The sequence below is a fragment of the Halomicrobium katesii DSM 19301 genome (genome assembly GCF_000379085.1).
In the GTDB taxonomy this organism is placed as follows: Archaea; Halobacteriota; Halobacteria; order Halobacteriales; family Haloarculaceae; genus Halomicrobium; species Halomicrobium katesii.
In genome coordinates, this window is record NZ_KB905378.1 from 2,594,164 (window position 1) to 2,703,540 (window position 109,377).

Genomic DNA, 109,377 nt, shown 5'->3' on the forward strand with positions numbered 1-109,377 from the left:
GACTCGTCACACACCCCTTTGGCGACCTGTTCACCGGCGAGCCGCCGGTGTTTCTGTACCCGTTCGACGTACCGGTCGTCACGGAGCGAGTCGCGCTCGCGGCCGATCCGACCCTGCACCTGCTTGGCGCGTTCGGGATCGAGCTGGCGACCCTCTGGCTCGGGCTCGTGGTCTACTTGCGCCTGACCGGTCGGGCGAGTCGACCACAGATCGACCGCAAAGCCGTGCTCGGGCTCTCGTATGCCGGTGCGGCGGTCGCGCTGCCGGCCCCGACGCTGGAAGCGTCGTACCAGTTCGTGTTCACGATCCTGGCGTTCGGAGTGCTCGGGGCCACCCAGCGCCAACTGCTTGGCAGACAGCTTCGGGCGGTCGACTGGCCCAGAGCGTGCGCGACGGGACTGGGCGCGGTGACGGCGGCCGCGCTCTCGTATCTGGTCGTCTACCTCGCAGTGCTGTGAGCGGTCGACACTGTTTCAACCGCGGACGACGTGGGAGCCAAACATGAGTAGCGACATCGGGCGGCTCCTCCGCCACCAGCGAACGAACGCCGTCCTCTCGTGGCTGCTGATCGGGTTGCTGGTGATCGCGATTGCGACGAGCGTCTGGCGCGACCGGCTCTGGTGGGCGGCCTTCGCGCTGGCCGTCGTCGCGCTGGCGGTACTGCCGCCCGTCCGCTTTCAGAGCTGGCAGACGACGCTCCCGTGGGAAGTGACGGGTCTCGCCGCCCTCCCGGTGCTCGGGCGGGCCTACGCGACGGTCCCGGTGACCGGACAGGTCGCGACGTATCTCTCCGTCGCGGCGATCTCGCTGGTCGTCGTGGTGGAACTGCACCTCTTTACCCCGGTCCGGATGACGGACGGCTTCGCCGTCGCCTTCGTCGTCGTCACGACGCTGGCGATGGCCGGTGTCTGGGCCGTCGTTCGGTGGTCGGCAGACGTCCTGTTGGGGACGACGCTGCTGTTGAAGCGCGGCGTCCCCGAGGCGGAGATCGAACACGCGCTGATGGTCGAGTTCGTCGCGTCGACGGTCGCCGGTGTCGCCGCCGGACTGATCTTCGCGTTCTACGTGCGCCGGCAGGTCGGGGGGACCGACCGTCTCCCGCCAGAGGTGACGCGATGAGACTCAGAGACCACATCGGCGTCTCGGCGTCCACACAGCGCCGGCTCACACGCCTCATGCAGCTGTCGCTGATCGGGATGCTCTTTGTCGGCATCGAACGCGGTTCGACCGGGATCATCGTCAACACCGGGATCGGTCTGCTGGTCGCCCAGCTGCCGGCCGTCCTCGAACGGGACTACGAGATCCCGCTCGACGCCGGACTGACGCTGTGGATCACCGGTGCCGTCTGGCTCCACGCGCTGGGCACGGTCGGCTTACCCGGCACAGAGGCGAACTTCTACGCGACGATCTGGTGGTGGGATCACCTCACGCACGCCCTCTCGTCGTCGATCGTCGCCGCGGCGGGGTACACGACGGTGCGATCGCTCGACCAGCACAGCGACGGGATCCACATTCCGCCGCGGTTCATGTTCGTGTTCATCCTCCTGTTCGTGCTCGCGTTCGGCGTCTTCTGGGAAGTCATCGAGTTCGCCGTCAGCACGGCCGCGGCGAGTGTGGGTACCGCCCCCGTCCTCACGCAGTACGGACTGAGTGACACGATGCTGGATCTCGTCTTCAACACGATCGGTGCCGTCGTCGTCGCAGTGTGGGGAACGGCGTACCTCACCGACGTGGTCGGCACCCTCGCGGAGACACTGGACACGCGGTCGGCCTGACACTGCCGGCCGTCCTTGCGTGCTGTCCCCGATACCGGGGTGGTCCCGATCTTTATCACTGGTGGCTGTGAACGAGAACCATGGTCTTCAAAAAGATCACGCTGATCGGGACCAGTGCCGAGAGCTTCGACGACGCCGTCGACGACGCCGTCGGCCGCGCGGAAGCGACGCTGGACAACCTCAAGTGGGCGGAAGTCGAGGAGATGGGCGTCGAGATCGCAGGCGTCGAGAGCCGTGAATACCAGGCCGAAGTCGAGGTGGCCTTCGAGCTAGAGGAGTGACGTTCAGGTCCGGAACGACTCGCCACACCCACACTCGCTCTCGACGTTGGGGTTGCGAACGTGGAACCCTTCGCCCTGTAGTCCCCCCTCGAAGTCCAGCACGGAGCCCTCGATGTAGTTGAGGCTCGACTGGTCGATGAACACGCGGAGATCGTGGTGTTCGTACACCTGGTCGTCGGGCTCGGGCTCGTGCTCGAAGCGCATGCCGTACGACAGCCCGGCACAGCCGCCCTGCTGGACGAACAGCCGAAGCCCCGCCTCGTCGACGTCCATCTGTTCGCCCTCCATGAGATCGACGGCCTCCGCAGCCGCCGGCTCGGTCACGTCGATACCTGTTCCCCCGGGGTCCGCGTCTACGGTACTGCTCATACGGAGACAGTCGCTCCCGAACGTGTTAACAGTGACGCCGGGATCACAGCGGCTTGCGATAGACGTGTTCCTCGACCACAGTCGGGCCGAAGGTCGTCGTCTCCGTGGTGACGTACTCGAACCCCTGTCGCTCGTAGAAGCCGATGGCCCGCTCGTTGCCGGCCAGAACGGTGAGTCGGAGCGACTCCGCCGACAGTCGGCGGTCGACGGCGGCGAGCAGTTCGGTGCCGATGCCGTTGCCCCACAGCAGCGGCTCGACGTAGAGCCGCGAGAGATAGTACGTCTCGGATGGGTCGTCCGGTTCGACGTTGGCGTAGCCACGAACGCGGCCGCCGCGACGTGCGACGAGGAACAGGCTGTCGGGATCGGTGATCTGCTCGCGGAGCCGTTCGGTCGCGTACCACTCCTCGACGACGGCGTCGAGCAGCTGTTCGTCGACCAGCCCGGCGTAGGCCGCGTGGAAGCTCCAGTCGGCGACCCGCTGGATCGCGGGGAGGTCCTGAATCGTCGCTCGCTCGATTGGTGTCGCGACCGTCATCGGGGAGTGGGGCCTCAGGCGTCGTCGAATCGCTTGCGGACGCTCTCGGCGTGGGCTTCGAGCCCCTCGGCCTCCGCGAGCGTGGTGATCGTCGACTCGATGTCGGCCAGTGACTCCTCGGAGAGGCGCTGGACGGTCGTCGAGCGCAGGAACGAGTCCACGGAGAGGCCGCCGGTGACGCGCGCGTGGCCGCCCGTCGGTAGCACGTGGTTCGGTCCGCTGGCGTAGTCACCGGCGGCCACGGCGCTGTGGGGCCCGAGAAACGCCGACCCGGCCGAGGGGATGCGGTCGAGTATCGACTCGTCGTCCTCGGCGACGATCGAGAGGTGCTCCGCCGCGTACGCTTCGGCGAACAGCACCGCCTCGCTCATCGACCGCGCGAGGAAGACGCCAGAGGCCGCGCTGTCGAGGGCACCGCGGATCACGTCCTCACGCTCGCGCGCGCCGGCCTGGCTGTCGACGGCCGCTGCGACGGCCTCCGCGACCCCCTCGTCGTCGGTCACGGCGACGACGGAGGCGTTCTCGTCGTGTTCGGCCTGGGCGACGAGGTCGGCGGCGACCAGTTCGGGGTCGGCGCTCTCGTCGGCGACGACCATGATCTCGGAGGGGCCAGCGAGGAAATCGATCGCCACGTCGCCCCGAACGATCGACTTGGCGGCGGTCACCCACCGGTTGCCCGGCCCGACGACCTTGTCGACGGCGTCGACGGACTCGGTCCCGTAGGCGAGTGCGGCGATCGCCTGCGCGCCGCCGGCCTGGTACACCACGTCCGCACCGGCGACGTGGATGGCCGCGAGCGTCACCGGATTGATCTCCTCGGCGGGCGGGGTCGCGACGGCGACGTGCTCGACGCCCGCGACTTTCGCCGGGATAACGCCCATCAGCGCGCTGGAGGGGTACGCCGCGGTCCCGCCGGGGACGTACGCACCCGCGCTCTCGATGGGCCGATATCGACGACCGAGTTCGCGCCCCTCGAAGGAGTCGCGCCAGTCGGTCGGCAACTGCGCCTCGTGGAACGCTCTGACGTTCTCTGCGGCGTCCTCGATGGCCGACAGCGTCGCCGCGTCGATCTCCTCGACGGCGCGCTCGGCGTCGTCGGTGATGTCGACGTTGCCGACGGTCACGCCGTCGAACTCTTCGGCGAACTCCCGCAGCGCAACGTCGCCCTCTTTTCGGACCCGATCGACGATCTCCTGTACGTCGTCGCGGACCTCGTCGACGCCGGCGTCGCGCTCGAACAGCGCGCGGCGCTCGTCCGGACCGAGGTCTCCGACGCGTCGTACGTTCATACCCGTCGTTCGGACCGCACGGAAAAACGGTTTGCCATCTACGGCCCGACGCGAGCGGGGACCGAGGCGCAACCCGAATAAACGAGCCGCTCCTACCGGCGAGTGTATGACGACACTGTCCGTCGAAGGAATGTCCTGCGAGCACTGTGAACAGACGGTCGAAGAGGCTCTCGAAGCCGTCAGTGGCGTCACCGACGCCAGCGCCGACCACGAAGACGAGCGTGCCAGCGTCGAGGGCGACGCCGACGTGGCGGCCCTGGTCGAAGCAGTCGAGCAAGCGGGCTACTCGGCCCAGACGTAGGCTCGTCGTTCAGTTGATCGGAAACGACCGACCGCTCCACTCCTCGATCTGTAGTTCGTAGGGCGTCACGGTCGCCGAGTCCCCCCAGACGACGGGGTTCGGTGCAGAGCGCGTCCGCTTTGCCAGTGTCGCGAAGGCCGTCTCGACCGCCTCGTAGCTCGTTTCGACCAGTTTCCCTCTGACCACGACGCTGCGCCAGGTGTCCCGCGGCTCGGTCTCTTCGAAGACGGTGATCGACACGTACGGGTGTCGCTCCAGCGCCCGGTGTTTCTCACTGTCCGTCCCGCCTTCGAGCTGGAGAGCCAAGACGTCGGCGTCCGCGTCGTACCCGAAGGCGACGGGGACGGCGTAGGGATAGCGACCGGTCTCGCCAAAGGCGAGGACGCCGATACCGTTCGCCGCGAGGACCTCGGCGATCGCTTCGTCGGTGAGCTGACGCATCGCTGTCTGCGTGATCGACCGGTCCCCTGTTGTGCGTGTCGCTCCGTTTTCATCCACCGAGAACCGGAGGGGGTGCTTTTGAGGATGCTGGGGGCAGCCCAGAGTATGCAACTAGAGTCCGAGGACGCGTTCGCCCGGTGGGACGACGAGCGCTACAGCACACAGATCGACCGCTTCGACGAACAGCACAAGCGGCTGTTCGGCCTGCTGAACGATCTCCACACGGCCATGGACGAGGGCCACTCACAGGACGAGATCGGTGACATCCTCCGAGAGCTCGAACGGTACACCGAGTACCACTTCGGCGACGAGGAGGAGTTCATGCAGGACTGTGGCTACGCGATGGACTGTGCCGACTGTTTCTACGACCACCGCGAGATGCACGAGGAGTTCGCGTCGACGGTCGGCGACTTTCGCGAGCGTCACGAGGACGGCGAGTACGTCACGATGGAGGTCCTCACCTTCCTCCGAGACTGGCTCGACAGCCACATCGCCGCGGGTGACGAGGACCAGCGCTACGGCGAGTACTACCAGACGGACGTCGACGAGACCTACGAGTACACGCCCGGAACGCTCCGGCAGCGTCGCCGCTCGGAGTCACCCCCCGAGACGACCGACGATCAGCCGACGACGACGGTCTCCGTGGAAGAAGCGGTCTTAGACGGCGGCGAGCTGTCCGTTCCCGCCGGGCCGATCGCGTCGTGGTTCGAACAGGTGGCGACGACACACGGGGACCGTGTGGCGACGGTCGAACACGGCGGCGACGAGCGGACGGAACGGAGCTTCGAGTCGCTGTACGAGCGTGCGACGACGGTCGCTGGCGGGCTACTGGAGACGGAGCTCACGCCGGGCGACCGGCTGGCGATCGACCTCGAATCGAACGGCGAGTCGCTGCTCTTCGACCTCGCCAGCCACCTCGCCGGGCTCGTCTCCGTCCCGCTGTATCCCTCGTTCGACGACGAACAGCTGCGATCGATCGTCACGACCGCCGACATCGACGGGTTCGCGTCACCCGATGACCCGCCTTCGGCCGTCGAGCGGGCAGTCGACGTGGTCGTCGACACGGAGCCGCTGCCGGCGTCGTCACAGCGCTCCCTGCCGGGGTTGAATCGCCGCGGGACCGATCTCGCGACGATCGTCTATCAGGTCCCCGCAGACGACGAGCCGACCGGCGTCGCGTTGACCCACCGGAACCTCCGGGCGGCCATCGCGGCACTGAGCGACGCGCTCCCACTGGACCCCGGTGCGACGGGGACCGCGCTCCTGCCGGTCGCACACGTCTACCAGCGCGTCGGGGCCTACTACCTCTGGGACGCCGGGGCCACCGTCGCGTACACCGACCAGGCCAGCAGTGTCGAGGCACTGCCGGCACTCGGCCCGGAGGTACTGATCGGCGTCCCCAAACTGTACCAGCAGCTGTACGGCGAGCTTCAGGACCGGATCGGCACCTTCGGCTGGGCCAAGCGCAAGGTAGCCGGGAGCGTCACTGGGTACGGGCGCGACGTGATCGACGGCAGCGGCACGCCGCTGAAGTACGCGGCAGCGGAACGACTGGCCTACCGGCCGTTGCGCCAGGCGTTCGGGCTCGACGATCTGACCTACGCACTGTCGAGCACCGGTCGCCTCGACGATCACCTCCTCGATTTCTTCCACGGCCTCGGTGTCCCCCTGTGTGAACTGTCCGGGACCGTCGAGACGAGCGCCGTCGGAACGATCAACGGCCCCGACGACTTCGAGCGCGACAGTGTCGGGGAGGCACTGCCCGGCGTTACCGTCGGGCTCTCGGCCGACAGCGATGTCCTGATCGACGGTCCGACAGTCATGGACGGCTACTGCGACGATCCCGAGGCGACCGAGCGGGCAGTACACGACGGCTGGTTCCGCATCGACGACGGCTCGGTCGAAGGCAGTGATCTCGGGCTCCAGGAGTGATACTGCCGGCTGTAACTTCGTGAAGATCTTCGCCACCCCGGGGTGGCGAAATCGTTCACAGATTTACAGCCGATAGTATGAACGACGCCCCGACACCGGGCCACAGGTTCCCGCGAGGATCGCAGACGGAACGAGGGAGACGCCAGCTACCCGGCCGGCACCGACGAGGAATCGATCCCGGCTTCCCGCAAGACGACGTTGACGACGACGCCGATCAGGACGACGATGCTCGCGAAGTACAGCCACGTGACGAACAGCAGGACGGCCCCGAGGATACCGTAGGCAGCGTACTGCCCGGCGTTGGCCGCGTAGACGCGAAATCCGAGCTGGAGCAGGACCCACCCGCCAGCAGCGATCACCGCGCCGGGGAGAATCTCTCGCAGCGACACGTCGACCGGCGGCAGAACGTAGTAGATCGGCAGGAAGGCGAGGGTGATGACGACGACGAGCGCGACGGTCCCGAAGACGTTGACGAGCGGGAGTTCCCAGGGCTGGATCGAGAGCGCGATACCGACGAGGACCGCGGTCCCGACCGCGAGTGCGACGCCGACGACGACGACCAGTCCGTTCCGCAACTGCTGGAGGAGCGACGTGTGGACCTCGGCGGCGTACACTTCGTCGAACGCCTGATCGAGTCCGCGAAAGAGCTTCAGTCCGCTCCAGAGCAACACCAGGAAGCCGACCAGCGAGGCCGTCCCCCGCCCGGCGGTCTCGGTGAGCGCACCCGCCACGAGCTCCTGGCCCGACGCCGAGAGCATCCGGCCCAGCACTGCGACGACCCGGTCTGCGAACGCCTGGCCGCCGAGCGTCGAGGCGACGGCGATCGCAAGGAGCAGCAGGGGAACGATAGACACGAACGCGTAGTAGGCGATGCCCGCCGCGAGGAACGTAACGTTCCGGTCGCGAGCGAGCGTGACAACCGAACGAACGATCGACATACGTCGCGTAGAGCGGGCACCCGGTTGAATGCGGCGGTGGCTCCGCGTCGATCTTGAGGGTGTTCGAGAGTGCCGTGTTGAATAGCTGCTGAGTCACGGTTACAGCGGTTCACACACCAGTTCTATGTTGGTGATGGCAAGCATCAGGACAATTTCACGGAACTGCCGATACCAGCCCAGCGCTCGCACGGCATCGTCGAGCGAGCGCTTCGTTGTCGAATCGGACGTTTCGGCCATCCACCGCCGAGCGTAGCCATTTGCTCGATTAAGCGCGTTGTTCGCAGCTGCTTTCGCTGATGAACCACGGTAGTGAACAAGGTACTCAACGTCGTGTGCGGCGATTTCGTACTCGAAATGCCAGTCTTGGAAGCCGTTATCGGCGGCGACGGACTGCAGGTCGTCCGCGTTTCGGCGGACGACCTGCGGTCCGGTCTTCGTATTGTGAATCCTTAGACTTGTGGTCGGGCTGCCGGGACGCTGGGGCTATTAGCGTGCGTCGACGGTGAGACCGTGACCGTACCCGCCGAGATCGATGTTGATGGGGACGAGGCCGCCGAGTCCGTCGGCCCGAGACTCGCGCTTCTCCGGGGCACACAGACAGAGCACAGTCGATAGACCCGACGACGTTGGAACACTCGACTCGATCTGGAGTGGAACTGAGGTGGTCGTCGACGCGATGACGACGCCCGACACTGATGGGTGTCCGCACTGTGGACTCGCGGTTCCGGAAGGCGCGCCACTGATGTGTCCGCGGTGTGGCGCACCGCGCTAACCGAATATTTTGGCTGGCCTAAAGTTCGTAAACCTTTAGAAGGATTAGGCGAGACTAAAGCGCATGCTGAGAGACGACGACGAGAGCGCCGTCGACGGCCTCGTAGAGGCGGGGAGACACCGATGAGCGGCGAACCCGTCACCGGAACTGAACAGTCGAGCGGCACCCGCGACACCCGTCGATTCGTCTGGTTGCTTGACCCGAAACTCGTGACGACCGCGATCGGTAGTCTTGTCGTCATCGTCCTCGCCGGGCTCGTCCAAGTGAGCTTCGGTGCGTACACGATGAGTATCGGCCAGGCGTGGGCAGCCGTGTTCAACCCCGACGTGATCTTTAACCAGCAGGCGTGGCACGCGTTCCTGTTGGGCGGGGAGATGCCGGAGATGGGCAAGGAGAGCCTCATCGTCTGGAACATTCGCTTACCCCGAGTATTCGTCGGGGCTATCGTCGGGATGAATCTCGGCGTCTCTGGTGCGATCTTCCAAGCGATCACTCGCAACGAACTGGCGAGCCCGTTCATTCTCGGCGTCTCCTCGGGTGCGGGACTGATGATCCTGCTCGTGCTCGTCGTCTTCGGCGGGCTGGCGGCCTTCCTGCCTCTCATCGCCGCCGTCGGCGGCGCAGTCGCCTTTTTGATCGTCTACGCTATCGCCTGGAAGAACGGCACGTCGCCGGTCAGGCTCGTCCTCGCGGGCGTGATCGTCGGGACCGTCTTCGGCAGCGTCCAGACGGGGCTGTTCTTCTTCGCCGACGACATCGGCATCGTCCAGTCGGCGATCGCGTGGACGACTGGGTCACTGACGGGGACCGACTGGGAGCAGGTGCGGATGGCGCTGCCGTGGTCGATCGTCGCGATCCTGCTGGCGATCACCGGCGCGCGGCAGTGTAACGTGATGCTGCTCGGCGAGCAGACCGCGAAGTCGCTCGGGATGTCGATCGAGAAGGTGCGGTTCGCGCTCTCGGGCGTGGCCGTGCTTGCCGCTGCGGCGTCGATCGCCGTCGCCGGTATCGTCGGCTTCGTCGGGCTGATCGTCCCGCACATGGTGCGAAACCTCGTCGGTAGCGACTACAAGAAGGTGATCGTCGGCTGTCTGTTCGTGGGCCCCGCGCTGATGGTCGGCGCTGACGTGGGCGCGCGGCTCGCGCTCAACCCGGTCCAGATCCCGGTCGGGATCGTCACCGGGCTGGTCGGCGGGCCGTACTTCCTGTACCTGATGCGAAAGAAGCAGAACATGGGGGAGATCTGAGATGGCACGCAACACTACCGAGACACGGCAGCGGAACGGCAGCGAGGAAGCGGTCTCGAACGAGTCGGCCGCCGACGCTATCGACTCGAAGCAGGCGAGCGAGCTCTCGGGAGAGGATCTCGTCCTCAGATACCCCTCGATGGACGAGCCAGTGATCGACGGCGAGCGGCTCGTCGCGACGCCAGGAGCGGTCACCGCCTTAGTCGGGCCGAACGGCTCCGGCAAGAGCACGCTGTTGAAGGGGCTCGCCAAGCAGCTCACGCCCGACGAGGGGACGGTACTTTTGAACGGCCGCGACGTTCACTCGATGGGAACGAAGGAGCTGGCTCGCAAGCTCGGGCTGCTCTCCCAGGAGAGCACGTCGCCGGAGTCGATCACGGTTGAGGACCTCGTCTACCACGGCCGATATCCCCACCGGGGATTCTTCGAGACCACCACCGAGGAGGACAACCGCGCGGTCGACCGGGCGATCGACCTCGCCGGCTGCGGACACCTCCGTGACCGCGAGGTCGGGAGCCTCTCGGGCGGGCAGAAACAGCTCGCGTGGATCGCGATGGTGCTCGCACAGGACACCGACGTGTTACTGCTCGACGAACCAACGACGTTCCTCGACCTTCATCACCAACTCGAAGTGATGGAAATCGTCGAGACGCTGCGTGACGAGAGCGACATCACGGTCGTGGTCGTCCTCCACGACATCGAGCAGGCAGCCCGGCTCGCCGACGAGATGGTCGCACTCAAGGACGGCGCGATCCGGGCGCGCGGGACCCCCGAAGAGGTCGTCACCGAGGAGCTGCTCGCGGACGTGTTCGAGATCGACGCCGAAGTCGATGTCATCGAGCGCGGGCCGCGGGTCACCCCGCTTCGGGCGCGGCACGACGATATCGACCGAGAAGGCGGCGACGCCGAAGAGGCCGAGGGCTCTCCGCCGGAGGTACTCGAAGCCGAGTGATGGGTGGCGAGTTCGAGGCGTTCGAGACGGAGCTGGACGCCTACCGCGACCGCGTCGAAAACACGTCGAACCCGGTCGCGCTCGACAGCGTCGACGGCCACGACGTGCGCGACATGGCGCTTTCGGACCTCCGGGAATCGATCGGCTACGTCAGTCAAGACACGTTCCTCTTCGACGGGACCGTCGCCGAGAACATCTGCTACGGCCGGTTCGACGCGCGGATGGCGGACGTCAAGGAGGCCGCGAAAGCGGCGGAGGCCCACGAGTTCATCGAGGGGCTCTCGGAGAGATACGAGACGCGCGTCGGTGAGCATGGCGTGACGCTCTCGGGGGGCAGCGCCAGCGGATCGCGCTGGCGTGGGTCATCCGTCGAGGCAGGGGAGATCGACGACCTGCCCGAGGAGTTCGTCGAGCGGGCTTCCCGTGGACATGCCAGCGCACAGTGGATTTTAGGCGGGGGCTAACAGAGGGAATATTTATCCGGTCGGCTTCGACGGAGAATGAATTAGGACAGTCGAAGCACTTCCGAGACATTGAAGCCGTCAACGCATTCGAAATTTCCGAGCAGACCGACTACGAGGGGCTTCTACAAGCCGATCCCGACGTAATCATTATTCAGGGAGCTCTAGAATACACCGGAAATCTTGTCTCCGACGAGAACGGTGAAGCAGTATTTGATCTCGACCAATTCCGCAAAAATTATGTTCTGCCAATGGAAGATAATTCGGTCGGTCAAAAGGTGACTGCTGTTCAGGAAAACAGGATCGAGCCAGGCGGAGTGAGTCGACAGGGACCGTTGACGAATCTCTACAATACGGAGATACTTGCTCAGCAGGTATATCCCAAGCAGTTTGGAGAGTTTGATCCAGAAAATCCGTTCGACAGTGCTGAGGAACACCAGCTATTTGATCGAGAACGCGTCCGAGACATTATCAACGGCGACCTCTGACCCATGAGCACCGTTCGATCGGATGTGGTCGTCGTCGGTGGCGGCGTCGCCGGGCTCTCGGCAGCGACGTTCACCGCCCGCCACGGCCTCGACACGCTCGTCGTCGACTCCGGAGAGTCGATCGAAAGTCAATGCACACCCGATCGCACGACAGCAGTGCGATCGGTGTGTAAATCGTTTCTGAAACGGCTCAGAGAGTCATTTGCGGAACGAAGACACGGAAAGGACCTGGGACGAACGCTCGTTCTCACAGCCGGCTTCGGCGGACGTAGGCGTCCCACTTTAGGGCCTCGTCGCCGTGCGAGTACACATGCGTGCTGCCATCTACGACGGACCAGGCGAGATCAGTGTCGAGGAGGTACCGCGGCCGGAGATCGAAGACCCCGGCGACGCCATCGTCCGCGTGACACACACCGCGGTCTGTGGCTCGGACCTCTGGTTCTACCGCGGGGAGAGCGACCGCGAGGCGGGCTCGCGCGTCGGTCACGAGCCGATGGGGATCGTCGAGGCCGTGGGCGACGACGTCGACAGCGTCCGGCCGGGCGATCGCGTGTTCGCGCCCTTCGTCGTCAGCTGTGGCTACTGCGAGTACTGCCGTCGCGGACTCCACACCTCCTGTGTCAACGGCGACAGCTGGGGCGGGGACAACGGCGGCGCGCAGGGCGAGTACGTCCGGTCGCCCCACGCCGACGGGACGCTGGTCCGCGTCCCGGATCGGTACGCCGACGACGAGGACGTGCTCGAATCCGTGCTCCCGCTGACCGACGTGCTGGGGACGGGCCACCACGCGGCGGTCAGTGCGGGCGTCGACGCGGGCGACACCTGCGTGGTCGTCGGAGACGGTGCGGTCGGGCTCTGTGGCGTCCTGGCGGCGCGACGGCTCGGGGCGTCACGGATCGTCGCCGTCGGACACCATCCCGATCGGCTGGCGCTGGCCGCCGAGTTCGGGGCGACCGAGACGGTGCTGGGCGGCGACGGCACCGACGTCGTCGATCGCGTGCGCGAACTGACCTACGGCGGTGCCGAGCACGTGCTCGAATGCGTGGGTGCCGCCAGCGCGATGGAGCAGGCCGTCGAGGTCTGTCGGCCGGGCGGGACCGTCGGCTACGTCGGCGTCCCCCACGGCGTCGACGACGCCGGTGTGCCGATCTTCGACATGTTCGGCGACAACATCGCCCTCAGAGGAGGCGTTGCACCGGTACGGGCGTACGCCGACGACCTGCTCGAAGACGTGCTCGGCGGGACGCTCGATCCGTCGCCGATCTTCACCGAGACCGTCTCCCTGGAGGAGATCGCCGCGGGCTATCGGGCGATGGACGAACGCGACGCGATCAAAGTGCTCGTCGAGCCCTGACCGCGAGCGAGGAGACGGGCCGGAGATTTTTCAGGCGTCGCGGCGAGGACGAGGTATGACAGACGACCGCGATCCGGAGGCGACGCTCGAACAGTGGCAAGCGGAGATGCGGGCCGAACACGAGAAGGCGATCGAGAATCCCGATCCCGACGCCGATCATCGCATCGAGGGCGTCACGCAGGTGAACTACCGGCTCTACTACGACTACGACCCGGAAGAGGGGCTCCAGCGCGCCCGGACGGTCGAAGTCGACGAGCTCACCGATCCGGAGCTGCGCTCGTGTTCCTGTGGCGTCCGCGGGATGACGCCCGAGGAGGCGCTGGCACACGTCGAGGCCGCACACTCCGAGTCCTGACCGTTCGGGTGGCTTTCGCCGCGCTCATACGGACGGTTGTAGGCGTTTACCCAGTCGACCGCACGACGGCGTGCGGTCGATCTGGTAAAGACCTACAACTTTCCGTATCACGCGTCCGCGTCGTCGCGGCTCGTGACGAGTCGGTTCAGGCCGTAGACGACCGCCAGCACCGCAGCGGCGTCGCCCGCGTCGAAGAGGAGTTCGTTCGTCCGGACGACGTGATCGAGCACGTCCCGCGAGGCGTGTTCCGGCGCGGCGGCGATGCCGGCGTCGTCTCGTTCGAGCCACTCCATGACCCGGAGGTCGCTCTTGCTGTCGCCCATCACGAGCGCGAACGGATCGTCGATGTCGAGTACGTCGAATGCAGCCCGGACCCCGGCCGGCTTGTCGAGTTCGAGGCTGACGATCTCCGCGGCGTCACCTTCGTAGTATCCCAGGTCGATGCGGTCGAACAGCGACCGGAGGGCGGGCGGCATCTCGTCGGGGCTGGCTTCCTGTCCCTCGCCCGCGTCTTCGACGACCGCGCGGATCTCGGGATCGGACGCGTAGTACGCCCGCGCCCAGTCGCCGGGCTCGTCCACGTCGGCGTCGACCTCGCTCGCGACCGTCTCGCCGAGGAGATCGAGCAGGTACAGCAGGCCGTCGTCGATGATCTCGACCGCCTTGCGGGTGCCGTTCTCGGCGTTTGGCTTCAGCGTGACGTTGAACTCGTTGCCCTGGAGGTGACAGCCTCGCGCGATGGCGTCGGGGGCGTCGGCGAGGATCCGCGAACGCACGGTGTCGAAGACGTTCGTGATCGACTCGTCCAGCGATTCGTACAGCAGCCGCTTGGTCTGGCTGCCGTGGCGGGGCGTGAACACGCCGTTGCCCGACTCGTAGACGATGCTCACGTCTCCCGAGTGGACGAAGGCGTTGCCGAGCCCCTGGATGAGGAATCCCTTGACGTTCTCCAGTGTCTGGCCGGTACAGACGACGATCGGAATGCCGTCCTCGTGGAGGAGATCGAGGAGGTGGAGCGTCTCTCGGGGGATCTCGTTGTCGGTCGTCCCGGCGCTGCGCAGCGTCTCGTCGACGTCGAGTACGAGCGCGTTGATCGGCCGGCCGTACTCGGTCGCCAGATCCAGCGCGGTAAAGGCCTGATCCCGGTCGAGGTACGCCGCGATCGCCGCGTAGCGCTCGCCGGTCGTCGGGTACGCCTCCCGGATCTCGCGCTTTCGCTCGTCCAGTTCGTCGCTGGCGTCCTGCCAGTGGTCCAGTGCGACTCGCGAGTCGACCGGCGGAAAGAGGTCGACGAACTCCTGATAGGCCCGCAGCGACGCCGTATCGAAGTCGTCGTAGAGTCGGTAGAGTCTGTCGTACTGCTTCATACGCGAGCGTCGAGCGGGAAGCAGATAACGGTGGCTGCTGGCCGCGGGGACCGCGCCCGCCCGGTCGTGCGATCAGTCGCCAGAGCGTGGGCGACCGCCGGAGCCCGGCTCGTCCGTTCCCCGTCGTCGGAGGAACGCGGCCAGTCCGAGCGGGGAGAGGAACGCGATCAGCAGCGAGATGCCGAGGGCGCTGGCACCCGGTGAGAACGGGTCGCCACCCGAGCCACCAGAGCTACCGCCGCTTTCGCCACCGCCTCCGTCGCCGCTGGCACCGGAACTGGCTTCGGAGACCACGACGGCACCCTTCATCCCCATCGAGCGGTGAGGCGTACAGGCGTATTTGTCGGTGCCAGCTTCCTCGAACGTGTACTCGAACGTGTAGCCGCTCTCCTTGGTGAGTTCGCTCTCGAACGTGCCGTCTTCCGCGACGACGTTGTGCGAGCCGCCGCTACCGGTCCACTCCCAGACGACCGTCGTTCCCGGCGACACCTCGACGGCCGCCGGATCGAACCCGAAGGCACCGCCGTTAGCGTCTGAACCAACGGAGACCGTCACTTCGTCGCTGCCAGTCTCGTCGACCACGCCGTCGTAGTTGCCCACGTTGTCGAACCAGCCCCCGAAGTCAGGCCCGTCGGACTGCGCGACCGCGGGGCGGGCGGCGGCCGCGACGGTGAGCCCGGCCGCGCCCTGTAGCAGGCGTCGGCGAGTCACGTCGGCGTCGGTCATCGAACACCACCCCCGACGACGAACGCGGCTCTCGTGGTCCTCGCCCAGTCTCCGTGTCGAACGTCTCGTACCATATATCGAGGGTAGTGACTCCGACACATAAGTCGGCCAGCGGCTTTTCAATCGCCGGGAACGCTCTATCTATTTATACACCCTCAATATCGACCGTCTCTCCGTGTCGTCCGGTGCGGTACCACGACCCGTGACAGCGTATACCATTTATGATAAAGATTTAATATATGTCCGCCTGTAGGAAGTGCCACGAACGACGAACCACGGTGTTCCGAATGCTCAATCTGCCCACAACTACCACGCTCGCACGCCTCGCCGGCTGCGAGTCCGCCGCAAATCCCGGGGCAGCGATCCGGGCGCTGCGGTCCCCTATTCCGGTGGCGCTGGGCGATCGCGTGGACACCTGGGATCGTCGGCCCGCATCGATCGCCGCGTAGGCGACCGGCGCGGGCCACGGTTCTGGACTCTCCACGGTCGCGACGGGCGGTCCCGTCCGTGACCCGCGCTCTCGTCTCACAGTGCTGGACTCCCGTCGACCACCGGTCGGTCTGACGGGCGGGTTCGACCCCCGGTGAGACGCTCAAATCCACGACGCCGCGTCGTGGTGGCACCGCTGTGGTGCCCGACAGTGCGGCGTCGACGACCGCAGGTGCCAGACAGAGGCATCGCTGGCGTTCGACGCCGGAAGATGGATCACCGCTTCGCTGGTCGGTACCAGGCGGCCCCTGGCCGCTTCCGCGTTCGACTCGCGGCGGAGCGCTATGTCGCTGACAGCGACACCCACGGTCGATGCAACGGCCAGCGTCTCACTGCGCGTCCCGCGCGGTGAGTCCGGAGACCTCGAAACCGGTGCCGCGGCGGTACTCGCCGGTGTCGACGCCGTCGACGCGGTGACGATCGACCGTGTCACTGGTGTCGACCCGACCTGGACCGACATCCGCGTCGACGTGAGCGTCGCGCTAACTGCGACAATCGACGGCGATGACCGCGCGTCGACGCTCCAGACCGAACTCGAAGACGGCTTCGGCGTCGTCGCCGTCGACGGGCTGGTCCTGGCAGAGAGCGCCGAAGGCGGTCGCAGAGACGAAACCCCTCAGTGAGAATGAGAGGCCGTCAGTCGTCGGATTCGATGTCGACCTCGATCGGATCGGGCGACTCGCCCGCGTCGGACTCGGCCGTGTCGGCGGACTCGTCGTCGAGCTGCGACACCGACAGCAGCCCGGCGAGGCCGGCGGTCAGCATGCCGACTCCGGCGACGCGAGTCGCTCTGACGTACCAGGCCTTGGGCTCCAGGTCACCGGGATTCTCGAACCCAGAGAGCGTCAGGCGCGAGTTCAGCTCGATCGCCTGCTTCGGCAGGAGCGACGCCAACAGTCCCTGAACGACGAGCCACGCGTACGTTACCGGCAGCAGCTTTTGGATTGCCATCACCGACAGTTGTGCCCCCTGCCTTGTCAATATCCCGCTGTGCCGGTCGTCGTCGAACCCTCTGGTTAGTGCCGCTGGCACAGCATCTCATACGGGTTATTGTAGCCGTTTACCCGTTCAACCGCAAGACAGCGTGCGGTCGATCCGGTAAAGATCTACAACAATCCGTATCAGTCGTCGCTGTCGCCCTCGGACCAGCGGGCGTCAGAGAGGGTTCGCTGGACGGCCTCCTCGCCGACGGCCTGCGCCAGCGTCTCGAAGCCGGTGCGTTCGACCGGATCGGCGGCGTTTGCGACCAGTCGGGAGACGATGAACTCCGGCGTCGACTTGCCGACCGTCTCGAAACGCGGCTGGTAGTCGACTTCGAGATCGAGGTCCGGCGACAGCCCCTCGGCGAAGATTCCGTCGGTCCGTGCGGCCTCGGGGAGCGGCTCCAGATCGTCCGCGAGGTGCGTGACGAACACGCCGAGCGCGTCGCGCTCGACGGTCAGGGTCACCAGCCCGTGCAGGAGGTTGGCGGCGCTGCCCGGTTCCGTGATCGCCTCGAACTCGTCGACCAGCATCAGCGTCCGCCCGGCGTCGGTCAGCGGCGGAACCACGGATCGGAGTGTCGACTCCAGGACGCCCGCGTTGAACGACGCGTGACGGCGGTGGAAGACGATCGCGTCGACGAGCCCCACTTCGGCGTCCTCGGCCGGCACGGGCAGCCCCATCTGGGCCAGCAGCTGCACCTGACACAGCGTCTCCAGCAGCGTCGTCTTCCCCCCGGAGTTCGCGCCGGTCAGGACGGCGACCCGGTCACCCGTCGGCGGCTCCCGGCCCGCGGGGAGGTCGTGGTCTCCGACGGCGTAGGTCACCGGCTGTACGTCGTCCCCGGCGTCCTGCAGTGCGAGGTTGCGCGCGCCACGGACGGCGATAGTCTCCCGGTCCGCGACGAACGTCGGACGGCCGAGGTCGTACGCTAGCGCGAAGCGTGCCAGCGAGACGTACAGCGCGGCGTCGTCGACGGCCTCGACGGCCGCGTCGACGGTCTCGCGGGCGGCCGCGAGGTCCTCCTCCAGGGTCGCGGCGACGGTCGCTTCGCGTTCGTCTACCGCACTGCGGAGATCGCCGGCGAGCGACCGGAGCGCGCTCTCGACGAAGTCCCGTGCGTCGGCGGCCTCCCCCGGGACGGCGTCGCGAACGCGAGCGGCGTCGACGCCGGTCTCGCTGGTCAGGTAGCGAGCCAGCGCGTCCCGAAACTCGTCGGGTCGGCGGGCCTCGGACTGGAGTTCCTCGACGACCGCCGCGGAGGTCGCAGCGAGATCCTCCACCTGTCCGAGCCGCTCGCGGAGTCCGTCGAGTTGGTCGTCCGCCCCGTCGCCGACACGGTCGCCCTCGCCTTGCAGTCCGGCCAGCGCACGTGCCGCGTCGCCGAGTCGGTCCCCGTCAAGTGTCGCGATCGGCTCGAACACCCCGTCGTCGACGCCGATCTCCTGTAGCGCAAGCGCCGTCCGGACGGCAGACAGCTCGCCCCCGGCGACGCTGTCGTAGCGGTCGAACGCCGCCAGCACGTCGTCTCGCGTCGCCTCGTCGGTGCTGGCCCAGGCGTCGCGCGCGTCCAGGACGGACGAGAGCCGCTCTTCTATGGCCGCCCGGTCAGGTAGCGGCGTCAGCACTCGGATGCGGTCGGCCGCGTGTTCCGTGACCGCGTGCTCCTCGGCGAGGTCCAGCAGCGCCTTGTACACGTCACGGGTGTCGCGGGTCGCCAGCAGATCCATCGCCTCGGCCCCCGTCGCCCGCCTGAGGATCCGCGTCGCTCGACCCCGAGAGAGACCCGCCGTCGTCAGTTCGCGAGTGTCGGCCGATTCGATGGCCGCAACCGCGCGGTCGACCCCCAGTTCCGACGAGAGCAGCGCGCTCGTCTTCGGCCCGATTCCCCAGTATTCCTCCAGTCGCATGTGTGTCCCCTGTCGGGGGCCGGGTTTAGTCGTTTCTGCCGAGCAGGTCACACCGCCCGCCGGCCGTCACGCCGCTTTGGGCGCGGTGCTTGGCTTTCGCAACTTTCATTGTCCCAAACAGATAGTGGGTGAAATATGCGCCGACGATCGTTCGTCCGCGCGAGTGTCTTTGGCCTCGCCGGAGTTGGTTCCCTCGCGGGCTGTAGCGGCTCCACGTCGACCCCTCCCAGAGAATCAGACGTCTTCGACGAGCTGCGAGTCAGTTCCGGGACGTTAGAGGTACCGCTAGTCGAGGAGCCAGTCGTCGAGTCCCGAGCGGACGTGGAAGCGAGTCTCGACATCGCGGCCAGTGGCCTCTCGATCGTCGGGACGGCACGGGGACAGAAAGGCGGCGGACGGGGCGGCGGTGCGACGGGACGCGGTACTGGCGGCTACGTGACGGCACCGCACGGTCATCACGGTCGAGCGATCTACCACGGAGACGACGACGACGACGAGTGGCGCGACGACCACCGTGACGAGATCGAGCAGTACCAGGCCGCACACCAGCGAGTGGGGCTCGCGTATCTCGGATCCGACGATCAGTACTCCGACGATCCGCCGGGCCCAGGTCCCGTCGACTGGGACGAAACCTGGTCCGATCCCGGCAAGCAGACCCTGACCTACGAGAACGTTCGCCCCGGATGGTTCCGTGCCGGGTCCAAGCTCGAAGCCGAGCGAGGGACGCACGACTTCGGCTGGGAAGCGATCGACTTCGAGGTCACCGAGGAGGGGGGAGGCTACCAGATCGAGAACCCGTGGAAAGTGTCACCGCGCCTGTAACGCGTGCTCTCACAGTTCCGTTCGTCGCTGCGGTCCGATCGAGCGCTCCTGCTCGGCCTGACGCTGGTCGTTGCCTTCTGTAGCATCGTCTACGAACTGATCTACTCGGAGATGCTGCGGGTCCTCTTTGGCGGCACAGTCCTACGCTACTCGATCACGATCGGTCTGTACCTGTTCTCGCTGGGGATCGGTGCCTTCCTGTACAACTACGTCGGCGAAGCGGAGACGAACTTCTTCAGGATCGAGGTGCTGCTTGCCGTCGTCGGACCGCTGGGGCTACTGGTGATGATCCTGCTCAACAGCGTTCCAGACGTGCGGTTCCCGGCGAAAGACACCGCTATTCTCGTCGCCTCTCACCTGCCGATTATCGCAGTCGGCGTGCTTTCCGGACTGGAGATTCCGTTCCTGTCCTCGATGGTGACCAGCGAGCGGTCCGCGTTCAGCGAGGTGCTGGGCGTGGACTACTTCGGAAGCCTCGTCGGGACAGTGGTCTACGCGCTCTTCCTCTACCCGTCGATGGGGCTGATCACCGCAATCGTCGTTCTGGGGCTGCTCAACGCCGTCGCAGCGCTGTCGTTTGCAGTACGGTTCACCGAGAGCAGCAAGGCACTGCTGCTGGTCGGTCTCCTCCTTACCGGTACGTACGTCGGTGTGCTGGCGAACGAGCAGCAGGTCGAGGACTCGCTGACCGACCTCTACGTCGAAGGGGCGATCGAGAGCGACTATCCGCCCGGCACGGCGTCGATCGACGTGACCGAACGCCACACCACCAGGTATCAGGACGCCGTTCTGTACGAGCGGCAACTCAGTGATCTTCCCGGCACCGATACGTGTTTGCGGCTCGATATGGCTGTCCAGCTCTGTGACCGGTGGGTCGAGTCCTACCACGAGGGACTGGTCGACGTGCCGATGTCGCAGTTCGAGAACGGGTCCGAGACGCGCGTCCTGTTGATCGGTGGCGGTGACTGGATCGCCGTCGATCACCTCCGAGAGTACGGTGTCACCGTCGACCACGTCGACATCGACGGGGAGTTCATGAACTACACGAGAGATCACCGGTTCTTCGAGCAGTACCACGACGACGCCTACGAGTACGACCGACTGACGACACACGTCGCAGACGCCCGGACGTACCTCCGTTCGACCGATCGACGGTACGATCTGATATTGCTCGATCTGCCGGGTGCGCGTTCCGACGACGCACTGCCGCTGTACTCGACCGAATTCTACACCCAGTTACGACAGCACGTGGCCGACGACGGGATGGTGGCGACGTGGGTGTACTCTCGTTACAGGTTTACGAGCCACCACATGGCCTACGCCAACACTGTCCGAGAGGCCGGCTTTCGTGGCTACGCCGACTACAGCACCTACGACGACTTCGATCGGGACGGACAGTTAGAGCGTGGAGAACGGTTCTACTTGCTCTCTCCGAGCCCGAACGAGGAGCTAACGCTCGACACAGCACGGAACGCTCGAACGGAACGGGTGGAGTCCGCCTACGAACGCCGGGAGTGGCGCGCGATCGATCGCTATCGGGGTGTCGAACCGAACAGCATCTTCGATCCCAACTACGACATCGTCATCGGCTAAATATGAACCACGAACTGCTTCACTTTGGATACGAACTCACGGATCCGGACCGACTGAACGTCTACGACGAGACGACGGTGACCGTCGACGGCGTCGATTTCGCCGCTGCCGTCATCGGTAGCTCTCACTGTGTTCGTGCCCGGTCGCTCGGGTTCGCAGAGATCGCGTCCTGCGACGAGCGAACCGTCACTGGTAGTCGAGCGATCGACCTCCGCCGACGGGACTCGGCGACCGTCGCGTACGACACCGAACAGGTCGCGTGTACGACGGAGATCCGTGTCGACTCGATCGAACGCTTCCCGACAACGCGATCGTTCGATCTGCGCTACGACTTCTCTGACCGCGCGGTAACCGCCGTCGACGCGGTCGACGGTGGCTACGAGACGTGGCACACGTACCCGGAACACGACTGCGCCGTCTTTACCGAAACCCTGTTCGAGCGACTCGGGAGACGGCCGGAAACGGGATGATCAGCGGAAGATCTCGCGTCGCTCCGCTTCGGTGAGTTCCACGTCTTCGTCGGGGACGTGGGGTGTACACTCCGGACACTCGTCCGACCCCGTTCGTTCGCCGAGCGTGACGGTGAACCCGAACACGGAGAGTACCGTCTCTTCGTGTCGTCTGACGATCGTCTCGGCGTCGCGGCCGCAGTTGTGACAGAACTCTCGCTCGGTGGCGTTGGTCTGGTAGGACACCATCGTATAGTCGAACAACCCGAGGTCCGCGTACGCCTCCGCCCGGTCGGTTCGTACGAGGTCGGGGCCGCTCTGTGCCTCGCCGTGACGATCGATCGAGTTCGCCACGCCTTCGTCGCCCTGGATCTCCAGGTCGAGCGACCGGGCGATCGAGACACTGTTTCGGTCACCGTCGATACTGAGACGTACCGTGCTACCGCTCCCGCGTGCCGTGACCGAGTTCCGTTCGCCACCGACAGTCAGGACGACGTCGTCGGTCGCAGTGAACTCGACCGATCCGCGCTCGCTCTCGACGGAGACCGTGCCACTAACCTCCCCCAGTGACCGGGATTTGCGCGTCCCGACGACCCGTAGCTCGGAGTTTTCGGCCATCTTCAGAGGAGGCTGTCGTCCTCGTGTACGTCCTGTGCGTTGTCGACGGTCACGTCGCCCTCTACCGTTCCGGAATCGAGTGTCACGTCTTCGGACTGTTCGACGTGGACCTCACCGCCGTGCTCGACGATCACGTCCTGTGCCGACTCGATGACCAGTTTCCCCTCGACGCGACCGGTGTCTACGTGTACGTCTTCGGCCGACTCGACGACGACATCTTCGGTCGCGTGTTCGACGATCACGTCCTCTCCGCTCACTCGTTCGGTCATGATCGGGCGTTCGGCGAGGACTCGAAAAGGTCTTTTGCCGTACCGCGCTCCTGTGGCCTATATCTCTGAGCGTTTGATCAGGCAGTACAACACCAGCCCCGAGAGGATGACGTTGACGTACACCTCCATCCCGGCCATCGCTCTCGCGGCCGCGCCCTCCGGGCCGATGTAACCGTAGCCGATGGTGAGAAACGTAATATAACTGAAGTGGATATTTCGATAGAGGATCGACAGCGCCTCGGGAGAGAACAGACCGGGAGCACCGGAGAGCGGCGGAACCGTCGTCGCGAACGCTGACCCGCCGAAGGCGTACAGCACCGCTGGGAACAGCGGAAAGAGCGCGAAGACGGCGACGATCCGCCCCAGTCGCATGCCGTGACCGCAGGTGATGCCGAGGAACGCGTTCTCGACGGCGCGACTGGCGTTTTTCGCCCGCGTCACGAGGTCGGTCGTCCCGTCTCTGGCGATGCCGACGTACTTCTTCCGGGCGAACTGCTGGCGTCTGACCCGGAACTCGCCGGCGGCCTTCATCTGGCCAGCACTGGAGGCTGCCGTCTTGGCTTTGAGATAGGTGCGCTCGACGTTCTCGGGGGTCATCGGCATCGCGAACGTCACGTCGGCGAAGTTCTCGTCGAACTCGTGGAGCGACCAGTCGTTTCGATCCAGGTAGTCCGTGTGTGCCGAGAAGTCGAAGTCGTAGCCGTCGAACTCGTTGAACTCCGTGTTGCAGAAACGGAAGTAGTCGAGGAGCTGCCGGTGGTCGCTCTCGGTGGTCGCACTCAGCGACACGGAGCCGAGACTCGCGTTCGTCAGATCGTAACGAACCCAGCCCCCCTCTGGCTGACGGATCTCTCCGTCCTTGATGATCGCGCGGGTGAAGTCCACGTAGCTTTCGTTCGTGATCGGAACGACGTGAAAGACGGCGCGATCGAACTTCGCACCGCGGAAGTCGGTCTCGGCAGCGAAACGGGTGTCGACGAACGATCCGGAGCTGAGGACGGCGTCCTCGAAACTCGCCCGCGCCACGAAGGTCGCTCCGTCGAAAGAGGCGTCCTCTTCGAGGTGATTGTCGGCTCCCCGAAACTCCGCTCCGCGAAATATAGCGACATCGTCGAACGACACCTGCTCGAAGCTCACGTCGCCGTCAAACCGGGCCTCGTCGAAGTCGACCTCGTCGGCGAACGTCGCAGCTTCGAAGGAAGCGTCACCGTCGAAGCGAATCTCTTCGAACGTCGCACGGCCGTTCACCGTGATACCGTCGAACAGACCGTCCCGAAAGTGCGCATCACGGGCGTTCAGTTCGTCGTCGAACACCGCTTGCGAGAACGTGGCGTCTTCTTCGAGTGAACGGGCACCGCCCTCGAATTCCGCTCCGCGAAACACCGCAGGGCCCTCGAAAGTGACCGACTCGAAGTCGACATCGCCGCCGAAGTCGACCTCGTCGAAGTCCGCTTCGCTCTGGAAGGTCGCACGGGTAAACGCCACGTCCCCGGTAAACGTCGTCTCTTCGAATCCGACACGATCGGCGACGGACACGTCTGCAAAGTCCGCGTACGTAAACGCCGCCTGACGGAAGTCGACCTCCCCCTCGAAGGTCGCCTCCTCGAAGCTGGCGTTGTCTCCGAGTTCGTTCGACGCACCACTGAACGAGGCGGTTTCGAACGAGACCGACGCCTCGAAGCTGGCCCGTTCGAAGTCCGCGTCGTTGCCGAAGTGTGCTTCCTGCAGTGTAACGGGGCCAGTAAACGTCGATCCGGTCACGTCGAACTGATCGTCGAACCGCGCCTCGAAGGCGTCGACGGCACCGCTCACGGTCGAGTCGGACAGTTCCAGGTCGAACTCGAAGCGGGCTCCGGAGAGTTCGAGACCACCGATGTCACAGTGTTCGAAGCAGATCGGCACGGTCACGTCGGCGTCGACAGCGCTAACTGCCCCCTCGAACGTGCAGTTCCTGAAGACGACCGGATGGTTGTTGTCGCTCTCGACCGTTCTGAAATCGAGGTTCAGTGCCGGTAGCGTACAGTCAGAGAGTACTTTCTCCTCCTGATCCCCGCGCTCGATCACCGAGAACAGAGCGTCGAGGACTTCCTCGTCGCCGATATCGAGTGCCTCACGCTCGTCGGGCGACCGTTCGAGGAGCGCTCTGGCGTCCGATATCGCGGTCTCTGGCATGATCCAACGTGATCAACTGACGAACAAAAATCTACCCAATCTCCAGTCACGTGTGTGCAAGTGACCTCACCAGAACGATTGGGTGCGGGCGTACTCGCGTTCCTGCTGGAGGATGTCCCGGTAGAACTCGTCTTCGTCCTCGCGGAGTTTGTTGATGATGCGAGCGGCGTTGTGGGGGCCGACGCCGCGCGCGGCCAGCGCGATCACCGCCTGTTTGCCGTGGCTCTGGACCAGCGACGCCGACCGGTAGGCCCGTTCGGTCATCTTCTCCTGGTCCTCGTCTTTGTCCTCGGCTCGCACCGCCGAGATCACCTCCTCGGCCCACGGATTGAGTGCGGCGATGCGCGTCGACCCACAGTCGGGACAGTCGGGCTGGTCGCGGACGCGACCGACCTGCTGTTTGCGCCGCCAGTCTCGGCAGTGGAGACAGAACAGCAGCACCCGGTCGTTCTGGATGCGCTCCCTGACGGTCTGGATGACGCTGGCGTCGGCGTGTTCCGGCGAGAGCAGTTCCCGACCGGACGAACGGCCGCCGAGGCCGATCGACGTGCGGTCGCCGACGGTCTCGACGGCGATCGAGCCGGACTGCACCGCCGACAGGACGGTCTGGGTCGCTTCCACGGCCAGGTCCTCGTGGAACACCTCGCGGACGGCCTCGTCGTAGATCGGCGTGTCTTCGAGGGCGGCCAGCAGTCGATCGCGTCCGAACCGACCGGAACCGGAGCCCCGCCAGCGCTTGAGCGTGCCGAACTTCGCCGCGACCTGGGCGAGCTTGAACTTCAGGGCGTCGGCGTTTTTCAGGCTTAGCTCGATGATGTGGCGGACATGCTCGGGATCAGTCGTCTCCAGCACGTCGATCACGTCGCCGCCGCTGACGCCGCTTGGCAGTTCGAGTTCGATCCGGTAGGGATCGACCTCCATCGCGACGGTCGCGCCGGCCCGCTGACCGACCAGCGACGAGAGCAGTCGGCCGAGCGTCTCGTTGACCTGGTGGCCCAGACAGGCGTTGACGACGACCTCGCGGCCGTGCATCTCGACGACGATCGTCTCGTCGTCGGGGATCGGAGCCTCGTGGTCTCGGAGCTGTTCGAGCCCGCTCTCGACGGTGGCCGGATCGCCCTCGTAGCGCCGCGTGAGATCGCGGGCCACGGCGTCGGCCGCTGCCCCGTCCTGGAGCTGTCTGCCGGCGACGCGTCGCAGTTCGCCGACCTCGCGGGCGACCGCCTGTGGGACCGGGATCTCCTGGCCGACCCACGACGGCACCTCCCCGGCGGGGTCTTCGATGGGCGAGACCGTGACGACCTCCTCGTCCTCGTCGACGTTCGTGATCCGCCACATCTCCCCGCGCTGGATGAACACCTCGCCGGGGTTCGCGAAGTTGACGACGAACTGCTCGTCGAGCGTGCCGATCTGGTCGCCCGAGGCCACGTCCTCCACGTCGTAGGTCGCCTCGTCGGGGATCATCGAGAGGTTCTGATAGAAGTACTGCCAGGTCCCCCGTCGCTTCTCCAGTCGGTCGTTCTCTTCGTCGACCCAGAGCACGCGGTTCTCGGCGAGTTCGCGGACCACCGCCCGAAACTCGTCGGTCGTCAGCTCTCGGAAGGGATACGCCCGCGTGACGATCTCGTAGGCCTCCATCGCGCGGATCTCGCCGACGTCCATGACGATGCCGGGGACCTGATTGGCCACGGTGTCGAGGCTGCCGTCGTGGACCTCGGCGGGCTCGACCTCGCCGTCGAGAGCCTGTCGCGTGATCGCCAGCGCCTCCAGCGTGTCGTCTGGATGGGTGGTGACGACGGTCCCCGAAGACAGCAGGTCCCGGCGGTGCCCCGCGCGGCCGACGCGCTGGAGGAGCCGAGCGACCTGGCGCGGGCTCCCGTACTGGACGACGTGGTCGACGCGGCCCACGTCGATCCCGAGCTCCATCGACGAGGTACAGAGCAGCGCGTCGAGATCGCCCTCTTTGAAGCGGTCTTCCACGTCGATTCGCGTCTCCTTGGCCAGCGATCCGTGGTGGACTCCGAGATTCGTGCCGAGTTCTTTGAACCGCGAGCCCAGTGCCTCCGCCGTCTGGCGCGTGTTGACGAACACCAGGACGGAGTCGTGGGCCGCGATCAGTTCGTCGATCCGGCGGACGTGGCTGGCGACCTCGGGGTCGGTGACGAGTTCGCTGGCCAGGCGCTCGTCGGCATCGGTGACCGTCGGCCGGACGACGGACACGTCCAGACGGCCCCCCACGTCGACCTCGACGATCCGACAGCCGCGGTCGCCGGTGAGAAAGCGCCCGACGGCCTCGGGATCGCCGACGGTCGCCGAGAGCCCGATCCGCTGAAACGGACCCGACACCTCGCGCAGCCGTTCCAGCCCGACGGTCAGCTGTGCGCCGCGCTTGGCGGCCGCGAGCTCGTGGACCTCGTCGACGACGACGTGGGCTACGTCTTCTAGCGCTGTCCGGAGCTTCGAGCCGGTCAACATCGCCTGGAGCGTCTCCGGCGTCGTCACGAGCACGTCCGGCGGATCGTCGGCCTGCTGCTGGCGCTGGTAGTCCGTCGTGTCGCCGTGGCGCACGTCGATCTCGAGGTCGAGCGCGTCGCCCCACCAGTCGAGCCGCTCGCGCATGTCGCGGTTCAGCGCCCGAAGGGGCGTGACGTACAGCGCCCCGATGCCAAAGCAGTCCTCGTCGGCCAGCGCGTCGAAGACCGGGAGCATGGCCGTCTCCGTCTTCCCGGTCCCCGTCGGCGCGACGACGAGCGCGTCGTCTCCCGCCGCCAGCGGCGGAATCGCCTTTCGCTGGGGCTCCGTCGGCGTCGTAAAACCCCGCTCGGACAGCGCCGATCGGACCGACCCGCCGAGTGCAGTGAACGCGTCAGCGCCCGTCTCACTCATCGCCACTGCTAACGGCTGGACGAGGTTAAAGATGCGGACAGCGCCGGTCCACAACGGCCCCGAGTCGGACGGGGACCGCTCATACTGCCGGCTGTCCGTCTGTGACGAATGTCGCGACCTCGTATCGCAAATCTCTCGAAACAGTGACAGCCGGCGGTATCAGTCGTCCGACGCGGCCGACGCTTCGCCGGTGGTGCTTCGGGCGTCGGTGTCGAACTGGTTGACCAGTTCCTTCAGGTCACTCGCCTGGCTCGACAGCGACTGGATGCTGCTCGTGACTTCGGAGATCGACGCGGCCTGTTCCTCGGCCGACGCGGCGACGTTCTCCGACTGCGAGGACGTCTCTTCGCTGATGGAGCCGACCTCCTCGGCCATCGAGACGACCTCCTCCATGGAGGCCGCCTGTTCGTCGGTCGCGTCACTGATCGCCTGGATCCCGGAGTTGGCGTCCTCGACCTGCGTGACGATCTCCGAGAGGGCTTCCGTGGCGTTTTCGACGGTCTCCTTGCCGTTGTCGACTCGGTCGCCCATCTCGCGGATGTCGTCGACGGTGTTGTCCGTCCGGGACTGGATGTTCTCGATCAGCGACGCGATGTCGTTGGTCGCGTCCTGGGTCTCCTCCGCCAGCGCCTTGATCTCGCGGGCCACGACGGCGAACCCTTCGCCGGCCTCGCCGGCTCTGTTGGCTTCGATGGAGGCGTTCAGCGCCAGCATGTTCGTCTGGTCGGCGATGTCGTCGATCAGCGTGACGACCTCGCCGATCCGCTCCATCTCCGAGGCGAGGGACTCGACTTGCTCGACGGCCTCTGTCGCCGTCTCGTCGATCGCTTCGATCTCGTCTGCGGCCAGCTGCCCGTATTCGCGCCCCTCAGAACCGGTTTCGGCGGCGCGCTGGGACTTCGAGGCGACCTCGTCGGTCGAGGACGTGATCTCCTCGACGGTCGCCGAGAGGTCCGTCATCTCGCCGCTGACCTGCTGGATGTGCTCGTTCTGCCGGTCTGCGCCCTCCGCGATCTGCTGGACGGATCGACTGACCTGTTCGCTCGCGGACTTGATCTCCTGTGCGCTCGCGGAGATCGACTCCGTCGAGGAGTCGACGGTCCCGGCGAACTCCTCGATGCGGACGACGGTCCGTTCGAGCTCCGAGACCATCTCGTTGAAGCTCTCCGCGATGTCGACCATCGCGTCGTAGTCGCTGTCGGTGTCCATCCGCTGGGTGAGGTCGCCGGCCGCGGCACTGTCCATCACGTCGCTGAACTGTTCCGCCTTCGCTTCGAGGGCGGTCGCCATCGACTCGGCCTCCGCCTGCGCGGACTCCGCCTCGTCTTTGGCCTCCTCGATGTTGGCGATCAGTTCCTGGATGTCGACGCTCATCTTCTCCAGCGCCGCACCGAACTCGCCGGGGATCTCCTCGTCGAGCGCGGGATCGTCGAACCGCTTCTCGGAGATCGCGTCCGCCTGGTCGGCGGCGGTCGTCAGGTACGCCTGCATCGCGGCGAAGGCGTCGTACAGCTGTCCCATCTCGTCGATGCGGTCGGTCTCGGGGATCGTACTGTTGATCTCGCCCGCAGCGATGTCCTCCGCGCTCTCGGCCACGTGGGCGAGCGAACGGGCGGTTCCCCGGCCGATCGTCGCTCCGACGACGAACAGCGCGCCGACCGCAAGCGCCAGGAGGAGGCCGATGTTCTCGGAGACCGCCGACTGGAGCGCGAACGCGCGGTCGGTCGGGACGTGGTAGAGCAACGCCCACTCCGTGCCGGTGATCGGCGTGTACGCCATGACGTACTGTCCCTCGTCCATGCCGGTCCGGGCCGAGACCTGTCTGTATCCAGTCTCGCCGCCGAGGGCCGCCTCGACGGCCGTCTCAGTCGAGCCGTCGGTCGTCTCGTACTGTTCGAGGAGCGATCCCTTTCGGTTGTCCAGAATGATCCGCCCGTCCTGGCTGACGACCTTCACGTCGCCGGTCGCGAACGGCGACGTGAACTCGTGGGATCGCGCTTCGAGCGACGCGGTGAGTACCACGACCCCGTCGTCTCCGGGGATCTGCTGGACGAACGCGATGACAGAGTCGCTCCCGCTCTCGTAGGGCTGGGAGGTCGAGGTCGGACCCGAGGTGACGACTGCGCCGCTACTGTCTGTCCAGGGGGCCTCGACGGCGGCGAGCGACGTGCCCTGGAGGCCGTCGTCTGTACTCGCGGCGACGGATCCGTCAGCGGTATCGACGTAGTGAAGCGCTCGAACGTCCCCTGGCAGTCCGATGAGCTTCCGTTCGAGCCAGCGCTGGTTGTCTGCGGCGGTTTCGTCGGCTCGATCCGCAAGCGAATCGGCGAGGAACGACGTTGTCGACTGTTTACTTGACGCCCACTCCGAGGTCGACGACGCCTGTGACTCGGCGACGCCGACGATTTGCTCTTCGGTCTGGGACTCGACGAGCGACTCGGTTTCGAGGATGACGAGTCCGCCCCCGGCCGCGAGGACGAGGACGACCCCCAACAGCAGCACACCGAACTTCGCGGCGTAGCGTCGCCTGACAACGTCGGGAAGCGATCGCTCGACCGCAGCGAGGAACCGTTTGGTGCCCAGGCTCATCGTCCCCCCTCCGATTCGAAGAAGCCACGCTGGAGCAACTCCAGGGACTCGACGACGCCGCCGTCGATCCGCTGGATGAGATACGAACTCAGCGGTTCGAGGTTCTCGGTCAGGTCGACGCCGCCCGACGCACCCTGATAGTTCAGCTCGCGTCCCGCGTCCGTCAACGAGCGCACTTTGTCGAAGTCACCGACGGAGACCGTGTGTCCCGTGTCGCCCGAAACCGACCGGATCGTGTCCGCGATCGCCGGGCCGGTCGTCTCGCCGGCCTGCTGTGCGGCGGCGGCCATCAGGAACATCGCGTCGTAGCCGTTCGCGGCGAAGGCTGCGAGCGCGTCGATGTCGGACAGTCGGCGAACCAGATCGAAGTACCCGTCGGCTCGCGACGACGACAGCGACGCGCTGTAGAATCCGTCGTAGTACGACGGCACGTCCCCGCCGAACATCCCGGCGGAGAACACCCACGGAACGTCTTCGTCTCGCTGGCTGTACGCGTCGAGAATGCTCCCTTCCTGTCCGGAGACGCTCGTAAAGGCGACCGCGTCCGGATCGTTCTCGAAGACGGTATCGAGCGTCCCGTCGAACGACTCGGCCGCGGAGTCGTAGCGCACGTCGGCGACGATTTCGGCGTCGAGCACCGACCGCTGTGCCTCCGCGAGCCCGGCTCCGAACGAGTTGTCGATGCTCAACAGCGCGACGGAGTCGGCACCGATGTACAGCGAATCGTCCACGACTTTCGCCATCGCCACCGCCTGGAGCCCGTCACTGGGAACGGTCCGCCCGAAGAACTTCCGATCGTCGGCCCGCCCGGCCGTCGTCAGTTGCGGTGCCGTACTGGCCGGACTGACCGCCATGATTTCGTCGTCGACGATTTCCTGTGAGAGCGCGATCGACACGTCACTGACGAATCCGCCTACGAATCCGATACCGCCGCTCTCGGCGAACTCGCGGTATCCCTCGACCGCGGTCTCGACGGTCGCCTCGCTGTCGATCACTGTCAGTTCGACCTGTCGTCCGTTGATGCCGCCTGCCGCGTTGATGTCTCGCACCGCCTGCTCGGTCGCCCGCTTGCCGTGTGTCCCCACCCGTTCGAGGGGTCCACTGAGAGGATACACGGCCCCGAACGAGACAGTCTGGTCACTGCCGCTGAGAGTACCCAAGCAGCCCGAAGAGAGCCCGACCGCCGCGGTACCGACGGCCCTTTTAAGTACATTACGTCTAGTGCGCATGGTCCAAAAGAATCTATTTTTCCCATAAAGGTGTTCCCCAGACATTATCAACGGTGAGATTCTGGTAAACGGATTGGTGAATATATGTAGGTTTTTCTAGCAATTTATACGGCGGCTACCTATCTCAAAGCCGTCGGGGACACAGTAATCGCTTCCGACCGCTCGCGCTGTGGGACGCCAGCCATATGTTCGCGCTCGCACGAACTACTGTATGAACGCTCGCGTCCTCTATCTCGTCTCGTTGACGGCGTTCGGCGTCGTCTCGGTCGTCGACACCGCACTCGCCGCATTCTCTGGCCTCACGACGATCGACTGGATCACCGGTGGCGTCGGCGCGCTGGTCCTGCTCACCGCTCTGGCGGGGTTCTCGAACCCCGAGGAGTCCGGCGCGCCGACCGAGAGCGGACCGCTGCTGTGGGTCGTCGTGGTCGGTGCGTCGCTGTTCGTCCTCACGACGATCGCGACGTGGCTCTAGATCGGGTGGACCACTTCTCGACAACCCGGACACTCGGCGTAGGACTCTCGCCCGGCGTCGGTCTCGTACTCGATGATGACCAACCCGAGCGGGATCTCGGTCTCGCAGTCCGGACAGCGCCCCAGCGTGTGGTCCGACGATACCGCGCCCATGGTGGACAGCCCGGCGCTACCCCCGTTGTTATACGCCCGCTACCCGCCGGTACGATCCGACTACGGCCCTCAGATCGATCGGTACCGACCGAGACGCGTTCCGTCGAGGAGGTAGGCCTCTCCGTCGGCCAGCCCCGCCGGGAGGAACGGAGCGAGAAACTCCTGGCCAGCGACGTTGACCCACGTGCCCCCGGAGCGATCGTTGAACGCCGGGCACACGACGAGGTCGGCGTCGATACCCAGTGCGCCGTCGGAGTGGCTCTCGAACGGCGCGGGGTCGACGCGCCCGCGGAGCCACGCGCGCTCGACCCGTCGGCCGCCGACCTCGTCTTCGAGACGGACGACCGGGTGTTCGTGGCCGACACAGACCACGTCGGCCCCGAGCACTGCCCGACTGGGCCAGGTGTGGCCGTGTGCGAATCCGACCGAACCGATCCTGACGCCGTCGCTGGGTGTGACCGTCACCGGCGTCGCCGCGTCCGCACACAGCTCGTCGATCCCGCCGTCGTGGTTCCCGCGAACGACGGTCACCGGGACCTCGACCGCGTCGAGGAGCGCCGTCACCTCCTCGCGTTCGGCCCCTGCCGGGTCGCCGATCGAGTGAACGAGATCGCCGAGGACGACCAGTCGGTCGGGAGCAGTTTCGGCGAGCAGATCGAGGAGTCGGTCCCGCCGCACGTCGGCGTCGCTCGCCAGTTCGACGCCCTCGCGGCGCAGTCCCCGCTCGATACCGGCGTGGTAGTCCGCGACGACGAGACAGCGCTCCTCGCCGGTGGTCGCGACCGCTGCGGGGCTGTCTGGAACCGGTTCGACGCCCATCAGATCGGTTTCAACAGGCCGTCGTCGGGCTCGTAGCAGCGCCCACCCATCAGCGCGTCCTGGATGGCGTCCTCGACGGCGTCGGGATCGCCGCCGGTCCGGTCGACGACGGCGTCGACGATCGCCGTCCGGGCTGCGCCGTCCCCGTCGTCCAGATCGTCCATCACGTCCATCACTGCGTCTTCGAGGGCCACGTCGGCCGCGTCGTCCTCGTCGGGCGAGTCGGCGCTTCGGGCGGCCTCAGTTTCGGCCTCGCCCGGATCGGCGACCGACGACGGCTCCGCGTCTGCTGCCGTGGCGCTCTCGGCGTCGACCGCCTCCGGATCGGGCGCGTCGATGTCGGTCGCGCCGGGCTCGTCGACCTCGGTCCCGCTCTGGAACTCCGTGCCGTACTCGGACTCGATCTCCTCGCGCTCGCTCTCGTCGAGTTCGAACTCGGGGTCGAACTCCCCGAGATCGTCGTCCACCGAGTCCGTCTCCCCCGTCGCAGACGAATCGGCGGCCGTCCCGAGGTCTGACGCTGACTCGTCGGTGGGCTCATCGCCCGTCGTCGTGTCGATCTCGTCCGGCGACGGTTCTGCCGTCTCGTCCGGCGAACCGGCTCCGGACGGTTCTTCCTCGGCCACGTCGCCGACGCTCTCGGTCGTCTCGCCCGCGGGTTCGTCGTCGATCGAAGAGGCGTCCGAACCGCTCGACTGCTGGCCCGTCGTCGCTTCCGCGGTTCCCGCGCGCTGGTCGTCGGCCGTCTCGTCCGGTCGGTCTGTTTCGACCGGTTCCTCGGCGACCGTTCCGGCCGCTTCGTCGTCGGTCGACACCTCGATCGGTCGCTCGACGAGCCCCGCGAGTTGGTCGTCGCTGCCCTGTCCCGGTCGGACGGTCAGTGGCTCGACCTCGTCTCGCTGGCCGGCGACGACGCGGGCGGCGTCGATCGCGAGGTCCCGCACTGCCGCGAGGTAGTCGCCGGTCGTTCCGTAGCGTTCCAGCGCGATCGGGATGCCAGCGGCCACTCCCTCGTCGACGCCGTGGCCGACGAGCGCCGCCCGCAGGTCGTCGCCGGTCAGGCCGGCGTGTTTGCCTTCTGCAGCGCGTGCCACGCGGTCGATGGTCTGCTCTGCCGTCCGGACGACCCAGCGGTCCCGCGTCGCCGCGTCGACCTCGTTGATCGACTCGGGCCGGACGGAGGTGTACACCTGATCGCTGTCGTCTGGCTGGTAGGTCCGAGCCTTGCCCGTGACCGCCACGAACGTCGGCGGGTCGGCACTCTCCAGGAAGGCAAGCGCCTCGGGCTGGTACTGGCCGGCGTAGACGACGAAGGGACCCGAGGGGTCGACGACGCGGGCCCGGAGGTAGTCCTCGCTGACCGTCTCGACCTCCGTCAGCACGCCCACCAAGAACATTCTATTCACGCGTGCGCCCGTCGGCGTGACGACGTAGTTGGGCGCACGCTCCTCGTCGCTCTCGGAGTACGAGAAGTCCGCGTCGTCGAACTCGGCGGCAAAGAGGCGATAGGCGACCTCGCGCCGGCCCGCGCCGCCCTGATCCTCGTCGGTGCTCATGGCTCGACCTCCGCGAGCAGCGTCCGAGCACGTTCTGCCGGGTCGTCGTCGCTCGCCTCGAAGCTGGTCGCGTCGAGGTTCGCACCGTACTCGTCGACCGACAGCGAGCCACGGACGACGTACTCCAGACCGACGATGCGGTCGGCGATCCGCTCGGCGACGACCTCCTTGTCCATGGCGTCGCGAGCGTGCTCGGTCGCGTCCGCGAGGTCACCGCCGTACACGTCGGCGGTCAGTTCGTCGTCGAGCACGACCGTCGCGGTGCCGCTGCCGTCGTCGAGGATCGCTTTCGTCCGCAGATCGTCGACAGCGTCGACCGTGCCGTGGCTCCGGCACTGCCCGTTCTGGACGACGCGGCCACACTCCGGACACCGCTCGATCAGGCCCGAGCCGTCCCGCACTTCGATGATGTTGCCGGTCAGCTCGACGTCGAAGAGTCCGCCGGAGTCGACGGCCTCGCGAATCGGCATCCGCTGTGCGTTCTCGGTCGCCGAGACCGTCCGGTCCAGCGGCGTCACCGTCGAGAACTCCGAGACGTTGATCGACGGCGCGCCCCGGAACTCCCGAACGAACACGTCTTCGATGCGGATCGACGCGCCGACTTCGATCTCGGCGTGTGGGTCCCAGTCGGTAAACGGGAGCCGGGTGCTCTCGTCACCGAAGACGCCGCTGAGGATGTCGGTCTCGCCGTTGCGGCCGTCGATCGTCTTCTCCTCGACCTCCAGGACCTGCACCTCGACGTTGATCCCGCGGTCGCCCGGCGCGAGCGTGGCGAGTTCGGCGTCGCCGCCGATCTCGTAGGGCACGTCCAGCGGGTCGTCGGATCGCTCGATGCTCGTGCTCTCGCCGAGGTTCAGCTCGGGTCGCCCGTCCCACTCGCGGACACCCGCGTTGCCCGCGGTGATCGTGTCGCCGGCAGCCAGTCCGAAGTCCTCCCAGGCCGTGTACGAGATCGTCCCGGTCTCGTCGGCGAGTTCGCCCTCGAAGATCACCTGTTCGTCGCCCTGGTACTGGATCGACCGCTGGCCGACCGTCAGCACTCGGGCCGTGACGGTGACGTTCGAATCGCTCGCCGAGATCTCGGCGATGTCTTTGCTCGATGGCGTCGTCCCGCCCTCGCTGCCGTCCCCGTACTTGCGTCTGAGGCTCTGCTTTGCCTCGTCCATCGGGACGGAGTAGTTCACGAGATTCGCCAGATCCTCTTTGACCTCCTCTTTGTCGACACCGAGGTCGGAGGCGAGTTCCTCGGCATGCTCGTCGAGTGTCATCGGGCCGTGGTTCGGCGGCGGCGATGAAAAGCGTTCGGTGGTGCGCCGACGCCGCGACCGGCGGGAGACGAGTGTTTACGTCTCCATCCGTTGACGTATGGCCGGCACATTTTTATTCGAGATAATGGTACTTGACGCGTATGCCACTGCGCGGGGTCACACTGCCGGCTGTCAGTCTGTTACGAATCTCGGGACTGGTCGAGTCGCGTTCGCTCGGTGACGCACGCGAACTCCAGCGCCAGCGGGGTCGATGACATGGGCGGCGCATTCGGGAAGAAGCCCTCGGACGCACACGTCGTCTGGACGAACAGGGACGGCGAAGGAGAGGGCAAGAAGAGGTTCGACTTCGAGTATCTGGAGCTGTGGGCCGCACACTTCGGCGTCGACTACGAGACCCGAACGCGGGTCGACCACGAGCGATCGGACCAGCCACGCGAGCAACACGTCGTGATCTTCGAGTGGGAAGCGCTCGAAGCGGAGACGATGGAGCTGGGGGACACGGAGTGGACGATGGGGCGCCAGCGAACGCCGCGTACCTTTATCGAAATCGATAGCCACGGCGATGGCCGGATCAAGAGCTGGTCGTCCGAGATCGTCGTCGACGTTCGCGAACTCTGGCTCGACGGGCCGGCGGTCAGGCTCCGGACGAGTGCCCACGGCAAGAAGGCCATCGACGCCCGGAAGCTACTGGCCGACGGCGAGCGCGAGCCGGAACGTCGCGTTTCGTAACCGGTTTTTGCGCCAGTTCCGTCCAGACGACCATGCACGTGGTCGTCAACGCCGCCATGAGCGCCGACGGGAAGCTGTCGACGCGCCGCCGCGAACAGATCGAGATCTCGGGAACGCGGGACTTCGACCGGGTCGACGAGTTGCGCGCCGAGAGCGACGCGGTCATGGTCGGGGTCGGGACGGTGCTGGCCGACGATCCGTCACTCACGCTCGACGACCCCGAGCGCCAGCGGGCCCGCGAGGACCGTGGCGAGCCCGCAAATCCCGCGCGAGTCGTCGCCGACTCACAGGTCAGGACTCCGCCGGACGCCCGCGTCCTCGACGAGGCGGCACTCACCTACCTGCTGGTCAGCCAGGCGGCACCGACGGACTTCGTCACGCAGATGGAGGACGCGGGCGCGACGGTCATCGCAGCCGGCGAGGACCGCGTCGATCTGGTCACCGCACTCGCCAAGCTGGCGGGCGACGGCATCGACCAGCTGATGGTCGAGGGCGGGGGCGAGCTGATCTTCTCGCTGTTCGAGGAGGGGCTGGTCGACGAACTGTCGGTGTTCGTCGGCTCGACGGTGATCGGCGGACGGGACGCCCCGACGCTGGCAGACGGCGAAGGGTTCGTCGAGGAGTTTCCGGCGCTCTCGCTCGACGGCGTCGAGCGGGTCGACGACGGCGTCGTCCTCTCGTGGACGGTCACCGACGCGGCGTGAGCGCGTCGCTGGAGGACCATGAAATCGCGACAAGAGATCGTAGTTAGTGATCGTGGCCGGTCAGCTCGGAGAACGTCGCGCCGAAGCGCTCTTCGAACAGCTCCATCGCGGTCTCGTTGACGGACTCGATCTCGGCGTCGGGTTCGCCCTGTGCGTGGTGGACGGCACCGTGGATCCGCTGGGCCATGCCGAACATCGCGATGTCGCCGACGACTTCCGGGTCGGACTCATCGCCTTCTCGGAGCATGTCCACGAGCGCGGTCGGGACGGTCAGTTCGTCGCGTTCGTCGCCGGCTTCGAGTGTCACGGTGACAGTGTCGTCTGTCATGACTGCTCGTTGGCCGCCGCTACGTAAAGGGACTGCGGGTCGGCGAGCACGGTACGAGAACGCGAGTGTCCGGTTCCTCAGTCGTCTGCCTGCGGGGCGGTCTCGGCGGCCAGGGACGCTTCCGGAAGCGATTCGAGGTACTCGTCGGCGTCGAGCGCGGCCTTACAGCCCATCCCCGCGGCGGTGACGGCCTGCTGGTAGTGGTGGTCGACCACGTCGCCGGCACCGAACAGCCCCTCGACGGCGGTGGCGGTCTCGCCGTCGCCGACACCGCCCTCGGTCTGGAGGTACCCGGCGTCGTCCAGTTCGACGCCGGTGTCTTCGAGGTAGCCGGTGTTGGGCGTGTGACCGATCGCGAGAAAGACCGCGCCCACGTCGAAGTCGAACTGCTCGGTCTCGGGGTCGTCGAGCGCCTCAGAGGGGTATCCTTCGTCGTTGCGGGCCAGCGTGACGTGGTCGACGCCGTCTTCGGCCGAGCCGTGGATCTCCAGCAGCTCGGTGTTTCGCATGATCTCGATGTCGCCGTCCTCGACCTGTTCCTGGACGCGATCGACCCAGTAGTCCTCGGCGCGGAACTCCTCGCGGCGGTGTGCGATGTAGACGGTGTCGGCGAACTTCGTCAGGAAGGTGGCCTCCTCCATGGCGGCGTCGCCGCCGCCGACCACGAGCATGTCCTCGTCGCGGAAGAACGCCCCGTCACAGGTCGCACACGTCGAGACGCCGTAGCCCATCAGTTCGTCCTCGCCGGGGACGCCGAGGGTGCGCGCGCTCGCCCCGGAGGCGGCGATAACGGCGTCGGCGGTGTAGGCGTCGCCGTTGGCGAGTTCGACGCGGAACGGGCGATCGCTCGCGTCGACGTTCTCGACGATTCCGTGATCGAGTTCGGCACCGAACTGCTGGGCCTGCTCTTTCATGTCGTTGACCAGGTCGGGGCCGCTGATCCCCTCCGGAAAGCCCGGGTAGTTCGCCACGTCCGTGGTGAGGGTGAGCTGGCCGCCGGGTTCGTCCCCCTCGAAGACGAGGGGATCGTTGTTCGAGCGGGCGGCGTAGATGGCGGCGGTGAGCCCCGCGATACCTGTCCCAGCGATGATGAGTCTCCGGTGTTCGACGGCGTCGTCAGTCATTACTTACCCTACTTCGCGGCGGGCTTTGTAGGTTGCGCTGTCGTGTCTGGCCCGCATCCATCGGGCGAAACCGCTTAGCCACTCGACGGTCTGTACCGGGTATGGCTGCGGAGTTACGGGAGAAGACCGATCGATACGAGGGACTGCTCGCGGACGCCGTCGCGGCGGCCGAGATCGCACCACCGGAGGGGACGCCGATGCACGACGCGGCCGTCGAGTGCGCGGAGATGGCGGCGTCGTATCTCGAAGACGGCCGGCACTTCCGGGCGGACGACGACCCGGTCAACGCGCTGGCGTCGTTCTCCTACGGCCACGCGTGGCTCGACGCCGGGGCGCGAATCGGACTGTTCGACGTGCCGACCGAGGGCCACCTCTTTACGGTTTAGGCGGTCACTACCGGTTCCACCGCGAGAGAGCGACCGTCTCGCGTCGATGTCCCACACACTCATGACAACTGACAGCACGGCGCAGTCCTGCGAATCCCGACTTCCGCTACCATAACTCTTATATGTTTTTCTAACTAACTACTTGTTAGGAGGGTCGCAACCTATTTTTTAAAGTTTGTGTCCTCAGCAATCGAGACATCCACTATGAGCGAGATACATACCCGAACCAACAGCGGCGAACAGCAGACCAGCACAGAGATCGAGACGGAGGAGGAAAGCGTCGACGAGAGTCTCTGCCCAGAATGTGGCGGCCACACACAGCTCGACGCAGAACACGGCGAGACGGTGTGTAAAGAGTGCGGACTGGTCGTCGAGGAAGACGAGATCGACCACGGGCCCGAGTGGCGCGCGTTCGACGCCAGCGAGAGAGACAGCAAGTCCCGCGTCGGTGCACCGACGACCAAGATGATGCACGACAAGGGGCTGTCGACCAACATCGGCTGGCAGGACAAGGACGCCTACGGCAACTCCCTGTCCAGCTCCCAGCGCCAGAAGATGCAGCGTCTGCGCACCTGGAACGAGCGGTTCCGGACACGCGACTCCAAGGAGCGCAATCTCAAGCAGGCGCTGGGCGAGATCGACCGCATGGCATCGGCGCTCGGACTCCCCAAGAACGTCCGCGAGACGGCCAGCGTCATCTATCGCCGCGCGCTCGACGAGGACCTGCTGCCGGGCCGCTCCATCGAGGGCGTCGCCACCTCGTCGCTGTACGCCGCCGCGCGTCAGGCGAACACCCCCCGGTCACTCGACGAGATGACCCACGTCTCACGCGTCGAACGGATGGAACTCACCCGGACCTACCGTTACATCGTCCGGGAGTTGGGCCTGGAAGTCGCCCCGGCCAAGCCCGAGAGCTACGTCCCGCGCTTTTGCAGCGAACTGTCGCTGTCAGACGAGACCGAGCGGCGCGCACGCGAACTGATCGAAGCCGCTCGCAACGGTGGCATCCTCAGCGGGAAGTCGCCGGTCGGAATCGCGGCCGCAGCCGTGTACGCCGCCGCACTGCTGACCAACGAAAAGGTCACCCAGAGCGAGGTCAGCGGCGTCGCGGACATCTCCGAGGTCACGATCCGCAACCGCTACAAGGAGCTGCTCGACGTCGACGGCCTCCCAGCGTAACTCCTCGCCCGTCGTGTCGGATGCGCTCGCTGCTGGAACACGAACCTTTTTCCGCGTTCATTGCGTGTTATTCACAACCATGGAGGAGGCCTACGTTCGACTGCTCTGTCCCGAGTGCAAGAAAGACTGGGAGTCGACGCCGACCGCGCTCCCGAAACACGACGCCACGTACCACTGTCCGAACTGTCACGCCAGTCGGCGACTCGCGGAGTACACCAGAACCGACAGAGACCTGGAGACGCTGAAGGGACTACAGTAGCTACGGTCCGGCCGGCGACTGCGCGCCGCAGGCTTCGCATCGCAGCACCGTCGCGCCCTGCTCGTCCTTGAGTTTCGTGTCGGGGAGCCCACACTCCGGACACAGCACGTATGCGTCGGCGTAGGCGTCGAGCGCGTCGGCGATGCGTCGCTCCCGGAACTCACCAGTGAGCCTGGCCCGGCCGCTCTCGTCGATGTGGCCGCTCGTCCCGACCTCGTTCTGGAGGAACTGCATCACGTGTTCGTCCGCTCGCGAGAGTCGGTCACAGACCGACTGGAAGTTCTCGAACACCGTCGCGTTCCCCTCCTGGCGAAGGTCCGGATCGGGAATCTCGAACCGTTCGCCGTCGCCCTCGATCTCCGGCGTCTCCTCGACCGCCTGATCGAGCATCTCGTCGTAGTCCATACTGTCCCCCAACACGGCGGCGACCAAAAATCTTTCACGCCCCGCCCGAACAGTGCGTAGACAGTGACTACACCGCGGTCAAGAGGTAGTAGACACCGCATTCGTTTCGACGAGACCCGCGTATAATCCGTCTACTTCGGGACCGTAATTGAAACGCGTGTGTTAACCACACTCAGAGTAGTACTATAACCCTTCGGTTTCTAGGTGTGGGTGACTATGAAGAAGCAGGAACTCATCCATCTCCACGGCCTGCTTGCACAGGTACAGAACCACTACGAACAAGAGACAGGGGACACAGTCGAACACGACAAGTACGTCGATCTCGGTGTCCAGCCGACCTCGATTCACAAGTCGAAGACGGACCACAAGGCCGCTGTATTTGCCCTCGCGAAGGGTATTACGTCCGAGATGAACGCCGAAGAGAAAGAACCTGTTTCTGCTGCTGCCGACTGAACTCCACTCTCAGTCACCGGTCGTCGATATCTACAGCAATCGACGGACAGTGCTCTGTCGCGTGAGAAACGCCGACGTTATTCGTTCAGTAACTCGTCGAACTCTGGTAACACGTCGTCCGAATCCGACTCCGTTCCCGCGTCCGTCTCGCCAGTGTCGGACGCGGCACCGTCGGCCTCGTCGTCGGTCGAGTCCGCTGGGTCTTCGGCGTCGGAGTCGTCTGTCTCCTCGATGGTTTCGATCTGTAGTACCTCCAGCGGGATGTTCTCGAGGCGCTGGCCGATCTCCTTGCGAGCGATCCGGGCGGCGTGTTCGTCGCGCTCGACGTTGAAGACGGTCATCTCCAGTTCGAGCGCGACCAGGCTCTCGTCGGCAGCGATGAAGGCGGGTTCGAGTTCGTCGCCACAGTGAGGACACTGGCGTTCGCCCATGTTGATCTCGACGTAGTTGAGGTCCGGATTGAGCATCTCGCCGGTCTTCGAGATCGCGATCCGGACCGCCTCGTCGGGAGTTTCCACGTCGTAGACGGGCACAGCGGCCTCGACGACAACTCGACAATCCATACATGTCGATTCGACTGCCAGTATTAAGAAGGTTAGCCCGTCACGCTCTCGAAAACTAGAAACCGCCCAAGCCCCGACGACGAGTCGATGCAACGGGGCCAGATAGCGACCGCGAGCCTGCCGGGTGGCGTCGACCTCCAGTCGACCGTCGAGAGCGGCCAGTCGTACCTCTGGGACCGCTCTGACGGTCGCATGTACGATCAGGACGGCGCACACGGCGGCTCGGCGTGGTACTGGACGACCGTCAGGGTCGACGGTCGAGCCCACGTGATCAGGGTTCGACAGCGAGACGGCCACCTCGAATGGGAGAGCGACATCGACGCGACGCCGCACCTCCGACGACTGCTCCGACTGGACGACGACCTCGAAGCGATCCGCGCGACGGCACCCGACGACGCCGTCGTCCAGGACGCGTACGACGAGTACCGGGGGATGCGTCTCGTCCGCGATCCGGCGTTCGGCTCGCTGATCTCCTTTATCTGCTCGGCACAGATGCGCGTGGGCCGCATCCACGGCATGCAACAGGCGCTGCGCGAGACGTACGGCGACGCAGTGACGTTCGACGGCGAGACCTACCACGCGTACCCGACGCCCGAACAGCTGGCAGCGACGACAGAGGCGGCGCTGCGAGACCTCGGGCTGGGCTACCGCGCGCCGTACGTCCTGCGGACCGCGACGATGGTCGCCGAGGGGAAAGCAGACCCGCAAGCGGCCCGCGAGATGGCCTACGAGGCGGCTCGCGACCACCTCACCCAGTTCGTCGGCGTCGGAAACAAGGTCGCCGACTGCGTGTTACTGTTCTCGCTCGATTTCCTCCAGGCGGTCCCGCTGGACACCTGGATCAAGACGACCATCGAGGAGTACTTCCCGACCGCCGATCGGGGCAACTACGCAGACACCTCGCGGGCGATCCGTGAGGCTCTCGGCGGCGAGTACGCCGGCTACGCGCAGACGTACGTCTTCCATTTCCTCCGCAGCGGCGGCGACCCGGCGTGAACACGCTCTTGGGCCTCGGCGTCATCACGTTCGACCATGTCCGACCGCACGCGCGCACACGTGTTCGTCAGCGGCAAGGTACAGGGTGTCTTCTACCGCGCCACCACCCGCGAGACCGCGGGCGAGACGGGCGTCGACGGCTGGGTGAAGAACCTCGCCGACGGCCGCGTCGAGGCGGTCTTCGAGGGCCCCGCGTCGGCCGTCGAGTCGATGGTCGAGTGGTGTCACGAGGGCAGTCCCAGAGCCCGCGTCGACGGCGTCGAGGTCGAGTACGAGGAGCCACGCGACACCGACGGCTTCGAGATCCGGCGGTAGCGGATCGTCGAGTCCGCGACAGTGTCCGACGGCGACGGCGTCCCCTACCGTTAGGATGGTCGCGCGCCAAGACCCACCCATGATCACCGGTTCGGAGATGGCAGTCGTCGACGAGAACGCGGCCGCGCTGGGCGTCCCCCGCAAACAGCTCATGGAGTCTTCGGGGAACGCGGTGGCTCGGGCGGTCGAACGGATCGCAGACGAGGGGGCGTCGGTCCGGATCGTCGCCGGCCGCGGGAACAACGGCGGCGACGCGTTCGTCGCGGCCCGGTTTCTCGACGCCTACGACCTGAGCGTCTCGCTGCTGGGGCGACCCGAGACGATCACGACGGAGATCGCACGCCAGAACTGGGCGGCGCTCGGGCAGTCCGACTACGAGACCGAGCAGGTCAGGGACGCCAGCCAGTTCGCGCTCGACGACCCCGACGTGATCGTCGACGCGATGCTCGGCACGGGGATCAGCGGTCCGCTCCGCGAGCCGGCGGCGACGGCGGCAGCGCGGATAAACGACAGTGAGAGCACCGTCGTCTCCGTCGACGTGCCCTCGGGGATGGACGGCGACACCGGGGCGCTGGTGGAGGGTGCGGTCGAGGCCGACCGGGTCGTGACGTTCCACGACACGAAGCCCGGACTGGACGAGCTCGACGCGACCGTCGCCGTCGCGGACATCGGTATCCCCGACACCGCCGAGTTGTTCGTCGAGCGGGGCGACCTGCGTCGGCTCGACCGCGATCCGACGAGCCACAAGGGCGACAACGGGGAGGTGCTCGTCGTCGGCGGCGGCCCGTACACGGGCGCACCGGCACTGGCGGCACAGGCGGCGCTGCGAGCCGGCGGGGACCTCGTCAGAGTCGCCTGTCCTCGCGCCGTCGCCGACGCGGTACAGGGCTACAGCGAGAACCTCATCGTCAGACCGCTGGACGGCGCGACGCTCGCGCCGTCACACGTCGACGAACTGATCGCCCTCGCAGACGCCAGCGACGCGGTGGTCCTCGGACCGGGACTCGGTGACGCGGAGCCGACGCTCGACGCGGCCGCGGACTTCCTCGAACGGTACGACGGGCGCGCCGTCGTCGACGCCGACGCGCTGTCGGTCGTCCCGGAGGTCGAGACGACGGCGGACCTGATCTGTACGCCCCACCAGGGCGAGCTTCTGAAGATGGGCGGCGAGACGGCAGAGGCGTGGCGCGACCGCGCGGATCGCGTCGCCGACTTCGCCGCACAGATCGGACAGACGATGCTGGTCAAGGGTGCCGACGACATCGTCTCCGACGGGACGCGAACCCGCGTCAACCGCACCGGCAATCCCGGCATGACCGTCGGCGGCAGCGGCGACGTGCTCGCTGGCGTGGTCGGCGCGCTGGCCGCGACGTGTGGGGAACACGACGCCGCGGCGATCGGCGCGTACGTCACCGGCCGAGCCGGCGATCTCGTCGCCGACGAGCGGGGCAACGGACTCGTGGCGACGGACCTGGTCGCGGCGATCCCACGGGCGCTCTGGCAGGGCACAGAGTAGCGTTCGCGATCTAGGCCGACGCTTCGACGAGTTCGCCGGCCTTGGCGCGCGACTGCTCGACGACGGCCGGGCGGCCCTCGAACTCGACGATCACCTGGTCGCCGTAGTCGACGTTGTCGACGTGTGCGTGGTCGTGGATCCAGGAGACGAGGCTCATCGTCTCGTCGGTCATCGGCAAGACGAGTCGCTCGCGCTCGTAGTCCGGCAGTTCGTCGTGGATCCTGTCGAGCAACGCGTCGACGTTTGCCCCCTCTTTCGCGCTGACGGCGATGGGGTTCGGAGCCAGGCCGGAGAGCGCAGCGCGTTTGCGCTCTATCTCCGCGTCGTCGACCGTGTCCGTCTTGTTGAGGACGGTGACGATCGGCGCTTCGTTGCGCTCGTACAGCGTGTCGTGGCTCGTGACCAGCTTCTCTCGGATCTCCTCGACGGGTTCGCTCACGTCCACGACGAGCAACACCAGGTCGGCGCGATAGACGGCATCCAGCGTCGACTTGAACGACTCGACGAGCCAGTGGGGCAGATCCGAGATGAAGCCGACGGTGTCGGTCACCAGCACGTCCCGCTGGTCCATGTCCGCACGGCGAGTCGTCGTCCCCAGGGTCGTGAACAGCCGGTCTTCGCTCTCGGCGGTCGGATCGAGGTCCGGGTGTAGCTCCTCGTTCTCGTCGACGTCGACGTCGTCGGCCACGCGGCGTAACAGCGTCGACTTGCCGGCGTTCGTGTAGCCCGCCAGCGCGACGAGGTCGAAACCGGACTCGCGGCGCTGCTGGCGTCGGTGTTGCTCGGTCTCCTCGATAGACGCCAGCTCGTCGCGTATCCGCGAGATTTGCTTTTTGATGTCCTCTTCGCGGCTCTCGTCGTACTCGCCCAGCCCCATGAACCCGGGCCGCTCGTCGCGCTTGGCGAGGCTGGCCTTCGCCTCGGCCCGGGGCAACTCGTAGCGCAGTTCGGCCAGTTCGACCTGGAGCTGTGCCTTGCGCGTCTGGGCGCGCTGGCCGAAGATCTCCAGAATGAGCCGGAAGCGGTCGACGACCTGGACGCCGTCGGGAAGCTCGTTGCCGATGTTGTACGTCTGGTAGGGGCCCAGCTCATTGTCGAAGATCACCGCCGTCGCGCCCTCGCGGGCGACGACGTTCGCGAGACGCGCGACCTTCCCCTCTCCGAGGTGGTAGGCGGGGTCTTCCGTCCGTTTCTGTGTCACCTCGCCGACGGCCTCGTAGCCGGCGGCTCTCGCGAGGTCGGTGATCTCCTCGGTGTCTGCAGTGCCCGAGTCGACGCGCTTGGCGATGACCGCTCGCTCCGCTGTGGTACTAGCCGTCACTCGTCGCTTCTTACGTCGCCCGATTATTTAGTCTGCGGGGTACTCACACGATCCGCCGTCGGCAGCGACGGGTATCGGTGACAGTCGACTGCTCTGGCCGTTCTGAGCGTCGTCCGCGGTATCAGTAGCCACTGCTTACGTCGGTTTCGCTGGTCGATCCGGAGGTAGTGTTCAAATAAGCGACTGTCAGCGTAGTGGTGGAGACACCGAAAGCCCTCGCGCAGTTGCGGTCCCGCGACTCGCTGCGCTCCAGTAGGTGCTTGTTCCGAGAGAGCAAGCTCTCTCGACGTTCGCCTCTCTTCGTTCGGCTCACCTTCGTCGGGGTTCCCGCAAGGGCCGGCCGGTTCGACCGGCCGGCTATAACGTGACGGCGAGGCCGTCACGCAGCGCTCGCCCTTTCATCCACCAGGGTCTAGACGGTTCAACGGCCGAATCCTGGCGTCTGTGCGAACAGGGTGAGCACAGGCTCAGGAGAGCGTGCTCTCCTGGCGGATGAAAGGGCGAGTCGTGGTCCAGCATTCTGTGGCGGCACTATCTGAACGAAGTGAAGATATCCGTCACAGAATGCCGGAGCGCGACGAGGGTTTTCGGTGCTTCGAGTTTCTGATCCTGATTTCTTATCTGAACACCGCCGATCCGGAGGGCACAAGACCCTTAACGGATCACGGTGAGAGTACGGATATGATAGACTTACCGTTACAACTAGAGCTTCCCGGCCTCCAGCAGGTCGGCCTCGAAGCCGGCGGCGGTGCCGTGATCGGGGGGGTCATCGGCTTCGCGGCCAAGAAGGTCGCGAAGCTCATCGCGATCCTCGTCGGTATCGAGCTGGCGCTGTTCAAGTTCCTGGAGACGCGTGGCATCCTCGAAGTGAACTGGAGCGCCATCAGCGGCACCGCGGGCAACGTCTCGTCGGCGGCCGGTGAGACGGCGGGCGCACAGCCGCCCGGATGGGTCATGAGCCTCCTCTCGGCTCTGCCCGTGAGCGCCGGCTTCACCGGTGGCTTCCTCGTCGGCTTCCGGAAGGGATAGCGCCAGTACGAACCGTTCTCGTCGCAGCCGGACAATCGCGGTCCGACCCAACACGCGTCCGAGAGCGCCGGGTTACTCGCTGCCTGGCGTCGCTGTCGGTGCGACCACGGGGTCGCTCGCGTCGCTCACCGGATCGAGATCTCGTCTTCGTCCTTGACGATCTGGGTCTCGGCCTCGCCGCTCGTGTGCTCGTTGACCACGTCGTAGAACTCGTTTTGCATCCCGGCGGGGAAGGTGATGACGCCGATCCAGGAGCCGTCTGCCTGCCACTCTTCGCGTTCGAGGTCGCCGAACTGCCGGATGCGAGACTGGGCGGCACCGGCGTAGTCCGCGGGGACCTGGACCGCGACGGTCACCTCGTCGAACCGGATCGGGATCACGGGCCGGAGCGCGTCCAGCGCGTCGTCGACCTGATTGTCGACGGGCTCCATCGGATCGACCCTGAAGTCCGTCTCTTCGAGGGCCGACTCGATGCGGTCGGGCGGATGCGGTGCGTCGTCCATCTGGGGGTTGACCGCGTTGCGTGTGATCTGCTGGATCAGCTGGCGGTGTTTCTGTGCTTGCATCTCGCGGCGCTGATCGGCCGTGATCTGGATCTCCCCCTGTTTGATCACCTCCGGGATGATCCCCAGTGGCTCCGTCGTGTCGAACACCTCAGTCAGGGACTCCTCCGGCGGTCGGTCGCCGCGCGAGGCGTCCTCGAACACGTCCTCGGCGGCGATGACGTCTTCGAGTTCCCCGTCGAACTCGTCGCGTTTGATCGCCAGCGCGGCGTCGGGGTCGACGAGCACTTCGAATCGCTGGCCGTGGGATTCGAGTCTCGCCGTCACTGCTTCGTCAAGTGATATCATACCCGACGCTACTGGGGCCCGGTTCAAAGACCTTTCCACGACGGCATCGAAAACCGACAGCGGACGAAAGGGTGGGTTACTCTTCGCGGTCCTCGTCGTCTGCGAGGAGGTCTCGCTCGGCGAGGTGTGTCTCCGTCTCCTCGTCCGAGAGCGTGCGGAACTGTTCGGTCTCGGCGTCGACCGTCGCGAGACCGACCGCCTCCGGCGCGAGCGCGTCGTCGTTGACCGAGCCCAGTGTTTCGAGAGCGAGCCCGATCGCGCCGTCGAGGGCCAGCGTCTCCGAGTAGTGTTCTTCGAGGTAGGCCCGCGTATCGGCCCTGTCGGCACCGACGGCGAGGGCCTTCCACTCGTAGGGCGTTCCGGAGGGATCGGTCTCGTACAGCCTGGGTTCGCCGTCGACGACCCCGGCGATGATCAGCGCGACGCCGAACGGACGCGCGCCCCCGACCTGCGTGTATCGCTGGATGTGGTCGGTGATCTCTTTGGTCAGCGTCTCGACGCCGATCCGTTCCTCGTAGCGGAGTCGGTTGATCTGGGCCCGTCGCCGGGCGAGATCGATCAGTTGGCGGGCGTCTGCGACGTGGCCGGCGCTGGCGATCCCGATGTGGTCGTCGGCCGTGTGGATCTTCTCGACCGACGACCGCTCCATGAGCGGTGACCGGGTCTGCTTGTCGACGGCGAGCACGACGCCACCACCGGTCCTGACGCCGATGCTCGCGGTGCCGCGCTTGACTGCTTCGCGCGCGTACTCGACCTGGTAGAGTCGCCCGTCGGGCGAGAAGATGGTGCTGCCGCGGTCGTAGGCCTGCTGTTGGTTTTGTCCCTGCATAGTTACTGGAGATCGAGGTCGGTCGCGCCCGAAAATCCGTCGTCGGTGGCAACGTCGACACGGCCGTCGCGGACGACCGCGGTCCGCTCGTCGCCGTCGAACGCGACCTGTCTCTGTTCGGACGGTTCCGATGCGCGTCGTATATATTTTTCCTCACACGCACGGACGGTGCCGCTCGTGCCACGGACCCGGACGCCGACCGGGTCGTCGTCGACCGTCGACAGCGAGGCGATCACGGCACGGGCGCTGTCGGTCCGACCGCGCCGCGTCCGGACGAGCGCGCTCCCCAGGCCGTCCTCGAACGCGAACCGGAGCACGGTGAGATCGAGGTCGGCACTGCCGGCGTCGCCCACGAGGTTCTGGGCTGCGTACCACAGTTCCCGCTGGAGGGCTCTGCGGCCGAAGTCGGCGTCGGGCCAGCTCTCGATCTCGACCCCGAGGTAGCGCCAGCGGGGCTGTAGGTGTTTGGGGAGGTGTTTCATCCGTCAGGACTGGTCGACGGCCTCGGCGTCGGGCACTCGCTCGCCGACGAGGACCCCCACCTGTCCGTGGATCATCTCGACGGCCGTCAGTGCGAAGCCGGCGTCGGTGAACGCGTCCGCGAGGACGCCGACGGTGGCCGGGTCGTCGACCGACGGGTCGTAAAAGGGGATCGACGGGTCGGGCTCGTCGAAGAACATCACGTCACCGAGGACGAACCGGCGCGGTTCGAGCGCCGCGATGGCGTCGATCGCCTCGCGCTTTGCCTCGTCGTCGAGGTGGTGCATCGCGAAGTTCGAGGTGACCACGTCGACCTCGCGGTCGACCGAGGGTTCTCGGAACCGCCCTTCGCCGAAGGAGACGTTGTCGATGCCACGCTCCGTGGCCTTCGTCCGGCCCTGTTCGAGCATGCCCTCGCTGATGTCGCGGCCGACGACTTCGGCTGCCGCGTCCGCCAGCGGGAGCGCGATCGCACCGGTTCCGGTGCCGAGGTCGAGCACCACGTCGTCGGCCGCCGGGGCAGCGTGGCGAACGACGAGGTCGGCACACTCGCGGTACTCCTCGGAGTCCTGGCTCTCGTCGTAGTCGGCGGCGTGGTCGGAGAATCGGTCGGCGTGTTCGTCGATCGATCGTTTCATGGGCGTCGTTGGTCGGCGGGCCCAAATACACTGTCGAAATCCCGCCCCGTAGGACGCTCCGGCCGTCACCGGATCGTCGAGCCGACTTTGCTCGCGCTCGTGGACTCGTCGACCTGCGAGCGCTCCGCCTTCGAGATCGGATTCCGGAAGAGGAGGGACACGGCCGCGAGCGCCGACAGGGACGTGTGTACCACCGGGATCACCGACGGGTTCGACGGCGACGGGAACCCGAAGAGGACGACGGCGACGAACGCGAGGAACCCGAGATAGCGAGCCCAGCGCTGGCCCGAAACGAACGCGCCCGTGGTCAACAACAGCAGGACGCCGACCGCCGTCCCGACCGGCACCGAGTCGCCCAGTACCATCGCTGTCGTCGTCTCGGCACCGCCCAGCAACGCCAGCATCGCACCGACGACGAACCCTGTACCCAGCACCGCTGCGACGCCCGCGAGGACGTACGCGTCGAACGACTTTACGGTCTCCCCCATGAGTGTTAGGAAAACAACCATACATCATAAATCCACCGCAACTACTCTGTATCAATCCGCGTCGCCGTTCGAGAACGGGAGGGCTGGCGGCGTGTCGATCTATTCGGTTGCTGTCGTACGGCCCCGTTGGGACGGGCGGTCGCCGTCTACAGATCCCGACGACGCCCGGCGGATCACTCGTCGTCGAGCCAGACACCGGGTTCGACGAACGCGTCCGACTGCCGACGGCGGTTCCGCTCGGTCAGCTCGGCCCACTCTCTGAGTCCGGTCTCGATCTGGTCCGGCGAAAAACCGATCGTCTCGCCCAGCGCGATCAGGTCCCGCGGCGCTCTGAGCTGGAGGTGGCTGTGTGGGTCCCCGCTGACGACGTAGGGCACGTCGTAGTGTTCGACGAGTTCGCGCAGTTTCCGCAGCGACTGGATGCGACGGACCCGCGTCCCACCGGTCTCGTGGAGCACGTCGTGCAGCGAGAATTCGAGGCGAACACCGTGGTCGGCGGCGGCCTTCGCCAGTACGTGGTTCACGTCGCCGTCGCCCCGCGTCGGATGGGCGAGGACGTCGACGGCGGGCTGCTCGACGGCGAAGCGATTGATCGCGACGGAATCTCCGTGGACCGCGACGATGGTCTTGGACGACCGGTGGTTCCCGACGAGGCCGCTGGCGCGGGACGGATCAGACGCCCGGACCTCGATTCCCTCGACGACGGCCACGTCGTACTCGTCGGCGATCTCCTCGGCGTCGAACGTCGCCGCACAGTCGCCGTGGTTCCTGACGACGATCCCGTCGTAGCCGTACCGGCTGGCCGTCTGGGCCATCCTGGCGACCGTACTCTGCCCGTCCGGACGGGCGTGGACGGCCGCGTACATCACAGCTCCGAGAGGGCGTCCTGGGCGTTCTCGATGGCCGTCTCGCGTTTGGCGGGGTAGGCTTCGACCTTCGCGCGGAGCGTGATCCCGTCGCCTCGCTCGACGCTGTTCCCGAACGCCGCCTGCTTGTCGAAGGTGAGGAAGAACGAACAGTTGTCGTCGACGCGGTCGTCCAGCTCTTCGAGCACCGTTTCGAGGTCGTCGACCGCCGCGACCTGCGTGAGGACGTGCCGGATGTCGTCCGCGTTCTCGACCCGCGCCGAGAGGACGGCGATTCGGTCACCGTAGTGGCCCTCCGACTCGGCCCGCTCCAGTTCGGTCTCGTCGGGGAGATAGGTCTGTAGCGCCTCCGCGACCCGCTTTTCGTCTTCGGTCGCGTAGGCGAACGCCCGCAAGTCGACGTAGTGAAACGGGACCGACGACATCCCGGCCTACTCCTCGACCGCTTCGAGCGAGTCCTCGGGGATACCCTGCTCCTGACCGTCCTCGAACGAGATCGTGTAGTTGGCGTCACCGAACATCGTCTCGACGACCTGGGTGATCGTCCCTTCCTCGCCGTCGTACTCGCTGTGCTTGTCGTGCAACACGACAGTGTCGTCTTCTTCGAATGCCATACCTCACCGTAGTCGACCGGCCCGCAAAAAGGGACTGATTTTCTCTTCGCCCTCGAACACTTATGACAGTACCCGCTCTATTGGCGGGCATGATCGCGTTCGCCACTCGTCGTCGTTCGCGGCGCTCTCGGGCCACGGACCCGTTCCCGCGGTGCCCGCCGTCGACACTGCCGGCGGCCGACCGGACTCGGACACGTGGATCAGGACCGGAGAGCGATTGTCGCGGCCGTCCCTGTCACAGACGGGCATGACGGCCGTCGACAACCTGTGGTACGTGGCAGACCAGGCCCGCCAGCAGGCCGAACAGACCCGCCACCAGTTCGCCTCGAACTACGAGGACTACATCACCTTCTCGCGCCACCGAACTGTCTCGCGACCGCGGTTCAAGACCGTCGCCGAACGGACCCGCGACAACGGACTGCCCTACGGGGTCCACACCGTCGTCACGAACGACGCCGGAGAGCTGTTGCTCGTCCGCCACGACGACGTGGACATGTGGGTGCTGCCGGGCGGGCAGGTCGACGGAACGGAGTCTTTCCGCGAGGCCGCCAGCCGCGAACTACGCGAGGAGGCCGGCATCGAGGCGACCGACGAGGGGCTCGCGATCCTCGCACGCGCCGAGTTCCGCTGTGAGGCGTACGACACCTGGGGCGTCCTCCCGATGTTCCAGGGTCGCGCACTGGAGACGGAGGTGACCGTCGACGACCCCGACGGCGAGATCTCCGACGCCGGGTGGTTCGACGAGTTGCCCGAGGACACGCGAGACCGGGAGCAGTTGCGCGAGTGGCGTGAGACGCGCGTCTAGCTGTCCGGACCGAACGACTTCCCGTCGCGCTCGTCGGCGTCGAGCCGGCGGAGCGTCGCCCGGGCGTTGCTCGCGTCGTAGCCAAAGAGCACGCTCTCTCCGTACTCGCTGGCGACCTCCGCCGCTTTCAGGAGGTCGTCGATCTCCACGTCGACGGCGTACAGTTCGAGACTGAACGGCGTCGAGAGCCGGTCGACGAACCCCTGGGCGAGGATTTCGAGCCAGTAGGTCGTCGTGTAGGCCATGTCGTAGACGGGGACGACGAACTCGTCGACGTAGGCTTCGAGCGCCGCTACGTCGATCCCGGCCCGCCGCGAGAGGTGCCCGGGGTACGGATCGGGGTAGAGCGTGAGATACAGGTCGCCGGGGACGCGCTCGCGGGCGTCGGCGACGAACGACGTGATGACGCTGTCGCGCCACTCGGTCCACTCGTCGTACTCGCTCTCTGCGAAGCGGCGCTCACAGCGATCGCAGTGGCAGTACTCGTCGCGCGGAAAGCCCACGTCGTCCAGACGCAGATCCCCGCTCTCGGCGGCGGCGTCCCCGATCAGCTCCAGCAGCCCCTCTCGATATCGGTCGTGGGTGGGACAGACGTACGACCAGTCGAAGTACGGGCGGTCGCGCGTCGCCTCGTTGCCCTCGTCGTCGACCGGTAGCAGCTCCGGTGACTCCTCGGCGGCGTTGTCGCCGAAACACGACACCATGTTCACGGCGTCGGCGACCGGCTCGGCCGCACGGCCGGTCACGTCTTTGACCTCGTAGAATCCGCGGTCGAACTCGGACCACGACAGCTCCTCCTCGTTCCTGGTGACGACGCCGTACATGCCCGCTGGTACGACCTGGACCGGGTAAGTGACTTCGGAAAAGGAACGCCCGCCGGTCGGAGCAGAGACCGGATGGGACGACGGTTGACGTGCGATTCGGACACCCGTCAGTTACTTCTTGACGAAGTAGACGAGGGCCAGGGCGACTGCTGCAACCAGAAGTACGGCTTTCTTCGACATCACTCGTCTGTTCGATGTCCGACGGTAAAATCTTTCCCCATCACCGCCTCGAATCGATCTCTCGGACGGCCCGACGCAGTGCGAACGACGGCGTCACTCTCCCCAGTAGTAGCGGGGTGCGAGCGCGAGGTACGCCACGGCGGCGACCAGCAGGACGCGGGGGAACACCCGCTGGAACGCGCCGGGATCGACGATCGCGCCCGCCTGGACGAGTCCCAGTACCAGCGCGTCCCGAGCGCGGAGTTTGGGGTAGCCCACCGGCGCGATCATGAGCGCCGAGAGGACGACCGTTCCGGCCAGCAACACCGGTACGGGTGCGACGCCGGCGAGATAGGCCGCCGCGAGAATCGTCGCGGCCAGCGTGTTCTGGATGCCCGGCCGCTGTTCGCCCTCGTCGACGTAGACCGTGTAGAACGCGGTTCGGACGACCGAGAAGACGACGAACGACGACGCCAGGACGACGAGTCCGAGGCGCACCAGCGTGTCCGTCTCGCCCAGCGGGCCGTAGGCCTCGCGGGCGACGCCGTGGACGAACAGTGCCGGCGTCGCACCGAACGAGACCACGTCGGTGATCGAATCCAGCAGCGGCCCGACCTCCGTGTTCCCGGCGAAGCGGGCGACGATCCCGTCGAGCGCGTCGGCGATCGCGGCCAGCAGGATCAGTCGCGCCGCCAGCGCCGGATCGCTGTAGGCGACGACCGCGGCGGCGAACCCGATCACGGCGTTGACCAGCGTCACGGTGTCGGCGACCCCGAGTCGTCGTCGCACTGCGAGACCCATACCGGGACGTGTGCGAGGGGGTACATCAACGGTCCGGAACGCGGCGGGGGCCGCCGAATCCCAGAAGGCATATACGCGTCGCAGGGAACCACACCACGAACGCAGATTCAGCGTCGCTGGTACCGTGAACCCCACTATCGCACTCGAATGCATCGACTGTGGCCGTGTGTTCGTCCCGGCAGACGAGCGACTCGTCTGTCCGGACCACGACGGGGTCGGCGGCATCCTCGACGTGCAGTACGACCAGTCCGGTGCTCGCGAGGCGGTCGCGGCCGGCGTCGGAGAGGGGATCGACGACCTCTGGAAGTACGCGCTCCTGTTGCCGACGGACGGCCACGCGGTCGATCTCGGCGCGGGCGGGACGCCGCTGCTCGACGCGCCGACGCTCTCGCGGGAACTCGGCGTCACCGTCCGGCTCAAAGACGAGCGTGGCAACCCAACGGGATCGATCAAAGACCGGGCCAGCGCCGTCCTGACGAGTCGCGCACTGGCCGGCGACGAGTCGGTGCTGACCTGTGCGTCGACGGGTAACGCCGCGGCGTCGCTGGCGGGGTACGCCGCCCGGACGGGCCTGGACTGCTGTATCTTCGTCCCGGCAGACGTGCCCGAGGGCAAGGCCGTCCAGCCGCTCGTCTACGGTGCCGACGTGTACGCCGTCGACGGCGACTACGACGACGCCTTCTCGCTGTGTCGCCGCGTCGCAGCGAACCGCGAGTGGTACGACTGCAGCGCCGCAGTCAACCCCTACGCCGTCGAGGGACTCCGGACCGTCGGCCACGAACTGGCCGAGCAGAGCCGGGCCTCGGTGCCCGACTGGATCGTCTATCCGATGGGCAACGGCTGCGGGCTGGCGGCGACCTGGAAGGGGTTCCGCGAGTTCGCGGAGCTGGGCATCGTCGAGGAGTGTCCGCGCCTGCTGGGCGTACAGGCCGAGGGCGCAACCGCCATCCACGACCGCTTTACCGGCGAGCGGGCACGGGCCGGCGGCGAGACGCAGGCCGACAGCATCGACGTGGGCCACCCACACAACGCACAGAAGGCGTGTCGCGCGCTCGAAGACAGCGGCGGAGCCACCGTCGTCGTCTCCGATCGGGAGATTCTTGACGCCGAGCGCACGCTGGGCCGGACCGAGGGCATCTACGCCGAGCCCGCGAGCGCCGCGACGCTCGCTGGCCTCGAATCCGCGGTCGATACGGGGATCGTCGCCCCAGGAGACAGCGCCACGCTCGTCGTCACCGGGACCGGGCTGAAAGACACCGCCAGCGCGCGCGACCTCGTCGACGGCGTCGATCGCGTCCCCGACACGCCGGCCGCCGTCCCGGACCCCGAGTAGTCACTCCGCTGGCACCGCCTGGTCGACGTAGAACCGCGCGGCGGTGACAGTCGTTCCCACGACGAGCAGGAGGAGTTGCCACCCCGACCGCACGACCGGGAACACGCGGTCGACCGGCTCGGCCGTGTCGCTGCCGTCCGGGTTCGGGTCGACGCCAGTGCTCACGTTGACATCCCGAGACGTGCCCCGAGCGACCGTCTCGCTACGGTTCGCGTCGCCGGCCCGTTCGGGGCCGAGATCGACGAACGTCTGGACGACCCCCCGCCGACTGGAGAGCTCTATCGTCCCGTCGATCACGTAGAACTGGTCGTGGAGCGGCCAGAGCGGGTTCGCCCCACCGGCGGAGAACAGATCCAGCCCGATCGCCGCGCCGGCGTACGCGACGATCGTCACCCACATGATGCGCACGCCTCGGGGACCCCAGCGCCGCCACAGCCACGACCTCTCGCCTCGGCGGAGATCGACCAGCAGGACGACAGCCGCCGTGATCGGCACCAGCAGCGTGTGAAACGCCCTCCGGTGGCCCACGACCGAGACCAGACCGACGAACGAGTCCAGATCCGCGGCGATCATCGCCCCGAAGAGGATCAGCACCGACCGTCGGTCGAACGCCGTCCCGAGCAGCGCCGCTCCGATGAGGCCCGCGACCGCCATATGTACGACTGTCGACGGCATACACCAGTGTACGGCTCGGACAACAGATATCGTTGGGGGCCAGACTCCCGCTGAGCGGAATGCATTTAAGCGTCGGTACCGACTTCGAGTTAGGAACGAGGACTGGGTCTCCTCGGGGTGGCGCAGGCGAGGTGCCTGTGCCGGCGGTGCGGTCGGTGGTGACACGACGTGCGAAGCGAAAACGACACACAGGGACTCGACGACCGACGTCTGCGCGTCGAGCCCGGAACGCAAGTACTGGTCTCGATGCCGTCGATGCAGCGGTCGCTCTCGCTGTTGCCGCGGGGCGTCACGGGCAACGTCGTGTTCGTCTCCTCGACGCCACCGGCGACCGTCGAACGCCGGCTTCGCGAGCGCGGGCTGGCCGTCGAGAGGGTCGGGCTGGTGCCGGTCACCGGCTCCGAGCCAGAATACGACGGACCGCTGTGGACGAGCGAGCCGGTCGTGCCGGACGACCTGACCGGCCTCAGTATGCGGTTTACGAGCGCGCTCGGCGCACTCGACGCCGGCCACGGCTGGGTCCTGTTCGACGCGCTCGACGTACTGGCGATGTACGCCCACCAGGACCGGGTGTGTCGCTTCTTCGATCACGTCACCACGGCGGCCCGCGACCGGACCCTCCGGGGCGTCTACACGATCACCGGCGACGCGCTCGACGACCAGTTGGCCGACAGCTTCGCGCACAGCGCCGACCGCGTCGTCGACGCGCGGTGAGTGATACTGCGGCCGTACGTCTGTGACGAATTTCGCGACCCGGTGGTCCGAATGTCTTGAAAGTGACAGCCGGCAGTGTGAGGCGTTCGGCAGCGCTGGGGCCGGTCGAGTGGCCGACGACGCCCGGTCGTGTGGCCGCCGCGTCAGACAGCTACCAACAATTAAGGTGCCGGCCACCATCCGGAGCCATATGGATCGGGATAGTGTTCCCCAGGAAATCACGACGCTCGTGGGTCGCGAGGTGTACACGAACACCGGCGTCTTCGTCGGTGAAGTCGAGGACATCCGTCTCGACCTCGACCGCCAGAGCGTGACCGGACTCGCGCTGCACGAACTGAACCGCGAACTGTTCTCGGCGAAGGCGAACCAGGCGCGCGGCGTCATCGTCCCCTATCGCTGGGTCCAGGCCGTCGGCGACGTCGTCGTGGTCAACGACATCGTCGAGCGACTCCAGGCGAGCAACGAACCAGCCGACGAAGAGGAAGAAGACGAGGTCACCGCCTAGCGCCGACGCGGCGACCGCCACCAGACGACCGTCAGTTCCCGTTCGAACTCTCGCTGTCGACGCCCATCCCTTCGAACAGTTTGCTCCGGACCGCTTCTTCGGTGAGTGCCAGCAGCGTGTCGCGGTTGTCCTCGCTCGTCTCGATGCCGGTGAAGATGCCCAGCGGGATCTCGACGCTGGCGTCCGTCGAGTGGCCCGCGGTGTCGCCGATCTCGCCGAACGCGTCGTCGAGCACCTTGCCGATGTTCATCCGGATGTCCTTCGAACGTGCGGCCAGGTAGATCGTGTCGTCGGCGATCGCGAACACCGCCGTCGTCGTGATCCCTTCGAGGTTCAGGAGGTGCTGGGCGGCCTGTGACAGGGCGTCGCGGTCGCGGATGAACCCCGCGTTCGAGACCAGGTGCGACCCCTTGACCTCGCGGTTGCGGATCGCCTCCGCGAGCACGTCCAGCGTCTCCGGGGACATCGACGGCGACTCGACCTGTTCGAGCGTGTCGTGGTCGGCGAACGGATAGAGGTACGCCGCCGCCGTGAGATCGGCCGGCGTGGTATCGCGCTTGAAGTCGAGCGTCTCCGCCCGAATCCCGTAGAGCAACGCCGTCGCGACCTCCTGCTGGAGGCTCAGCTCCAGTTCCTGGATGTACTTCGTCAGGATCGTCGAGGTCGCGGAGACGTTGGGTCGAATGTCCTCGAAGGTCGCGTCGTGCGCGTGGTCGTGCTCGTAGTGATCGATGATGAGATCGACCCGTTCGACCGTCGGATCGCCGCCTTTCGCGGTGTCGACGAGCGCGAACGTGTCGTAGTCGTCGAGGTCGACGTCGTCGCGCGAGACCAGGTCGATGCCGAGCAGATTGACGAACGCCCGGTTCTCCTGGTGGCCGATCTCGCCCTCGTAGATGATGTCCGCCTCCACGTCGAGACTCTGGGCGATCGTCCGCAGCGCCGCCGCGCTGGCGATCGAGTCCGGATCCGGCGAGCGGTGGATGAGGACCGCCATCCGCTGGTCGGTGTCCTCGATGACCTCGGCGAGCTGGCTCGCCTTGTACTCCAGCTCGCCCGTTTCGAGCGCCCGCATCGCCGAGTCGGCGATCACGGTCGACGGGTTGATTACCACGTCCGCCCCGACCTCGCTGAGATCGTCGGCCGAGACCGGGTCGTCGGCCCGGGCGACGATGAACTGCTCGCCGCCGTCGGCCCGAATGTTCCTGACCGCCGCGGCGTTGGCTTCGACGTCGGACGAGAGGATCAACACCACGTCTCTGTCGCTCAGCGTCTGGCTCAGCTCGTCGTCCGCGATGTCGCCCACCTGGGCGTTGAGGTCCTGATCGCGCAGTGCCTCGACCCGTCCCTCGTCGCGGTCGAGGATCAGCACGTCCTTGCCCTCGTCGACCAGTTCCTCCGCAACGGCATGGCCCACGCTCCCACACCCGAGAATAGCGTACTTCGACATAGAGGCCATGGTGATCCCGCTGGCTGTGCTCATTTGTGTGTATACGAGTCGGATCGAAGCCTCTTATATCAACTGTCTCCGGTGGCGGCGGGATGTGGAACCCCTGCACGGCGGCGTCGAAAGGAAACCTATTTTACTTGCCCCGACAACCTTCGAATGCACTGGGCCGGTAGCTCAGTCTGGCAGAGCGACGGCCTCTTAAGCCGTCGGTCGAGGGTTCAAATCCCTTCCGGCCCGTTTTGCTGCGAACGATAGTGAGCAGTGAAAACGACACGAGAGATTTGAACCAGACCAGTCGCGCACAGCGAACGAAGTGAGTGAGCACGTCTGGGCGAGGTGCAAATCCCTTCCGGCCCGTTTCTCGTGCTTCGAACGTGAGAAGCCGAGAGCTTCGCGGAAGGATTTGAAGCAGGGAAGAGCGTTGCTCTGACCGAGGTTCAAATCCCTTCCGGCCCGTTTTGCTGCGAACGATAGCGAGCAGTGAAAACGACACAAGGGATTTGAACCAGACCAGTCGCGCACAACGAACGAAGCGAGTGAGCACGTCTGGGCGAGGTGCAAATCCCTTCCGGCCCGTTTCTCGTGCTTCGAACGTGAGAAGCCGAGAGCTTCGCGAACGAGTCCGTGAGCGACGGAGCCAGTCGCGGACGGACTTCGGGAACGGTCACGTTCACAGTTCCGTTCGCATCTCGACGTGGGGAATGCCCGCTTCGTCGAACTCGCCGCTGACCGTCTCGTAGCCCAGTCGCTCGTAGAACCCTTCGACACGGGTCTGAGAGTGTAGTTCCAGGCGGTCGAGACCGTTCTCGATCGCGAGTTGCTCGATCCGATGCATGACCCGGCGACCGACGCCGGACTCCCGGTGAGAGGCGCGGACCGCGACGCGCTCGACCTTGCCGACGCCGTCGTCGATCACTCGCAGCCGTGCGGTGGCGACCGGGACGCCGTTGACCTCGGCGAGGACGTGGGTCGCGTCTGGGTCTTTGCCGTCGATCTCGATCGCCTCGGCGACGCCCTGCTCGTCGACGAACACGTCGCGGCGAACGTCGAAGGCGGGTTCGAGGTCGGCGTCGCCCGGGAGGACGGTCAGCGTGGGGTCGCTCATGTCCGCCTGCAGTTTCTGGACGGGCAAAACGCTTCCCTCCGATATCGGTCGCCGACCGTGACACACCCGTCGCTCGCGAGTTTTCCGTCTCGGGCGGGCGGTCCCGTCCAGCGGTCTCACTCCGCGATCGGCAACTCGACGACGAACGCCGCCCCGCCGAGCTCGCTGTCTTCGACGTAGATCGAGCCGTCAGAGCGTTCGACCAGCGTCGAGACGACGTGGAGCCCGAGCCCGTTGCTCCCGCCGTCGGTCGTGACGCCGCGTTCGAAGATCCGGGAGCGCTGGGCCTCGGGAATCCCCTGTCCGTCGTCGGCGAAGCGGATGCGTGCGACGCCGTCTGCGGTCTCCGTCGTCACCCGAACGGTCGGATTCGAGCCCGTGTGCTGGACCGCGTTGTCGAGGATGTTCCCGAACACGGGCCTGAGCGCGTCGGTCCCGCGAACGACCAGCCGGTCGTGGAGCGCCGTCTCGACGGTGGCGTCGGGAAAGGACTCGGTGACGGTGGCGACGGTCGTCTCGATGTCCTCGATTGCGTTTCTCGGCTCCGGGGTCGCCTCGCCCGTCAGCACGGCGGTGACGGCCTCGGCGTTCGACGTGAGGTCGTACAGCCCTTCGACCTGGCTCTCGATGCGTTTGGTGGCCTCGCCGACGCGCTCGTCGTCGATCGTCGTCAGCACGTCGACCTGTCCGAGGATGACCTGCAGGGCGTTGCGAACGTCGTGACGCAGGAGGCTGTTCGCGAACGCCGTCCCGTCACGGGCCTGTTGCGCCTGGGCGGCCGTCCGGCGCACGTCGACCAGCAACTCACCGATGCCGTACCCCGCGAGCGCGCCCACGCCACCGGCGACGAGGAGCGGAAACTGCGGCTCGCCGATCGGGCGTCCCTCCGCGGCGCGAATACTCAGAGTCGCGGCGTGCAGCGACACCGTAACGAGCAGTCCGCCCGCCGTCCAGCCGACGATCGACCACCGCTCGTCGGGAGCGAACGGGCTCTGGGTGAGTCGGTAGCCGACGAAGACGACGCCGGCCGAGAGGCCGCCGGTCAACACGAACGTCGCGACCGGTAACGCGGCACCATCGAGGGAGGCTATCTCGCGCTGAAAGTTCCAGAGTGCGCCCGCGAACCACACCAGCCCCATTGCGACGAGCACGGGCCCGGCCGGAAGTCGTCCGGCGAGACGGTCCCGCAGCCGACACAACAATTGCACGACACAAGCTGGGGAGTGCCGAAACAAACGCTTTGTGGTGCCACCGAGCCACGAGATATAACAGGCGTCGATCAGAAGGAGTCCAGTGATGAACCCTCCGGAGATCGGCGTCAGACTGGTCGCTGGTGTCGCACTGATACTCGCGAACGGGTTCTTCGTTGCGATCGAGTTCGCGCTGACGCGTGCCCGTCAGTTCACCGAGTCCGAGTTCGTCGGCGACGGCGACACCGCGCTCGAACGGGCGTGGGAGATGACCCAGAACCTCGAAATCTATCTCACCACCTGTCAGGTCGGGATTACCGCGTCGAGCATCGCCGTCGGGATCGTCGCCGAGCCGGCGCTGGCAGCGCTGTTCGAACCGCTGTTCGAGAACACCGTGCTCGCGACGGTCGGCTCGGGTGCCATCCTCGCGTTCCTGATCATCAACCTCCTCCACCTGACCCACGGCGAGCAGACGCCGACGTACCTCGGGGTCGAGCGGTCCCGGATGGTGTGTCGCTACGGTGCGACGCCGCTGTACTGGTTCAATCACCTGATTTCGCCGCTGATCTCGGTCGGCGACCGGGTCGCCAAGTGGACGCTGAAGCTGTTCGGTGTCGAGATGACCGGCGCGTGGCTCGAAACCGAGCAAGACGTCATCGAGTCGCGGGCGGATCTCCGAAACGAACTCGGGTCGGTCCTGGAGGAGGGAGACCTCAGCGAGGAGCGTCGCACCGAGGTGATGAACGCCCTCCAGATCGGCGAACAGCCCGTTCGCGACGTGATGGTCTCGACCGACGAGATCGTCGCGCTGTCGACGGCGGTCGACCCGGCGGAGAACTTCCGTCGGATGGCCGAACAGCCCCACACCCGGTACCCGCTGGTCGGCGGGGAGCTGACCGACTTCCGTGGCATCCTCTACTTCCCGGTCTTCGCACGCCACCGCGACGATCTGGCCGAGGGTATCGTCGACTTCGAAGCGCTCGCAGCCCCGCCGGTGACTCTCTCGCCGGACGTGGATGTCAGCGACGCAATCGACCAGTTCCAGGCCGAGAACCAGGAACTCGCGCTGGTCATCGAAAACGGCGAGGTCGTCGGCATGGTGACCGTCACCGACCTGCTGGAGTCGATCACGGGCGACATCGAAGACCCCATCGACGTGGAGGACGGTTCGGGGGCCGCCGAAGACGACTGATACAGTCGTGCGAAAGTATTTGCCAGTGTAGACTCAATTTGCGGTAATGGGACGGTTAGACGATATCACTCTGGAAGAGCTTCAGGAGCTCCGTGAACAAACAGAGGGTGAGGTTCCTCGAGAACGTGTTCTTGCTGCAATCGGCCGAAAGCAGGGCGATGAACACGAGACACTAGCTGAACGACATGGTGTCGTGGAGAAGACGATCCGCAACTGGCTCGATCGGTTCACTGAAGAACCGATCGAGCAAGCTCCCTACGACGAATCCAGACCAGGCCGCCCCTCGAAGCTCGACAAACACGAACGCAAACAGTTCTTCGAGCGGCTCCAACAATCGCCGACAGAACTCGGCTACGAGCAACAAGCGTGGTCGCCGAAACTGCTCCTTCACCATGTCAAACAAGAGTACGGAGTCGAATACAGCGAAGGCCACGCTCGGAAACTCCTGGGAAAGGCCGGGCTGTCCTGCCGGACAGCACGGCCGCGAAATCACGAGGCTGATCCAGAACAAGAAGCCGAATTTCAACAAACAGTCGAAAAAAACGGCCGAAACTGACCAACAAAACCGTTGTTGTCGTCGATCAGTTCACCAAGCGCGTCGGCACAGTGCAACGACGTGGCTGGTACCCAATCGGCTCAAATCCAACGATAGAGACATCGAACTCTTGGGATAAGGTGACCGTGCTCGGCGCTGTCACCGACGACGGTGACAGCTTCTATTGTTGGACTGAGGAGAATCTCACATCAAAACAAGGGATCTGGTTGCTCGGTGCACTCCAAGAGCGGTTCGGTGAGGAGTTAGTGGTGTTTCTCGACCGTGCTGGATACTTCTACAACAGAGATCTCTGGGAACACGTTAGCGGTGAACGCGCGACCGAAACTGTCGGAGACAGTTCGGTCGCGTGCGTGCGCGGGGAAAAGGAAACCGACCTCGATATCTGGTACTTCCCACCAAAATTACCGGAGCTCAATCCAGTCGAAGGATGCTGGGATCGTCTCAACGAGTGGTTCAAGCATCGACTCATCCCAGATCTTTCGACGCTAAAACAGCAAATCCAGCGAGGCCTTCCAACTGTTGATGAACCGAATATCTGGAAGTATCTCTGTCGTTAATTACCAGTAAAAACTAATGCACGACCGTATCAGCCGGATCGAACACCGATAGACTCACTCCGTTCGTCTATCCAGCACGACGAAGCTCCACTTCGTTACGCCTCGTCGAACAGCGTCTCGCCGTCGACCATGTGTTCCTCGACGGCGTCCATGTCCAGCGTGAGGCCGAGGCCGGGCTCTTCGGGGATCTCGATGTAGCCGTTCTCGATGACGGACTCCTCGACCAGCTCCTCCCACCAGCCGAGTTCGTAGCTGTGGTACTCGACGGCCAGGGAACTCGGGATGGCGGTGCCCACGTGGGCGCTCGCCATCGTCGCGATCGGCGAGGAGACGTTGTGCATCGCGACGGGGATGTAGTACTGGTTGGCCGCGTCGGCGATCTTCTGGGTCTCGCGCATGCCGCCGACCTTCGGGAGGTCGGGCGCGATGATGTCGACGGCCTGGTTCTCGATCAGGCGGCGTTCCTCGGTGACTCGATAGCGGTTCTCACCGACGGTGATCGGCGTCTTCGTGGACTTGGTGACCTCTTCCTGGACTTCGAGGTTCTCCGGCGGGACGGGGTCTTCGAGCCACCACACGTCGTGCTCCTCGATGGCGTCGGCCAGTCGCTTGCCGGAGCCACCGGAGAACGTCCAGTGGCAGTCGAAGGCCACGTCGGCCTCGTCTTTGACTTCCTCGGTGACCTTCTCGACGATCTCGGCCTTGTGGCGGATCTCGCCCGGCCGGAGGTGGCGGTTGGCGCGGTCTTTCTCCAGGCCGCTGGGCACGTCGAGGTCGAACTTCAGGGCGTCGTACCCGAGTTCGTCGACGACGCGGCGGGCCTCGTCGGCACAGGCGTCCGGGTCTGCCTCTTCCTCGGTGTGACAGTCACAGTAGACGCGCACCTCGTCGCGGTACTTCCCGCCCAGCAGCTGGTACGCGGGCACTTCGAGGATCTTGCCGGCGAGGTCGTGCAGCGCGATCTCGATCCCGGCGATCGCGGTCACGGTGATCCCCTCGACGGAGCCCTCGCCGGACATCTTCTGGACGAGGTGCTCGTAGAGCCGGTCGATATCCAGCGGGTTTTCGCCGACGACGAAGGGCTTCATCCGTTCGATGAGCTCCGGCACGCCGGCTCCCCAGTAGGCCTCACCGGTGCCGACGACGCCCGCGTCGGTGTAGATACGCACGAGCGTCCACGGGAAGTTGCCGTCGACCATCGTCGTCTGAACGTCCGTGATCTCTACGTCGCGGCCGCCGCCGCGTTTGGCGGTGACACCCATCGTCTCGGCGGACAGCTCTCGCATCGTGTACTCCGCGTTCGGGTCGTGCAGATCCGCGTAATCGATGTCGTTTCCCATGTCCGAACGTTCCGACTGACCCCTAAAAAGATATTCCATCGAGTTTCCCCACTATCCACGCCGACAGCCAGCTGAATTATCAGCACCTGAAATGGGACCGTACATCACTTTATACCCGACGATGTATGTGACACAAGACCATGTGTCGGGCCGAGGGAACCCTCTCGAAAACGAGTTACCCATGATGAACGAACTCACTTCGAAACGGGGTGTCGCATTCGCCGTCGGCGGACAGTTCTGTCACGCACTGTATCAGATACTCCTCGCCGCCGTCGCACCGAGCGGTCTGTACGTCCCGCTGGCGGTGCTTGGCATCGTCGCTGCCGGCGGGGGCGGCGTCTACTCCGCCCGGCAACTGTCCGGACGGCTGCACGATCTGACCGACGAGGTCGAGGCTCTCAGGGCCGAGGCGGAGACGATCGAATCACGCCGGTCGACGCTCGAAGCGGAGCTACAGTCGATCCGAGACGAGCTCGAAACGGCACGCTCCTCGCTTCCAGAGACCGCGGGCGAGGCGGCCGCTGCGCCCGACGGCGGCGTCGCCGCACAGAACGCCGCGACGATCGAGGAACTGGACGACTACATCGCCCGCAGCTGCGAGATTCTCGACGCCGCCAGCGAGGGGCGGCTCGGACAGCGAATGGCGACGGATACGCCGTCGGACGCGCTGAACGAGCTGGGGGCGGAGTACAACGAGATGGCCGAGACCTTCGAGCAGACGATCCGCGCCGGCGGCGACTTCGCCGGAGACGTGGCCGGCTCCAGCGAGCAGGTCACCGCGGCGACGCAGGCGGTCAAGGACGCGAGCAGCAACGTCGCGGAGTCGGTCCAGGAGATCGCCGACGTGTTCTACGAACAACACGAGCAGATCTCACAGATCAGCGACGAGATGGGCGAGATGTCGGCCACGATCGAGGAGATCGCGGCCTCCTCGAACGAGGTCGCAGAGATGGCCGACAAGACCGAAAAACGCACCGTCGAGGGGATCGAGTCCGGGCGCGAGGCCCGGGAAGCGATGGACGAGACCACGGAGCGAACGGAGGACGTGGTCGAGTCGATCGAGGAGCTCAACGATCAGATGGACGAGGTCGGCCAGATCGTCGACCTCATCGACGACATCGCCGAGCAGACCAACATCCTCGCACTGAACGCCTCGATCGAGGCCGCACACGCCTCTTCGGGAGCGAACAACAACGGCTTCGGCGTCGTCGCAGACGAGGTCAAGTCCCTGGCCGAACAGACCAAAGACGCGACCAACCAGATCGAGAGCCTGATGGACGAGATTCAGGACCAGACCGAGCAGGCGGCCGACGAGATCCAGGCGATGCAGGGCTCCGTCGAGAAGGGACGGGCGACCGTCGAGGAGAACCTCGAATCGCTGGAGTCGATCATGGAGCACGTCCAGCGGACCTCCAGCGGCGTCAAGGAGATCAGCGACGCGTCCGACGACCAGGCCGCCAGCTCGGAAGAGGTCGCGTCCATCGCCGACGACGCCGCCGAAACGTCCCGCGAGAACGTCGAAGAGGCCGAACACGTCGCCGCCGTCGCCGAAGAGCAGAACCTCGCGCTCGGCGAGATGTACGTCAACGTCAAGATGCTGTCCATGCGCTCTCAGCAGCTCTCGACGCTGTTCGATCGATACTCCATCGAGGAGTGACGCCGGCCGCGTGACCCCGCCGCCATGGTTTTATTACAACGACCATTGTAAACTCGTTCATGGACGTAGGTGTACTCACCGTCCCGCTTGGTGACCAGTCTCTCGAAGATGCACTCTCCTATCTCGACGGCGTCGGCGTCGACGCCGTCGAGCTCGGCTGTGGGGGCTTCCCCGGCGACGACCACCTGCCACGCGAGCGGTACCTCGACGACGAGGACGCACAGGCCGAGCTGCACGCCCTGCTCGACGAGTACGAGATGCGAGTCAGCGCGCTCGCGACGCACAACAACCCGCTCCATCCCGACGACGAGCGCGCGGCCCGCGCCGACACCGAACTCCGCGAGGCGATCACGCTGGCCGATCAGCTCGGCGTCGACGCCGTGACGTGTTTCTCCGGGCTGCCGGCGGGGAGCGACGCCGGCACGGTCCCCAACTGGATCACCGCGCCGTGGCCCAACGAGCACGCCGAGGCCCTGGCGTACCAGTGGGAACTGGCCGTCGACTACTGGTCGGATCTGGCCGAGCACGCGGCCGACCACGACGTGCAGATCGCCATCGAGATGCACCCCAACATGCTCGTCTACGAGCCCCACGGACTGCTGGACCTGCGCGAGATGACCAACGAGCACGTCGGCGCGAACTTCGACCCGTCGCACCTGTACTGGCAAGGAATCTCGATCACGGACGCGATCCGACTGCTGGGCGAACGCGACGCCATCCACCACTTCCACGCCAAGGACACGAAAGTCTACGAGGAGCGCGCCCGCACGCGGGGCGTGCTCGACACGACGGCCTACACCGACGAGCTGGAACGCTCGTGGCTGTTCCGCTCGGTCGGCTACGGCCACGGTGAAGACCACTGGCGCGACGTGGTGTCGACGCTCCGGATGGTGGGCTACGACGGCGCGCTCTCGATCGAACACGAGGACTCGCTGACCTCCGCCAACGAGGGCCTGGAGAAAGCCGTCGACCTCCTCGACGACGTGATCTTCGAGACGACGACCGGCGAGGCCCACTGGGTGTAGGCTGTCGCTGTTCTGGTGTTGGCCAGCGGTCGCTGGGGGTTTCTTTGGCGGTGTTCAGATAAGCAGCAGCACTGACCGACATATAGACACCGAAAGCCCTCGGCACGCTCGGCGGTTCTGTGGCGGATATCTTCACTGCGTTCGATAGTGCCGCCGCAGAACCGCCGACCGCACCTCGCCCTTTCATCCACCAGGAATCGGCTGGTTCACCGTCTGAAACCTGGCGGATGAAAAGGCGAGTGCAGTTGCGGGAACCCCGGCGAAGCAAGCACGCGGAGCGCGCGCAGCGAGCCGCGGGACCGCAACTGCACGAGGGCTTTCGGTGCCTCGACGATGCTACTCTCGATCTCTTATCTGAACACTACCGTTTCTTTCAGCGGCACGCTTATTGGAGCGCTCTGTGAACCCCGGCGCAGGTGATACGATGGAGTTCGAACTCACACACCGCCCGTCCTACACACACGTCGTCGTCGAACTCGGCAGCGGCGAGACGATCCTCGCCGAGCCCGGTGCGATGACGACCCACTCCGCCGCCATTTCGATGGACACGACGACGAGCAACGAGGGGCTACTCAGCTCCGCGAAGTCGATGCTCGGCGGCGAGTCCTTCTTCGCCAACGAGTTCACCGCGGAGGGTGGCACCGGCACGGTCACGCTCGCCCCGCCCACGCCCGGCGACGTGATGCAGTACGAACTGTCCGACGAGACCATCTACGCGGTCGACGGCGCGTGGCTGGCTTCCGAGCCGTCGATCTCGATCGAGACCGAGTTCGGCGGTCTCAAGTCGATGCTCGCCGGGGCCAGCATCACGCCGCTGACCCTCGAAGGCACCGGCACCGTCTTCGTCGAGGCCTTCGGCGGTCTCGAATCGATCGAGCTCGGGGCCGGGGAGACCTACCACGTCGACAACGAGAACGTCGTCGCCTGGGACGGCTCCGTCGACTTCGACGCCCGTCGCCCGGGCGGGGTCAGGTCGACGCTGCTCAGCGGTGAGGGGCTCGTCTTCGAGTTCACCGGACCGGGGACGGTCTGGTACCAGACCCGCGGACTCAACGCCTTCGCCTCTGCGGTCTCGGAGTTGCTCCCCGGCGGTGACAGCGGCGTCAACGTCGACGACTTCCTGTAACTCTCGTCGTCGCCCGCTGGCGTGTCCGAGGACAAGAACTATACTGGCCAGGGGGCGAACCCCCGAGTGTGACACTCGACATCGGCATTCTGGGCTATCGGTTCATGGGTAAGGCCCACTCGAACGCGCTCGACCGCCTGCCCATGTTCTTCGAGGATGCACCGCAGACGAATCGCGACGTGCTGGTGGGCCGCGACGAGGCGGCGCTCGCCGACGCCGCCGACACGCTCGGCTTCGATCGGACCGCCACGGACTGGCGCGAGGTCGTCGACGAGGTCGACGCGTTCTACAACCTCGGACCGAACCACGTCCACGCCGAGCCCTCGATCGCGGCACTGGAAGCGGGCACGCCGGTCCTCTGTGAGAAGCCCCTCGCGCCCACGCTCGCCGGGGCCGAGGAGATGGCCGACGCCGCCAGCGAAGCGGGCGTCACCGCCGGCACGGCGTTTAACTACCGGTTCGTGCCGGCACTCCAGTACGCGCGGAACCTGATCGACGACGGCGAACTCGGCGAGATCCACCACTTCCGCGGACGCTACCTCCAGGACTGGCTCGTCGATCCCGAGGCCCCCTGGAGCTGGCGCAACGATGCGGAGATGGCCGGCAGCGGCGCGCTGGGCGATCTCGGTGCCCACACCGTCGACCTCGCGCACTTCCTGCTGGGCGACACCGCGGGCGACATCGAACGGCTCAGCGGACACCTCCGGACGTTCGTCGACGAGCGCCCGGTCGAAGGAAGCGAGGGCGAGACCCGTCCGGTCACCGTCGACGACGCTTACAGCGCCCAGGTCGAGTTCGAGTCGGGCGCGATGGGCACGCTGGAGGGCTCGCGCTTCTCGAACGGTCACAAGAACGACCACACGATCGAGATCGAGGGCTCGGAGGGCAGCCTGCGGTTCTCTCTCGAACGGCTCAACGAACTGGAGCTCAAACGCGGGGACAATCGCGGCTTCGAGACGATCCTGGTGACCGACGCCGACGACCCCTACGTCGAGCACTGGTGGCCGCCGGGTCACGTCATCGGCTGGGAACACACCTTCGTCCACGAGAACTACGAGTTCCTCAGCGCCGTCCGGGACGGCACCGACTACGAGCCGAGCTTCGAGGACGGGCTCCGCGCCCAGCGGGTCCTCGACGCGATCGAGCGCAGCGACGACCGCGGCGAGTGGGTGAGCGTCGCATGACCGACGTGACCGTCGCGCCGCTGCTGGATCGCCTGGACGACTATCTCGAACGGGAGGGGCTCGAAGCGGTCTGGTTCGCGCGGCCGAACTCCTTCGCGTGGCTCACCGGCGGCGGGAACAACATCGTCGACCGCGCGACCGACATCGGGGTCGCCGCGGTGGGCTACGACGGCGACGAGCGGACCGTCGTCACGAACAACATCGAGGGCCAGCGGCTGATCGACGAGGAGGTCGGTGACGTGCCCGTCGAGACCGTCCGGTGGTACGAGGACGGCGTCGCCGAGGCGATCCGCGCACACAGCCCGACCCCCGCGGCCGTCGACTTCGAGGTCGAGGGGTTCGACACCGTCGAAGCGCGCGATCTGCGACAGCCCCTGACGGCCGACCAGATCGAGCAGTACCGTTCGCTGGCCGTCGACGCGACGAGGGCGTTCGAGAGCGTCCTGCGCGAGGCCAGTAGCGACGCGACCGAACGGGCGGTCACGGCCGACATCCACCGCGAACTCGAAGACGAGGGCATCTGGGCACCCGTCGTGCTCGTCGGTGGGAGCGAGCGCGCACCGGCGTACCGACACTACACGTCGACGGACACGGAACTGGGGGACTACGCGCTGGCGAGCATCACGGCGATGCGAGACGGCCTGTTCGTCAGCACCTCCCGGACGATCGCGTTCGACGCGCCGGAGTGGCTGGCCGAACGGACCGAAGACGCCGCCCGCGTCGAGACCACGGCGCTGGCGGCGACCCGGCGCGTCGGCCGCGAGGGTGGGACTGCCGGCGACGTGTTCGCGGCCGTCCAGGACGCCTACGCCCAGCTTGGCTGGGCAGGCGAGTGGGAGAACCACCACCAGGGCGGTGCGGCCGGCTTCGCCGGTCGCGAGTGGATCGCGACGCCCACCCACGACGCGCCGGTCCACCTGCCGATGGCGTACTCGTGGAACCCGACGGTCCAGGGGGCAAAGAGCGAGGACACGCATCTGGTGACCGACGAGAGCGTCGAGCCCATCTCGGTGACCGGTGAGTGGCCCCGGACGACGGTCTCGGCCGTCGGGACTGACCTGACGCTCGACCGCCACGACGTGCTCCACTTGTAGCATCGCAGAAGTGTTTACAACTGCCATTGTGGATCTTTCAAAGGCCTGAGTACCCGCTCTCTGGTCGTCCTACCATGACACAGGAACGCACCTGGTGGAAAGAGGCAGTCGTCTACCAGATCTCCCCTCGAAGATCGACGAGCCTTCGACGGACCTCTCGGGTGCCACCCTCCGGCCCTACGAAGCGGCCGTCTACCGCGTCTAGTCCTCGGAGCCGACCCGGATGACCTGCAGCAGCGAGTACACCGGGACGCCCTTCACGTCGCCGAGTCCCTGCTTGTCGGCCAGGACGACACAGGCGACCGGGTTCCCGCCCTGATTCCGGATCGCCTCGATCGTCTCCGTCATCGTCGTTCCGGAGGTGATCGTGTCATCGACGACGTAGCAGTCTCGGCCGCGAATCTGGGCGAAGTTCCGGGAGAACGAGCCGTCGAGCGACTGATCGCTGTCGTCGTCCCACTGGTGCTTGCTGGGTGCGTACGTCCCCAGGTCGGCGTCGAGTTCGCGGGCGACAGTCGTCGCCAGGGGCGCGCCCGCCTTCTCGATCCCCATCACGAGGTCGACTGCTTCGCCCTGCTTGAGCAGGAGGTCGGCCATCGCGGAGCCGACCGCGGCGAGGCGGCTGCTGTCCCTGCCGATCGTACTCCAGTCGACGTGGATGTCGTACGGGCCGCCGTTGGGCTCGCTCGTCGAGCCGGTGCCGGTGCCGCTCCCGCTCTGCTCGACGAGCCAGCTCGCGGTCTCCCGCGAGACGTTCAGCTCGTCGGCGATCTCGCCCTTCGAAAGGCCGTGTTCTGCCAGATCTGCCGCACTCTCGATCAGATCGTCGATGTTCTTCATGATGGTCCATCTGACCGGGAGGGATTAATACCCAGGGGGATCTCGACGACCCCGAAACGCTCACGTCCGACAACGGTCACCGCGCTCACGGCTCCGATCGTCAGACTTTTACAACACCTGATGTTAATCGAAGACGGCTGGGTACTCAGACCGTCGCTCACCCCCCGAGCGACGGAGGCAGACCCTTTCCCCCACTACATCTGCCGTTATCCCCCCACACCAAACCCGGCCACCGTTCTGTAGTAGCCACCGTGGATCGGTGGCCGCCGGCACGCAGTCGTGCGGTCTGGGGCCACGATCCACACTATCGCTCGTCGGACACCGACAGTCGCCGGTCGACGGGACGCTGTGTCACTCCGGGTCGGGGAGCCGCAAGAATCGCTGTTCACACTCCGGGCAGACGAGCGTCTCGCGGGGTTTCTCGCGCGGATTCGTGTACCCGCCACAGCAGGAGACCTCCGACGATCGATCGAAGGCGGTCCCACAGGCCGGACAGTCGGTGAGGAACTCCCGGAGTGGCCTGGCCATCGCGAGCCGATCCGCGGGGTCGTCGACGTGCGGTTCGAGGGCGGTGACGGCACCGAGTTCGGCGATCGCGACGTGGCGAGCGACGAGTGCGGTCTGTCCGCCGACTGCGAGCCACTTCTGTCCGTCCTGTTCGACCGGCCGTGCCGACGGCACGCTCGGTACCGACGCCAGTTGGTCCGCCAGGTCGTCGAGTGACTGGGACGCGAGCCGGTCCATCTCGGCGTGCCAGCGGCGCTCGAAGTCCGGATCGAGATACACGCGCTCTTCGTCGGCGTCGAGCAGGCCGGCCCGTCGGAGTTCCCCGAGCAGTCGATCCCCGTCTCGGGACCGGTCCGCGATCGATCCCGGCTCGTTGGTGTCGTGGAACCACGTCGTCGGGATCGGTGACGCCGCGACCAGTCGGGGCGCGAACTGCGGGGTGTAGGGAACGAGGTACCCCCGGAGCCAGATCACGACGAGGCCGACGACGAGGACGGCGGCCCCCGCGAGGGGCCGTCCGAGCACGACCACGACGTTGACGGCGAGCCACAGAATCGCAACGTTGACCAGCGTACAGGGGACACAGCGCCGCGAGCCGGTGTGTGACGGATTCCGGAGCGCGCCGAGGACACTCATAGCGTCGTCGACGGCCGCCAGTGGCTTCAGCGTTGTCGAAGTCGACGTTGCCCGCCGCCACCAATATTTTTAACAACTGGTGTGGTTAGTAGTTGCATGGCCATCTGGTTACGCACGCTCGACGGCCGTCTCGGTGTCGAGGAACGACGGTCGCCGTCACCGCCCCAGCGGGTTCACGCGAGTGCGCCACCGAACGGGGTGTCAATCACGGGAACGGATGCCGTACAGAACAACGAACATATAACTCATCCTCCGGAAGCGCCAGTCAAACGATGAAAGACGACGATCTCATCGACGTTCTCGAAGACGCGGGTCTGTCTCCGTACCAGGCGGAGGCCTACGTGACCCTGCTCGAACTCGGGAGCGCCTCGGCGACCGACATCGCGGACGCGTGTGACGTGCCCGATCCGCGGATCTACGACGTGCTCCGAGACCTCGAATCCAAGGGGTACATCGAGACCTACCAGCAGGACAGTCTCACGGCACGCGCCCACGACCCGGAGACGGTACTCGACGACCTCCGGTCCCGATCCAGCGAGTACCTCTCGGCGGCCGAAGAGATCGAGGACCGCTGGAACCAGCCCGCCGTCGCCGAACACGAGGTGAGCATCGTCAAGCGGTTCGAGACGGTGATGAACCGCGCCCGCGAGATCATCGACAACGCCGAGAAACAGATCCAGATCGCGGTCGACGTCGACCAGTTTCACTCGCTGAAGGACGCGCTCGGGGACGCACGCGATCGGGGCGTCCACGTCAAGCTCAGCCTCTGTACTCGCGAGGGCGATCGACTGCCGTCCGAGGAAGCACTCGCGAGCGTCTGTACCGAAGCCCGCCACCGGGACACGCCCTCCCCCTTCCTCGTGCTCGTGGACCGACGGTGGACCTGCTTTGCGCCACACAGCCAGTCGGTCAACGAGTACGGCGTCCTCGTCAGCGACCGGACCCACACGTACGTGTTCCACTGGTTCTTCCTCACCTGCCTCTGGGAGATCTGGGACACCATCTACACGCTCCGGACGCCGGAGACGCCGACGACGTACGTCGATCTCCGTCACTGCGTCCGCGACGTGGATCCGCTGCTGGATGAGGGAGCGACGATCGTCGCGACCGTCGAGGGCTACGAGACGGACACACACGAGACCGTCACCCTCCACGGTCGGATCACGCGCGTGCGGTACACGGGCGAGACCGCCGGTCGCGACCAGCAGCTCCCGCTGTCACAGCTCGCGGGTCGGGTGAGTATCACGCTCGAAACCGACGACGGACCGGTCGAAGTCGGCGGGTGGGGGGCCGTCATCGAGGAGGTCGAGGCCTCGGAGATCACGATCGAGGACGTTCGCTACGAGTAATCGCCCCCGACGTGTCGATTTCTGGCTCCGGTAAGCTCTTCCTAGCGATCGTTTTCACCCCCTGTTAACGCCGATCCGAAAACCAACAATGAGTTTCACGTGGAGTCCAGATTTTCGTCGGTGTTCCCCGAGCGTTTAAAAATAAGTTCGCGGTTGCCGTTCCGTTCTTGTATACTATTACAAAATATATATCCTGGAAGCCCGATACTATTTCTGTTTACAATAGGTGTGGTTAACTTTCGGCAACGTTTAAGTAGGATGGCTGCAACTCAACGAAAGACGATGTCAAATAATCATTCGGACGACGACGGACAGCGAAGCAGTGTCTCTCGACGGCGGTTCGTCGCAGCCAGCGGTGCATCGGGCGTCGCGGCGACACTCGCCGGCTGCGCGGATCTGGTCGGTGGCGGCGACGGTGGCAGCGACGGCGGTGACAGCGGCGACGGTACCGGAACGACGACGGGCGAGGGCGGGGGCGACGGCGCGACGACGATCCAGTGGGGCATCGGGCCGACCGCCGTCCAGACGGCCGGCGAGGAGATGAAGACGGCACTCCACGAAGCGGGTGGCCTCAGAGACGACATCGAGATCGAGTGGGTCCCCAGCGCCTCGGACACGGGCGAGGTCCGCTCGAACTACAACCGCATCCTCAACGCGGACCAGAGCGACCCCGATATCTTCCAGATGGACAACGGCTGGGTGAACATCTTCATCCAGCGCGGGCTGATCCAGAACCTCTCGGAGACGCTCTCGGAGGACCTCCTCTCGGACATCAACGAGAACTACTTCAGCGGGTTCACCGACACGGCCCGAGACCCGTCGTCGGGTGACCTCTACGGCGTGCCGCTGTTCCCCGACTTCCCGACGATGCAGTACCGCAAGGACCTCGTCGAACAAGCGGGCTACGACCCGGAAAGCGAGAACTGGGCGACCGAGCCGATGACGTGGGAGGAGTGGTCCCACGTCGTCGCCGACGTGAAGGACAGCGCCGACGCCGAGTACGGCTTTACGACACAGTGGGACATCTACGAGGGCACCGCCTGCTGTACGTTCAACGAGGTCATGTCCTCGTGGGGCGGCGCGTACTTCGGCGGCCGCGAGAACCTCTTCGGTCCGGTCGGCGAGCGGCCGATCACGGTCGACGAGCCCGAGGTCCACAACGCGCTCAACATGATGCGGAAGTTCGTCCACGACGAGGAGTTCGACGGGACCTTCGCGGACTACGCCGGCAACATCGCGCCGACGGACATCCTCGGCTGGATCGAGGAGCCCTCTCGCTCGCCCTTCGCCGAGGGCGACGCCGTGTTCCACCGCAACTGGCCGTACTCGCTCGCGCTGACCGGCCGGAACCCCGAGGAGACCGACGATCCCGCACTCGGCGAGGACCTGGGCGCGATGCCGATCCCCTACGCCGTCTCCGAGAGCGAGGCCGCCCAGCCAGGAACCGGTGGCACGACCTCAGCGCTCGGTGGCTGGCACCTCACGTTCAACCCCAACAGCGACAACCTCGACGTCATCGACGAGGTCGTCTCGGCCGTCATGGAGCCGGACTTCGCCCTCGAACTGTTCCGACTGCAGGGGTGGCTCCCGCCGCGTCCCGAACTGTTCAACTCCGACGAGGCCCGGAACGTCGCACCGGTCGGGCGCTACATGGACACGCTCCAGGTGGCCGGTGAGAACGCGATGGCACGGCCGGTCACGCCGGTCTGGAGCCAGCAGTCCAGCGACATCGCTCAGTCGGCCAACAAGGTCGTCGGCCAGGAGGCCTCGGCCGAGGACGCGATGGCTTCGCTGACCTCCAGCCTCGAAGCCACCGAACAGAACTGAGTTTAGCGCCTAGCTTTACAACTCTGGTATGTCATCACTAAACATGAATGGGATGTCGATATGAGAGGTGACCGCCTATGAGTACCGAGACGGCGGGTGGTGAACGCGAATCACGTCGCTCGGGGCCGCTGATTCGTGTCACCCGCTGGATGGAGAACCTCAGCGACACCACCTACGCGTACCTGCTCTTGACGCCCGTGTTCGTCCTGCTGGGGAGCATCGCCATCTACCCCCTGCTGCGGACCTTCGAGATGTCGCTGTTCGCCCAGACGTTTACCGGCCTCGGGGAGTTCGTCGGCCCGGGGAACTACGTCGACCTGTTCACCGGGAACATGGATCGGTACCTCCCCGGACAGCCGACGTTCCTGCCACAGAGCTACGGCGTACAGGGCCTCGTGACGAGTGCGCTGACGATGACGCTGCTCTTCGCGTTCGTGAGCGTGTTCTTCGAGACGATCATCGGCATGGGACAGGCGCTGATCCTCGACCAGGACTTCTACGGTCGCCGCTGGATCCGTGCCGCGATCATCATCCCGTGGGCAGTGCCGGTCGTCATTCAGGGGATGATGTTCTACCTGATGTTCCAGCCCAGCATCGGATTCCTGACGCCGCCACTGGCGGATCTCGGCCTGCTCGCGCCCACGAACACGCTCAACGATCCGGCCAGTGCGACGTTCGTCATCATCGTCGCCGACATCTGGAAGACCTCGGCGTTCATGGCGCTGCTGATCCTCGCGGGCCTCCAGAGCATCGACCGTGGCCTCTACGACGTGGCGAAAGTCGCCGGGGCCTCGAAGTGGCAGCAGTTCAAGCACATCACCTTCCCGCTGATCCTGCCGACCATCGCCGTCGCGGTGCTGTTCCGGTCGGTCGCGGCCATGCGGGTGTACGGGATCATCGACATCGTCTCCAGCTGTACCGTCGTGCCGTCGCTGTCCTGTATGGTCGTCGAGTCCTTCTTTTCGGGCTTCAACGCGGCCGCCGGGACCATCGCGTTCACGACGGCGGCGATCATCGGGCTGGTCGTGATGTCGCTGATCCTCTGGCAGGGAGAGGAGGCGATCTAACATGGCGACGATAGACGACGCCGACGAGCCGGACGGACCGCTCAACCGCTGGGTCCAGCGGGCGATCGAGGACCCGGAACGCGTCTACCGGGCGCTGTTCTACACCGCGATGGTCTTTTTCATGGTCACCACGCTGTTTCCGTTCTACTGGCTGCTGGTGCTGGCGGTGACGCCCAACAGCGAGATCATTGGCGGCGGTTTCATCCCCGAAATCGAGCTGTTCGGGGCGACGGTCCCGTTCCCGCTGCCGGTCCCGCAGGGGTTCAATCCGGGCGCGTTCGTCGACGTGTTCAGGGAGATTCCGTTTCACCTGTACATGCTGAACAGCTTCGCGCTGGCGGTGACGACGACGATCATCGTGCTCGTCGTCGCCAGTCTGGCGGGCTACGTCTTCGGCCGCCTGGAGTTCCCGGGCCGGGCAGTGCTGATGCTCGCGATCCTCGCGGTCAGCTACTTCCCGCCCGCCGCCTTCGTCGTCCCGCTGTACGACGTCTTCGCCGGCAACGCCGTGAACATCCCCTTCACGGACGTGGCGCTGTTCCAGTCGATCGAACTGCTGAACACGCCGGGATCGATGGTGCTTCCCTTTAGCGCCCTGTTCATGCCGCTGTCGATCTTCATCCTGACGACGTTCTACGGCCAGATTCCGGACGGACTGGAGGACGCGGCCCGCGTCGAAGGGACGACCCGACTCGGCGCGCTGTTCCGTGTCATCATGCCGCTGTCGGCCCCCGGCGTGGCGACCGCAGCGGTCCTGACGTTCATCTCGGTGTACAACGAGTACTTCTTCAGCTCGATCATGGCGACCTCCCCGCAGGCGGGCAACTGGTCGCCGCTGGTCGGCGGAATCCTCAGCTACCAGACCCAGTACACTACCTCGTTCAACCTGATGGCGGCGGCGAGCGTCGTGGGCGTGCTCCCGATGCTCATCCTCGTCGTCGTCGCACAGGAACGCATCGTCAGCGGACTCACCTCGGGAGCACTCAAGGAGTAATCATGGCACGCCTCAAACTCGAACACGTCACGAAACGCTACGAAGACGTCACGGCAGTCGACGACATGAACCTCGATATCGAAGACGGGGAGTTCGTCTGTCTCGTCGGCCCTTCGGGCTGTGGGAAGTCGACGACGATGGAGACGATCGCCGGTCTCACCATCCCGACCGAGGGGAAGGTGTTCATCGGCGACCGGGACGTGACGAACCTGCCGCCCAAGGACCGCGGGATCGCGATGGTGTTCCAGAACATCGCGCTCTTTCCCCACATGGACGTGTACGACAACATCAGCTTCGGCCTGCGTCTCAGGGATTACCCCAAAGAGGAGATCGATCGCCGCGTCGAGCGGGCCGCCGACATCGTGCAACTGGAGGGGATGCTCGAACGGATGCCGGACGAGATGTCCGGCGGCCAACGCCAGCGCGTCGCGATCGCGCGTGCGATCGTCCGGGAGCCCGACGTGTTCCTGATGGACGAACCGCTGGCGAACCTCGACGCCAAGCTCCGGGTCCACATGCGGACGGAACTCCAGCGACTCCACAAGGAACTGGACACGACGATCATCTACGTCACCCACGATCAGGCCGAGGCGATGACGATGTCCGACCGAATCGCCGTCCTCGACACCGGGGAACTCCAGCAGATCGACCCGCCGCTGGTCTGTTACAACGAGCCGACGAACCTCTTCGTCGCGGGCTTTATCGGCTCCCCGTCGATGAACTTCCTCAACGGGAGCGTCGGGGCCGACGCGATCGAGACGCCGAACTTCTCGATCGAGTTCGATCCCGCCCGCGTCGACGGGCTGGCACCGGGCGACGACGTGACCGTCGGCGTCCGGCCGGAAGACGTGTACCCGGTGCCCGAGGCCGACGACGTCGCCCACCCAACTGCCGCGATCCAGGCCCGTTCGGACGTGCTGGAGCCGATGGGCGACGAGATCTTCGCGTACCTCCTGCTGGGCGACGGCGAGACGTCGATGTCACAGGAGGCCGCGACGGACGATCAGTTGCTCATGAGCATCGAACCGGACTCCGATCTCCAGGAGGAAGAGGATATCTCGGTCGTGCTCGACCGGCGAAAGATCCACCTGTTCGACGACGCGACCGGCGACGCCATCGCACACGGGATCGTCGACGTGACGGGCGAGGGATCGACGGGAACGCGCGCGGAGAGTGACGACTGACGATGGTCGTCGACACCGTCGCTCTGGTGTACTGGAGCGGGATGGTCGTCCTGTTTTTCTTCTGGGTCTACGGCATCGTGTCGTTCGCGTTCGACCTGCGGAACAGGATCGTTCCGGGGGTGCTCCAGTACCGACGCGGTCGCCGCAAGCGCAAAGCCGAACGGGAACGCGAACAGGAACGAGAAGAAAAGGAACAACAGCTGTACTAAATGATTCCCGAGCGTTTTTATCCCCGTCCCACGGAGGCACGGACAGAGAATGACTGACATAGAAGACGTTCGACTCGGCTTCGTCGGACTCGGCAACATCGCACACCTGCACGCGGACCAGGTATTCGACGTGGGGGGGACGGTGGCCGCCGGCACCGACATCGACGAGGACGCTCGCGAGGAGTTCGCGGCGGCCTACGACGCCGACGTGTACGAGGACGAGGACGCGATGTACGAACAGGTCGACGCCGTCGTCGTCTCGACGCCCAACACGTTCCACGAGGAGTACGTGACCAGCGCGCTCGAAGCGGGACTCTCCGTGCTCGTCGAGAAGCCACTCGCACACTCTCTGGAGAGCGCCGAGCGGATCGCGGACGTGGCGGCCGACGCCGAGGGCTTTTGCATGGTCGGGTTCCACAACCGCTTCCGAGGGCCGGTCCAGGTCCTCGACCAGTACCGCCGGGACGGCGAACTCGGCGACGTTTCCCACGTCGAAGCGAACTACATCCGCCGACGCGGCGTCCCCGGTCGTGGCAGCTGGTTCACCCGAAAGGAGGTCTCCGGCGGCGGCGCGGTCATCGACATCGGGACCCACGCCATCGACGTGGCGCTACACCTGCTGGGCTTCCCGGAGATCGAGGAGGTCTCGGCCCAGACCCGCGCGCAGTTCGGTCCCGACGACGACTACACGTATCTGAACATGTGGGGCTACGACGAGGGTGCCGGCGGCTTCGACGTCGACGACTCCGCCACGGCGTTCGTCCGCTGTGCGAACGGCACGACGATCTCGCTGGAGGTCGCGTGGGCGAGCAACCGCTACCCCAGCCAGGAGCTCGTCGTTCGCGGCGACGGCGGCGGCGCGCACCTCGATATGGCCGACGACTCCCTGACCGTGCTCGATACGGCCGACGACGGCGCGGCCCACCACCGTGACACCGAGATCGAGACCGCAGACCAGGAGGCCCACGGGCTCGAACAGGAGTACTTCCTCGAACACGTCGCCAGCGGTGACACCCCCGAGATGAACACGATCGAACAGGGGCTGACCGTCCAGCGCGTGATGGACGCGATCTATCGGTCCAGCGAGGCCGGCAAGGCGGTCTCGGTGGAGTAGCTCGCCCCCGATTGCGGTCCGTTCCAGACGGCGACCCGCGCTGCCAGCAGCAACGGCGCTGTCTGTCGGCGCGAAAGGCGCAAATTACGCCAGACCGCGCGAGAGAGGAAGACTTAATCCCCGGTGCTCACATCTTTCGACCACGTATGAAAGCTGTCGCAATCCGTCGCAGGAGCGACGAGCCGGAACTGATCGAGAAGCCACGGCCGGAGCCAAAACACGGCGAAGCGCTGGTTCGAACGCTCCGAGTCGGTGTCGACGGCACCGACCACGAGGTGTTGAGCGGGTCCCACGGCGGGTTCCCCGAGGGCGAGGACCACATGGTGATGGGCCACGAGGCCGTCGGGATCGTCGAGGATCCCAACGGCACCGGCCTCGAAGAAGGGCAGTACGTCGTTCCGACGGTCCGTCGGAAGCCAAACGGCGAGACCAACGAGTACTTCCGCCGCAACGAGCCGGACATGGCTCCCGACGGCGAGTACTTCGAACGCGGGATCGTCGGCGAGCACGGCTACATGTCCGAGTACTTCACCAGTCCCGCGGACTTCCTGATCCCCATCGAGGCGGAGATCGCGCCCTACGGCATCTTCGTCGAACCGCTGTCGAACACGGAGAAGGCGCTCGAACACGCCCGCGCGACTCGCTCTGCGTTCGACTGGTACCCCGAGTCGGCCGCCGTGCTGGGCAACGGTCCGCTCGGTCTGTTGACGCTGTGGCAGCTCACCCAGGAGTTCGATCGCACCTACTGTCTCGGTCGACGCGACCGGCCCGACCCGACCATCGAGTTCATCGACGAGGTCGGTGCGACGTACATCGACTCCCGCGAGACGCCGGTCGACGAGATCCCCGACGAGCACGAGGGGATGGACTTCATCTACGAGGCGACCGGCTACGCGCCCCACGCGTTCGAGACCGTCCAGGCGCTCGCGCCAAACGGCGTCGGCGCGCTGCTGGGCATCCCCGGCTCCTGGGACTTCGAGATCGACGGCGGCTCGCTACACAACGACATCGTCCTCCACAACAAGTGTCTGTTCGGCTCGGTCAACGCCGGCATCCGACACTTCGCGGAGGGGGCGGCAGTCGTCGAGGCGATGCCCGACGACCTGCTCGATCACCTCGTGACGACGGTCACCGACCCGGGGAACGTCGGGCCGGCCTTCGAGGACGGCGACGATCAGATCAAGGCGATCGTCGAGTTCGAGTCGCCCTGAGACAGATCGCTGTCGGAGCGATCGCGGTCTGGAAACGGAGCTGTCGGAAGACTTAGTTGGCGCGTCGGTCAACCGAATCACATGCCCCGCGACGACCTCCGGGACGCACTGGAGCAGGTCATCACCGTCTTCGACCTCGGTGAGTACGAGGTCACGGCCTACCTCGCGGTGCTGGAACACGGCGAGCTCTCCGCGTCGGAGCTGTCCGAGCACACGGACATCCCACAGCCACGGGTCTACGACACCGTCCGCAGCCTCAGCGACGTCGGCCTCGTCGAGCTGAAAGACAGCCGCCCGATGACGGTGCTCGCGATCGATCCGCGGGAGGCCTTCGACGACGTGCAGTCCTCGCTCGACTCCCTCGTCGACGACCTCTCGCGGCGCTACACCGCACCGACGCGCAAGCCCGAGGCGGTCTCGCTGGTGAAGTCCCGGCCGACGATACTGCGCTATCTCGAAGACATCATCACCGCCGCCGAGTACGAGCTGATGCTGTCGCTGACGCCGCGGCTGCTCGATCGGTTCGAGGACGCGCTCCGGTCGGTCCACGACGAGGGCGTCGCCATCGAGATCGTCCTCTCGCCGGCCGCCAAAGCCCCGCCTGCCGGCGAATTCGACTACCGGGGCCTCGCCACGACCGTCAAAGGCCGGCGCGGGATCACGACGCCGGTCGTCGCCGTCGCCGACGGCAACTACTCGATGTACGCCACCCGCGAGAGCGTGCGCGGGAACAACGACCGCTACGGCGTCATCTTCAACCGCTCTGAGCTCGGCTTTCTCGTCTCTGGCTTTCTCAACACGGTGCTGTGGACGACCGCCGAGACGATCGTCGGCAACGGCGAGGGCCTGTCGTTTCCCCGGCGCTACGGGACGATCCGACGGTGTATCTCAGACCTGCAGGCCCTCGACGGCGAGTTCTACGCGGCCATCGAGGGACGGGACGTCGAAAGCGGCGATCCGCGCGTCGTCGAGGGCCGGATCGTCGAGGCCGAGTTCGGTCGCAACCGCGAGGTCGCGACCCTGACGGTCGACGGCGAGGACGGACGCGTCGCCGTCGGGGACCGCGTGGCCGCCTACGAGGACATCGAGGCGTTCACCATCAGCGTCGGCCGCGACGAGCCACCGACGACGTAGCGAGGCGACGTGTGCTACCACCCCGCGTTTCCTTTTGGGTAACCTAAAACTCAAGTACGTCCGGCAGAGACCCCTATCTAATGAGCCAACAGACGGTTTCACAAGGAGAGGATGGGTTCACCTTCGACGACCTGACGGTCGTCATGGGGACGTACAACGAGGCCGAAGCGATCGGGACGGTCCTCTCGGATATCGACGCCGAGACGGACGGCCGCGCGAACGTGATCTGTGTCGACGGGTCGAGCGACCGCACGCCGGAGATCGCCCGCGACCACGGTGCCCGCGTCATCGAACAGGAGCCACAGGGGTACGGCGTCGCCGTCCGCGAGGCGGTGCTGGCCGCCGACCGGCCCGTGGTAGTCACGACCGACTGCGACGACACGTACCCGATGGATCGGCTCGGCGACTTCCTCGATCTGATCGACGACGGCGCGGACGTGGTCAGCGGCGACCGGCTCTACCACGGTGCCGATCCGATGCCGGCGTTCAATCGCTTCGGGAACCACGCCTTCGCCGTCCTGGCGAGCGTCCTGATGGGCGAGCGCGTCCACGACACGACGACCGGCATGCGGGCCTACCGCCGCGAGGTCGTCCAGAAGATCGAGTGGACCGAGAACACCGGCCTCTCGGCGGAGCTGTTGATCCGCCCGCTGATGCGGGGCTACGACGTGCGCGAGGAGCCCATCGCCTACGCCGAGCGGGCCGGCGAGACGAAGCTCGACCCGCTCTCGGGCGGTGCAGCCATCGCGAAGTCGATCGTCAAAGTCTGCCTCCAAGAGCGGGGCCGCTGATCACCGCTCGGGCGGCTGTCGGTAGCTCTCCGTCCCACCGGGATGGCCCTGCGGGTTTTCCAGACCGACGAGCCTGCCGCCGGTCGGGGACGAGTACAGCGCGTACTGGAGTTCGTTGACCAGGTAGTACCGGACTCGTTCTTCCGGTCGCCCGTCCGGGTCCGGATCCGCGGTGTCGACGCCGAACTCCCGGAGCAACTCGTCTCTCCCGGCCCGGTCGAGCGCTGCGAAGGACTGCTCTTCCCACGTCTGGGCGTAGGATTCGAGGTCGTCCAGCGCCGTCGCCATCCCGCGCCCGTACGCCGGTCGGTCGTCGATCTTCCCGACGACGTACCGCTCGACGAACGCGTCGACGTTGTCGACGGCGTCGGGGTAGATCGTGTCAGCGAGCGCGAGCAGCGTCTCGCGCTGTCGCTCCGATAGCCCCGACTGCTCGTCGTCCCGACGGAGCCAATCCCAGGTCAACGCGCTCCCGGCGGCGACGCCGCCGATCCCGAGCGCGATCACCGCGTCGCGTCGCGTGAGTTCGTAGTCGGTCATGGTGTCGTAAGCGTCGTCTCGATCGAGACGCCGTCCTCGTGGCTGCCGGGGACGTACGCCGCTTCGCCGCCACAGAGTCGCCCGTCCCGACAGACCTCAGCGTACGGCGTCAGGACGCGGACAGTGCCGTCGGCGGTCTCGACGGGGAGTTCGAACCGGTACGTGAAACCCGCACCGGTGCCGTAGTCGACGAACGCCGACAGGACGAGTCGCTCGCGGTCCGCGAGGGGGACGACCGTCCGGTCGAGCCCCTCGCCGGTCAGCGCTGCCCGCTCCCCGTCGAGGGTCAACTGGAGCGACAGCGACTCACGGCCGGCCGCGTCGGCGGTCGTGTAGCCGCTCCCGTTCTCGCTGGCCAGCCGAATCGACACCCGCTCTGCGAACCGTGGCACTCCGAGCGTCGTCTCCTGACGCACCGTCTCGCCGCTGGCGTGCTCGACGCGCTGGAGCCGCGGCTCGACTGTCGCGCCGGTCGTGGGCGACCACGGCCCGCGGTAGGTGTACCGATGGATCTCCCGGTCGGGGAACGCGTCGACGACGGCGAACTGCCGCTCGCCGAGCGCGTACACCGTCCCGTCGTCGTAGCCCGGATCGTTTCGCAGGGCCTGGAAGGGATGGCCCAGCCAGTCGCCGTACGGCGTCGGCAAGAAGACGAGCCCGTCGTCGAGCGACCGCTCCTCGAACGGCTCGTAGGCCCGCTCGTAGCGGTCGGTGACGGCGGCGTTGTCCGACACCGGCTCCGCGACCATGGCGACGCCCAGACCGGCACAGAGCGTCGCGGAGAGGACGAGCGCCGCGGTGACGTGTCGGGCGCTCGCCCAGGAGCGACGCCGTACCGTCTGCCGGAGCCGCTCCCACGCGACGGTCAGCCCGACCGCGCCGAAGACGACCGTCGGCAAGAGGAGGTCGACGTGGTAGTACGTCCCGAGCGCGTGGACCAGTCCGTCGCCGGCCCGATCCAGTTCGCCGAGCGTGTTCAGCGTGCCCCAGAAGAAGAGGTTCCCGACGGGCACCGTCACCGCGATGCCGGCGACGGTCGCCTGTCGCGGCGTCAGTCCCCGCCTGATCGCCGCCGCGAAGCCGAGGACGGCCGCAAGCGTCCCCAGCGCACCGGCGACGACCCACCTGGTCGCGTACACCCACAGCGCCACGGCGTTCGATCGCAGCGCCAGCGCGGGCGTGTACTCCCGGCTGTAGCCGGCGATCTCTCGAAGGCCGAACCCCGGTCCGTCCATGGGAGCGAAGACCTGGTAGGGAAAGCGCAGCGGATCGCCGGTCATCACCGCGTTGTGGCCCAGCGCTACGGCGACGCCGACGATTCCCAGCGCCGCCGTCAGTCCCTGTCTCACGAGTGGCTCGCGCTCCAGTTCCCGCAGCGTCCACAGCGCGTGGGCGATGAACGGCGCGGCGAACAGGACCGCGGTGTAGGGGCGCGCGAAGAAGGCGATCCCGATCGCGATTCCCGCCGCGACCGCGCTCGCTCGGCTCCCGGTCCGGTCGGCGTGGAGGTACGCCGCCGCGAACGCGAGGTTCCAGAGCGTCGTCGGGACGTACGGGAGAAACACCGACGCGTCGACGAGAAAGAGCGGCGAGCCCAGTAGCAGGCCCCCGGCCAGCAGTCCCCGCCGACGGTCGAACAGTTCCGTGCCGACCCGGACCGTCAGCGCGACGACGACGCCGGCCACCAGCGCGAGCGCGACTCGATACCCGCCCAGGAGTTTGCCGACGGCGAACATCGCCGCCGGAACCGGCGAGTACTTGGGATACAGCCGGCCGTCGCCGGCCTCGACGAAGAACCACGGTCTGAAGGCGTCGGTGACGGGCGGATCGAGGAACAGCCGCCCCTCCAGCAACATGGCCGCCTGCTGGAGATAGACGGCCTCGTCGTGGTTGGTCGTGTGGTAGGGAAACACCTGCGTCGCCAGCCCGTAGACGACGATCCCGGCCGTCACCGCCAGCCCCGCGACCGCGAACCGGTGGCGACGGGGCGTCATTCGGTTGGGTACCAGGCCAGCGGGTGGTCGGCCGTCAGATCGATCTCGACCGGTTCGCCCGGTTCGAACGACTCGCTGTGGTTGTGCAGACAGTGGACCACGTCGCCGCTGTGGAGCTTCACCCGGTAGACGAAGGAGGGGCCGTTGTACTGGCGCTGCGTGACGTAGCCGTCGGCGGTCGACTCCGCGGTCGGGATCGCCCGCAGGTCGTCGGGCCGGACGAGCACGTCGACGGTCGCGCCGTTGTACGCCTCGACGGGGCCGTTGAGCCGGCCCGTCCTGAACGTCCCCATTCCGGTCTCGATGTCGTCGCCGGCCACGCGGGCAGAGAGGAAACTCGCCTGCCCGAGGAAGCTCGCGACGAAGCGCGACTCGGGGTTCTCGAAGACCTCGGCGGGGTCGCCCACCTGCTCGATCGTGCCGTCGTTCATGATCGCGACGCGGTCGGAGATCGACAGGGCCTCCTCCTGGTCGTGCGTGACCGAGATCGCGGTCACGCCGGCTCGCTTGAGGATCTTCCGGACCTCCTCGCGCATCTCGACCCGGAGGCGCACGTCGAGATTCGAGAACGGCTCGTCGAGCAGCAACACGTCGGGTTCGGGCGCGAGCGAGCGCGCCAGCGCGACCCGCTGTTGCTGGCCGCCGGAGAGCTTGCTGGGCATCTTCTCGCGGTGGTCGGTGAGATCGACGAGCTCCAGCAGCTCCGTGACCCGCTCGTCGGCCTCGTGACTGTCGGCGTCACGGAGCCCGAAGGCGATGTTCTCCGCGACGTTCAGGTGGGGAAAGAGCGCGTAGTCCTGGAAGACGATCCCGACGTTTCGCTCTTCGGGCTTGCGGAAGGTCGATCCGTCGGCGACGGCCCGCTCCTCGATCTGGATCGAACCACCCGAAGGGCGTTCGAGGCCGGCGACCATGCGCAGCGTCGTCGTCTTCCCACAGCCCGAGGGGCCGAGCAGTGTCAGTAGCTCGCCGTCGTTGACCGACAGCGAGAGGTCGTCGACCGCCGTCTCCGCGCCGTACTCGCGGGTGATCCCGTCGAGTTCGACGACGGTCGCCGAGGGGTCGTCGACCGCCGATTCGACCGAGTCGAACGCTGCTGTCGTGTTGCGCGTGTCTATGTCAGGCTCCATTCTGTTGTTCCCTCCCGAGGATGACGAGCATCGACAGTCCGGACACGGCGACGAGTACGAGCGCCGGGACCGCGGCCTGCCCGTAGTAGCCGGACTCCTGGACCCGCCAGATGTACGTGACGAAGGTCTCGAATCCCAGCGGCCGCAGCATCAGGGTCGCCGGCAGCTCTTTCATCGTCGTCAGGAAGACCAGCGCGCCGCCGGCCGCGATACCGGGCGCGACCAGGGGCAAGACGACCTTCCGGAAGGCCGTCAGCGGCGGGTATCCCAGCGACCGAGCGGCCTCGACGTAGCTGGGATCGACCTGTAACAGCGACGACTTCGTCGTCCCCACCGCCTGTGGCATGAACCGGACGACATAGGCGAACACGAGCAGGAACACCGTGTTGTAGACGAAGGGGACGTACTTGAGGCTGAGGAAGACCAGCGCGAGGCCCAGCACGACGCCGGGGACCGCGTAGCCGACGTAGCTCAGTCGGTCCGGCAGCGAGCTGATCCGCGAGTCGCCGCGGGCCGCGAGGTACGCGAGCGGGAGCGCGACGACGACGCTGACCGCCGCCGCCGCGGCCGCGACGGTCAGCGAGTTCCAGGCAAAGCCCAGCTCGAAGGGCCGGCCGGCACCCGAGTAGCCGACGCCGCCCCTGACGAGCCACTGCAGGAGGATCGCGATCGGGAGCGCGAGACCCAGCGTCGCGACCGCGCCACAGAACAGCGTCGCCGGGAGCTTCCAGACGCCGAGCTTGATCTCGCCGGGGCGGCGCGCGCCGCGACTGACGTACGCGCCGTCTCGACCGGCCTCGATCCGCGACTCGATGGCGAGGATGACGACCGCCATGGCGAGCAACAGCCACGAGAGCACGGCGGCGTAGTCGATCCGGCGGGCCCCGAACTCGTTGAAGATCATCCGGGTGAACACGTCGTACTTCATGATCGACGGGGTCCCGAAGTCGCCGAGCGTGTAGAGGGCCACGAGCAGTCCGCCGCCCGCGATCCCCGGCAGGATCTGGGGCAGCGTGACGCGCTTGAACGCCTCCCAGCGCGTGTGGTTGAGCGAGCGTGCGGCCTCGACGATCGTCCCGTCGAACGACAGCAGGGCGGCCCGTGTCGTCAGGAAGATGTAGGGGTACGTAAACAGCGTCAACACCAGCGTCGCGCCGGGCAGCCCGTAAATCGCAGGAATCTGGTCGACGCCGAGGGGCGCGAGCAGGTCCGAGAGGTGGCCCTGCGGGCCGAACGCCGAGACGAACGCGAACGCGCCGATGTAGCTGGGGACGACCAGTGGCAACGCGCTCGTGACCGTCCAGAACCGGCGGAAGGGGAGGTCCGTCTGGACCGTCAGAATCGCCAGCGGCACGCCGACGAACGCGGACAACAGGGTCACGCTGCCCACCAGCACGATCGTGTTCGCCGTCACCTCGATCGTCGTCTGGCTGGTGAGCAACTCGATCGCACGCGCGGCGTCCATCTCGCCGGCCCGGAGGACGAGCCAGGCGAGCGGCGAGAGCACGAGGAGCGTGATCGCGACGGCGACGCCGGAGAGCACCCTGGAGGCGGAGCGTTCGGTGGTCGCTCCCTGGGTCTGCTCGACGACGCGGTCGCGATCTCCAGTGGCCATCAGAGGACGCCGACCTCACGCAGCATGTCGACCGTCCCGCCCAGATCCGATAGCTCGCCGAGATCGATGTCCGGCGGATTCAGCTCGTCGATCGTCGGGAGGCCGCCGACCGGCTCGACGCCCGAGATCATCGGGTAGGCGTAGGTCCGGGTCGCGAAGAACTCCTGGGCCTCCGCCGAGAGGACGTGCCGGAGGAAGTTCTCCGCGAGCGCCTCGTTCTCGGTGCCGTCGAGGATCTGGGCACCGGAGACGTTGACCAGCGCACCGGCGTCGCCCTCGGTGAACGCGAGGTCGATCGGGGCCGAGGAGCGGTCGCTCTGGACCCGCAGCGAGTAGTAGTGGTTCGCGAAACCGGCCGTGATCTCGCCGTCGGCCACGCGGTTCGAGACGGCGAACTCGTTGTCGTAGGTCGTGACCCCGAGGTCCTGCATGGACTGGAGCCACTGCCGAGTCGTCTCGTCGTCCTCGATGACGCGCATGGCGGTCACGAACGACTGGAAGGCGCTGTAACTGGGTGCCCAGCCGAAGGAGTCTCCGAAGGCGCTCGTCTCGGGGAACGCCGCGACCGTACTCGGCACGTCACCGGCCGAGAGCTCGTTCGTGTTGTACGGGATCGCGCGGGCGCGGCCGGCGAAGCCGACCCAGCGGTCCTCGCTGTCCTTGAAGACGTCGCGAACGGGATCAGTCACTTCGGCGGACATCGACACGGCGGCACCGTCCTCGGCGACCGACCCCAGCGAACCGGCGTCGACGGCCATGAACACGTCGGCCGGCGTGCTGCCTGCGCGGTTCTCCTCTGCGATCCGGTTGGCGAGGTTGCTCGCCGACTCCTGCTGTGCGCTCACACTGAAATCGGGGTAGATCTGTTCGAGGAGATCGACCAGGTCGAGGTAGAGGCCGCTCTCGCCGCCGCCGAGGTACATCGTCAGTTCGCCCGAGAGGTCAGGGAGGTCGTCGATGCTGGTCCCCTCCGGGGCGGAGCGTTGCTCGACGAGCGGACCAGAGCCACGGAAGTCACCGAGCGATAGCTCGCTGGCGCTCGTGCCGTCGCTTCCACCGGGAAGCATATCCGTACACCCGGCGAGCGCGCCGGCAGCGAGCGTCCCGCTGGCGGCCAGGAATCCGCGTCGTGACGATGGACGCGAGCGATTTCGATCCGATCGGTCGGCGTCGTCAGCGTTGTGTTCCATCATTGAATTTAGGCCCTCCTAAAGAACTTATACCTTTCTAATCGTCCGCCGGTACGGCCGCCGGTTTTTCGCTGACGCTACCGGGGTCGATCTCGTCGAGACAGCTCAGCCAGTCGAGCATGTACTCCCCGCAGTAGTTCAGGAACGGCCCGTTCTCCCAGTCGTCGAAGTCGCCCTCGGCGAGGGCCCGTGCCATCGCTCGGAACACGCCGGCGTAGCTGTCTGCGTCGCCGCCGACCTCGTCGACGATCTCCCAGACGTGCTCGTTCAGTTCGAGTCCGTGGACCTCGTTGGTCAGGTCCGAGAACGTCGAACGCGGGGCCTTGTTGTGCTCACAGAGCGGGTCGCCGTTGTACACCTGCTTGCCGAGCACGTCGGCCGCGCGTTTGAGGAAGAGTCCGCTCCAGATGTCGTCGAAGCGGCCCACGTCCCAGCGGTTGTCGTCCATGGGCAACTGGTAGAAGGCTGGGATCACTTCCCGACGGAAGGCGAGGTTCATCGAGCAGACGGTGAGGTACTGGCCCGGTGCGGCGACGAAGTCCGTCCCGTAGTCCTCGCTGGTCGTGCGCGTCTGGGCCTGGCCCTGGAGGTCGCCGTCCATCAGGATCCGGACCGCGTCGAGGTCGGGCACGTTCGTCCAGAGGCCCTGTGAGGCGACGACCTCGTCGACGTGGGCGGTCTCGGTCTCGACGGTCTCGTCCATGGCGGCGTAGGGGTAGCCACGCGGGTAGAGGTCGTGGTCGGACTGATAGAGGACGTTGATCCACTGCTCGTCCGAGCGGACCTGCTCGATCTCGCCGTCGTAGTCGAGGTTCCGCATGTGTGTGCCAAAGAAGTCCACGTCGTCGTGGGGGAGCGTGTCGTCGTCGATGAACACGCCGTACTCGAAGTCGTTGGCCCACATGTACAGCAGGCCGAAGGAGGTCTGTGCGTGACTGGCCTCGGGAATCAGGTGGTCGTACTCGCCCGCGCCCTGTCGTTCGAACCACTCGGTGCGGCGCGAGCCGTCGAACACTTCGCCGTCGACGCCCAGATCGTCGATCAGCGCGGCCATTTCGTCGGTGTCACAGAAGTCCTCTGTCACGAGAACGAACGACAGGCGGTCGGTGTCGAACCCGTGTCGACGCGCGTTCTCGACGTACGCCTCGATACACTCGTACTCCCTGATCGTCGGAACGACGACGCAGATGTCGGTCATCGGTTGCTCACATCTCTTTAGGCAACCCTAAAATACTTGTCGTTGTCGTCTACCGCCCACGAAGGAAGTTCGGAGATAATTTGCCGATCGATAATGAATGTATGTAGTAAATATCGGCTGGGGCAAGGAGAACTATTATTTGCTTGCCCGCGGCGTGTTCCAGTACCATGAACAGACGAACTACTGGGGGCGAGCGCGGCCAGCCATGAATCTCGATGGCCAGACCTGCGTCGTGACCGGGTCGTCGCGCGGGATCGGACGCGGTATCGCCAAAGACCTGGCGGCCCACGGGGGCGACGTCGTAGTGAACTATCGATCGTCGGAAAACGAAGCCAGGGCCGTCGTCGAGGACATCGAAGACGACGGCGGCACCGCGATGGCCGCACAGGCCGACATCTCCGACCAGGACGACGTGGAATCGATGGCCGCGGCGGTACACGATACGTTCGGGTCGGTGGACGTACTCGTCAACAACGCCGGCATCACCATCGACAAGAAGTTCGAGAACATGACCCGCGAGGACTGGGAGACGGTCATCGACGTGAACCTCGGCGGCGTGTTCAACTGTACGAACGCCTTCCACGACGACATCGAACAGTCGGACATCGGACGGCTGATCAACATCTCCTCGGTCGTCGGCCAGCAGGGCAACTACGGGCAGGCCAACTACGCGACGACGAAGTCCGGTCTGTTCGGGTTCACGCGCACGCTCGCGCTCGAACTCGCCGACACCGGCTCGACGGCCAACTGCATCGCGCCGGGGTTCGTCGCAACGGACATGCTCGAAGAAGTACCAGAGCGCGTTCAAGAGAAGATCCTGCGAGAAATTCCGCTGAACAGGTTCGCCACGGTCGAGGACATCTCGGGGATCGTCCGGTTCGTCGCCAGCGAAGAATCGAGCTACATGACCGGACAGGTGCTCGGCGTCAACGGCGGCATGGAGTGGTAACATGAGTGAGCACGACGCGGATCCGGACGGCCAAGCGGAGGCCGACGACGCGGTCTCAGATCCCATCGAGGAGCTTCGGGAACGCAAACGCGAGGCCCAACTGGGCGGCGGCGAGGACCGCATCCAGGCCCAGCACGACAAGGGGAAGATGACCGCCCGCGAACGGATCGACTTCCTCGTCGACGACGGCACGTTCAACGAGATCGATCCGTTCGTCGAACACCGGTCGACGAACTTCGGGATGGAAGAAAAGCAGTTCGCGGGCGACGCCGTCGTGACGGGCTACGGCGAGGTCGACGGGCGGAAGGTCTTTCTGTTCGCCCACGATTTCACCGTCCTCGGCGGCTCCGTCGGCGAGGTCGTCGCCGACAAGATCTGCAAGGTGATGGACAAGGCCATCGAGAACGGCGTGCCCGTCATCGGGCTGAACGACTCCGGCGGCGCGCGCATTCAGGAGGGCGTCGACTCGCTGGTCGGCTTCGCCAAGATCTTCCAGCGCAACACGGAGGCCTCGGGACTGATCCCGCAGATCTCGGCGATCATGGGGCCGTGTGCCGGCGGCGCGACCTACTCGCCCGCGCTGACGGACTTCACCTTCATGGTCGAGGACACCAGCCACATGTTCATCACGGGGCCGGACGTGATCGAGACGGTCACCGGTGAACAGGTCTCCAAGGGCGAACTCGGCGGTGCGGGCTCACACTCCTCGAAGTCCGGCGTCGCCCACTTCGCGTACCCGAGCGAGGAGGCCGCACTGGAGAACATCCGACGGCTCCTCTCGTATCTCCCACAGAACAACATGGAGGACCCGCCGCGGGTCAAACCGTGGGACGAACCGGACCGCGAGGTGCCGGAGGTCACCGACATCGTCCCCGACGCCCCGCGCAAGCCCTACGACATGACGAAGGTCATCGGGAGCATCGTCGACGAGGGCTCGTTCTTCGAGGTCCACGAGAACTGGGCGCGCAACGTCGTCGTCGGCTTCGCCCGCATGGACGGGCGCTCGGTCGGGATCGTCGCCAACCAGCCCCGGGTCAGCGCCGGGACACTGGACATCGACGCCGCCGAGAAGGCCGCCCGGTTCATCCGGATGTGTGACTCGTTCAACGTCCCGATCGTCTCGCTGGTCGACGTGCCGGGCTTCATGCCCGGGACCGACCAGGAGCACAACGGGATCATCCGTCGAGGGGCGAAGCTCATCTACGCCTACGCCGAAGCGACGGTGCCGCTGCTGTCCGTGGTCGTCAGGAAGGCCTACGGCGGGGCCTACATCGTCATGTCCTCGAAGTTCCTCGGTTCGGACGTGAACTACGCCTGGCCCGGCTCGGAGATGGCCGTGCTCGGACCGCGCGGTGCGGTCAACATCCTCTATCGCAACGAGATCGCCGAGGCCGACGACCCCGACGCCCGCCGGCAGGCGCTCATGGACGAGTTCCGCGAGGAGTTCGCTCATCCCTACGGGCCGGCCAAGCGGGGCTACCTCGACGACGTGATCGAACCGAAGGACACCCGCTCGCGGCTGATCGACGACCTCGACCTGCTGGAACGCAAACGCGAGGAGTCGCCGCCGAAAGACCACGGCAACATCCCACTGTAACGATGTCGTCACTCGAACCAACTGACGACGAGGAAGTGATCGATGCCGCCGAGGAGACGACGGTGACCGTCGCTGCCGGCGACCGGGAACTGGACGTGTCGCTCCCGGACGACGCGTCGGCGTCCGAGGCCGCGGCCATCGCCTCGGCGATCAGTGCCCACGTCACGGATCGCCAGCGCGCTGCGGCCGCCGCGGAAGCGGCGCGCGACGACGGACCCGAGTACGCCAACGAGTGGGTACTCGAAGAGCGTCTCGAACGCTTCGGCAAGCGCCGCCGTCCACAGCGCGTCGAGAAGGGCGACGAGTGGAAGGCGGCCGGTCGGTCGTTCTATCGGTAGGTGCTACTCCTCGCCGTTCATCTCTCGGAGCACTTCGAGATCCCGCGCGGTCTTCGCGAACTCCGCCGTCGGATTGTACGCGTCGCAGTGGTCACACTGGAACTGCGCTCCGGACGCCGGAAGCTCGGAGAGACGCTGTTCCCACTCGGTCGTGCAGTCGGGACACTGGAGCTGTATCCAGGCTTCCTGCATGTGTTCGTGTGACAGTGGCACACTCATATACTTTGCCCGGGCTCTCGACTGCCGGGAACGCGGGCCACAACGACAACTAGAGTGACAGGTCAGGGCAAAGACAACTGGAACCACAACGAACACAATACCCCCGCGAGTCCCCATTCACATGGGAGTCGCCGTAATCGAAGCGTCGATGACGAAGTTCGGCCAGCGCGACGCCTGGCTCCGCGATCTACTCGCGGAGGCGGGCGAGGAGTGTCTGTCCGACGCACCCATCGACAACGACGACGTGGAGCATCTGTACGTCTCGAACATGTCCAGCGGGGAGTTCGAGGGACAGACGGGCGTGATGAACTGGCTGGCTCACGATCTCGGCCTGCTGCCGGCCTACAGCGAGCGGGTCGATCAGACGTCTTCCTCCGGCGGTGCGGGGATCTACGAGGCCTGGCAGTCGATCGCCTCCGGCGCGAGCGAGATGACGCTACTGGTCGGCGGCGAGAAGATGACCCACAAGACCACGCCGGAAGCGACCGACATCATCGCCTCGATCACGCACCCCGACGAGTACAAGCACGGCGTGACGCTGCCTTCCTTTGCCGGCCTGACCGCGCGTCACTACCTCGAACGGTTCGACGCGCCCCGCGAATCGCTGGCGAAGGTCGCCGTGAAGAACCACCGCAACGGCGTCGACAACCCCAACGCGCAGTTCCAGAAGGAGATCACGACGGAGACGGCTCTGGAGTCGCCGATCGTCGCCGACCCGCTCCGTCTGTACGACTTCTGTCCGATCACGGACGGCAGCGCCGCGATGCTCTTTACCACCGAGGAGCGGGCGGCCGAGTTGACCGACGACTACGCCGTCGTCTCCGGGATCGGCGGCGCGACGGACACCCACGTCGTCCACGAGCGCGACGATCCGACGGTGATGGGCGGGGTCGTCGAGTCGAGCGATCAGGCCTACGAGATGGCCGGGCTGGGGCCCGACGATCTCGACGTGGCCGAGCTCCACGACATGTTCACGATCCTGGAGTTCCTCCAGCTGGAGGGGATCGGCGTCGCCGAGCAGGGCGAAGCCTGGGAACTCTCGATGGACGGCGACACGGACAGAGACGGCGAACTGCCGATCAACACCTCCGGCGGGCTGAAGTCCAAAGGTCACCCGCTCGGCGCGAGCGGGGTCGCTCAAGGCGTCGAAATCTACGAACAGCTCGTCGGCGAAGCTGGACCGCGACAGGTCGAGGCCGACGTGGGACTGGCCTGTAACGTCGGTGGCTTCGGGAACTGCGTCATCACCACGATCATGGAGGCTGCAGAATGACCGCTGTTGCACACTCACTCGTCGGCGGCTCGTGTCGCGCGCAACGACGTCACACTCGGTCACACGGGGGTGATCTCGCGTGACCTTCGACGCACACCGCTGTGAGAACGGTCACGTGACGTACCCCGGCCACACGTTCTGTCCGGAGTGTGGCGAGAAACAGACCGAGACGATCGACCTCTCGGAACGCCGCGGCGAGGTCGTCACCTGGACTCACTCGACGGCGACGCCGCCGGGCGTGCGCGAACCGAACACGCTGGCGATCGTCGAGTTCGACGTGGCAGACACCGTCGTCCGCGCGCTCGGCCAGGTCACGACCGATGACGTCGAGACCGGCGACGTGGTCGAACCGGTGTACGTCGAGGAACTGCGCGATCCCGAGATCGGGATCAAGGAACCGGAGAGTCAGGACTGGGACGGGTATCGCTTCCGACCAGTCCAGTGATACGGACGGTTGTAGGCGTTTACCCAGTCGACCGCACGACGGCGTGCGATCGATCTGGTAAAGACCTACAACTTTCCGTATGAGGCGTCTCGTCGTCGACCAACTGGTCGGAAGCGATCGGTGAGAGCAGTCCAGTGAGGCGTCTTGCCGTCGTACGGTCGACCGGGAAAACGGCGATATCGATCCGTCTCGTACGGATTATTGTAGCGATTTACCGGTGATCGTCTACTCCGTGGCGACGATCACCGGTAAGCAACTACAATAAACCGTATCAGTCGGCCGTGACGATCGTCCGTCGAACCGGTTCGTCGGAGGACTGTTCGGCCAGTCGATCCAGGCAATCCGCGACGGATTCGGTCTCGGAACCGGCCGCGTGCGGTGCGACGGTCCGGAGGTCGCCGTCCTCGTAGAGTGCGAGACAGATCGCCGGAAAGACCAGCTCGGTGCGCTTCTCGCCAGTCTCCATCGAGTAACACTCTCGGGTGTCGAAAAACGGCGTCAGGCGGGCACCGTTAGACCGGGCCCAGTCGCTGAACTCGTTGTACCGACGCCGCTGTTCGGGCGCGTCCTCCCCGTCGATCGGCAGCCGCTTGTCCCACGACGTTACGCTGTAGTCGTCGAGGAGTCCCGTCGACGTGAGTCGCTCCAGCCGAGCGATGGTCCGCTGGCTGCTCTGGGTCGCCGGTGTCGGGAGGGTCTCCCGAACGAATAGCCTCGCCCGAACTCTCCCCGGCCGCTCTGTCGTGGGCATGGTGTCTCTCCGTAGTAGCCCATACATAATAAAACATTATGTTTTTTATCGTATGTTTATTTGCGGCGACGTGAGAACGAGTGCAGTACGGCGGAGGGACCTTACAGCTGGTACATTCTGGCGTTCGAGCGTTTCCAGTCGATCCGGTGTTTACGACGAGTCGTCGTCGTCCGAATCAGTCTGGTCGGTCACGTCGTCTTTCAGCGAACGCAGTTCCGCGTCTACGTCGACGGGCACGTCTCCGTTCTCGTCTCTGGCCTCCGGTTCGGCTGTCGTGGTCGAGTCCGCCGAGCCATCGGCAGTCTGCTCCTCGATACGGGACTCGATGTCCGCTCGCAGGCGACGGGCTTCGGTCAGGAGCTCGCGCGCCTCGTCGTCCGTGGGCTGGCCCTCGACGGCGTCCTGAAGGTCCGCGAGCGCGCCGTCGAGCTTCGAGAGCGTGGTCGCGCTGAGGCGCTCGGCGCGCGCTCGCACGTCGCTCCCCTCCGAATCCGCCGTCGGTGCCCGACCGTCCGCCATCCGCAGCGCCCGCTGGAGGAGCTTCAGAGCCTCGATGTTGGTCCGCAGGAGGAGAATCGTCGCGGGAATGGCCACGTCGCTGGTCAGGCGCATCAGTTCGCGCGGCGTCGGCGGACGCAGCCGATCGTCGTCGTCCCGTGGCTCGAACTCGGTTTCGAGCCGCTGTAACGTCGTGACGAGTTCGCCGACCAGGGACGCCAGATCGTCGTCGGAGCTGCTCATACGCGCCCTTGCAGTGTGAGCTATAAAAACCCAGCCGCGGTCGGATTAGGCGAACCAAAACCCTTTTAGCTTTAGGCATACCTAATCACCGCTAATGGCACCCGTCTCGGAACGCGAACAAGATTCAGACGACGCTCGGACAGAACCGTCGGTCAGCGCGCACCAGAGTTCTCCCGACAGAACGGTCTTCACTGAAGACGGAAACTCCGACGCCTGGATCGCGACCGACCTCACGGTCGAACCCCGGGAGTAACGCGGCTCTTCTCCTTGCTACCTGATCTCGATACCGTCAGTTGCGACGCTACTGCATCGCGTTCTCGGTGACGAGCGTGTCGTCTTCGAGGTAGTGCTCGATGTGGTGAGCGTCCTCTTCGGTCTCGACTAGGATCTCGCGGAGGATCTGTGCCGTCGCGTGGTCGCCGAGGTTGGTCGCCAGCTCGACGTGGTCACGCAGCGACTCGATGATCTCGCCGTACATCTCGAGGTCGTTGGCCAGCGAGGTCCGGATGTCGTACACGTCCTCGTCCTCGGATTCGACCGGCGCGTGGTCGGCCAGTGCGGCCGGTCCGGCGACGGGGGTCCCACCGAGTGCCTGGGCGCGCTCGGCGAGTTCGTCGGCCGCCGCTTCGGCGTTTGCGGCGGCGTCGCCCAGGAACAGGTGGAGGTCGCGAAACTCCGCGCCCTCGACGTTCCAGTGGTGCTTCTTGAGCTGGTGGTAGAGGACGTAGGTCGCCGCCAGGTCGCTGTTCAGCGCGTCGATGATCTGCTCAGACTTGTCTCGTTCGAGGCGAAGCTCGTTGTCACCGACGGTGCCAAACTCCTGCTGGACGGACGTTTGTTTGCTCATAGCAACTACAACTACTACCGGACGGTAGTTAAAGTCTTCGCGATTCCAGAAACAACTTTTTGATTTTGGTAAACCTAATTCTCGAATCCTCCACAATACGGCAACTAGATGTAGTGTTTCCCGCTCTGCAGGAGTCGATCAGCCGAGACGATCTGCTGTCTGATCGAGAACGACGGTCCCAGAAAGTCGTCTCCAGCACTGTCGGGCCGCAACTTACTGCGTGCGGTCGAGCACCACGTACGCGACACCGTCCGGTGGCGTCGACGACACGTCACTCGCGGTCGAAACGGTCCGGCGGTGTACGTCGACGATGGCACTGAGCATCGCGTCGCCGACACCGAGGGCGTCCCCGAACTCGTCCCACACGGTCGACGGCACTCGCAGGTAGTAGACCCCGGCCGTGCGCTCGATCAGCGGGTCCTCGTACTGCTTGCGCCACTCGTAGACGATGTTCTCGACGCCCGGCAGCTCCTCGACTGCCGCCTGGTGGTCGGCGAGTCGCTCGGTCAACGCTGCTGGATCGACCTCGAACTCGCTGGCCGATCGCTCAACGTCGGCGGTGTCGAACAGGTCGCTGTCGGCGGACTCCATCGCGCGACGTTCGCACTCGATGCATAAAAGTCTCAACAATCGCCGGTCCGTTCTCACCACCCGAGACACCGCCAGCAGAATTATCCCGTCACGCAGGGAAGGCCGAACTGCATGGGACGCCTCTCAACGTTGTTCTCGCCCGACCGGGTCGCCGTCGTCGGTGCGACAGACTCCGACGGTGCGGTCGGTCGCGCGATCACGGAAAACCTACAGGCGTCGTTCGCGGGTGATATCGTCGCCGTAAACCCGTACAAGGAGAGCGTGCTGGGTCTGCACTGCCACGACACCGTGGCCGACGTCGAGGCAGACATCGACGTGGCGGTGATCGTCGTCCCACCCGACGTCGCCGTCGACTCGATCCGCGAGGCCGGCGAGGCGGGGATCGAGAACGTCGTCGTCATCACCGCCGGCTTCGGCGAAACCGGCGCAGAGGGCGCAGCACGCGAGAAAGACCTCAGAGAGACGGCCGCCGAGTACGACCTCAACCTCGTCGGCCCGAACAGCCTCGGCATCATGAGCACGCCGACGGGACTCAACGCCACGTTCGGCAACGAGATGGCAACGAGCGGCGGCATCTCGTTTATGAGCCAGTCCGGCGCGTTCGTCACGGCCGTCCTGGACTGGGCCGCCGAACGCGACGTGGGATTCAAAGATATCGTCTCGCTGGGCAACAAGGCGATCCTCGACGAACGGGACTTCATCGACGAGTGGGGGACAGACCCCGACACCGACGTGATCCTGGGCTACCTCGAAGACATCGAGGACGGCGCGGGCTTCGTCCAGACCGCGCGCGAGGTCACGCAGGACACGCCGATCGTGCTCGTCAAGTCCGGCCGGACCGACGCCGGTGCCAGCGCCGCCGCTTCCCACACCGGCGCGATGGCCGGTTCGGAAGCGGCCTACGAGGCGGGTCTCGAACAGTCCGGCGCGATCCGGGTCGAGACCGTCCAGGAACTGTTCGACTACGCACAGATCCTCGCCGACCAGCCCCTCCCGGAGGGGAAAGACGTCGCGATCGTCACGAACGCGGGCGGACCCGGCGTGATGACCACCGACGCCGTCGGCGACAGCGGCCTCGAACTGGCCGACCTCGGCGACGACACGGTCGAGCGCCTCGCCGAGACGATGCCCGACGAGGCCAACATCTACAACCCGGTCGACATCATCGGCGACGCACCGGCAGCCAGGTTCGAGGCGGCCCTGGAGACCGTCATGTCCGACGACAACGTCGCCATGGCGGTCGTCGTCGCCTGTCCGACCGCGGTCCTCTCGTTCGAGGAACTGGCGGAGGTCGTCGTCGACTGCCAGCGGGAGTACGACATTCCCGTCGCGACCACGCTGATGGGCGGCCAGAGCGTCGGCCCCGCTGCCTCGACGCTGACCGAGTCCGGCATTCCGAACTACTTCGACCCGGCCCGCGCCGTCGACAGCCTCGACGCGCTGGCCCGCTACGACGACATCCAGTCCCGCGAGTACACCGACCCCGAGACCTTCGACGTGGACCGCGAGCGGGCGCGGGACATCCTGCAGTCGGCCGCGGACCGAAACCAGAACCGCCTCGGCGTCGAGGCCATGGACTTGCTCGACGCCTACGGGATCCCGACGCCGGAGGGCGATGTCGTCGACTCCCCGTCGGAGGCCCAGTCGGTCGCGGAATCGATCGGCGGCGAGGTCGTCATGAAGATCGTGAGTCCGGACATCCTCCACAAGTCCGACATCGGCGGCGTCGAGGTCGGCGTCTCACCGGAGGACGTGTGGGACACCTACGAGGACCTCGTCGTGCGAGCGCGCAACTACCAGCAGGACGCGACGATCCTCGGCGTCCAGGTCCAGGAGATGCTGGACGTCGACGCGGGCACCGAGACGATCCTCGGGGTGAACCGCGATCCCCAGTTCGGCCCGCTGGTCCTCTTTGGACTCGGCGGCATCTTCGTCGAAGTGCTCGAAGACACCACGCTCCGGGTCGCGCCGGTCTCGGAGCCCGACGCCCGCTCGATGCTCGACGACATCGAGTCGGCCCCGCTGTTGCGGGGCGCACGCGGTCGCGATCCGGTCGACGAGGACGCGCTGGTCGAGACGATCCAGCGCCTCTCACAGCTCGTCACGGAGTTCCCGGCGATCGTCGAACTGGACATCAACCCGCTCGTCGCGACCAACGACGGCGTCGCGGCGATCGACCTGCGGCTGACCCTCGATCAGGAGGAACTATGAACACGCTACTGGTCACCTCGACGAACGACGGCATCGGCAAGACGGCGATCACCCTCGCGCTCGCTCGGCGCGCACAGCGGGCGGGCTACGACGTGGGGTACATGAAACCGAAGGGCACGCGGCTCCAGAGCGCGGTCGGCAAGACCCGCGACGAGGACCCGATGCTCGCGCGCGAACTGCTCGATCTCGACGCGGAGATGCACGAGATGGAGCCGATCGTCTACTCCCCGACGTTCATTCAGGAGGCGATCCGCGGGCGCGAAGATCCCGACGAACTCCGCGAGCGGGTCGTCGACAGCTTCGAGGACCTGGCCGAGGACAAAGACCTGATGATCGTCGAGGGGAGCGGCGACCTCTCGACGGGGAGCATCGTCGACCTCGACGACGTGGACGTCGCCGAGGCCCTCGACGCCCGCATGTTGCTGGTCACGGGGTACGACTCCGTGGCGACGACCGACGCGGTGCTCGGCAGCGCACAGACGACCGGCGACCGGCTGGAAGGCGTCGTCTTCAACGGCGTCGCCGACGCCAAGATGGACGAGCTCAACGACGACGTGATCCCGTTCCTCGACGGGCGGGACGTGCCGGTGTTCGGCGCGCTCCCGACGGTCCCAGAGCTGGCCGGCGTCACGGTCGAGGAACTCGCCCGGAGCCTGGGCTGTAACGTCCTGACGCCGGAGATCGACCTCGACAAACACGTCGAGCGGTTCACCGTCGGCGCGATGGGCGGCAGCAGTGCCCTCGACCAGTTCCGGCGGACACGAGACGCGGTCATGATCACCGGCGGCGACCGCTCGGAGGTCCAGACGGCCGCGCTGGAAGCGGCGGGCATCAAGGCGCTGTTGTTGACCGGGGGCTTCCGACCGGCCAGTGCCGTCCTCGGTCGCGCACAGGAAGAGGGCGTCCCGATCTTGCTCGTCCAGTCGGACACCCGGACGACGATCGATCGCGTCGAGGACGTTCTCCACGCCGGCCGCACCCGAACCGGAGACACCGTCGATCGGATGGGCGAACTCCTCGCCGAAGGCGTCGACGTGGAACGGCTGCTCTCGGTCGATCTCTGATCTACCGCTCTCCTTTATCGACCGCGGGTCAGCGGTACGCAAGCCAGCGGTCTCATACGGATTATTGTAGTTGCTTACCGGTGATCGTCGCCACGGAGTAGACGATCACCGGTAAATCGCTACAATAATCCGTATCAGTCGCCGCTCCGTTCGACGCCGCGAAATCGCTCGGGGAGCGCCGACGCCACGGCGTCGACGAGCGCCTCGCCGTCCGCCACGTCGACCGGCGGCAGCGTCGCCACCGGCACGTCGTTGGCCGTCTCGATCTCGCGCGGATTCGTCCGCTCGGCGACGGTCGCGCCCTCGTACTCGTTCAGGACGACGCCTCGAACGGAGACTCCCCGACGACGTAGCGCCTCGACGGTCAGAGCCGTGTGATTCAGCGTCCCTAACCCGGAGCGGGCGACGACCAGCGTCGGCAGGTCGAGGTCGGCGACGAGATCGACGACCTCGTGGGTCGCCGTCAGCGGGACCCGGAGTCCGCCGATCCCCTCGACGACGGTCGCCTCGCTGTCCTCGACGGCTGCGCGACAGCCGGACAGCAGACGGTCGTAGGAGAGTTCGACGCCCGTCTCGCGGGCCGCAACGGCGGGNGCCAGCGCCGGGCCGAGCCGCTCCAGACAGGTCGCGGCCGCGTCGTCGTCACAGACGCGCTCGACGAAGCGCGCGTCGTCGTCCTCGGGAACACCGGTCTGGCAGGGCTTGACCGCGGTCGCGTCGATCCCGTCACGGCGCAGCCAGCCCGTGATGCCGGCCGTGAGGACCGTCTTGCCGACGCCGGTGTCCGTGCCGACCACGAACAGGCTCACAACAGCACACACTCCGTTCCGGCACGCTCGAAGGCGTCGAGACAGCGGTCGATCGCCGCCTCGTCGTGGGTCGCCATCGGCGCGATCCGGAGCCGCGATCGGCCGGCTGGGACGGTCGGCGGCCTGATCGCCGGTGCGACGATGCCCCGGTCGCGGACGGCCGTCGCGAGTGCCATCGCGTCCTCTCGGTGGCCGACCACCACCGGGAGGATGTGCGTGTCGCCAAGCACCTCGAACCCGGCGGCTTCGAGGCCGTCCCGGAGCCGCTCGACGTTCTCCCAGAGCCGCTCCCGTCGAGACCCCTCGCGGGCGACCCGGAGCGCCTCGCGTGCCGCTCCGGCGGCCGGCGGTGCGAGTCCGGTCGAGAAGACGAACGTCCGGGCCTCGTTGAGCAGGAACTCGATCAGCGTCTCCGCACCGGCGACGTAGCCGCCCTGTGCGGCCAGCGCCTTCGAGAGGGTCCCGAGCTGTACGTCGATCCGGTCGCTCACGCCCTGTGCCTGGACGACACCGCCACCGTCGGCACCGACGACACCGGTCGCGTGGGCTTCGTCGACCATCACCCACGCGCCGTGGCGCTCGGCCGCGTCACAGATGTCGGACAGCGGCGCGCGGTCGCCGTCCATAGAGAACACGCTGTCGGTGAGGACGAGCCACGACTCGCCGTCGGCGTCGCCGCTTCGAGCGTCCATCCGCCGCGCGAGATCCGCGGGGTCACAGTGGTCGTAGACCACCGTCTCGCCGGCCCCGATCCGACAGCCGTCGACGATGCTGGCGTGGTTCAGCTCGTCGGAGAACACCACGTCCGGAGCGAGCGCGTCGATCACACCGACGTTTGCAGCGTAGCCAGACGAAAACACGAGCGCGCGCTCCGCTCCCTTGCTGTCTGCGAGGTCGCGTTCCAGGGCTCGATGGAGCGTCGTATCCCCCGTGACGAGCCGGGACGCGCCGGCACCGGTGCCGATCGACCGTGCCGCGGTCTCGGCCGCTCGCTGGACCCGTCCGTCGTCGGCCAGTCCGAGGTAGTTGTTCGCGGCGAAGACCAGCTCCGGATCGCCGAAGTCGGCGGTTCCACCGCCCGGATCGTCGGCCAACCGGGTCCGGCCGGCGACCGATTCAGCCGGGTTCAGGTGGCGTCGCAGGCCGCGCTCCTCGCGCTGTTCGAGCCGTCCCCCGAGCGAAAATCCGTGTGTCATCAGAACGTCGGCATCAGTTCTGCCGGCCCGTAGACGCCGTAGTCGCCCGCGCGATTTCGCGACACGGCGGCCTTCAGGTAGCCGATCGCGGGGCCGTTGACGTTGGCTTCCATGCTCGTCGCGTCGTCGAGCCGGACGGTGTTGGTCCCCGTCTCGCCGTCGAAGGTCCTGCCGGTCACGCTGACGGTCGTCGTCGTCGGCTTCTCGTCCTGACGCACGTCGAGAATCCCGCCGACGGTCACGTCCTCGGCGTCACAGACGCCGGCCCGCTCCAGCAACACGTCGTCGGCGTGTTCCATGTCGTCGAACACCAGGCGACCGTCGCGCTCGTCGATCAGCGCCTCGATCTCCACCTCGCTCATCTCGCGGGCCGACTCGATGTCGTAGCCGTCGAGGTGGGCGATGTCCTCTCGGACGGTGCCGCGGTTGTCCTCGTAGCCCGACTTCAGGCCGACGCCCCACCAGATATCGACGGACTCGATCTCGACGAACGACTGGGCGGCAAGCGCCGCCGCCCCGGTGAGCAGCCCCGGCGTCGCACCGGCTCCACAGACGAACGTGATGCCGGCGTCGACGAGTCGTTGCTCGCGGTCTTCCAGCATCCCGATCACGCGCGAGCGTTTGAGCACGTCGATCAGGACGCCCCCGTAGTCGGCGTCTGCGAACCGCTGGGCGACCCGTGGGATGAAGTCGTGCTCCAGGTTGGGCAGCGCCATCAGGACCGCGTCGATCTCGTCGGCCTCGGCGATCACGTCGTCGATCGGCGTCTCGGTCTCCCGGCCCTGGTCGCTGGCGACGATCCCCGCCTGCTCGCCGTGCTGTTTGACGCCGCCGGCCGCCGCCCCGCCGTCTGGGGCCACGTCTCGCTCGTCTGACGGCCCGCTCGCGATGTTGCCCTCGGTGGCGTCGAGCAGTTCGTCCACGTCGAGCCCGTCGCCGTCGATCGCGACCCCGTTGCGATCACACGCCGCGACGGGCGTGAGGCCGTCTCTGTGGGTCGCGACTTCGAGCGTTCGTCTGCCGATACCACCCGTTCCGAGTACTGCGAATCGAATGTCGTCCATGGTGTCAGTCTCCGGATTCCGCTTCGCTGGTCGCCGTCCCCGCCGCCGTCTCGACGACGCCGTCGGGATCGGCAGCGTCGTTGCCGCGCTCCTTGACTGCCGCCGGGTCGAACTCGTTTTCGGCCATGTTCGGCTCCAGTCCGGCCCGCTCGACGGTCTCGATGTCGTCACCGGGCGACTGGCCGTCCGTCGTCAGGTAGTCGCCGGTGAGCATCCCGTCGGCTCCCGCCTCGAACGGGAGATGCTGTTCGTCTTCGTCAAGGTTGACCTCCCGGCCGCCGGTGAGTCGGACCCGTGCCTCGGGGTGGAGGAATCGGTACACTGCGATCGTCTCGACGATCTCCTCGGTCGTGATGTCGGCCGTCCCGTTCAGCTTCTCCGAGAGGGGCGTCCCGGCGACCGGATTGAGGATGTTGACCGGGAGCGAGGAGACGCCGATGTCCTGGAGGGCGACCGCGGCGTCGACGCGATCCGCCGGGGACTCGCCCATTCCCAGAATCACGCCGGCACAGAGGTCCATGCCCGCCTCCTTGGCGACTTCCAGGGTCGCCACGCGGTCCTCGAAGCTGTGGGAGTCGACGATCTCGGGGAAGAAGCGCGGCGAGGTCTCGATGTTGTGATTGTAGTGGTTGAGCCCCTCCTCGGCCAGGATGGCCGCTTCCTCCTCCGTGAGGATGCCGAGACTCGCGTCGACCTCCACGGCCGTCTCGTCGCGGACCAGCCTGATCGCTCGCAGGACTTCCTGCCACTCCTCGGGGCGGTGCTCTTTCGAGACGCCCTTCTCGGCGACGACGATCCCGAAGCGCTGGGCACCGTCGCGTTCGGCGCGCTTGGCCGCGGCGAGGATCTCCTCGGGGTCGAGGAAGCCGTAGTTTTCGATCCCGGTGTCGAAGTGGACCGACTGAGCGCAGAAGCCACAGTCCTCGGCGCAGTTGCCGGCCTTCGCGTTCACGATCGAGCAGGCGTCGACGGTCCCGTCACCGAACTGTGACCGGACGTAGTCGGCCCCCGCTGCGAGTTCGCCGACGGGCTGGGCCAGCAGCGCGAGCCCGTCGCGGCGATCCAACTGTTCGCCGTCGATCACGCGGGCGACAGCGTCGTCGATCGTTCGGTTACCTGTCTCGTAAACCACATGCTAGGTGGCAGTTGACGGGACCTTATAGGTTCGGGTCGCGGGGAGCGACCGTCGTTCCGGGCGATCGATCGCGGATCACCGCCGAGAGCGTCGTCCACTCGCCGCAGTGTCGGACGGACTGTGAGAGATCCGGTAAATTCCTACAACCGTCCGTATCAGTCGTCGTCGCCGACGACTGTCGGTCGACCCTCGTGGTGGTGCAACTCGGCGTCGCTGTCGTGGGTGCCGACCGGCGGTTGGTTCACCGACGCGGCGGCCGATCCTTCGAGGTCGGTCTCGTCGGCGATCGACGCCATCTCGTCGCCCTCCCGCGCGTCCTGATCGATCCGCATCGAGCAGAACTCGACGCCACACATCGAACAGAAGCGGGCGTCCTTGTAGTTGTCACCCGGCAGCGTCTTGTCGTGGTAGGCCTTCGCGCGCTCGGGGTCGAGCGCGAGCTCGAACTGCTCCGACCAGTCGAACGCGTACCGGGCTTCCGAGAGGGCGTCGTCCCAGTCGCTGGCCCCCTCGCGCCCGTTGGCAACGTCGGCGGCGTGTGCGGCGATCCGGTAGGCCGCGAGCCCTTCGCGCACGTCCTCCCGTTCTGGCAGGCCGAGGTGCTCTTTGGGCGTGACGTAACACAGCATCGCCGCGCCCGCGCGTCCGGCCTCCGTCGCGCCGATCGCGCTGGTGATGTGGTCGTAGCCCGGCGCGATGTCGGTCACCAGCGGGCCGAGGACGTAAAAGGGCGCGCCGTCACAGACCTCCTGCTGGCGCTCGACGTTGTCCGCGACCTCGTCCATGGGCACGTGGCCCGGTCCCTCGACCATCACCTGGACGCCCTCGTCCCACGCTTTTCGGGTCAGTTCGCCCAGGGTGTCCAGCTCTGCGAACTGCGCCTCGTCGCTCGCGTCTGCGATGCAGCCGGGCCGCAGGCCGTCGCCGAGACTGAAGGTCACGTCGTGTTCACGGAAGATCTCGCAGATCTCCTCGTATTTCGTGTAGAGGGGGTTCTGCATCCCGTTTTCCTCCATCCACTTGGCCATGATCGATCCGCCGCGAGAGACGATCCCGGTCTTGCGGCCGTCGGTCAGCGGGAGGTGTTCCATCAGCACGCCCGCGTGGATCGTCATGTAGTCGACGCCCTGCTCGGCCTGTTTCTCGATCACGTCCAGCAGGAGCTCGTGGGTGATCTCCTCGGGGCTGCCCGCTCGCTTGACGGCCTCGTAGATCGGGACCGTCCCGACTGGAACCGGCGAATGCTCGACGTTTGCCTCGCGGATCTCGTCTAAGTTCGCGCCCGTCGAGAGGTCCATCACCGTGTCCGCGCCGTAGTGGACCGCGGTGTGGAGCTTCTCCAGTTCGCCGTCGAGGTCGCTCGTCTCCTCGCTGTTGCCGATGTTGGCGTTGACCTTCGTCGAGAACTCCCGGCCGATGATCATCGGGTCGAGCGTCTCGTGGCTTCGGTTGGCCGGGATCACCGCCTGTCCGTCCGCGACCTGCTTGCGGACGAACTCGGCGTCGACGGTCTCGCGCTCTGCGATCCGTTCCATCGCCGGCGTGATCTCTCCGTCCCGTGCGCGCTGGAGCTGGGTCCGCGTCATAGATAAGCTAGTTATATCACTAGATTATAAAAGTTCCCAGTCTCGTCAGTAGGGCCGTCGCCCCGACGAGAACGAACGCTGGCCGCCGTCAACGGTCGCCCGGCCGACCGACTCGTTCGACGAACTCCTCGCCGTCCAGTTCGCTCACCAGTGCGGGCTTTCGAGTCATGTAGTCGGACCCCTCCGAGACTGCGAAGCGCTCGGCCACGGCCGAGTCGAGGTAGTACCCGCCGGAACCGTCCGGGCGGTCGCGGTACTCGCTCAGCCGAATCGGATCGCGCTCGAAGAGCCCACCGGGCGTCCGGCCGTCGAGCAACACGAGCCGCTTGTCGTCGTAGAAGGGGACGCCCTCGACGGCGCGCTTCGCGTGGGCGTTCTCGGGGTGGCGCGCGAGCTTCTCACGCTTCAGGTCGGTCGGATCGCCCGGTTCGATCACGGTACGTCCCTCAACGGTGAAGTAGCCGACGAGATAGCGGTGCTTGCGTTCCGACCGCTCCTCGACCAGCGAGGTGTAGAACGCCACCACGTCGTCCTCGCCGAGGCCTGAGAGCCGCGAGACGTACTGCCCGAACCCCTCGCGGTGCTCGCCGTAGGTCATCGCCTCGAAGTTGGGGTCGCGGTGCAGCGGCCAGTCCGCAACGGCCTCGTCGCGAACCGTCTCGGCGCTCCCGTCCTCCGGGTAGGTGTCGAGGCGGTCGGTCAGCTCCGCGGCGATCCGGTCGTCGTAGCGCAGCGCCCAGCTGCCGTAGGTCTCTGACTCGTCGGTGTCGGGCGTCTTCTCCGGAATCGGGACGTATTCGAAG

General features: G+C 66.2%; 114 protein-coding genes, 1 tRNA gene and 3 pseudogenes (2 of these 118 cut by a window edge). 59 read left to right on the forward strand and 59 right to left on the reverse strand.

Annotation, left to right across the window (positions count from 1 at the left end; translation table 11 throughout):
• From HALKA_RS0113630 to HALKA_RS0113645, 4 genes are all read left to right on the forward strand, one after another.
• Window positions 1-458, forward strand: the end of a protein-coding gene (locus tag HALKA_RS0113630) for a metal-dependent hydrolase (RefSeq protein ID WP_018258516.1). It extends 472 nt beyond the left edge of the window; only the last 458 of its 930 coding nucleotides appear in the window; its start codon lies off the left edge, out of view; the stop codon is at window positions 456-458.
• A gap of 43 nt (window positions 459-501) precedes the next feature.
• Window positions 502-1,119, forward strand: coding sequence for a hypothetical protein (locus HALKA_RS0113635; protein WP_018258517.1), 618 nt, complete (start codon window positions 502-504; stop codon window positions 1,117-1,119).
• Complete coding sequence (locus HALKA_RS0113640; protein WP_018258518.1) at window positions 1,116-1,775, forward strand: DUF2238 domain-containing protein; 660 nt, start codon at window positions 1,116-1,118, stop codon at window positions 1,773-1,775. The genes HALKA_RS0113635 and HALKA_RS0113640 overlap by 4 nt, the downstream gene beginning before the upstream one ends.
• Before the next feature lie 80 nt (window positions 1,776-1,855).
• Window positions 1,856-2,056 (forward strand): dodecin, encoded by a 201-nt coding sequence (locus HALKA_RS0113645; protein ID WP_018258519.1) that lies wholly within the window; start codon window positions 1,856-1,858, stop codon window positions 2,054-2,056.
• 3 nt (window positions 2,057-2,059) lie between these two features.
• Here the strand turns inward: HALKA_RS0113645 and HALKA_RS0113650 are convergent, their stop codons facing one another.
• Genes HALKA_RS0113650 through hisD form a run of 3 tightly spaced genes read right to left on the reverse strand, consistent with a single transcriptional unit; the run spans window position 2,060 to window position 4,252 of the window.
• A complete protein-coding gene (locus tag HALKA_RS0113650) occupies window positions 2,060-2,425 on the reverse strand; it encodes a HesB/IscA family protein (protein WP_018258520.1) in 366 nt (121 codons plus the stop codon).
• Between the two features lie 43 nt (window positions 2,426-2,468).
• The gene (locus HALKA_RS0113655) at window positions 2,469-2,963 is read right to left on the reverse strand and encodes a GNAT family N-acetyltransferase (RefSeq protein WP_018258521.1); all 495 of its coding nucleotides are present in this window, start codon (window positions 2,961-2,963) and stop codon (window positions 2,469-2,471) included.
• A 14-nt stretch (window positions 2,964-2,977) separates the two neighbouring features.
• Window positions 2,978-4,252 carry a histidinol dehydrogenase gene (gene hisD, locus HALKA_RS0113660; protein ID WP_018258522.1) on the reverse strand — a complete coding sequence of 425 codons (1,275 nt, stop codon included), beginning with the start codon at window positions 4,250-4,252 and terminating at the stop codon, window positions 2,978-2,980.
• A 106-nt stretch (window positions 4,253-4,358) separates the two neighbouring features.
• Here hisD and HALKA_RS0113665 point away from each other — a divergent pair, with 106 nt between their 5' ends.
• Window positions 4,359-4,553: a heavy-metal-associated domain-containing protein gene (locus HALKA_RS0113665; RefSeq protein ID WP_015763399.1), complete on the forward strand. Its 195-nt coding sequence runs from the start codon at window positions 4,359-4,361 to the stop codon at window positions 4,551-4,553.
• A gap of 9 nt (window positions 4,554-4,562) precedes the next feature.
• Here HALKA_RS0113665 and HALKA_RS0113670 read toward each other — a convergent pair whose 3' ends face one another.
• Window positions 4,563-4,994 carry a pyridoxamine 5'-phosphate oxidase family protein gene (locus HALKA_RS0113670; RefSeq protein ID WP_018258523.1) on the reverse strand — a complete coding sequence of 144 codons (432 nt, stop codon included), beginning with the start codon at window positions 4,992-4,994 and terminating at the stop codon, window positions 4,563-4,565.
• 105 nt (window positions 4,995-5,099) lie between these two features.
• On the opposite strand from HALKA_RS0113670, the gene HALKA_RS0113675 reads away from it, so the two are divergent.
• Window positions 5,100-6,926, forward strand: coding sequence for a bacteriohemerythrin (locus tag HALKA_RS0113675; protein WP_018258524.1), 1,827 nt, complete (start codon window positions 5,100-5,102; stop codon window positions 6,924-6,926).
• Between the two features lie 146 nt (window positions 6,927-7,072).
• Here HALKA_RS0113675 and HALKA_RS0113680 read toward each other — a convergent pair whose 3' ends face one another.
• Both HALKA_RS0113680 and HALKA_RS19570 read right to left on the reverse strand, forming a co-directional pair.
• The gene (locus HALKA_RS0113680; RefSeq protein ID WP_018258525.1) at window positions 7,073-7,864 is read right to left on the reverse strand and encodes a YihY/virulence factor BrkB family protein; all 792 of its coding nucleotides are present in this window, start codon (window positions 7,862-7,864) and stop codon (window positions 7,073-7,075) included.
• Window positions 7,865-7,963: 99 nt separating this feature from the next.
• Window positions 7,964-8,308: pseudogene (locus HALKA_RS19570) on the reverse strand (IS5/IS1182 family transposase); the annotation flags it as partial.
• A 450-nt stretch (window positions 8,309-8,758) separates the two neighbouring features.
• Here HALKA_RS19570 and HALKA_RS0113695 point away from each other — a divergent pair.
• The 7 genes and pseudogenes from HALKA_RS0113695 (at window position 8,759) to HALKA_RS0113725 (ending at window position 13,493) form a co-directional block, all read left to right on the forward strand.
• The gene (locus tag HALKA_RS0113695) at window positions 8,759-9,883 is read left to right on the forward strand and encodes a FecCD family ABC transporter permease (protein ID WP_018258529.1); all 1,125 of its coding nucleotides are present in this window, start codon (window positions 8,759-8,761) and stop codon (window positions 9,881-9,883) included.
• A gap of 1 nt (window position 9,884) precedes the next feature.
• The gene (locus tag HALKA_RS0113700; RefSeq protein WP_018258530.1) at window positions 9,885-10,835 is read left to right on the forward strand and encodes an ABC transporter ATP-binding protein; all 951 of its coding nucleotides are present in this window, start codon (window positions 9,885-9,887) and stop codon (window positions 10,833-10,835) included.
• Window positions 10,836-10,924: 89 nt separating this feature from the next.
• Window positions 10,925-11,193: pseudogene (locus HALKA_RS21040) on the forward strand (ATP-binding cassette domain-containing protein); the annotation flags it as partial.
• A gap of 84 nt (window positions 11,194-11,277) precedes the next feature.
• The gene (locus HALKA_RS21045; protein WP_155119411.1) at window positions 11,278-11,784 is read left to right on the forward strand and encodes a substrate-binding domain-containing protein; all 507 of its coding nucleotides are present in this window, start codon (window positions 11,278-11,280) and stop codon (window positions 11,782-11,784) included.
• 3 nt (window positions 11,785-11,787) lie between these two features.
• Window positions 11,788-11,928: pseudogene (locus HALKA_RS21050) on the forward strand (FAD-dependent oxidoreductase); the annotation flags it as partial.
• A gap of 166 nt (window positions 11,929-12,094) precedes the next feature.
• A complete protein-coding gene (locus HALKA_RS0113720; RefSeq protein WP_018258533.1) occupies window positions 12,095-13,138 on the forward strand; it encodes a zinc-dependent alcohol dehydrogenase family protein in 1,044 nt (347 codons plus the stop codon).
• Window positions 13,139-13,193: 55 nt separating this feature from the next.
• Window positions 13,194-13,493 carry a hypothetical protein gene (locus HALKA_RS0113725; RefSeq protein WP_018258534.1) on the forward strand — a complete coding sequence of 100 codons (300 nt, stop codon included), beginning with the start codon at window positions 13,194-13,196 and terminating at the stop codon, window positions 13,491-13,493.
• A 107-nt stretch (window positions 13,494-13,600) separates the two neighbouring features.
• Here HALKA_RS0113725 and HALKA_RS0113730 read toward each other — a convergent pair whose 3' ends face one another.
• Together HALKA_RS0113730 and HALKA_RS0113735 are read right to left on the reverse strand one after the other, a co-directional pair.
• Window positions 13,601-14,860, reverse strand: coding sequence for an HAD family hydrolase (locus tag HALKA_RS0113730; protein ID WP_018258535.1), 1,260 nt, complete (start codon window positions 14,858-14,860; stop codon window positions 13,601-13,603).
• Window positions 14,861-14,932: 72 nt separating this feature from the next.
• Window positions 14,933-15,586: a halocyanin domain-containing protein gene (locus HALKA_RS0113735; protein WP_018258536.1), complete on the reverse strand. Its 654-nt coding sequence runs from the start codon at window positions 15,584-15,586 to the stop codon at window positions 14,933-14,935.
• A 773-nt stretch (window positions 15,587-16,359) separates the two neighbouring features.
• Between HALKA_RS0113735 and HALKA_RS0113740 the strand changes: the two genes are divergently transcribed.
• Window positions 16,360-16,698: a hypothetical protein gene (locus tag HALKA_RS0113740; RefSeq protein WP_018258537.1), complete on the forward strand. Its 339-nt coding sequence runs from the start codon at window positions 16,360-16,362 to the stop codon at window positions 16,696-16,698.
• A 13-nt stretch (window positions 16,699-16,711) separates the two neighbouring features.
• On the opposite strand, the gene HALKA_RS0113745 is transcribed toward HALKA_RS0113740, so the two are convergent.
• Window positions 16,712-17,026 (reverse strand): DUF6199 family natural product biosynthesis protein, encoded by a 315-nt coding sequence (locus HALKA_RS0113745; RefSeq protein ID WP_015763385.1) that lies wholly within the window; start codon window positions 17,024-17,026, stop codon window positions 16,712-16,714.
• Between the two features lie 170 nt (window positions 17,027-17,196).
• Window positions 17,197-18,966 carry a MutS-related protein gene (locus HALKA_RS0113750; RefSeq protein WP_018258538.1) on the reverse strand — a complete coding sequence of 590 codons (1,770 nt, stop codon included), beginning with the start codon at window positions 18,964-18,966 and terminating at the stop codon, window positions 17,197-17,199.
• 135 nt (window positions 18,967-19,101) lie between these two features.
• Between HALKA_RS0113750 and HALKA_RS0113755 the strand changes: the two genes are divergently transcribed.
• The 3 genes from HALKA_RS0113755 to HALKA_RS0113765 are packed head-to-tail and all read left to right on the forward strand — an operon-like array spanning window position 19,102 to window position 21,851.
• Complete coding sequence (locus HALKA_RS0113755) at window positions 19,102-19,788, forward strand: hypothetical protein (RefSeq protein WP_018258539.1); 687 nt, start codon at window positions 19,102-19,104, stop codon at window positions 19,786-19,788.
• Between the two features lie 3 nt (window positions 19,789-19,791).
• Entirely contained in the window at window positions 19,792-21,381 is a 1,590-nt protein-coding gene (locus tag HALKA_RS0113760) for a spermidine synthase (protein ID WP_018258540.1), read from the forward strand.
• Between the two features lie 2 nt (window positions 21,382-21,383).
• The gene (locus tag HALKA_RS0113765; protein WP_018258541.1) at window positions 21,384-21,851 is read left to right on the forward strand and encodes a DUF2617 family protein; all 468 of its coding nucleotides are present in this window, start codon (window positions 21,384-21,386) and stop codon (window positions 21,849-21,851) included.
• Here the strand turns inward: HALKA_RS0113765 and HALKA_RS0113770 are convergent, their stop codons facing one another.
• The 6 genes from HALKA_RS0113770 to HALKA_RS0113795 form a co-directional block, all read right to left on the reverse strand.
• On the reverse strand, window positions 21,852-22,448 hold the full coding sequence (locus HALKA_RS0113770) for a DUF8108 domain-containing protein (RefSeq protein ID WP_018258542.1): 597 nt from the start codon (window positions 22,446-22,448) through the stop codon (window positions 21,852-21,854).
• A gap of 2 nt (window positions 22,449-22,450) precedes the next feature.
• Entirely contained in the window at window positions 22,451-22,717 is a 267-nt protein-coding gene (locus tag HALKA_RS0113775; RefSeq protein WP_018258543.1) for a hypothetical protein, read from the reverse strand.
• A gap of 57 nt (window positions 22,718-22,774) precedes the next feature.
• On the reverse strand, window positions 22,775-24,889 hold the full coding sequence (locus tag HALKA_RS0113780; protein WP_018258544.1) for a pentapeptide repeat-containing protein: 2,115 nt from the start codon (window positions 24,887-24,889) through the stop codon (window positions 22,775-22,777).
• 66 nt (window positions 24,890-24,955) lie between these two features.
• The gene (locus HALKA_RS0113785) at window positions 24,956-27,775 is read right to left on the reverse strand and encodes a DEAD/DEAH box helicase (protein WP_018258545.1); all 2,820 of its coding nucleotides are present in this window, start codon (window positions 27,773-27,775) and stop codon (window positions 24,956-24,958) included.
• Window positions 27,776-27,934: 159 nt separating this feature from the next.
• On the reverse strand, window positions 27,935-30,364 hold the full coding sequence (locus tag HALKA_RS0113790) for a methyl-accepting chemotaxis protein (RefSeq protein WP_018258546.1): 2,430 nt from the start codon (window positions 30,362-30,364) through the stop codon (window positions 27,935-27,937).
• The gene (locus HALKA_RS0113795) at window positions 30,361-31,593 is read right to left on the reverse strand and encodes an ABC transporter substrate-binding protein (RefSeq protein WP_245545395.1); all 1,233 of its coding nucleotides are present in this window, start codon (window positions 31,591-31,593) and stop codon (window positions 30,361-30,363) included. Before HALKA_RS0113795 ends, HALKA_RS0113790 begins: the two co-directional genes overlap by 4 nt.
• Before the next feature lie 211 nt (window positions 31,594-31,804).
• Between HALKA_RS0113795 and HALKA_RS0113800 the strand changes: the two genes are divergently transcribed.
• Window positions 31,805-32,068: a hypothetical protein gene (locus HALKA_RS0113800; protein ID WP_018258548.1), complete on the forward strand. Its 264-nt coding sequence runs from the start codon at window positions 31,805-31,807 to the stop codon at window positions 32,066-32,068.
• Here the strand turns inward: HALKA_RS0113800 and HALKA_RS21470 are convergent.
• The 4 genes from HALKA_RS21470 to HALKA_RS0113820 form a co-directional block, all read right to left on the reverse strand.
• A complete protein-coding gene (locus tag HALKA_RS21470) occupies window positions 32,065-32,220 on the reverse strand; it encodes a DUF7837 family putative zinc-binding protein (protein WP_018258549.1) in 156 nt (51 codons plus the stop codon). The two genes, HALKA_RS0113800 and HALKA_RS21470, sit on opposite strands and share 4 nt — an antisense overlap.
• Before the next feature lie 69 nt (window positions 32,221-32,289).
• The gene (locus HALKA_RS0113810) at window positions 32,290-33,039 is read right to left on the reverse strand and encodes a metallophosphoesterase (RefSeq protein WP_018258550.1); all 750 of its coding nucleotides are present in this window, start codon (window positions 33,037-33,039) and stop codon (window positions 32,290-32,292) included.
• Window positions 33,039-34,595, reverse strand: coding sequence for a hypothetical protein (locus tag HALKA_RS0113815; RefSeq protein ID WP_018258551.1), 1,557 nt, complete (start codon window positions 34,593-34,595; stop codon window positions 33,039-33,041). Before HALKA_RS0113815 ends, HALKA_RS0113810 begins: the two co-directional genes overlap by 1 nt.
• Window positions 34,592-35,863 carry a Single-stranded DNA binding protein gene (locus HALKA_RS0113820; protein WP_018258552.1) on the reverse strand — a complete coding sequence of 424 codons (1,272 nt, stop codon included), beginning with the start codon at window positions 35,861-35,863 and terminating at the stop codon, window positions 34,592-34,594. Before HALKA_RS0113820 ends, HALKA_RS0113815 begins: the two co-directional genes overlap by 4 nt.
• Window positions 35,864-36,118: 255 nt before the next feature.
• On the opposite strand from HALKA_RS0113820, the gene HALKA_RS0113830 reads away from it, so the two are divergent.
• Together HALKA_RS0113830 and HALKA_RS0113835 are read left to right on the forward strand one after the other, a co-directional pair.
• Window positions 36,119-36,592 carry a hypothetical protein gene (locus tag HALKA_RS0113830; protein ID WP_018258554.1) on the forward strand — a complete coding sequence of 158 codons (474 nt, stop codon included), beginning with the start codon at window positions 36,119-36,121 and terminating at the stop codon, window positions 36,590-36,592.
• A gap of 32 nt (window positions 36,593-36,624) precedes the next feature.
• Entirely contained in the window at window positions 36,625-37,296 is a 672-nt protein-coding gene (locus tag HALKA_RS0113835; RefSeq protein WP_018258555.1) for a 2,5-diamino-6-(ribosylamino)-4(3H)-pyrimidinone 5'-phosphate reductase, read from the forward strand.
• 43 nt (window positions 37,297-37,339) lie between these two features.
• On the opposite strand, the gene HALKA_RS0113840 is transcribed toward HALKA_RS0113835, so the two are convergent.
• Both HALKA_RS0113840 and HALKA_RS0113845 read right to left on the reverse strand, forming a co-directional pair.
• Complete coding sequence (locus HALKA_RS0113840; RefSeq protein WP_018258556.1) at window positions 37,340-37,624, reverse strand: DUF7545 family protein; 285 nt, start codon at window positions 37,622-37,624, stop codon at window positions 37,340-37,342.
• A 77-nt stretch (window positions 37,625-37,701) separates the two neighbouring features.
• On the reverse strand, window positions 37,702-38,748 hold the full coding sequence (locus HALKA_RS0113845; RefSeq protein WP_018258557.1) for an NAD(P)/FAD-dependent oxidoreductase: 1,047 nt from the start codon (window positions 38,746-38,748) through the stop codon (window positions 37,702-37,704).
• Window positions 38,749-38,849: 101 nt separating this feature from the next.
• On the opposite strand from HALKA_RS0113845, the gene HALKA_RS0113850 reads away from it, so the two are divergent.
• The 3 genes from HALKA_RS0113850 to HALKA_RS0113860 all read left to right on the forward strand — a co-directional run bounded on the left by HALKA_RS0113850 (window position 38,850) and on the right by HALKA_RS0113860 (window position 40,572).
• Window positions 38,850-39,134, forward strand: a complete 285-nt coding sequence (locus HALKA_RS0113850) for a DUF357 domain-containing protein (RefSeq protein WP_018258558.1) — start codon at window positions 38,850-38,852, stop codon at window positions 39,132-39,134.
• Window positions 39,135-39,338: 204 nt separating this feature from the next.
• Entirely contained in the window at window positions 39,339-40,313 is a 975-nt protein-coding gene (locus HALKA_RS0113855) for a transcription initiation factor IIB (protein ID WP_018258559.1), read from the forward strand.
• Window positions 40,314-40,392: 79 nt separating this feature from the next.
• Complete coding sequence (locus tag HALKA_RS0113860; protein ID WP_015763363.1) at window positions 40,393-40,572, forward strand: DUF7836 family putative zinc-binding protein; 180 nt, start codon at window positions 40,393-40,395, stop codon at window positions 40,570-40,572.
• Here HALKA_RS0113860 and HALKA_RS0113865 read toward each other — a convergent pair whose 3' ends face one another.
• Complete coding sequence (locus tag HALKA_RS0113865; protein WP_018258560.1) at window positions 40,573-40,977, reverse strand: translation initiation factor IF-2 subunit beta; 405 nt, start codon at window positions 40,975-40,977, stop codon at window positions 40,573-40,575.
• 216 nt (window positions 40,978-41,193) lie between these two features.
• On the opposite strand from HALKA_RS0113865, the gene HALKA_RS0113870 reads away from it, so the two are divergent.
• Window positions 41,194-41,430 (forward strand): UPF0058 family protein, encoded by a 237-nt coding sequence (locus tag HALKA_RS0113870; RefSeq protein ID WP_015763361.1) that lies wholly within the window; start codon window positions 41,194-41,196, stop codon window positions 41,428-41,430.
• 77 nt (window positions 41,431-41,507) lie between these two features.
• Here HALKA_RS0113870 and HALKA_RS0113875 read toward each other — a convergent pair whose 3' ends face one another.
• Window positions 41,508-41,993, reverse strand: coding sequence for a DUF555 domain-containing protein (locus tag HALKA_RS0113875; protein ID WP_018258561.1), 486 nt, complete (start codon window positions 41,991-41,993; stop codon window positions 41,508-41,510).
• Between the two features lie 87 nt (window positions 41,994-42,080).
• On the opposite strand from HALKA_RS0113875, the gene HALKA_RS0113880 reads away from it, so the two are divergent.
• The 3 genes from HALKA_RS0113880 (at window position 42,081) to HALKA_RS0113890 (ending at window position 44,820) form a co-directional block, all read left to right on the forward strand.
• Window positions 42,081-42,989 carry a DNA-3-methyladenine glycosylase family protein gene (locus HALKA_RS0113880; RefSeq protein WP_018258562.1) on the forward strand — a complete coding sequence of 303 codons (909 nt, stop codon included), beginning with the start codon at window positions 42,081-42,083 and terminating at the stop codon, window positions 42,987-42,989.
• Between the two features lie 36 nt (window positions 42,990-43,025).
• Entirely contained in the window at window positions 43,026-43,304 is a 279-nt protein-coding gene (locus HALKA_RS0113885) for an acylphosphatase (RefSeq protein WP_018258563.1), read from the forward strand.
• Window positions 43,305-43,383: 79 nt separating this feature from the next.
• Window positions 43,384-44,820, forward strand: coding sequence for a bifunctional ADP-dependent NAD(P)H-hydrate dehydratase/NAD(P)H-hydrate epimerase (locus tag HALKA_RS0113890; protein WP_018258564.1), 1,437 nt, complete (start codon window positions 43,384-43,386; stop codon window positions 44,818-44,820).
• A 10-nt stretch (window positions 44,821-44,830) separates the two neighbouring features.
• Here the strand turns inward: HALKA_RS0113890 and hflX are convergent, their stop codons facing one another.
• Window positions 44,831-46,141: a GTPase HflX gene (gene hflX / locus HALKA_RS0113895; protein WP_018258565.1), complete on the reverse strand. Its 1,311-nt coding sequence runs from the start codon at window positions 46,139-46,141 to the stop codon at window positions 44,831-44,833.
• Window positions 46,142-46,822: 681 nt separating this feature from the next.
• Between hflX and HALKA_RS0113900 the strand changes: the two genes are divergently transcribed.
• A complete protein-coding gene (locus HALKA_RS0113900; protein WP_044956702.1) occupies window positions 46,823-47,170 on the forward strand; it encodes an FUN14 domain-containing protein in 348 nt (115 codons plus the stop codon).
• A gap of 125 nt (window positions 47,171-47,295) precedes the next feature.
• Here the strand turns inward: HALKA_RS0113900 and HALKA_RS0113905 are convergent, their stop codons facing one another.
• From HALKA_RS0113905 to HALKA_RS0113940, 8 genes are all read right to left on the reverse strand, one after another.
• Window positions 47,296-48,021 carry a ribosome assembly factor SBDS gene (locus tag HALKA_RS0113905; RefSeq protein WP_018258567.1) on the reverse strand — a complete coding sequence of 242 codons (726 nt, stop codon included), beginning with the start codon at window positions 48,019-48,021 and terminating at the stop codon, window positions 47,296-47,298.
• Window positions 48,022-48,097: 76 nt separating this feature from the next.
• Window positions 48,098-48,850 carry an archaeal proteasome endopeptidase complex subunit alpha gene (gene psmA, locus HALKA_RS0113910; protein WP_018258568.1) on the reverse strand — a complete coding sequence of 251 codons (753 nt, stop codon included), beginning with the start codon at window positions 48,848-48,850 and terminating at the stop codon, window positions 48,098-48,100.
• Window positions 48,851-48,852: 2 nt separating this feature from the next.
• Entirely contained in the window at window positions 48,853-49,332 is a 480-nt protein-coding gene (locus tag HALKA_RS0113915; RefSeq protein ID WP_018258569.1) for an Rpp14/Pop5 family protein, read from the reverse strand.
• 3 nt (window positions 49,333-49,335) lie between these two features.
• A complete protein-coding gene (locus HALKA_RS0113920; RefSeq protein WP_018258570.1) occupies window positions 49,336-49,968 on the reverse strand; it encodes a class I SAM-dependent methyltransferase in 633 nt (210 codons plus the stop codon).
• A gap of 65 nt (window positions 49,969-50,033) precedes the next feature.
• Entirely contained in the window at window positions 50,034-50,456 is a 423-nt protein-coding gene (locus HALKA_RS0113925) for a hypothetical protein (RefSeq protein WP_018258571.1), read from the reverse strand.
• A gap of 173 nt (window positions 50,457-50,629) precedes the next feature.
• Complete coding sequence (locus HALKA_RS0113930) at window positions 50,630-51,322, reverse strand: RNase P subunit p30 family protein (protein ID WP_018258572.1); 693 nt, start codon at window positions 51,320-51,322, stop codon at window positions 50,630-50,632.
• On the reverse strand, window positions 51,322-51,747 hold the full coding sequence (locus HALKA_RS0113935; protein ID WP_018258573.1) for an RNA-binding protein: 426 nt from the start codon (window positions 51,745-51,747) through the stop codon (window positions 51,322-51,324). The genes HALKA_RS0113930 and HALKA_RS0113935 overlap by 1 nt, the downstream gene beginning before the upstream one ends.
• A 6-nt stretch (window positions 51,748-51,753) precedes the next feature.
• Window positions 51,754-51,936, reverse strand: a complete 183-nt coding sequence (locus HALKA_RS0113940; protein ID WP_015763347.1) for a hypothetical protein — start codon at window positions 51,934-51,936, stop codon at window positions 51,754-51,756.
• Window positions 51,937-52,183: 247 nt separating this feature from the next.
• Between HALKA_RS0113940 and HALKA_RS0113945 the strand changes: the two genes are divergently transcribed.
• Window positions 52,184-52,741 (forward strand): NUDIX hydrolase, encoded by a 558-nt coding sequence (locus HALKA_RS0113945; protein WP_018258574.1) that lies wholly within the window; start codon window positions 52,184-52,186, stop codon window positions 52,739-52,741.
• Here HALKA_RS0113945 and HALKA_RS0113950 read toward each other — a convergent pair.
• Both HALKA_RS0113950 and HALKA_RS0113955 read right to left on the reverse strand, forming a co-directional pair.
• Window positions 52,738-53,565 carry a hypothetical protein gene (locus tag HALKA_RS0113950; protein WP_018258575.1) on the reverse strand — a complete coding sequence of 276 codons (828 nt, stop codon included), beginning with the start codon at window positions 53,563-53,565 and terminating at the stop codon, window positions 52,738-52,740. The genes HALKA_RS0113945 and HALKA_RS0113950 overlap by 4 nt on opposite strands.
• Before the next feature lie 273 nt (window positions 53,566-53,838).
• Complete coding sequence (locus HALKA_RS0113955; RefSeq protein ID WP_018258576.1) at window positions 53,839-54,525, reverse strand: protein sorting system archaetidylserine synthase; 687 nt, start codon at window positions 54,523-54,525, stop codon at window positions 53,839-53,841.
• Window positions 54,526-54,649: 124 nt separating this feature from the next.
• On the opposite strand from HALKA_RS0113955, the gene thrC reads away from it, so the two are divergent.
• Window positions 54,650-55,858 carry a threonine synthase gene (thrC, locus tag HALKA_RS19575; RefSeq protein ID WP_080505823.1) on the forward strand — a complete coding sequence of 403 codons (1,209 nt, stop codon included), beginning with the start codon at window positions 54,650-54,652 and terminating at the stop codon, window positions 55,856-55,858.
• On the opposite strand, the gene HALKA_RS0113965 is transcribed toward thrC, so the two are convergent.
• Entirely contained in the window at window positions 55,859-56,512 is a 654-nt protein-coding gene (locus HALKA_RS0113965; protein WP_018258578.1) for a metal-dependent hydrolase, read from the reverse strand.
• A gap of 189 nt (window positions 56,513-56,701) precedes the next feature.
• Here HALKA_RS0113965 and HALKA_RS0113970 point away from each other — a divergent pair, with 189 nt between their 5' ends.
• Together HALKA_RS0113970 and HALKA_RS0113975 are read left to right on the forward strand one after the other, a co-directional pair.
• Window positions 56,702-57,247 carry a DUF7504 family protein gene (locus HALKA_RS0113970; protein WP_018258579.1) on the forward strand — a complete coding sequence of 182 codons (546 nt, stop codon included), beginning with the start codon at window positions 56,702-56,704 and terminating at the stop codon, window positions 57,245-57,247.
• Between the two features lie 190 nt (window positions 57,248-57,437).
• A complete protein-coding gene (locus HALKA_RS0113975) occupies window positions 57,438-57,752 on the forward strand; it encodes a PRC-barrel domain-containing protein (protein WP_015763340.1) in 315 nt (104 codons plus the stop codon).
• A 31-nt stretch (window positions 57,753-57,783) separates the two neighbouring features.
• On the opposite strand, the gene HALKA_RS0113980 is transcribed toward HALKA_RS0113975, so the two are convergent.
• Window positions 57,784-59,235 (reverse strand): DHH family phosphoesterase, encoded by a 1,452-nt coding sequence (locus HALKA_RS0113980; RefSeq protein WP_026190326.1) that lies wholly within the window; start codon window positions 59,233-59,235, stop codon window positions 57,784-57,786.
• Between the two features lie 130 nt (window positions 59,236-59,365).
• Between HALKA_RS0113980 and HALKA_RS0113985 the strand changes: the two genes are divergently transcribed.
• A tRNA-Lys gene (locus tag HALKA_RS0113985) sits at window positions 59,366-59,439 on the forward strand.
• A 433-nt stretch (window positions 59,440-59,872) separates the two neighbouring features.
• On the opposite strand, the gene HALKA_RS0113990 is transcribed toward HALKA_RS0113985, so the two are convergent.
• Entirely contained in the window at window positions 59,873-60,307 is a 435-nt protein-coding gene (locus tag HALKA_RS0113990) for a GNAT family N-acetyltransferase (RefSeq protein WP_018258581.1), read from the reverse strand.
• 116 nt (window positions 60,308-60,423) lie between these two features.
• Entirely contained in the window at window positions 60,424-61,458 is a 1,035-nt protein-coding gene (locus HALKA_RS0113995) for a sensor histidine kinase (RefSeq protein ID WP_245545396.1), read from the reverse strand.
• A gap of 145 nt (window positions 61,459-61,603) precedes the next feature.
• On the opposite strand from HALKA_RS0113995, the gene HALKA_RS0114000 reads away from it, so the two are divergent.
• The 3 genes from HALKA_RS0114000 to HALKA_RS0114015 are packed head-to-tail and all read left to right on the forward strand — an operon-like array spanning window position 61,604 to window position 63,802.
• The gene (locus HALKA_RS0114000) at window positions 61,604-62,689 is read left to right on the forward strand and encodes a CNNM domain-containing protein (protein ID WP_018258583.1); all 1,086 of its coding nucleotides are present in this window, start codon (window positions 61,604-61,606) and stop codon (window positions 62,687-62,689) included.
• A gap of 46 nt (window positions 62,690-62,735) precedes the next feature.
• The gene (locus HALKA_RS20440) at window positions 62,736-63,245 is read left to right on the forward strand and encodes a helix-turn-helix domain-containing protein (RefSeq protein ID WP_080505769.1); all 510 of its coding nucleotides are present in this window, start codon (window positions 62,736-62,738) and stop codon (window positions 63,243-63,245) included.
• A gap of 50 nt (window positions 63,246-63,295) precedes the next feature.
• Window positions 63,296-63,802, forward strand: a complete 507-nt coding sequence (locus HALKA_RS0114015; protein ID WP_245545339.1) for a transposase — start codon at window positions 63,296-63,298, stop codon at window positions 63,800-63,802.
• A 95-nt stretch (window positions 63,803-63,897) separates the two neighbouring features.
• On the opposite strand, the gene HALKA_RS0114020 is transcribed toward HALKA_RS0114015, so the two are convergent.
• Window positions 63,898-65,142, reverse strand: a complete 1,245-nt coding sequence (locus HALKA_RS0114020) for a mandelate racemase/muconate lactonizing enzyme family protein (protein WP_018258584.1) — start codon at window positions 65,140-65,142, stop codon at window positions 63,898-63,900.
• 184 nt (window positions 65,143-65,326) lie between these two features.
• On the opposite strand from HALKA_RS0114020, the gene HALKA_RS0114025 reads away from it, so the two are divergent.
• From HALKA_RS0114025 to HALKA_RS0114045, 5 genes are all read left to right on the forward strand, one after another.
• The gene (locus HALKA_RS0114025) at window positions 65,327-66,799 is read left to right on the forward strand and encodes a methyl-accepting chemotaxis protein (RefSeq protein ID WP_245545397.1); all 1,473 of its coding nucleotides are present in this window, start codon (window positions 65,327-65,329) and stop codon (window positions 66,797-66,799) included.
• A gap of 59 nt (window positions 66,800-66,858) precedes the next feature.
• A complete protein-coding gene (locus HALKA_RS0114030) occupies window positions 66,859-67,824 on the forward strand; it encodes a sugar phosphate isomerase/epimerase family protein (RefSeq protein ID WP_018258586.1) in 966 nt (321 codons plus the stop codon).
• 424 nt (window positions 67,825-68,248) lie between these two features.
• Entirely contained in the window at window positions 68,249-68,950 is a 702-nt protein-coding gene (locus HALKA_RS0114035; RefSeq protein WP_018258587.1) for a TIGR00266 family protein, read from the forward strand.
• A 68-nt stretch (window positions 68,951-69,018) separates the two neighbouring features.
• Window positions 69,019-70,134 carry a Gfo/Idh/MocA family protein gene (locus tag HALKA_RS0114040; protein ID WP_018258588.1) on the forward strand — a complete coding sequence of 372 codons (1,116 nt, stop codon included), beginning with the start codon at window positions 69,019-69,021 and terminating at the stop codon, window positions 70,132-70,134.
• Complete coding sequence (locus tag HALKA_RS0114045; RefSeq protein WP_018258589.1) at window positions 70,131-71,228, forward strand: M24 family metallopeptidase; 1,098 nt, start codon at window positions 70,131-70,133, stop codon at window positions 71,226-71,228. The genes HALKA_RS0114040 and HALKA_RS0114045 overlap by 4 nt, the downstream gene beginning before the upstream one ends.
• A gap of 201 nt (window positions 71,229-71,429) precedes the next feature.
• Here the strand turns inward: HALKA_RS0114045 and gfcR are convergent, their stop codons facing one another.
• A complete protein-coding gene (gfcR, locus tag HALKA_RS0114050; RefSeq protein WP_015763215.1) occupies window positions 71,430-72,068 on the reverse strand; it encodes a transcriptional regulator GfcR in 639 nt (212 codons plus the stop codon).
• A 351-nt stretch (window positions 72,069-72,419) separates the two neighbouring features.
• A complete protein-coding gene (locus HALKA_RS0114055) occupies window positions 72,420-73,211 on the reverse strand; it encodes a DUF8054 domain-containing protein (protein ID WP_018258590.1) in 792 nt (263 codons plus the stop codon).
• Between the two features lie 272 nt (window positions 73,212-73,483).
• Between HALKA_RS0114055 and HALKA_RS0114060 the strand changes: the two genes are divergently transcribed.
• The 10 genes from HALKA_RS0114060 to HALKA_RS0114105 all read left to right on the forward strand — a co-directional run bounded on the left by HALKA_RS0114060 (window position 73,484) and on the right by HALKA_RS0114105 (window position 84,091).
• On the forward strand, window positions 73,484-74,560 hold the full coding sequence (locus tag HALKA_RS0114060; protein ID WP_018258591.1) for a TrmB family transcriptional regulator: 1,077 nt from the start codon (window positions 73,484-73,486) through the stop codon (window positions 74,558-74,560).
• Window positions 74,561-74,842: 282 nt separating this feature from the next.
• On the forward strand, window positions 74,843-76,387 hold the full coding sequence (locus HALKA_RS0114065) for an extracellular solute-binding protein (protein WP_018258592.1): 1,545 nt from the start codon (window positions 74,843-74,845) through the stop codon (window positions 76,385-76,387).
• Window positions 76,388-76,464: 77 nt separating this feature from the next.
• Complete coding sequence (locus HALKA_RS0114070) at window positions 76,465-77,454, forward strand: carbohydrate ABC transporter permease (RefSeq protein WP_018258593.1); 990 nt, start codon at window positions 76,465-76,467, stop codon at window positions 77,452-77,454.
• 1 nt (window position 77,455) lies between these two features.
• Complete coding sequence (locus HALKA_RS0114075) at window positions 77,456-78,448, forward strand: carbohydrate ABC transporter permease (RefSeq protein ID WP_018258594.1); 993 nt, start codon at window positions 77,456-77,458, stop codon at window positions 78,446-78,448.
• A 2-nt stretch (window positions 78,449-78,450) separates the two neighbouring features.
• Window positions 78,451-79,632, forward strand: coding sequence for an ABC transporter ATP-binding protein (locus HALKA_RS0114080; protein ID WP_018258595.1), 1,182 nt, complete (start codon window positions 78,451-78,453; stop codon window positions 79,630-79,632).
• A 2-nt stretch (window positions 79,633-79,634) separates the two neighbouring features.
• Window positions 79,635-79,841 carry a DUF8005 family protein gene (locus tag HALKA_RS0114085; protein WP_018258596.1) on the forward strand — a complete coding sequence of 69 codons (207 nt, stop codon included), beginning with the start codon at window positions 79,635-79,637 and terminating at the stop codon, window positions 79,839-79,841.
• Between the two features lie 49 nt (window positions 79,842-79,890).
• A complete protein-coding gene (locus HALKA_RS0114090) occupies window positions 79,891-80,955 on the forward strand; it encodes a Gfo/Idh/MocA family protein (protein ID WP_018258597.1) in 1,065 nt (354 codons plus the stop codon).
• Window positions 80,956-81,101: 146 nt separating this feature from the next.
• Window positions 81,102-82,166, forward strand: a complete 1,065-nt coding sequence (locus HALKA_RS0114095) for a glucose 1-dehydrogenase (protein WP_018258598.1) — start codon at window positions 81,102-81,104, stop codon at window positions 82,164-82,166.
• Window positions 82,167-82,247: 81 nt separating this feature from the next.
• On the forward strand, window positions 82,248-83,300 hold the full coding sequence (gene trmB / locus HALKA_RS0114100) for an HTH-type sugar sensing transcriptional regulator TrmB (protein WP_018258599.1): 1,053 nt from the start codon (window positions 82,248-82,250) through the stop codon (window positions 83,298-83,300).
• Window positions 83,301-83,380: 80 nt separating this feature from the next.
• A complete protein-coding gene (locus HALKA_RS0114105) occupies window positions 83,381-84,091 on the forward strand; it encodes a dolichyl-phosphate hexose transferase (RefSeq protein WP_018258600.1) in 711 nt (236 codons plus the stop codon).
• Here HALKA_RS0114105 and HALKA_RS0114110 read toward each other — a convergent pair whose 3' ends face one another.
• From HALKA_RS0114110 to HALKA_RS0114135, 6 genes are read right to left on the reverse strand one after another with little or no spacing between them, the layout of a single operon-like run.
• A complete protein-coding gene (locus HALKA_RS0114110; RefSeq protein ID WP_018258601.1) occupies window positions 84,092-84,631 on the reverse strand; it encodes a gluconate 2-dehydrogenase subunit 3 family protein in 540 nt (179 codons plus the stop codon).
• Window positions 84,628-86,625 carry an ArnT family glycosyltransferase gene (locus tag HALKA_RS0114115; RefSeq protein WP_018258602.1) on the reverse strand — a complete coding sequence of 666 codons (1,998 nt, stop codon included), beginning with the start codon at window positions 86,623-86,625 and terminating at the stop codon, window positions 84,628-84,630. Before HALKA_RS0114115 ends, HALKA_RS0114110 begins: the two co-directional genes overlap by 4 nt.
• The gene (locus tag HALKA_RS0114120; RefSeq protein WP_018258603.1) at window positions 86,622-87,755 is read right to left on the reverse strand and encodes an ABC transporter ATP-binding protein; all 1,134 of its coding nucleotides are present in this window, start codon (window positions 87,753-87,755) and stop codon (window positions 86,622-86,624) included. Before HALKA_RS0114120 ends, HALKA_RS0114115 begins: the two co-directional genes overlap by 4 nt.
• A complete protein-coding gene (locus HALKA_RS0114125) occupies window positions 87,745-89,370 on the reverse strand; it encodes an ABC transporter permease (RefSeq protein WP_018258604.1) in 1,626 nt (541 codons plus the stop codon). The genes HALKA_RS0114120 and HALKA_RS0114125 overlap by 11 nt, the downstream gene beginning before the upstream one ends.
• Window positions 89,370-90,563 (reverse strand): extracellular solute-binding protein, encoded by a 1,194-nt coding sequence (locus HALKA_RS0114130; protein ID WP_080505824.1) that lies wholly within the window; start codon window positions 90,561-90,563, stop codon window positions 89,370-89,372. The genes HALKA_RS0114125 and HALKA_RS0114130 overlap by 1 nt, the downstream gene beginning before the upstream one ends.
• Window positions 90,564-90,597: 34 nt before the next feature.
• A complete protein-coding gene (locus HALKA_RS0114135) occupies window positions 90,598-91,758 on the reverse strand; it encodes a hypothetical protein (protein WP_018258606.1) in 1,161 nt (386 codons plus the stop codon).
• A gap of 205 nt (window positions 91,759-91,963) precedes the next feature.
• Between HALKA_RS0114135 and HALKA_RS0114140 the strand changes: the two genes are divergently transcribed.
• The 3 genes from HALKA_RS0114140 to HALKA_RS0114150 are packed head-to-tail and all read left to right on the forward strand — an operon-like array spanning window position 91,964 to window position 94,642.
• Window positions 91,964-92,707 carry a beta-ketoacyl-ACP reductase gene (locus HALKA_RS0114140; protein ID WP_018258607.1) on the forward strand — a complete coding sequence of 248 codons (744 nt, stop codon included), beginning with the start codon at window positions 91,964-91,966 and terminating at the stop codon, window positions 92,705-92,707.
• 1 nt (window position 92,708) lies between these two features.
• Window positions 92,709-94,304 carry an acyl-CoA carboxylase subunit beta gene (locus tag HALKA_RS0114145; protein ID WP_018258608.1) on the forward strand — a complete coding sequence of 532 codons (1,596 nt, stop codon included), beginning with the start codon at window positions 92,709-92,711 and terminating at the stop codon, window positions 94,302-94,304.
• A gap of 2 nt (window positions 94,305-94,306) precedes the next feature.
• A complete protein-coding gene (locus HALKA_RS0114150; RefSeq protein WP_018258609.1) occupies window positions 94,307-94,642 on the forward strand; it encodes a DUF8022 family protein in 336 nt (111 codons plus the stop codon).
• A 3-nt stretch (window positions 94,643-94,645) separates the two neighbouring features.
• Here HALKA_RS0114150 and HALKA_RS0114155 read toward each other — a convergent pair whose 3' ends face one another.
• A complete protein-coding gene (locus tag HALKA_RS0114155) occupies window positions 94,646-94,834 on the reverse strand; it encodes a DUF7836 family putative zinc-binding protein (RefSeq protein WP_018258610.1) in 189 nt (62 codons plus the stop codon).
• A 148-nt stretch (window positions 94,835-94,982) separates the two neighbouring features.
• Here HALKA_RS0114155 and HALKA_RS0114160 point away from each other — a divergent pair, with 148 nt between their 5' ends.
• Both HALKA_RS0114160 and HALKA_RS0114165 read left to right on the forward strand, forming a co-directional pair.
• The gene (locus tag HALKA_RS0114160; RefSeq protein WP_018258611.1) at window positions 94,983-96,134 is read left to right on the forward strand and encodes a thiolase family protein; all 1,152 of its coding nucleotides are present in this window, start codon (window positions 94,983-94,985) and stop codon (window positions 96,132-96,134) included.
• A 79-nt stretch (window positions 96,135-96,213) separates the two neighbouring features.
• Window positions 96,214-96,579, forward strand: coding sequence for a Zn-ribbon domain-containing OB-fold protein (locus HALKA_RS0114165; protein ID WP_018258612.1), 366 nt, complete (start codon window positions 96,214-96,216; stop codon window positions 96,577-96,579).
• Window positions 96,580-96,850: 271 nt separating this feature from the next.
• Here HALKA_RS0114165 and HALKA_RS0114170 read toward each other — a convergent pair whose 3' ends face one another.
• Window positions 96,851-97,330: an HTH domain-containing protein gene (locus HALKA_RS0114170; RefSeq protein WP_018258613.1), complete on the reverse strand. Its 480-nt coding sequence runs from the start codon at window positions 97,328-97,330 to the stop codon at window positions 96,851-96,853.
• 150 nt (window positions 97,331-97,480) lie between these two features.
• Window positions 97,481-98,071, reverse strand: a complete 591-nt coding sequence (locus HALKA_RS0114175; RefSeq protein ID WP_018258614.1) for a DUF7547 family protein — start codon at window positions 98,069-98,071, stop codon at window positions 97,481-97,483.
• Between the two features lie 94 nt (window positions 98,072-98,165).
• Here HALKA_RS0114175 and HALKA_RS21475 point away from each other — a divergent pair, with 94 nt between their 5' ends.
• Entirely contained in the window at window positions 98,166-98,324 is a 159-nt protein-coding gene (locus HALKA_RS21475) for a hypothetical protein (protein ID WP_018258615.1), read from the forward strand.
• Window positions 98,325-98,372: 48 nt separating this feature from the next.
• Here HALKA_RS21475 and dpsA read toward each other — a convergent pair whose 3' ends face one another.
• Both dpsA and HALKA_RS0114195 read right to left on the reverse strand, forming a co-directional pair.
• Entirely contained in the window at window positions 98,373-98,918 is a 546-nt protein-coding gene (gene dpsA / locus HALKA_RS0114185; protein WP_018258616.1) for a DNA starvation/stationary phase protection protein DpsA, read from the reverse strand.
• Between the two features lie 213 nt (window positions 98,919-99,131).
• The gene (locus HALKA_RS0114195; RefSeq protein WP_018258618.1) at window positions 99,132-99,509 is read right to left on the reverse strand and encodes a DUF8048 family protein; all 378 of its coding nucleotides are present in this window, start codon (window positions 99,507-99,509) and stop codon (window positions 99,132-99,134) included.
• Window positions 99,510-99,620: 111 nt separating this feature from the next.
• Here HALKA_RS0114195 and acs point away from each other — a divergent pair, with 111 nt between their 5' ends.
• Window positions 99,621-101,720 carry an acetate--CoA ligase alpha subunit gene (gene acs, locus HALKA_RS0114200; RefSeq protein ID WP_018258619.1) on the forward strand — a complete coding sequence of 700 codons (2,100 nt, stop codon included), beginning with the start codon at window positions 99,621-99,623 and terminating at the stop codon, window positions 101,718-101,720.
• On the forward strand, window positions 101,717-102,784 hold the full coding sequence (locus tag HALKA_RS0114205; protein ID WP_018258620.1) for a phosphotransacetylase family protein: 1,068 nt from the start codon (window positions 101,717-101,719) through the stop codon (window positions 102,782-102,784). The genes acs and HALKA_RS0114205 overlap by 4 nt, the downstream gene beginning before the upstream one ends.
• 134 nt (window positions 102,785-102,918) lie before the next feature.
• On the opposite strand, the gene bioD is transcribed toward HALKA_RS0114205, so the two are convergent.
• The 6 genes from bioD to HALKA_RS0114235 form a co-directional block, all read right to left on the reverse strand.
• Complete coding sequence (gene bioD / locus HALKA_RS0114210; RefSeq protein WP_018258621.1) at window positions 102,919-103,593, reverse strand: dethiobiotin synthase; 675 nt, start codon at window positions 103,591-103,593, stop codon at window positions 102,919-102,921.
• Window positions 103,590-104,789 (reverse strand): aminotransferase class I/II-fold pyridoxal phosphate-dependent enzyme, encoded by a 1,200-nt coding sequence (locus HALKA_RS0114215; RefSeq protein ID WP_018258622.1) that lies wholly within the window; start codon window positions 104,787-104,789, stop codon window positions 103,590-103,592. Before HALKA_RS0114215 ends, bioD begins: the two co-directional genes overlap by 4 nt.
• On the reverse strand, window positions 104,789-105,853 hold the full coding sequence (locus tag HALKA_RS0114220; protein WP_018258623.1) for a (S)-8-amino-7-oxononanoate synthase BioU: 1,065 nt from the start codon (window positions 105,851-105,853) through the stop codon (window positions 104,789-104,791). Before HALKA_RS0114220 ends, HALKA_RS0114215 begins: the two co-directional genes overlap by 1 nt.
• A gap of 4 nt (window positions 105,854-105,857) precedes the next feature.
• Entirely contained in the window at window positions 105,858-106,985 is a 1,128-nt protein-coding gene (gene bioB / locus HALKA_RS0114225; RefSeq protein ID WP_018258624.1) for a biotin synthase BioB, read from the reverse strand.
• 158 nt (window positions 106,986-107,143) lie between these two features.
• Window positions 107,144-108,574, reverse strand: coding sequence for a phosphomethylpyrimidine synthase ThiC (thiC, locus tag HALKA_RS0114230; protein ID WP_018258625.1), 1,431 nt, complete (start codon window positions 108,572-108,574; stop codon window positions 107,144-107,146).
• 88 nt (window positions 108,575-108,662) lie between these two features.
• Window positions 108,663-109,377: the 3' portion of an Nmad3 family putative nucleotide modification protein gene (locus tag HALKA_RS0114235; protein ID WP_018258626.1), read on the reverse strand. The gene runs 77 nt beyond the window's last position; the window shows 715 of its 792 coding nt (coding positions 78-792); its start codon lies beyond the right edge, outside the window — the gene reads right to left on this strand; its stop codon occupies window positions 108,663-108,665.

Excerpts from the sequence above, each read along its gene's own strand:
- HALKA_RS0113820 (WP_018258552.1), bottom strand. The coding sequence starts at position 35,863 with ATGACACTCGACGAGCATGCCGAGGAACTCGCCTCCGACCTCGGTGTC.
- HALKA_RS0113640 (WP_018258518.1), top strand. The coding sequence starts at position 1,116 with ATGAGACTCAGAGACCACATCGGCGTCTCGGCGTCCACACAGCGCCGG.
- HALKA_RS0113680 (WP_018258525.1), bottom strand. The coding sequence starts at position 7,864 with ATGTCGATCGTTCGTTCGGTTGTCACGCTCGCTCGCGACCGGAACGTT.
- HALKA_RS0113845 (WP_018258557.1), bottom strand. The coding sequence starts at position 38,748 with ATGACTGACGACGCCGTCGAACACCGGAGACTCATCATCGCTGGGACA.
- HALKA_RS0113905 (WP_018258567.1), bottom strand. The coding sequence starts at position 48,021 with ATGATATCACTTGACGAAGCAGTGACGGCGAGACTCGAATCCCACGGC.
- HALKA_RS0114080 (WP_018258595.1), top strand. The coding sequence starts at position 78,451 with ATGGCACGCCTCAAACTCGAACACGTCACGAAACGCTACGAAGACGTC.
- HALKA_RS0113675 (WP_018258524.1), top strand. The coding sequence starts at position 5,100 with ATGCAACTAGAGTCCGAGGACGCGTTCGCCCGGTGGGACGACGAGCGC.
- hisD (WP_018258522.1), bottom strand. The coding sequence starts at position 4,252 with ATGAACGTACGACGCGTCGGAGACCTCGGTCCGGACGAGCGCCGCGCG.
- HALKA_RS0113665 (WP_015763399.1), top strand. The coding sequence starts at position 4,359 with ATGACGACACTGTCCGTCGAAGGAATGTCCTGCGAGCACTGTGAACAG.
- HALKA_RS0113880 (WP_018258562.1), top strand. The coding sequence starts at position 42,081 with ATGCAACGGGGCCAGATAGCGACCGCGAGCCTGCCGGGTGGCGTCGAC.
- HALKA_RS0114095 (WP_018258598.1), top strand. The coding sequence starts at position 81,102 with ATGAAAGCTGTCGCAATCCGTCGCAGGAGCGACGAGCCGGAACTGATC.
- HALKA_RS0114060 (WP_018258591.1), top strand. The coding sequence starts at position 73,484 with ATGAAAGACGACGATCTCATCGACGTTCTCGAAGACGCGGGTCTGTCT.
- HALKA_RS0114125 (WP_018258604.1), bottom strand. The coding sequence starts at position 89,370 with ATGGCCACTGGAGATCGCGACCGCGTCGTCGAGCAGACCCAGGGAGCG.
- HALKA_RS0113795 (WP_245545395.1), bottom strand. The coding sequence starts at position 31,593 with ATGCGCACTAGACGTAATGTACTTAAAAGGGCCGTCGGTACCGCGGCG.
- HALKA_RS0113955 (WP_018258576.1), bottom strand. The coding sequence starts at position 54,525 with ATGGGTCTCGCAGTGCGACGACGACTCGGGGTCGCCGACACCGTGACG.
- HALKA_RS0114150 (WP_018258609.1), top strand. The coding sequence starts at position 94,307 with ATGTCGTCACTCGAACCAACTGACGACGAGGAAGTGATCGATGCCGCC.
- HALKA_RS0114160 (WP_018258611.1), top strand. The coding sequence starts at position 94,983 with ATGGGAGTCGCCGTAATCGAAGCGTCGATGACGAAGTTCGGCCAGCGC.
- HALKA_RS0114195 (WP_018258618.1), bottom strand. The coding sequence starts at position 99,509 with ATGGAGTCCGCCGACAGCGACCTGTTCGACACCGCCGACGTTGAGCGA.
- HALKA_RS0114215 (WP_018258622.1), bottom strand. The coding sequence starts at position 104,789 with ATGACACACGGATTTTCGCTCGGGGGACGGCTCGAACAGCGCGAGGAG.
- HALKA_RS0113655 (WP_018258521.1), bottom strand. The coding sequence starts at position 2,963 with ATGACGGTCGCGACACCAATCGAGCGAGCGACGATTCAGGACCTCCCC.
- HALKA_RS0114130 (WP_080505824.1), bottom strand. The coding sequence starts at position 90,563 with ATGATGGAACACAACGCTGACGACGCCGACCGATCGGATCGAAATCGC.
- HALKA_RS0113645 (WP_018258519.1), top strand. The coding sequence starts at position 1,856 with ATGGTCTTCAAAAAGATCACGCTGATCGGGACCAGTGCCGAGAGCTTC.
- HALKA_RS0113920 (WP_018258570.1), bottom strand. The coding sequence starts at position 49,968 with ATGAAACGATCGATCGACGAACACGCCGACCGATTCTCCGACCACGCC.
- HALKA_RS0113835 (WP_018258555.1), top strand. The coding sequence starts at position 36,625 with ATGCACGTGGTCGTCAACGCCGCCATGAGCGCCGACGGGAAGCTGTCG.
- HALKA_RS0113945 (WP_018258574.1), top strand. The coding sequence starts at position 52,184 with ATGACGGCCGTCGACAACCTGTGGTACGTGGCAGACCAGGCCCGCCAG.
- HALKA_RS21470 (WP_018258549.1), bottom strand. The coding sequence starts at position 32,220 with ATGGGCGCGGTATCGTCGGACCACACGCTGGGGCGCTGTCCGGACTGC.
- HALKA_RS0113915 (WP_018258569.1), bottom strand. The coding sequence starts at position 49,332 with ATGAAACACCTCCCCAAACACCTACAGCCCCGCTGGCGCTACCTCGGG.
- HALKA_RS0113695 (WP_018258529.1), top strand. The coding sequence starts at position 8,759 with ATGAGCGGCGAACCCGTCACCGGAACTGAACAGTCGAGCGGCACCCGC.
- HALKA_RS0114075 (WP_018258594.1), top strand. The coding sequence starts at position 77,456 with ATGGCGACGATAGACGACGCCGACGAGCCGGACGGACCGCTCAACCGC.
- HALKA_RS0114205 (WP_018258620.1), top strand. The coding sequence starts at position 101,717 with ATGAACACGCTACTGGTCACCTCGACGAACGACGGCATCGGCAAGACG.
- trmB (WP_018258599.1), top strand. The coding sequence starts at position 82,248 with ATGCCCCGCGACGACCTCCGGGACGCACTGGAGCAGGTCATCACCGTC.
- HALKA_RS0114110 (WP_018258601.1), bottom strand. The coding sequence starts at position 84,631 with ATGACCGACTACGAACTCACGCGACGCGACGCGGTGATCGCGCTCGGG.
- HALKA_RS0114135 (WP_018258606.1), bottom strand. The coding sequence starts at position 91,758 with ATGACCGACATCTGCGTCGTCGTTCCGACGATCAGGGAGTACGAGTGT.
- HALKA_RS0113890 (WP_018258564.1), top strand. The coding sequence starts at position 43,384 with ATGATCACCGGTTCGGAGATGGCAGTCGTCGACGAGAACGCGGCCGCG.
- HALKA_RS0113720 (WP_018258533.1), top strand. The coding sequence starts at position 12,095 with ATGCGTGCTGCCATCTACGACGGACCAGGCGAGATCAGTGTCGAGGAG.
- HALKA_RS0113780 (WP_018258544.1), bottom strand. The coding sequence starts at position 24,889 with ATGCCAGAGACCGCGATATCGGACGCCAGAGCGCTCCTCGAACGGTCG.
- HALKA_RS0113930 (WP_018258572.1), bottom strand. The coding sequence starts at position 51,322 with ATGTACGCGGCCGTCCACGCCCGTCCGGACGGGCAGAGTACGGTCGCC.
- HALKA_RS0113740 (WP_018258537.1), top strand. The coding sequence starts at position 16,360 with ATGTCGCTGACAGCGACACCCACGGTCGATGCAACGGCCAGCGTCTCA.
- HALKA_RS0114140 (WP_018258607.1), top strand. The coding sequence starts at position 91,964 with ATGAATCTCGATGGCCAGACCTGCGTCGTGACCGGGTCGTCGCGCGGG.
- HALKA_RS0114065 (WP_018258592.1), top strand. The coding sequence starts at position 74,843 with ATGTCAAATAATCATTCGGACGACGACGGACAGCGAAGCAGTGTCTCT.
- psmA (WP_018258568.1), bottom strand. The coding sequence starts at position 48,850 with ATGCAGGGACAAAACCAACAGCAGGCCTACGACCGCGGCAGCACCATC.
- HALKA_RS0113975 (WP_015763340.1), top strand. The coding sequence starts at position 57,438 with ATGGATCGGGATAGTGTTCCCCAGGAAATCACGACGCTCGTGGGTCGC.
- HALKA_RS0113940 (WP_015763347.1), bottom strand. The coding sequence starts at position 51,936 with ATGGCATTCGAAGAAGACGACACTGTCGTGTTGCACGACAAGCACAGC.
- HALKA_RS20440 (WP_080505769.1), top strand. The coding sequence starts at position 62,736 with ATGGGACGGTTAGACGATATCACTCTGGAAGAGCTTCAGGAGCTCCGT.
- HALKA_RS0113925 (WP_018258571.1), bottom strand. The coding sequence starts at position 50,456 with ATGGGGGAGACCGTAAAGTCGTTCGACGCGTACGTCCTCGCGGGCGTC.
- HALKA_RS0113860 (WP_015763363.1), top strand. The coding sequence starts at position 40,393 with ATGGAGGAGGCCTACGTTCGACTGCTCTGTCCCGAGTGCAAGAAAGAC.
- HALKA_RS0113885 (WP_018258563.1), top strand. The coding sequence starts at position 43,026 with ATGTCCGACCGCACGCGCGCACACGTGTTCGTCAGCGGCAAGGTACAG.
- HALKA_RS0113830 (WP_018258554.1), top strand. The coding sequence starts at position 36,119 with ATGGGCGGCGCATTCGGGAAGAAGCCCTCGGACGCACACGTCGTCTGG.
- HALKA_RS0113935 (WP_018258573.1), bottom strand. The coding sequence starts at position 51,747 with ATGTCGTCGGTCCCGTTTCACTACGTCGACTTGCGGGCGTTCGCCTAC.
- HALKA_RS0113980 (WP_026190326.1), bottom strand. The coding sequence starts at position 59,235 with ATGAGCACAGCCAGCGGGATCACCATGGCCTCTATGTCGAAGTACGCT.
- HALKA_RS0113670 (WP_018258523.1), bottom strand. The coding sequence starts at position 4,994 with ATGCGTCAGCTCACCGACGAAGCGATCGCCGAGGTCCTCGCGGCGAAC.
- gfcR (WP_015763215.1), bottom strand. The coding sequence starts at position 72,068 with ATGAAGAACATCGACGATCTGATCGAGAGTGCGGCAGATCTGGCAGAA.
- HALKA_RS0114035 (WP_018258587.1), top strand. The coding sequence starts at position 68,249 with ATGGAGTTCGAACTCACACACCGCCCGTCCTACACACACGTCGTCGTC.
- HALKA_RS0114155 (WP_018258610.1), bottom strand. The coding sequence starts at position 94,834 with ATGCAGGAAGCCTGGATACAGCTCCAGTGTCCCGACTGCACGACCGAG.
- HALKA_RS0113840 (WP_018258556.1), bottom strand. The coding sequence starts at position 37,624 with ATGACAGACGACACTGTCACCGTGACACTCGAAGCCGGCGACGAACGC.
- HALKA_RS0113770 (WP_018258542.1), bottom strand. The coding sequence starts at position 22,448 with ATGGCCGAAAACTCCGAGCTACGGGTCGTCGGGACGCGCAAATCCCGG.
- HALKA_RS0113850 (WP_018258558.1), top strand. The coding sequence starts at position 38,850 with ATGGCTGCGGAGTTACGGGAGAAGACCGATCGATACGAGGGACTGCTC.
- HALKA_RS0113865 (WP_018258560.1), bottom strand. The coding sequence starts at position 40,977 with ATGGACTACGACGAGATGCTCGATCAGGCGGTCGAGGAGACGCCGGAG.
- HALKA_RS0113650 (WP_018258520.1), bottom strand. The coding sequence starts at position 2,425 with ATGAGCAGTACCGTAGACGCGGACCCCGGGGGAACAGGTATCGACGTG.
- HALKA_RS0114055 (WP_018258590.1), bottom strand. The coding sequence starts at position 73,211 with ATGAGTGTCCTCGGCGCGCTCCGGAATCCGTCACACACCGGCTCGCGG.
- HALKA_RS0114020 (WP_018258584.1), bottom strand. The coding sequence starts at position 65,142 with ATGGGAAACGACATCGATTACGCGGATCTGCACGACCCGAACGCGGAG.
- HALKA_RS0113965 (WP_018258578.1), bottom strand. The coding sequence starts at position 56,512 with ATGGCGGTCGCGGGCCTCATCGGAGCGGCGCTGCTCGGGACGGCGTTC.
- HALKA_RS0114045 (WP_018258589.1), top strand. The coding sequence starts at position 70,131 with ATGACCGACGTGACCGTCGCGCCGCTGCTGGATCGCCTGGACGACTAT.
- HALKA_RS0113775 (WP_018258543.1), bottom strand. The coding sequence starts at position 22,717 with ATGACCGAACGAGTGAGCGGAGAGGACGTGATCGTCGAACACGCGACC.
- HALKA_RS0113635 (WP_018258517.1), top strand. The coding sequence starts at position 502 with ATGAGTAGCGACATCGGGCGGCTCCTCCGCCACCAGCGAACGAACGCC.
- thiC (WP_018258625.1), bottom strand. The coding sequence starts at position 108,574 with ATGACGCGGACCCAGCTCCAGCGCGCACGGGACGGAGAGATCACGCCG.
- HALKA_RS0113790 (WP_018258546.1), bottom strand. The coding sequence starts at position 30,364 with ATGAGCCTGGGCACCAAACGGTTCCTCGCTGCGGTCGAGCGATCGCTT.
- HALKA_RS21475 (WP_018258615.1), top strand. The coding sequence starts at position 98,166 with ATGGCACCCGTCTCGGAACGCGAACAAGATTCAGACGACGCTCGGACA.
- HALKA_RS0113745 (WP_015763385.1), bottom strand. The coding sequence starts at position 17,026 with ATGGCAATCCAAAAGCTGCTGCCGGTAACGTACGCGTGGCTCGTCGTT.
- HALKA_RS0113735 (WP_018258536.1), bottom strand. The coding sequence starts at position 15,586 with ATGACCGACGCCGACGTGACTCGCCGACGCCTGCTACAGGGCGCGGCC.
- HALKA_RS0114085 (WP_018258596.1), top strand. The coding sequence starts at position 79,635 with ATGGTCGTCGACACCGTCGCTCTGGTGTACTGGAGCGGGATGGTCGTC.
- HALKA_RS0114115 (WP_018258602.1), bottom strand. The coding sequence starts at position 86,625 with ATGACGCCCCGTCGCCACCGGTTCGCGGTCGCGGGGCTGGCGGTGACG.
- HALKA_RS0113730 (WP_018258535.1), bottom strand. The coding sequence starts at position 14,860 with ATGAAGCAGTACGACAGACTCTACCGACTCTACGACGACTTCGATACG.
- HALKA_RS0114070 (WP_018258593.1), top strand. The coding sequence starts at position 76,465 with ATGAGTACCGAGACGGCGGGTGGTGAACGCGAATCACGTCGCTCGGGG.
- HALKA_RS0114220 (WP_018258623.1), bottom strand. The coding sequence starts at position 105,853 with ATGGACGACATTCGATTCGCAGTACTCGGAACGGGTGGTATCGGCAGA.
- HALKA_RS0114090 (WP_018258597.1), top strand. The coding sequence starts at position 79,891 with ATGACTGACATAGAAGACGTTCGACTCGGCTTCGTCGGACTCGGCAAC.
- HALKA_RS0114120 (WP_018258603.1), bottom strand. The coding sequence starts at position 87,755 with ATGGAGCCTGACATAGACACGCGCAACACGACAGCAGCGTTCGACTCG.
- HALKA_RS0113700 (WP_018258530.1), top strand. The coding sequence starts at position 9,885 with ATGGCACGCAACACTACCGAGACACGGCAGCGGAACGGCAGCGAGGAA.
- HALKA_RS0113855 (WP_018258559.1), top strand. The coding sequence starts at position 39,339 with ATGAGCGAGATACATACCCGAACCAACAGCGGCGAACAGCAGACCAGC.
- HALKA_RS0113785 (WP_018258545.1), bottom strand. The coding sequence starts at position 27,775 with ATGAGTGAGACGGGCGCTGACGCGTTCACTGCACTCGGCGGGTCGGTC.
- HALKA_RS0113755 (WP_018258539.1), top strand. The coding sequence starts at position 19,102 with ATGCGCCGACGATCGTTCGTCCGCGCGAGTGTCTTTGGCCTCGCCGGA.
- HALKA_RS0113990 (WP_018258581.1), bottom strand. The coding sequence starts at position 60,307 with ATGAGCGACCCCACGCTGACCGTCCTCCCGGGCGACGCCGACCTCGAA.
- HALKA_RS0114105 (WP_018258600.1), top strand. The coding sequence starts at position 83,381 with ATGAGCCAACAGACGGTTTCACAAGGAGAGGATGGGTTCACCTTCGAC.
- HALKA_RS0113875 (WP_018258561.1), bottom strand. The coding sequence starts at position 41,993 with ATGGATTGTCGAGTTGTCGTCGAGGCCGCTGTGCCCGTCTACGACGTG.
- dpsA (WP_018258616.1), bottom strand. The coding sequence starts at position 98,918 with ATGAGCAAACAAACGTCCGTCCAGCAGGAGTTTGGCACCGTCGGTGAC.
- acs (WP_018258619.1), top strand. The coding sequence starts at position 99,621 with ATGGGACGCCTCTCAACGTTGTTCTCGCCCGACCGGGTCGCCGTCGTC.
- HALKA_RS0114170 (WP_018258613.1), bottom strand. The coding sequence starts at position 97,330 with ATGCCCACGACAGAGCGGCCGGGGAGAGTTCGGGCGAGGCTATTCGTT.
- HALKA_RS0114000 (WP_018258583.1), top strand. The coding sequence starts at position 61,604 with ATGAACCCTCCGGAGATCGGCGTCAGACTGGTCGCTGGTGTCGCACTG.
- HALKA_RS0113815 (WP_018258551.1), bottom strand. The coding sequence starts at position 34,595 with ATGAGCACCGACGAGGATCAGGGCGGCGCGGGCCGGCGCGAGGTCGCC.
- HALKA_RS0113800 (WP_018258548.1), top strand. The coding sequence starts at position 31,805 with ATGAACGCTCGCGTCCTCTATCTCGTCTCGTTGACGGCGTTCGGCGTC.
- HALKA_RS0114030 (WP_018258586.1), top strand. The coding sequence starts at position 66,859 with ATGGACGTAGGTGTACTCACCGTCCCGCTTGGTGACCAGTCTCTCGAA.
- HALKA_RS0113900 (WP_044956702.1), top strand. The coding sequence starts at position 46,823 with ATGATAGACTTACCGTTACAACTAGAGCTTCCCGGCCTCCAGCAGGTC.
- HALKA_RS0113870 (WP_015763361.1), top strand. The coding sequence starts at position 41,194 with ATGAAGAAGCAGGAACTCATCCATCTCCACGGCCTGCTTGCACAGGTA.
- HALKA_RS0113765 (WP_018258541.1), top strand. The coding sequence starts at position 21,384 with ATGAACCACGAACTGCTTCACTTTGGATACGAACTCACGGATCCGGAC.
- HALKA_RS0114025 (WP_245545397.1), top strand. The coding sequence starts at position 65,327 with ATGAACGAACTCACTTCGAAACGGGGTGTCGCATTCGCCGTCGGCGGA.
- HALKA_RS0113810 (WP_018258550.1), bottom strand. The coding sequence starts at position 33,039 with ATGGGCGTCGAACCGGTTCCAGACAGCCCCGCAGCGGTCGCGACCACC.
- HALKA_RS0113725 (WP_018258534.1), top strand. The coding sequence starts at position 13,194 with ATGACAGACGACCGCGATCCGGAGGCGACGCTCGAACAGTGGCAAGCG.
- HALKA_RS0113750 (WP_018258538.1), bottom strand. The coding sequence starts at position 18,966 with ATGCGACTGGAGGAATACTGGGGAATCGGGCCGAAGACGAGCGCGCTG.
- HALKA_RS0114175 (WP_018258614.1), bottom strand. The coding sequence starts at position 98,071 with ATGAGCAGCTCCGACGACGATCTGGCGTCCCTGGTCGGCGAACTCGTC.
- HALKA_RS0114145 (WP_018258608.1), top strand. The coding sequence starts at position 92,709 with ATGAGTGAGCACGACGCGGATCCGGACGGCCAAGCGGAGGCCGACGAC.
- HALKA_RS0113950 (WP_018258575.1), bottom strand. The coding sequence starts at position 53,565 with ATGTACGGCGTCGTCACCAGGAACGAGGAGGAGCTGTCGTGGTCCGAG.